The 115,343-nt window shown below is 72.0% G+C and carries 95 protein-coding genes (1 of these 95 running past the window's edge); 65 read left to right on the top strand and 30 right to left on the bottom strand.

Features of this window, described 5'->3' with window-relative positions:
• Positions 1-892, top strand: partial view of an FtsX-like permease family protein gene (locus tag ACWDY5_RS24250; protein ID WP_449724453.1) — the final stretch only. Its footprint begins 1,637 nt before the window's first position; only the last 892 of its 2,529 coding nucleotides appear in the window; the start codon falls outside the window, past its left edge; it ends in the stop codon at positions 890-892.
• A gap of 22 nt (positions 893-914) precedes the next feature.
• On the opposite strand, the gene ACWDY5_RS24245 is transcribed toward ACWDY5_RS24250, so the two are convergent.
• Genes ACWDY5_RS24245 through ACWDY5_RS24235 form a run of 3 tightly spaced genes read right to left on the bottom strand, consistent with a single transcriptional unit; the run spans position 915 to position 3,111 of the window.
• The gene (locus tag ACWDY5_RS24245; protein WP_449724452.1) at positions 915-1,562 is read right to left on the bottom strand and encodes a response regulator; all 648 of its coding nucleotides are present in this window, start codon (positions 1,560-1,562) and stop codon (positions 915-917) included.
• On the bottom strand, positions 1,559-2,647 hold the full coding sequence (locus ACWDY5_RS24240) for a sensor histidine kinase (protein WP_449724451.1): 1,089 nt from the start codon (positions 2,645-2,647) through the stop codon (positions 1,559-1,561). Before ACWDY5_RS24240 ends, ACWDY5_RS24245 begins: the two co-directional genes overlap by 4 nt.
• Positions 2,644-3,111: a hypothetical protein gene (locus ACWDY5_RS24235; RefSeq protein WP_449724450.1), complete on the bottom strand. Its 468-nt coding sequence runs from the start codon at positions 3,109-3,111 to the stop codon at positions 2,644-2,646. The genes ACWDY5_RS24240 and ACWDY5_RS24235 overlap by 4 nt, the downstream gene beginning before the upstream one ends.
• A gap of 95 nt (positions 3,112-3,206) precedes the next feature.
• Between ACWDY5_RS24235 and ACWDY5_RS24230 the strand changes: the two genes are divergently transcribed.
• A complete protein-coding gene (locus ACWDY5_RS24230; RefSeq protein ID WP_449724449.1) occupies positions 3,207-3,968 on the top strand; it encodes an MBL fold metallo-hydrolase in 762 nt (253 codons plus the stop codon).
• Here the strand turns inward: ACWDY5_RS24230 and ACWDY5_RS24225 are convergent.
• Together ACWDY5_RS24225 and ACWDY5_RS24220 are read right to left on the bottom strand one after the other, a co-directional pair.
• Complete coding sequence (locus ACWDY5_RS24225; protein ID WP_449724448.1) at positions 3,941-4,381, bottom strand: VOC family protein; 441 nt, start codon at positions 4,379-4,381, stop codon at positions 3,941-3,943. The two genes, ACWDY5_RS24230 and ACWDY5_RS24225, sit on opposite strands and share 28 nt — an antisense overlap.
• A complete protein-coding gene (locus tag ACWDY5_RS24220; RefSeq protein ID WP_449724447.1) occupies positions 4,378-4,734 on the bottom strand; it encodes a PadR family transcriptional regulator in 357 nt (118 codons plus the stop codon). The genes ACWDY5_RS24225 and ACWDY5_RS24220 overlap by 4 nt, the downstream gene beginning before the upstream one ends.
• A gap of 60 nt (positions 4,735-4,794) precedes the next feature.
• On the opposite strand from ACWDY5_RS24220, the gene ACWDY5_RS24215 reads away from it, so the two are divergent.
• Positions 4,795-5,184: a VOC family protein gene (locus ACWDY5_RS24215; RefSeq protein WP_449724446.1), complete on the top strand. Its 390-nt coding sequence runs from the start codon at positions 4,795-4,797 to the stop codon at positions 5,182-5,184.
• 36 nt (positions 5,185-5,220) lie between these two features.
• Entirely contained in the window at positions 5,221-5,793 is a 573-nt protein-coding gene (locus tag ACWDY5_RS24210) for a TetR/AcrR family transcriptional regulator (protein ID WP_449724445.1), read from the top strand.
• Here the strand turns inward: ACWDY5_RS24210 and ACWDY5_RS24205 are convergent.
• Positions 5,750-6,364, bottom strand: coding sequence for a TetR/AcrR family transcriptional regulator C-terminal domain-containing protein (locus tag ACWDY5_RS24205; protein ID WP_449724444.1), 615 nt, complete (start codon positions 6,362-6,364; stop codon positions 5,750-5,752). The two genes, ACWDY5_RS24210 and ACWDY5_RS24205, sit on opposite strands and share 44 nt — an antisense overlap.
• 168 nt (positions 6,365-6,532) lie before the next feature.
• Here ACWDY5_RS24205 and ACWDY5_RS24200 point away from each other — a divergent pair, with 168 nt between their 5' ends.
• Positions 6,533-7,072, top strand: a complete 540-nt coding sequence (locus ACWDY5_RS24200; protein ID WP_449724443.1) for an ester cyclase — start codon at positions 6,533-6,535, stop codon at positions 7,070-7,072.
• Between the two features lie 1,071 nt (positions 7,073-8,143).
• Positions 8,144-8,920, top strand: coding sequence for an MBL fold metallo-hydrolase (locus tag ACWDY5_RS24195; RefSeq protein WP_449724442.1), 777 nt, complete (start codon positions 8,144-8,146; stop codon positions 8,918-8,920).
• Between the two features lie 141 nt (positions 8,921-9,061).
• Here ACWDY5_RS24195 and ACWDY5_RS24190 read toward each other — a convergent pair whose 3' ends face one another.
• Genes ACWDY5_RS24190 through ACWDY5_RS24180 form a run of 3 tightly spaced genes read right to left on the bottom strand, consistent with a single transcriptional unit; the run spans position 9,062 to position 11,685 of the window.
• Positions 9,062-10,189 carry an alpha/beta fold hydrolase gene (locus ACWDY5_RS24190; RefSeq protein WP_449724441.1) on the bottom strand — a complete coding sequence of 376 codons (1,128 nt, stop codon included), beginning with the start codon at positions 10,187-10,189 and terminating at the stop codon, positions 9,062-9,064.
• A 26-nt stretch (positions 10,190-10,215) separates the two neighbouring features.
• On the bottom strand, positions 10,216-10,740 hold the full coding sequence (locus ACWDY5_RS24185; RefSeq protein WP_449724440.1) for an NUDIX hydrolase: 525 nt from the start codon (positions 10,738-10,740) through the stop codon (positions 10,216-10,218).
• 45 nt (positions 10,741-10,785) lie between these two features.
• A complete protein-coding gene (locus ACWDY5_RS24180) occupies positions 10,786-11,685 on the bottom strand; it encodes a LysR family transcriptional regulator (RefSeq protein ID WP_449724439.1) in 900 nt (299 codons plus the stop codon).
• A gap of 134 nt (positions 11,686-11,819) precedes the next feature.
• On the opposite strand from ACWDY5_RS24180, the gene ACWDY5_RS24175 reads away from it, so the two are divergent.
• From ACWDY5_RS24175 to ACWDY5_RS24145, 7 genes are all read left to right on the top strand, one after another.
• Complete coding sequence (locus ACWDY5_RS24175) at positions 11,820-12,365, top strand: cysteine dioxygenase (protein WP_449724438.1); 546 nt, start codon at positions 11,820-11,822, stop codon at positions 12,363-12,365.
• Between the two features lie 34 nt (positions 12,366-12,399).
• Positions 12,400-13,899 (top strand): depupylase/deamidase Dop, encoded by a 1,500-nt coding sequence (gene dop / locus ACWDY5_RS24170; RefSeq protein WP_283659919.1) that lies wholly within the window; start codon positions 12,400-12,402, stop codon positions 13,897-13,899.
• A gap of 88 nt (positions 13,900-13,987) precedes the next feature.
• Positions 13,988-14,182 carry a ubiquitin-like protein Pup gene (locus ACWDY5_RS24165; RefSeq protein WP_283659918.1) on the top strand — a complete coding sequence of 65 codons (195 nt, stop codon included), beginning with the start codon at positions 13,988-13,990 and terminating at the stop codon, positions 14,180-14,182.
• Positions 14,183-14,243: 61 nt separating this feature from the next.
• Positions 14,244-15,098: a proteasome subunit beta gene (gene prcB, locus ACWDY5_RS24160; RefSeq protein WP_283659917.1), complete on the top strand. Its 855-nt coding sequence runs from the start codon at positions 14,244-14,246 to the stop codon at positions 15,096-15,098.
• A gap of 53 nt (positions 15,099-15,151) precedes the next feature.
• Positions 15,152-15,949 carry a proteasome subunit alpha gene (gene prcA, locus ACWDY5_RS24155; RefSeq protein WP_449724437.1) on the top strand — a complete coding sequence of 266 codons (798 nt, stop codon included), beginning with the start codon at positions 15,152-15,154 and terminating at the stop codon, positions 15,947-15,949.
• Between the two features lie 4 nt (positions 15,950-15,953).
• Positions 15,954-16,907, top strand: a complete 954-nt coding sequence (locus ACWDY5_RS24150) for a phosphotransferase enzyme family protein (RefSeq protein WP_449724436.1) — start codon at positions 15,954-15,956, stop codon at positions 16,905-16,907.
• A gap of 42 nt (positions 16,908-16,949) precedes the next feature.
• On the top strand, positions 16,950-17,210 hold the full coding sequence (locus ACWDY5_RS24145) for a DUF1918 domain-containing protein (RefSeq protein WP_449724458.1): 261 nt from the start codon (positions 16,950-16,952) through the stop codon (positions 17,208-17,210).
• A 5-nt stretch (positions 17,211-17,215) separates the two neighbouring features.
• On the opposite strand, the gene ACWDY5_RS24140 is transcribed toward ACWDY5_RS24145, so the two are convergent.
• From ACWDY5_RS24140 to ACWDY5_RS24130, 3 genes are all read right to left on the bottom strand, one after another.
• Positions 17,216-20,332: an NACHT domain-containing protein gene (locus ACWDY5_RS24140; protein WP_449724435.1), complete on the bottom strand. Its 3,117-nt coding sequence runs from the start codon at positions 20,330-20,332 to the stop codon at positions 17,216-17,218.
• Complete coding sequence (locus ACWDY5_RS24135) at positions 20,311-21,267, bottom strand: hypothetical protein (protein WP_449724434.1); 957 nt, start codon at positions 21,265-21,267, stop codon at positions 20,311-20,313. Before ACWDY5_RS24135 ends, ACWDY5_RS24140 begins: the two co-directional genes overlap by 22 nt.
• 397 nt (positions 21,268-21,664) lie before the next feature.
• Positions 21,665-22,015, bottom strand: coding sequence for a DoxX family protein (locus ACWDY5_RS24130; RefSeq protein WP_449724433.1), 351 nt, complete (start codon positions 22,013-22,015; stop codon positions 21,665-21,667).
• A 61-nt stretch (positions 22,016-22,076) separates the two neighbouring features.
• On the opposite strand from ACWDY5_RS24130, the gene ACWDY5_RS24125 reads away from it, so the two are divergent.
• On the top strand, positions 22,077-22,991 hold the full coding sequence (locus ACWDY5_RS24125) for a LysR family transcriptional regulator (RefSeq protein WP_449724432.1): 915 nt from the start codon (positions 22,077-22,079) through the stop codon (positions 22,989-22,991).
• A gap of 107 nt (positions 22,992-23,098) precedes the next feature.
• A complete protein-coding gene (locus ACWDY5_RS24120; protein WP_449724431.1) occupies positions 23,099-24,040 on the top strand; it encodes a hypothetical protein in 942 nt (313 codons plus the stop codon).
• A 39-nt stretch (positions 24,041-24,079) separates the two neighbouring features.
• On the opposite strand, the gene ACWDY5_RS24115 is transcribed toward ACWDY5_RS24120, so the two are convergent.
• Both ACWDY5_RS24115 and ACWDY5_RS24110 read right to left on the bottom strand, forming a co-directional pair.
• Positions 24,080-25,045, bottom strand: a complete 966-nt coding sequence (locus ACWDY5_RS24115) for an alpha/beta hydrolase (protein WP_449724430.1) — start codon at positions 25,043-25,045, stop codon at positions 24,080-24,082.
• Between the two features lie 96 nt (positions 25,046-25,141).
• Positions 25,142-27,589: a LuxR C-terminal-related transcriptional regulator gene (locus ACWDY5_RS24110; RefSeq protein WP_449724429.1), complete on the bottom strand. Its 2,448-nt coding sequence runs from the start codon at positions 27,587-27,589 to the stop codon at positions 25,142-25,144.
• Between the two features lie 76 nt (positions 27,590-27,665).
• Here ACWDY5_RS24110 and ACWDY5_RS24105 point away from each other — a divergent pair, with 76 nt between their 5' ends.
• On the top strand, positions 27,666-28,340 hold the full coding sequence (locus ACWDY5_RS24105) for a hypothetical protein (protein WP_449724428.1): 675 nt from the start codon (positions 27,666-27,668) through the stop codon (positions 28,338-28,340).
• 216 nt (positions 28,341-28,556) lie between these two features.
• Here the strand turns inward: ACWDY5_RS24105 and ACWDY5_RS24100 are convergent, their stop codons facing one another.
• From ACWDY5_RS24100 to ACWDY5_RS24085, 4 genes are read right to left on the bottom strand one after another with little or no spacing between them, the layout of a single operon-like run.
• Complete coding sequence (locus tag ACWDY5_RS24100) at positions 28,557-29,489, bottom strand: hypothetical protein (protein WP_449724427.1); 933 nt, start codon at positions 29,487-29,489, stop codon at positions 28,557-28,559.
• Entirely contained in the window at positions 29,482-30,651 is a 1,170-nt protein-coding gene (locus tag ACWDY5_RS24095) for a serine/threonine-protein kinase (RefSeq protein ID WP_449724426.1), read from the bottom strand. The genes ACWDY5_RS24100 and ACWDY5_RS24095 overlap by 8 nt, the downstream gene beginning before the upstream one ends.
• 10 nt (positions 30,652-30,661) lie before the next feature.
• Positions 30,662-31,600, bottom strand: coding sequence for an alpha/beta fold hydrolase (locus tag ACWDY5_RS24090; RefSeq protein ID WP_449724425.1), 939 nt, complete (start codon positions 31,598-31,600; stop codon positions 30,662-30,664).
• Positions 31,597-32,472 carry a CPBP family intramembrane glutamic endopeptidase gene (locus ACWDY5_RS24085; RefSeq protein ID WP_449724424.1) on the bottom strand — a complete coding sequence of 292 codons (876 nt, stop codon included), beginning with the start codon at positions 32,470-32,472 and terminating at the stop codon, positions 31,597-31,599. Before ACWDY5_RS24085 ends, ACWDY5_RS24090 begins: the two co-directional genes overlap by 4 nt.
• A gap of 59 nt (positions 32,473-32,531) precedes the next feature.
• On the opposite strand from ACWDY5_RS24085, the gene ACWDY5_RS24080 reads away from it, so the two are divergent.
• From ACWDY5_RS24080 to ACWDY5_RS24040, 9 genes are all read left to right on the top strand, one after another.
• The gene (locus ACWDY5_RS24080; RefSeq protein WP_449724423.1) at positions 32,532-32,924 is read left to right on the top strand and encodes a GntR family transcriptional regulator; all 393 of its coding nucleotides are present in this window, start codon (positions 32,532-32,534) and stop codon (positions 32,922-32,924) included.
• Entirely contained in the window at positions 32,921-33,958 is a 1,038-nt protein-coding gene (locus tag ACWDY5_RS24075; RefSeq protein WP_449724422.1) for a DUF5808 domain-containing protein, read from the top strand. The genes ACWDY5_RS24080 and ACWDY5_RS24075 overlap by 4 nt, the downstream gene beginning before the upstream one ends.
• A 40-nt stretch (positions 33,959-33,998) precedes the next feature.
• Positions 33,999-34,139: a hypothetical protein gene (locus ACWDY5_RS24070; RefSeq protein WP_449724421.1), complete on the top strand. Its 141-nt coding sequence runs from the start codon at positions 33,999-34,001 to the stop codon at positions 34,137-34,139.
• Positions 34,140-34,152: 13 nt separating this feature from the next.
• Positions 34,153-34,452 carry a hypothetical protein gene (locus ACWDY5_RS24065; RefSeq protein ID WP_449724420.1) on the top strand — a complete coding sequence of 100 codons (300 nt, stop codon included), beginning with the start codon at positions 34,153-34,155 and terminating at the stop codon, positions 34,450-34,452.
• Positions 34,453-34,737: 285 nt separating this feature from the next.
• Positions 34,738-38,031, top strand: a complete 3,294-nt coding sequence (locus ACWDY5_RS24060; protein WP_449724419.1) for a LamG domain-containing protein — start codon at positions 34,738-34,740, stop codon at positions 38,029-38,031.
• 29 nt (positions 38,032-38,060) lie between these two features.
• A complete protein-coding gene (locus ACWDY5_RS24055; protein ID WP_449724418.1) occupies positions 38,061-44,864 on the top strand; it encodes a polymorphic toxin-type HINT domain-containing protein in 6,804 nt (2,267 codons plus the stop codon).
• Between the two features lie 10 nt (positions 44,865-44,874).
• Positions 44,875-45,294, top strand: a complete 420-nt coding sequence (locus ACWDY5_RS24050; RefSeq protein WP_449724417.1) for a DUF6896 domain-containing protein — start codon at positions 44,875-44,877, stop codon at positions 45,292-45,294.
• A gap of 316 nt (positions 45,295-45,610) precedes the next feature.
• Complete coding sequence (locus ACWDY5_RS24045) at positions 45,611-45,805, top strand: hypothetical protein (protein ID WP_449724416.1); 195 nt, start codon at positions 45,611-45,613, stop codon at positions 45,803-45,805.
• 224 nt (positions 45,806-46,029) lie between these two features.
• Positions 46,030-46,767, top strand: a complete 738-nt coding sequence (locus tag ACWDY5_RS24040) for a hypothetical protein (protein WP_449724415.1) — start codon at positions 46,030-46,032, stop codon at positions 46,765-46,767.
• Here ACWDY5_RS24040 and ACWDY5_RS24035 read toward each other — a convergent pair.
• Complete coding sequence (locus ACWDY5_RS24035; protein WP_449724414.1) at positions 46,764-49,535, bottom strand: ATP-binding protein; 2,772 nt, start codon at positions 49,533-49,535, stop codon at positions 46,764-46,766. The genes ACWDY5_RS24040 and ACWDY5_RS24035 overlap by 4 nt on opposite strands.
• Before the next feature lie 184 nt (positions 49,536-49,719).
• Between ACWDY5_RS24035 and ACWDY5_RS24030 the strand changes: the two genes are divergently transcribed.
• From ACWDY5_RS24030 to ACWDY5_RS23955, 16 genes are all read left to right on the top strand, one after another.
• Positions 49,720-50,043 carry a WXG100 family type VII secretion target gene (locus tag ACWDY5_RS24030; protein WP_252486690.1) on the top strand — a complete coding sequence of 108 codons (324 nt, stop codon included), beginning with the start codon at positions 49,720-49,722 and terminating at the stop codon, positions 50,041-50,043.
• A 48-nt stretch (positions 50,044-50,091) separates the two neighbouring features.
• A complete protein-coding gene (locus ACWDY5_RS24025; protein ID WP_283659899.1) occupies positions 50,092-50,400 on the top strand; it encodes a WXG100 family type VII secretion target in 309 nt (102 codons plus the stop codon).
• 2 nt (positions 50,401-50,402) lie between these two features.
• Complete coding sequence (locus tag ACWDY5_RS24020; protein WP_252486692.1) at positions 50,403-50,972, top strand: hypothetical protein; 570 nt, start codon at positions 50,403-50,405, stop codon at positions 50,970-50,972.
• Between the two features lie 3 nt (positions 50,973-50,975).
• Positions 50,976-52,517, top strand: coding sequence for a hypothetical protein (locus tag ACWDY5_RS24015; protein ID WP_449724413.1), 1,542 nt, complete (start codon positions 50,976-50,978; stop codon positions 52,515-52,517).
• An 81-nt stretch (positions 52,518-52,598) separates the two neighbouring features.
• Positions 52,599-53,033 carry a YbaB/EbfC family nucleoid-associated protein gene (locus ACWDY5_RS24010; protein WP_449724412.1) on the top strand — a complete coding sequence of 145 codons (435 nt, stop codon included), beginning with the start codon at positions 52,599-52,601 and terminating at the stop codon, positions 53,031-53,033.
• A 2-nt stretch (positions 53,034-53,035) separates the two neighbouring features.
• Entirely contained in the window at positions 53,036-53,431 is a 396-nt protein-coding gene (locus ACWDY5_RS24005) for a hypothetical protein (protein WP_449724411.1), read from the top strand.
• A complete protein-coding gene (locus ACWDY5_RS24000) occupies positions 53,428-64,893 on the top strand; it encodes a WXG100-like domain-containing protein (protein WP_449724410.1) in 11,466 nt (3,821 codons plus the stop codon). The genes ACWDY5_RS24005 and ACWDY5_RS24000 overlap by 4 nt, the downstream gene beginning before the upstream one ends.
• Complete coding sequence (gene mycP, locus ACWDY5_RS23995; RefSeq protein WP_449724409.1) at positions 64,890-66,104, top strand: type VII secretion-associated serine protease mycosin; 1,215 nt, start codon at positions 64,890-64,892, stop codon at positions 66,102-66,104. The genes ACWDY5_RS24000 and mycP overlap by 4 nt, the downstream gene beginning before the upstream one ends.
• The gene (eccCa, locus tag ACWDY5_RS23990; protein ID WP_449724408.1) at positions 66,101-70,045 is read left to right on the top strand and encodes a type VII secretion protein EccCa; all 3,945 of its coding nucleotides are present in this window, start codon (positions 66,101-66,103) and stop codon (positions 70,043-70,045) included. Before mycP ends, eccCa begins: the two co-directional genes overlap by 4 nt.
• A complete protein-coding gene (eccD, locus tag ACWDY5_RS23985) occupies positions 70,042-71,424 on the top strand; it encodes a type VII secretion integral membrane protein EccD (RefSeq protein ID WP_449724407.1) in 1,383 nt (460 codons plus the stop codon). Before eccCa ends, eccD begins: the two co-directional genes overlap by 4 nt.
• A gap of 4 nt (positions 71,425-71,428) precedes the next feature.
• On the top strand, positions 71,429-72,847 hold the full coding sequence (eccB, locus tag ACWDY5_RS23980; RefSeq protein WP_449724406.1) for a type VII secretion protein EccB: 1,419 nt from the start codon (positions 71,429-71,431) through the stop codon (positions 72,845-72,847).
• On the top strand, positions 72,847-75,300 hold the full coding sequence (locus ACWDY5_RS23975) for a hypothetical protein (protein ID WP_449724405.1): 2,454 nt from the start codon (positions 72,847-72,849) through the stop codon (positions 75,298-75,300). The genes eccB and ACWDY5_RS23975 overlap by 1 nt, the downstream gene beginning before the upstream one ends.
• 90 nt (positions 75,301-75,390) lie before the next feature.
• Entirely contained in the window at positions 75,391-78,201 is a 2,811-nt protein-coding gene (locus ACWDY5_RS23970; RefSeq protein ID WP_449724404.1) for an ATP-binding protein, read from the top strand.
• Positions 78,202-78,279: 78 nt separating this feature from the next.
• The gene (locus ACWDY5_RS23965; RefSeq protein WP_449724403.1) at positions 78,280-79,485 is read left to right on the top strand and encodes an FAD-dependent oxidoreductase; all 1,206 of its coding nucleotides are present in this window, start codon (positions 78,280-78,282) and stop codon (positions 79,483-79,485) included.
• Between the two features lie 25 nt (positions 79,486-79,510).
• A complete protein-coding gene (locus ACWDY5_RS23960) occupies positions 79,511-80,143 on the top strand; it encodes a TetR/AcrR family transcriptional regulator (protein WP_449724402.1) in 633 nt (210 codons plus the stop codon).
• Positions 80,144-80,251: 108 nt separating this feature from the next.
• Positions 80,252-80,626, top strand: a complete 375-nt coding sequence (locus tag ACWDY5_RS23955; RefSeq protein ID WP_449724401.1) for a hypothetical protein — start codon at positions 80,252-80,254, stop codon at positions 80,624-80,626.
• 29 nt (positions 80,627-80,655) lie between these two features.
• On the opposite strand, the gene ACWDY5_RS23950 is transcribed toward ACWDY5_RS23955, so the two are convergent.
• Positions 80,656-82,152, bottom strand: a complete 1,497-nt coding sequence (locus ACWDY5_RS23950) for a phosphatase PAP2 family protein (RefSeq protein WP_449724400.1) — start codon at positions 82,150-82,152, stop codon at positions 80,656-80,658.
• Positions 82,153-82,219: 67 nt separating this feature from the next.
• Here ACWDY5_RS23950 and pafA point away from each other — a divergent pair, with 67 nt between their 5' ends.
• Positions 82,220-83,578, top strand: coding sequence for a Pup--protein ligase (pafA, locus tag ACWDY5_RS23945; RefSeq protein ID WP_252484812.1), 1,359 nt, complete (start codon positions 82,220-82,222; stop codon positions 83,576-83,578).
• A gap of 136 nt (positions 83,579-83,714) precedes the next feature.
• Positions 83,715-84,815, top strand: coding sequence for a flavin-containing monooxygenase (locus ACWDY5_RS23940; RefSeq protein ID WP_449724399.1), 1,101 nt, complete (start codon positions 83,715-83,717; stop codon positions 84,813-84,815).
• Positions 84,816-84,819: 4 nt separating this feature from the next.
• On the opposite strand, the gene ACWDY5_RS23935 is transcribed toward ACWDY5_RS23940, so the two are convergent.
• Positions 84,820-85,584, bottom strand: coding sequence for a DUF3626 domain-containing protein (locus ACWDY5_RS23935; RefSeq protein ID WP_449724398.1), 765 nt, complete (start codon positions 85,582-85,584; stop codon positions 84,820-84,822).
• A 197-nt stretch (positions 85,585-85,781) separates the two neighbouring features.
• Between ACWDY5_RS23935 and ACWDY5_RS23930 the strand changes: the two genes are divergently transcribed.
• A complete protein-coding gene (locus ACWDY5_RS23930) occupies positions 85,782-87,056 on the top strand; it encodes a hypothetical protein (protein ID WP_449724397.1) in 1,275 nt (424 codons plus the stop codon).
• Positions 87,053-87,382: a hypothetical protein gene (locus tag ACWDY5_RS23925; RefSeq protein ID WP_449724396.1), complete on the top strand. Its 330-nt coding sequence runs from the start codon at positions 87,053-87,055 to the stop codon at positions 87,380-87,382. Before ACWDY5_RS23930 ends, ACWDY5_RS23925 begins: the two co-directional genes overlap by 4 nt.
• A 121-nt stretch (positions 87,383-87,503) precedes the next feature.
• Here ACWDY5_RS23925 and ACWDY5_RS23920 read toward each other — a convergent pair whose 3' ends face one another.
• On the bottom strand, positions 87,504-87,998 hold the full coding sequence (locus ACWDY5_RS23920; protein ID WP_449724395.1) for a TetR/AcrR family transcriptional regulator: 495 nt from the start codon (positions 87,996-87,998) through the stop codon (positions 87,504-87,506).
• Positions 87,999-88,024: 26 nt separating this feature from the next.
• Here ACWDY5_RS23920 and ACWDY5_RS23915 point away from each other — a divergent pair, with 26 nt between their 5' ends.
• Positions 88,025-88,228 (top strand): hypothetical protein, encoded by a 204-nt coding sequence (locus tag ACWDY5_RS23915; protein WP_449724394.1) that lies wholly within the window; start codon positions 88,025-88,027, stop codon positions 88,226-88,228.
• Positions 88,229-88,573: 345 nt separating this feature from the next.
• Here the strand turns inward: ACWDY5_RS23915 and ACWDY5_RS23910 are convergent, their stop codons facing one another.
• The 3 genes from ACWDY5_RS23910 to ACWDY5_RS23900 all read right to left on the bottom strand — a co-directional run bounded on the left by ACWDY5_RS23910 (position 88,574) and on the right by ACWDY5_RS23900 (position 91,321).
• Complete coding sequence (locus ACWDY5_RS23910) at positions 88,574-89,539, bottom strand: SRPBCC family protein (protein ID WP_449724393.1); 966 nt, start codon at positions 89,537-89,539, stop codon at positions 88,574-88,576.
• A gap of 33 nt (positions 89,540-89,572) precedes the next feature.
• Entirely contained in the window at positions 89,573-90,829 is a 1,257-nt protein-coding gene (locus ACWDY5_RS23905) for an RNA polymerase sigma factor (RefSeq protein ID WP_449724392.1), read from the bottom strand.
• Between the two features lie 66 nt (positions 90,830-90,895).
• Complete coding sequence (locus ACWDY5_RS23900; protein WP_449724391.1) at positions 90,896-91,321, bottom strand: YciI family protein; 426 nt, start codon at positions 91,319-91,321, stop codon at positions 90,896-90,898.
• Between the two features lie 115 nt (positions 91,322-91,436).
• Between ACWDY5_RS23900 and ACWDY5_RS23895 the strand changes: the two genes are divergently transcribed.
• From ACWDY5_RS23895 to ACWDY5_RS23845, 11 genes are all read left to right on the top strand, one after another.
• Positions 91,437-92,240 (top strand): class I SAM-dependent methyltransferase, encoded by an 804-nt coding sequence (locus ACWDY5_RS23895; protein WP_449724390.1) that lies wholly within the window; start codon positions 91,437-91,439, stop codon positions 92,238-92,240.
• A 101-nt stretch (positions 92,241-92,341) separates the two neighbouring features.
• Entirely contained in the window at positions 92,342-93,313 is a 972-nt protein-coding gene (locus ACWDY5_RS23890) for a helix-turn-helix transcriptional regulator (protein ID WP_449724389.1), read from the top strand.
• Positions 93,310-94,287, top strand: a complete 978-nt coding sequence (locus ACWDY5_RS23885) for a helix-turn-helix transcriptional regulator (RefSeq protein ID WP_449724388.1) — start codon at positions 93,310-93,312, stop codon at positions 94,285-94,287. Before ACWDY5_RS23890 ends, ACWDY5_RS23885 begins: the two co-directional genes overlap by 4 nt.
• A 114-nt stretch (positions 94,288-94,401) precedes the next feature.
• Positions 94,402-95,301, top strand: a complete 900-nt coding sequence (locus tag ACWDY5_RS23880; RefSeq protein ID WP_449724387.1) for an alpha/beta hydrolase — start codon at positions 94,402-94,404, stop codon at positions 95,299-95,301.
• A gap of 147 nt (positions 95,302-95,448) precedes the next feature.
• Positions 95,449-95,685, top strand: a complete 237-nt coding sequence (locus ACWDY5_RS23875; RefSeq protein WP_252484798.1) for a bacteriophage holin — start codon at positions 95,449-95,451, stop codon at positions 95,683-95,685.
• A gap of 23 nt (positions 95,686-95,708) precedes the next feature.
• Positions 95,709-96,038: a Sec-independent protein translocase subunit TatA gene (tatA, locus tag ACWDY5_RS23870; protein ID WP_252484797.1), complete on the top strand. Its 330-nt coding sequence runs from the start codon at positions 95,709-95,711 to the stop codon at positions 96,036-96,038.
• A gap of 26 nt (positions 96,039-96,064) precedes the next feature.
• Positions 96,065-97,048, top strand: a complete 984-nt coding sequence (gene tatC, locus ACWDY5_RS23865; RefSeq protein ID WP_449724386.1) for a twin-arginine translocase subunit TatC — start codon at positions 96,065-96,067, stop codon at positions 97,046-97,048.
• Positions 97,045-97,941, top strand: coding sequence for a diacylglycerol kinase family protein (locus ACWDY5_RS23860; protein ID WP_449724385.1), 897 nt, complete (start codon positions 97,045-97,047; stop codon positions 97,939-97,941). Before tatC ends, ACWDY5_RS23860 begins: the two co-directional genes overlap by 4 nt.
• Before the next feature lie 34 nt (positions 97,942-97,975).
• Entirely contained in the window at positions 97,976-98,374 is a 399-nt protein-coding gene (locus ACWDY5_RS23855; protein WP_449724384.1) for a hypothetical protein, read from the top strand.
• A gap of 29 nt (positions 98,375-98,403) precedes the next feature.
• A complete protein-coding gene (locus ACWDY5_RS23850; protein WP_449724383.1) occupies positions 98,404-101,190 on the top strand; it encodes a DEAD/DEAH box helicase in 2,787 nt (928 codons plus the stop codon).
• A gap of 103 nt (positions 101,191-101,293) precedes the next feature.
• A complete protein-coding gene (locus ACWDY5_RS23845; RefSeq protein ID WP_449724382.1) occupies positions 101,294-102,052 on the top strand; it encodes a DUF4333 domain-containing protein in 759 nt (252 codons plus the stop codon).
• Positions 102,053-102,339: 287 nt separating this feature from the next.
• Here ACWDY5_RS23845 and ACWDY5_RS23840 read toward each other — a convergent pair whose 3' ends face one another.
• Genes ACWDY5_RS23840 through ACWDY5_RS23830 form a run of 3 tightly spaced genes read right to left on the bottom strand, consistent with a single transcriptional unit; the run spans position 102,340 to position 105,256 of the window.
• A complete protein-coding gene (locus tag ACWDY5_RS23840; protein ID WP_449724381.1) occupies positions 102,340-103,299 on the bottom strand; it encodes a helix-turn-helix domain-containing protein in 960 nt (319 codons plus the stop codon).
• On the bottom strand, positions 103,296-104,279 hold the full coding sequence (locus ACWDY5_RS23835) for a helix-turn-helix domain-containing protein (RefSeq protein WP_449724380.1): 984 nt from the start codon (positions 104,277-104,279) through the stop codon (positions 103,296-103,298). The genes ACWDY5_RS23840 and ACWDY5_RS23835 overlap by 4 nt, the downstream gene beginning before the upstream one ends.
• Positions 104,276-105,256 carry a helix-turn-helix domain-containing protein gene (locus ACWDY5_RS23830; protein ID WP_449724379.1) on the bottom strand — a complete coding sequence of 327 codons (981 nt, stop codon included), beginning with the start codon at positions 105,254-105,256 and terminating at the stop codon, positions 104,276-104,278. The genes ACWDY5_RS23835 and ACWDY5_RS23830 overlap by 4 nt, the downstream gene beginning before the upstream one ends.
• Positions 105,257-105,388: 132 nt before the next feature.
• On the opposite strand from ACWDY5_RS23830, the gene ACWDY5_RS23825 reads away from it, so the two are divergent.
• The 3 genes from ACWDY5_RS23825 to ACWDY5_RS23815 are packed head-to-tail and all read left to right on the top strand — an operon-like array spanning position 105,389 to position 108,332.
• Positions 105,389-106,591, top strand: coding sequence for a GNAT family N-acetyltransferase (locus ACWDY5_RS23825; protein ID WP_449724378.1), 1,203 nt, complete (start codon positions 105,389-105,391; stop codon positions 106,589-106,591).
• A 42-nt stretch (positions 106,592-106,633) separates the two neighbouring features.
• Positions 106,634-107,641 carry a hypothetical protein gene (locus tag ACWDY5_RS23820; protein WP_449724377.1) on the top strand — a complete coding sequence of 336 codons (1,008 nt, stop codon included), beginning with the start codon at positions 106,634-106,636 and terminating at the stop codon, positions 107,639-107,641.
• Between the two features lie 28 nt (positions 107,642-107,669).
• A complete protein-coding gene (locus ACWDY5_RS23815) occupies positions 107,670-108,332 on the top strand; it encodes a hypothetical protein (RefSeq protein WP_449724376.1) in 663 nt (220 codons plus the stop codon).
• On the opposite strand, the gene ACWDY5_RS23810 is transcribed toward ACWDY5_RS23815, so the two are convergent.
• The gene (locus tag ACWDY5_RS23810; RefSeq protein ID WP_449724375.1) at positions 108,329-109,276 is read right to left on the bottom strand and encodes a 5'-3' exonuclease; all 948 of its coding nucleotides are present in this window, start codon (positions 109,274-109,276) and stop codon (positions 108,329-108,331) included. The genes ACWDY5_RS23815 and ACWDY5_RS23810 overlap by 4 nt on opposite strands.
• An 83-nt stretch (positions 109,277-109,359) precedes the next feature.
• Between ACWDY5_RS23810 and ACWDY5_RS23805 the strand changes: the two genes are divergently transcribed.
• Genes ACWDY5_RS23805 through ACWDY5_RS23785 form a run of 5 tightly spaced genes read left to right on the top strand, consistent with a single transcriptional unit; the run spans position 109,360 to position 114,565 of the window.
• The gene (locus ACWDY5_RS23805; protein ID WP_449724374.1) at positions 109,360-109,947 is read left to right on the top strand and encodes an ArsR/SmtB family transcription factor; all 588 of its coding nucleotides are present in this window, start codon (positions 109,360-109,362) and stop codon (positions 109,945-109,947) included.
• Entirely contained in the window at positions 109,944-111,191 is a 1,248-nt protein-coding gene (locus ACWDY5_RS23800; protein WP_449724373.1) for an MFS transporter, read from the top strand. Before ACWDY5_RS23805 ends, ACWDY5_RS23800 begins: the two co-directional genes overlap by 4 nt.
• Positions 111,192-111,196: 5 nt before the next feature.
• Entirely contained in the window at positions 111,197-112,348 is a 1,152-nt protein-coding gene (locus ACWDY5_RS23795; RefSeq protein ID WP_449724372.1) for a M24 family metallopeptidase, read from the top strand.
• Positions 112,345-112,794: an Lrp/AsnC family transcriptional regulator gene (locus ACWDY5_RS23790; protein ID WP_283659854.1), complete on the top strand. Its 450-nt coding sequence runs from the start codon at positions 112,345-112,347 to the stop codon at positions 112,792-112,794. Before ACWDY5_RS23795 ends, ACWDY5_RS23790 begins: the two co-directional genes overlap by 4 nt.
• 28 nt (positions 112,795-112,822) lie before the next feature.
• Entirely contained in the window at positions 112,823-114,565 is a 1,743-nt protein-coding gene (locus ACWDY5_RS23785) for a serine/threonine-protein kinase (protein WP_449724371.1), read from the top strand.
• On the opposite strand, the gene ACWDY5_RS23780 is transcribed toward ACWDY5_RS23785, so the two are convergent.
• Positions 114,566-115,343, bottom strand: a 778-nt coding sequence (locus ACWDY5_RS23780) for a pentapeptide repeat-containing protein (RefSeq protein ID WP_449724370.1), incomplete at its 5' end; no start/stop codon positions are given.

Here is a 115,343-nt window from a genome sequence, read left to right as displayed (position 1 = left end):
CCTGCCGGAGACCGGGCTGGTCAGCAAGCTGCTCAGCGCTCGGGTGGCGCTGAAGGGCCCTGGCGCGAACCTCGACCAGATCTACGCCGTCGGCGTGGACGTGAGCACCTTCCCCGCCCTGACCAAGGGCAGGGTCGACCAGGGCAAGCTCACCGACCTGGGCAAGGGCAAGGCCGGGCTGTCCGAGGCCCTGGCGGTCAAGCTGGGCGCCAAGCTCGGCGACAAGCTCGGTGTCAGCGGTCCTGGCGGCGGCAAGCTGGAGGTGACCGTGGCCGCGGTCTACCGCGACGCGGGCACCCTCGGCCCGGTCTCGCTGTTCCCCGGCGACCTGACCACGGTCGAGCCCAAGGCCGGGATCAGCCAGCTGCTGGTCGACCCGGCGCCTGGCACCGATGTGGACGCGCTGCGCAAGGCGGTCGGCGTGATCGCCACCGCCGAGGGCGGGGTGCGCATCACGGTGCCGGAGGACGAGAAGAAGGAGCTGGCCACCGCGCTGAACACGATGAGCCTGGTGGCGCTCGGCCTGGTCGGGATGACCGTGCTGGTCGCCGTGGTCGGCGTCGCGGTCACCCTGTCGCTGTCGGTGGTGGAGCGCACCCAGGAGTCCGGTCTGCTGCGGGCCATTGGCCTGTCCAGGGGCGGCCTGCGCGCCGCGCTGGCCTGGGAGGCGGTGGTCTTCGGCGCCTGCGCCGCGGTGGTCGGCCTCGGGCTGGGCGGCCTCTACGGCGGGCTGGCGGTGCAGAGCCTGGAGCTGTTCGGCTCGGTCACCGTGCCCTGGCTGCAACTGGCCGCCGTCGGCCTCGGCCTGGTGGCGCTGGCCCTGGTGGCCGCGGTGGGCCCGGCCCGCCGCTCGGCCAGGGTGAGCCCGCTGGAAGCCCTGGTCGCGGACTGATCCTCGAGGCCTGCCGGGCCGGTCAGACCAGACCGGCCCGGTAGGCCAGGATCACCAGCTGCACCCGGTCGCGGGCGTCCAGTTTGGTCAGCAGGCGGCTCAGGTAGGTCTTGACCGTCAGCGGGCTGAGCACCAGCCGCGCGGCGATCTCGTGGTTGGTCAGGCCCTGCGCGACCAGGGTCAGCACCTCGGTCTCCCGCGCGGTGAGCGCGGACAGTTCTCCTTGCCGGACAATAGCTTCCGGCGTCTCCCGGAATCGCGCGATCAACGTCGCGGTCGGCCCTGGGGACAGCAGCGACTCCCCGGCGGCGACCGTGCGGATGGCCTCCAGCAGCGCCGCGGGCTGGGTGTCCTTGACCAGGAACCCGCTGGCCCCGGCGCGCAGCGCGGCCACCACGTTGTCCCCGGTGTCGTAGGTGGTCAGCACCAGCACCCGCACCCCGGCCAGGTCCTCGTCCCCGGCGATCAGCCGGGTGGCCTCCACCCCGTCCAGCTCGGGCATCCGGATGTCCATCACGACCACGTCGGCCCGGTTCTCCCTGGCCGCGCGCACCGCCTCGGCGCCGGTGGCGGCCTCGCCGACCACGGTCATGTCCGGCGCGGAGCCGACCAGCAGGGCGAAGGCGCGGCGGACCAGGGTCTGGTCGTCGGCGAGGACCACGCGGATCATGCCGCCTCCGGGATGGGCAGTTCGGCCATGACCAGGAACCCGCCGGCGGCGGGCGAACCGGTGCTGAGCGTGCCGCCGAGGGCGTGGGCGCGTTCGGCGAGCCCGGTCAGCCCGAGCCCCGCGCCGACGGCGGTCCCGCGACCGTTGTCAGTGACGGTGAGCAGCAGGTGGGCCGGGGTGCGGGTGATCTCCACCGTGGCCAGGGTGGCGCGGGCGTGCCGGACGAGGTTGGTCAGGGCTTCCTGCACGATCCGGTAGGCCACCACGTCCAGCGCGGGCGGCAGCCCGGTGAGGTCGTCGGCGCGCAGCTCAACCTCGATGCCGGTGGCGCGCACCGGCCCGAGCAGCGCGGGCAGCCCGGCCAGTCCAGGCACCGGCAGGCGGTCCGAGGACGCTTCGACGCTCGGGCCGCGCAGCGAGTCCAGGGCCGCGCGCACCTCGGCGCGGGCCCGCCCGCAGGACTCGGTGATGCCGTCCAGGGTCTCCGCCAGCGCCGCCCGGTCCAGCGGCCCGGTGGTCAGCAGGTGCGCAGCCACCCCCGCCTGCACGCCGATCACGGTGATGCTGTGCGCCAGCACGTCGTGCAGGTCCCGCGCGGTGCGCAGCCGCTGTTCGGCGGCCAGCCGCGCGGCCTCGGCCCGGCGACCGGCCCTGGCGGTCCTGGTGGCGCGCACGGCCGCGCCGAGCACCGCGGCGGCCACCAGCCAGCCGACCGGACCGAGCAGGCCGAGGGTGATTCCGCCGTCCTGCACCAGTTCCGAGGTCACCGTGAGCAGCACCAAGATCGCGGGAGCCAGCCAGGACCAGGGCCGGGCCAGCCGTTCCGCGGCACTGAACAGCAGGGCCATCGCCGGCACGATCAGCGCCTCGTGCGGGTAGTCCAGCCAGTGGTAGGGCAGCGCGAGCAGGCTGTGCGCGGCCAGGGCGGCCAGCGGGTGCCGGGTGCGGACCAGCAACGGCGCGCACCCGGCCAGCAACAGCGCCCAGCCCAGCCCGTCCAGTGGGTGCCCGCCCGGCCAGCGCAGCGCGAGGCCGACGGCCAGCCCGGTCACGGCGAGGTTGAGCGGAACCGACCGCAAGCTCATGCCGGTTTGCGCACGAGGACAAGCGTCTGGGCCAGCACGAGCACACTGTAGGCGGTCATCAGCGCCACCCGCAGCCAGTGCGTGTCCATGATCGACTCGTAGGCCGCGCCCAGCACCTCGGTACGGCCGATCTCCTCCTGCCAGCGCGGCCACATCAGGACGCTGGTCGCCATGATCACCGCCTGCGACACGGCTCCGGCCAGCACGCTCCACCAGGGCAGTCGCGGGTGCCGCAGGAACAGCATGACCACGGCCAGTGCCGCCGAGACCACGGCAAGCGGGATGACCAGCGCGAACACCGTGCCGGACCAGGCGTGGTGCACCGGGTCCAGCGCCACCGGGGTGAGGCGCCGCCAGGAGGCGTACTCGGCGTGCACCAGGAAGATCACGCCGGTGTTGATCGCGGCGAAGAACAGGCCCAGCGGCAGCAGGTAGGCGGCCAGGCGGGTGCGGGTGAAGTCCATGGGGCACAGCGTGTCCGGGCCGCGCGCGGATCTCGTCCGGCCGTGGCTGACAAATCGGCATACAACCAGGGGAGTACTCGGGCAGGATCACCGGCGTGGAACTGCGCGTGCTGGGTTGCTCCGGCGGCTGGCCGGGACCGGGTGAGCCCTGCTCCGGATACCTGCTGACCGCGGCAGGCCGCCGGATCTGGCTGGACGCAGGCACCGGCACGCTGCCGGAGCTGTTGCGGCACACCGAACTGCGCGCCCTGGACGCGGTGTGGATCACCCATCTGCACACCGACCACTGCGGCGACCTGCCTGCCGCGTTCCACGCCCTGGCCTACGGCCCGCCGCGCGGCGCCCCGCTGCCGGTGTTCGGCCCGCCCGGCCTGACCAGTCACCTGCTGACCCAGCTGGACGAGGATCCCCAGGAGCTGCACCGGTTCCTGGCGATCACCGAGCTGACCGACCACTCGGCGCACGCGGTCGGCGGGCTGCGGCTGACCGCGGTCGCGGTGCAGCACGGCATGCCCGCCTTCGGGGTCCGCGCCGAGGCCGGGGGCGAGGTCCTCGGCTACACCGGGGACTCGCGCAGCTGCCCGGCGATCACCGAACTGGCCGCGAACGCGGACCTGTTCCTGTGCGAGGCGTTCCTGTCCGCGCCGACCAGCCGCCCGTTCACCAGCGTGATGACCCCGGAGGACGCGGGCAGGCACGCCGGAGAAGGGCGGGCGCGGCGACTGGTGCTCACCCACCTGCACCCGGGCGCGGACCCGGAGGCGGCGCGGGCCAGAGCGGCGGGGGCGTACCGGGGGCCGGTCGAGGTGGCTCGGCAGGGTGCGGTGTTTCAGACCTCCGGCGGCGTCCGCGCGTAGATGTCCTCCGGGCTGAGCTGTTCGCGGCCGGTGGAGACCGCCCAGCGGTGGCCGAAGGGGTCCCGGAAGGCGCAGAACCGTTCGCCCCAGAACGCCTCCTGCAGCGGGATCTCCTCCGCCGCCCCGGCCCAGCGCGCCAGCCGGTACACCCGGTCCACGTCCTCGACCTCCACGTGCAGCTGCACCGGGCTGCCGCCGATGGTGGGCGGGGCCAGCGCGTCCAGCGACGGGGTCTCCTCGCTGACCAGCAGGCGGTGGTCGCCCAAGGCGAGCTCGACGAAGAGGATGGTGCCGTCGGGCAGGCGGTTGCGCCACAGCTCGTGCGCGCCGAAGACCTTGGTGTAGAAGGCGATCGCCGCCTCGGTGTCCTTGACGAACAGGTGCGGGGCGAAGCCGGTCGGGCGGGTGCTCACGCGCACCGCCGGTTGGTCAGCAGGCCCGCGCGCTGGGCCGCCTCGACCAGCGCGGCGAGCAGTTCCGCCTCCTGCCGCACCGCTTCGCGGCCGAGCGCGGTGAGCTCGTAGTAGCGGCGGCGGGCGTCGTGCGGTGCCTGCGGGTCGGCGGCCTCGGTCTCGGTGACCAGCTCGTCGGCGACCAGGCGGGCCAGGGTCCGGTAGAGCGTGCCGGGGCCGAGCTTGACCGTGCCGCCGGTGGTCTCCTCGACGAAGGCCATCACGCCGTAGCCGTGCCGGGCGCCGTTGGCCAGCGCGAGCAGCACCTGAAAGGCGGCCGGGGTCAGCGGCGGCAGTGCCTTTGCGGAACTCACCCCCGCAGGATACAGTCCACCATCGTTGTATCCACCATGGATATATGAGAGAGGTTCGTGATGATCACCGGGGTGAGCAAGGTGGTGCTGACCGTGCGCGACTGCGACACGGCCAAGGAGTTCTGGGTGGAGCGGATGGGGTTCAGCGTGGTCACCGACGCCGCCTACGGCGAGGGCGCGCGCTGGCTGGAGGTGATGTCGCCGGACGGCGCGGTGTCGCTGGTGCTCGACGGCAAGGGCGCGCAGCACCCGGCCGACCGCGCGGTGCCCGAGGAGCTTCCGCACTCCAACGTGTTCTTCACCTGCGCGGACATCGAGCAGACCTATGCCGAGCTGACCGAGCGCGGGGTGAGTTTCCCGGAGCCGCCGGTCAAGCAGCCCTGGGGCTGGTGGTCGATGTTCGAGGACCAGGACGGCACCAGGTACGCGCTCAACCAGCGCGGCGAGTGAGGCTTAACCGGATAGCTCATCAGCTAGCATCGGGTGGTGACCGACCGGAAGCCGCTGCGCGCCGACGCCGCGCGCAACCGCGAGCGGGTGCTGGCCGCCGCTCGCGCGGCCATGACCGCCGGTGACCTCTCCTTGCAGCTCAACGAGCTGGCCAGGCAGGCGGGTGTTGGGGTGGGCACGGTCTACCGCAACTTCCCCACCCGCCAAGCCCTGCTGGAGGCCCTCGCTGACGACCGGTTCGAGCAGCTGCTCGCCGAGGTCGAGGCCGCCACCGCCGAGCCGGACGCCTGGACCGCGCTGACCCGCCTGACCCGCGCCGCGGTCGCCATGGCACTGGCCGAACCGGGCCTGGCCGAGGTGATGGTCACCGAGGAGGACGCCGGGGCCGGCACCACCGACCGCAAACGCAGGCTGGACGCGGCCACTGACAACCTGCTACGCCGCGCCAGGCAGGACGGCCGGCTCGCGGCCGAGGTGGACGCCGAGGACCTGCGCCGCCTGCTCTGCGGCGTCCTGCACGCCGCCGCCAACAGCCCAGAGCCTGAGGTCGCCGCCGAGCGCTACCTCACGATCCTGCTGCACGGCCTGCGGCCGCCGTCAGGCCGGTGACCAGCAGGTCCAGTCCGAAGTCGAACTCGGCCAGGTGGTCGCAGGTGGCCAGGTGCCCGGCCGCGCCGACCACGTGCGGCTGCTGGGTGGCCAGCAGCCGCGCCAGCCGCTCCTCCACCCCGCCCAGGTTCGCGCCGCTGAAGGTCGGGCCCGCCGATGCCTCGCGCAGCAGGCTGCCCACCACGTAGGCCAGCACCGCGCGCATGCCGTGCACCGCGTCGGCGGGGGAGAAGCCCGCGGTGGTCAGCACGCCCAGCGCCGCGTTGGTCGGGGCCAGCGCGGTGAAGGAGCTGAGCTGGCGGGTGAGCACCAGGGCCGCGCAGTTGGGGTGGCGCAGCGCGGCCTTGCGGAAGGCGTGCGCGATGGCGCGCACGTCCGGGCCCAGCTCGCCGGTCAGCGGCGGCAGCGGCAGGGTGGACAGCACGTGCTCGGCGATGGCGTTGAGCAGCGCCTCCCGGTTGTCCACGTGGTTGTACAGGCTCATCGGGTCCACACCCAGCCGCCGGGCCAGGCCGCGCATGGCCAGCGAGTCCACCCCTTCCTCCTCGGCCATGGCGATGGCCTCGGTCACGATCACGTCCCTGCTCAACGTGGATGCCCCCCGCCGAGGCCGCCCCCGCCGCGGCGCACCCGCCACCCCTTCATCTCCCTCTCCACCACTCATTGGACAAAACCTACACCGTAGGTCTACCTTCTCCATATCTACACCGTAGGTTTACCCGAAGAGCGGAGCCAAGCCATGACCGCGTACGTCCTACCGCCCGAGGACGTCCTGCGCGCCAGGGAGAAGCTGGTCCTGGACCACTTCCACGACGAGGTCGCGCACCAGTGGGACGAGGTGCTGGCCACGTTCCCGCACCCGCACTACGAGCTGATCGCCTCGATGACGGTCCACGACGGCGACGCGGCCGTCCGCGGCTACTACCGCGACACCAGAACCGCCTTCCCCGACCAGGACCACGAGATCATCGCGTTACGCCACACCGCGGACGCGGTCGTCGTCGAGTTCTGGCTCACCGGCACCCACCTGGGCCCCCTGGGCAAGATCCCCCCAACCGGCGGCCGCCACCGCACCCGCATGACCGCCTACTTCCTCTTCGACGAACACGAGAACCTGGTCACCGAACGCATCTACTTCGACCAGCTGACCGTCCTCAAACAACTCCTCTCCACCCTGAACAAGAAGAACCCCAAACACCTCCTCACCCTGACCCGCGCCCTACTCGGCGCGGCAAGCACCGCAGGCACACCCCCCGACCCCAGGCTGCTAACAACATGAGCCCCCACTCGCCACCCGCCGGAGCCAGCGCCGCGACCACCCCTGCCAACCAGGGACCACCGGCGCGCCTCTCCACCACCCCAACCGCGTCATCCCGCCCCGCGCCCTGCTCGGCGCGCCGGACAACCGCGACCAAGCCCCACCCCAAGGCCGCCGCCACGAAGCCCCATTCCCGCAGCCACGTCGTCCCATTCCGGTTCTTGCTCGGCGCGCCGGTCACCAGGGCCACACCCTCCAACCCCAGGCTGACGACACGAAGCCCCACCCCCTCGGCGGCGGCACCCCCGCCCACCCGGTGCCCGGCGGAACCAGTGCCACGACCACGCCTCCCGACCAAGGCCGCTGTCATGACTCCCCACCACCGCAACCGTGTGGTCCCGCTTCGCGATTCGCCCCGGGCGGCGGAGATCGCGGTCACGGCCCCAGGTCGGAGGTCGCTGTCATGACGCTGCGCCTCCGCGACCGTGTGGTCCCGCTTCGCGTTTTGCCGCGGGTGGCGGGGATCGCGGTCATGGCTCCGGGTAGGAGGTCGCTGTCATGACGCTGCGCCTCCGCGACCGTGTGGTCCCGCTTCGCGTTTTGCCGCGGGTGGCGGGGATCGCGGTCATGGCTCCGGTTCGGAGGTCGCTGACATGACGCTGCACCTGCGCCACCGCGCGGTGGCGGTTGCGGTCACGGCTGCCGGTCGGAGGTCGCTGGCGTAAGTTTGCACCTCGTCCCGTTCCGCGTTCCGCTTCGCCTGGCGGGCATCGCGGCCACGGTTGCTGACCGGGGGCCGTTGGCATGAGGCCCCATCACCGCACCCGCGTCCTCCCGTTCCGCGTTTCGCTCCGCGCGGCGGGCATCGCGGCCACGGCTCCCGACCGAAGGCCGCTGGCAGGGCTCCCCACCTCCGCACCCGTGTCGTCCCGCTTCGCGCTTTGCCCCGCGCGGCGGGCATCGCGGCCACGGCTGCCGACCGAAGGCCACTGGCATGAGATTCCATCACCGCAACCGCGTCCTCCCGTTCCGCGTTTCACTCCGCGCGGCGGGCAACCGCGCCCACACCCCCGACCCAAGGCTGCTGATGGCATGAAGATCCACCACCTCAACTGCGGCAGCATGCACATGCGCACCCCGCTGGTCTGCCACGTCCTGCTGCTGGAAACAACCAACGGCCTGGTCCTCGTCGACACCGGCTTCGGCCTCAAGGACATCGAGGACCCGGCGGGCCGCATCGGCTTCACCCGGCACCTCACCAAACCCGCCCTGGACCCGGCCGAGACCGCCGTCCACCAGTTCCGCGCCCTCGGCCACGCCCCGGAGGACGTCCAGCACATCCTGCTCACCCACCTGGACTTCGACCACGCGGGCGGCCTTGCCGACTTCCCCAACGCCCAGGTCCACACCACCGCCGCCGAATGGCAAGCCGCCCGACATCCCAGCACCGCCAAGGAACGCCGCCGCTACCACTCCACCCACTGGTCGCACGGCCCCAAGATCACCGCCCACGAGCCCACCGGCGACTCCTGGTTCGGTTTCCCCGCCGCCACCCCGCTGGACCACATCGCCCCGGGCCTGATCCTCATCCCGCTGCCCGGCCACACCAGGGGCCACGCGGGTTACGCGATCAACCGGGGCGACACTTGGCTCTTCCACGCGGGCGACGCCTTCTTCCACCACAGCGCCCTCACCGACAAGGGCTGGCGTCCGACTCTGCACCGCCTCCAGGAGACCCTGCTGGCCGTGGACCGCAAACGCCTGCACCACAACAGATCCCGCCTGGCCGAGCTACGCACCAACCCCACGGTCGAAGTAGTCAGCGCCCACGACCCCGTCCTCTTGGCCAAGGCCCAATCCGCCCCCTGACCCGGCCGGGTGGAAGAAGCTCACCCGCCGCGACCAACGTCGCGTGCCGCAACGGTCAACACGGCGTCCGAGTCGGCAATCCCCGGCGGCGGGGTGGCCAGCGCGGCCAGTGCTCCGCGCTGGCTCCTCGGCTTTGCGGGGTCAGCGGGTGGTGAGCAGGGGCCAGATGTCTTGGGAGGCGTTGGCGCCCAGGGTGGGGTCGTGGTGGCCGTAGCCTTCGATGACGCGGTAGGTGACGTGGGGGTTGCCGCCGGCGCGGATCAGGCCTGCGCCGTTGGGGTGGTCGCCCATGCCCTTGGCGGTGTTGAACCACAACACCTTTGTGCGGATATTGGCGAAGTCGAGGTGGTGCACGGAGGTGTCGCCGCACCAGATCGCGGCGGTGTCGCGGATGAAGGCGAAGGGGATCACGCCGCTGCCGTAGGCGCGCAGGGCCTGGCCGTAGCGGGCCGCGGGGGTGTGGTCCAGTTCCCAGGTGTCCTCGGCCGGGTTCTCTGCGAAGGTGTAGCGGCCCGCCAGGTGGCTCTCGTGGTAGACGAGGCGGAAGGGCAGGCCCAGGTGGGCGGTGCGGATCAGGTGGTGGTGCAGCTGGCCGCCGGCGGTGAAGTTGCCGGGGTGGCCGCCAGGGCGTGGGGCCTCGGTCGGCTCCTGCTGCGGGCGGTCGTACAGGGCGAGGATGCCGGTGACGCCGTCCAGACCGAGCCTGCCGGCCGCCAGCGCGGCCTGAAACGCGGCCACCGAGCCCTTTGCGTCGGCGATCAGCGCCGGGTCGGTGTACGGGCCGACGTTGTCCAGCACCACGATCCGGTCCAGCCGGGCGGAGGCGTCCTTGGCGGCGAAGTCCAGTGCGGTGGCCGCGCCGCCGGAGTGGCCGATCACCTCGAACGGCAGCCGCAGCACCGCGTCCACCGCCTTGACCACCCTGGCCAGGTCCGCGCTGTGCTGGCTCAGGCCCATGGCCGCGGTGGCCGGGTCGGTGGCGCTGGGCAGCGCGTCCTCCCTCGGCGTGACGCCGATGACCAGGCTGCCGTGCTCGCGCAGGTGCTGGGCCAGGTTGTGCTCGCGCGGGGTGAAGAAGTTGCCGGTGAAATTGGCCGCGCCGGAGGGCAGCAGGTAGGAGATCCGCTCCGGTGGGGCGGTGGCGTCGGCCAGGATGTCCAGCCGGACCGGGTAGGAGTCGGTGGGCACGGTGCAGCTGGTCAGGATCCAGCCCGCCCAGGCCTCAACGGTGATGTCGTTGGCGTTCAGGGCGATCGCGAGCTCGCGCAACGGGTCAGCTCCCCAGGTAGATGACCTTACCCACCATTATTACCCGTCTGGGTGAACCAGTGCTGGATCAACGCGCGGCCGTCGTCCACGAACGGCCAGTCCGGGTCGTCCAGGCGCTTGCGCAGCTCGGTGAAGGACATCCACTCGCCGGAGACCACCTCCTCCGCCTGGTGCGTCACCGGGCCGTCGGAGAAGGCCTCGTAGGCGTACTGGTGCGCGCGCACCGGCGGCACCACGAACGGCAGCGTGAACAGGTGCCGCAGCGGCACCCCGGAGATGCCCAGCTCCTCGGCCAGCTCCCGCTCGGCGCACAGCGCGGGATCCTCGCCCGCGCCGACCACGCCGCCTGCCCAGCAGTCGTGGCAGCCGGGGTTGATGTCCTTGGTGTCACTGCGCTTGTGCACGTACACCCGTTCGCCGTCGGTGGAGCGCACCAGGATCGCGGTGCTGGCGTGCCAGAGCCCCTCGGCCCGCATCACCCGCCGTGGCGCGCTGCCCACCTCGGCGCCGGACTCGTCGTAGATCGCCACCAGCTCATCACCCGAAGACACCCGGCCAGTCTCGCCGCCAGGGCCGGACACCGCCACGACCGGCAGTTATGACCTCGCGCACGCCCGGCGCAGCGCCGCGACGGTCAGCCCGATCGCGGGCACCCTGGCCAGGTCGGGCCAGGTGCACAGGAACACCTCGCGGCACAGCGCGGGCCGCAGCGGTCGCACGCACACATCCGGCCGCCGCACCGCGTTGAGCATCAGCTCCGGCACCACCGCCACCCCCAGCCCGGCCGCGACCAGGCCCTGCACCGCCAGGTTGTCGTCGGTGGCGAAGGTGATGTCCGGGCGGAACCCGGCCGCCGCGCAGGCGTGCACCAGGTGTTCCCGGCAGCGCGCGCACCCGGCGATCCAGTGCTCACCGGCCAGGTCCGACAGCGCCACCTCCGGCGCCGCGCACAGCCGGTGCCCGGCGGGCAGCAGCGCGACCAGCGGATCGGTGAACAGCCGCACCGTCATCAGCCCCGGCGTCTCCGCCGGTTCCGGCTCGCCCGGATAGGTGAAGGCCAGCGCCAGATCGCATTCCCCGGCCCGCAGCAGCTCCACCGACTCCGGCGGCTCGGCCTCGGTCAGCGACAGCCGGATGTCGGGGTGCTCCCGGCCGATCCGGGCCGCCACCGGCGGCACCAGTGTCGCGCTGCCGCTGGGGAAGACCACCAGCCGCACCTGCCCGGCCCGCCGCCCGGCCAGCTCGGCCACCGCGCGTTCGGCCGCGGCCACCTCGGCCAGCACCAGCCCGGCCCGCCGCACCAGCTCCGTGCCGGCCTCGGTGAGCCGCATCTTGCGCCCGCAGCGCACCACCAGCGGCGTGCCGCACAGCCGTTCCAGCGCCTTCATCTGCTGGCTGATCGCGGGCTGGGTGTAGCCAAGGCGCACCGCGGCAGCTGAGTACGACCCGGTACGGGCGACAGCGCGCAGCACCCGCAGGTGTCGTAGTTCCAGCATTCTGTTTCCCTACCACGGATTCCGGCCGCGAATCAGCCCGCCATAGGTGCGGACTGCGGGTATAAGCCCAGCTTTGGGCCGGTGTGCGCAATGCTTGTTGGACCAAGCGCCGAATTCGCCGAAACACTTTCCCCATGACTTCCGCAGCCGAGCTCCGACCGATCCGGACCCGCGCCATGTGCGCCTTCACCCGCCGAGTCGACAAGATCGTCGGCAGCGGCGCCCAGCCGCAGCGGATCGCCACCGAGGTGGCAGGTTGCCTTGGCGAGCTGCTCACCCAGCCCAGGGTGCTCGCCCCGGCGCACCTGCTGCCCTCGCCGGAGAGCTACCGGCAGCACCTGGTCTACGTGGATCCCGGCGGCCGGTTCTCGGTGGTCTCCCTGGTCTGGCTGCCCGGTCAGCGCACCCCGATCCACAACCACCGCTGCTGGTGCGTGGTCGGCGTGCTGCGCGGGGTGGAGGAGGAGGTCCGCTTCGACCTGGACCCGCGCAGCCGCAGCCTGCACCGCCGGGACGTGGTGACCAACCAGGCCGGCAGCGTCTCCGCGCTGGTGCCGCCGGAGCGGGACATCCACCTGGTGCGCAACTCCGGGTCCACCCTGGCCGTCTCGGTGCACGTCTACGGCGCCGACATCGGCAGGCTCGGCAGCAGTATCGACACGATCTACTCGGCAGGCTGACGTCACTGTCCGTCTCACCCCGTAGGCTGCCGGTATGCGGCGGATCATGGGAACCGAGGTCGAGTACGGCATCTCCGTGCCCGGCGACGCTTCGGCCAACCCGGTGCTCACCTCGACCCAGGTGGTACTGGCCTACGCGGCGGCGGCCGACATACCGAGGGCCCGGCGGGCGCGCTGGGACTACGAGGTGGAGTCCCCGCTGCGGGACGCCCGCGGCTTCGACCTGGGCCCGCCCGGCGGGGCGCCGGCCGACCACGACGTGGAGGACCTCGGCGCGGCCAACGTCATCCTGACCAACGGGGCGCGGCTCTACGTCGACCACGCGCACCCGGAGTACTCCACGCCCGAGCTGACCAACGCCCGGGACGTGGTCGTCTGGGACAAGGCCGGCGAGCGGATCATGGAGGAGGCCGCGATGAAGGCGGCCACCGTGCCCGGCCAGCCGCAGCTCCAGCTGTACAAGAACAACATCGACGGCAAGGGCGCCAGCTACGGCACCCACGAGAACTACCTGATGGCGCGCAGCACGCCGTTCACCGCCGTCATCTCCGGGCTCACCCCGTTCTTCGTCTCCCGGCAGGTGATCACCGGCTCCGGGCGGGTCGGCATCGGCGCGGCCAGCGAGGAGGCCGGCTTCCAGCTGTCCCAGCGCTCGGACTACATCGAGGTCGAGGTCGGCCTGGAGACCACGCTCAAGCGCGGCATCATCAACACCCGGGACGAGCCGCACGCCGACGCGGACAAGTACCGCCGCCTGCACGTGATCATCGGCGACGCCAACCTGGCCGAGTACTCCACCTACCTCAAGGTGGGCTGCACCGCGCTGGTGCTGGACATGATCGAGTCCGGCCGCCGCTTCGACGACCTGCGGCTGGCCGACCCGGTGCGCGCGGTGCACGCCATCAGCCACGACCCCACGCTCAAGGTCAAGGTGGAGGTGGCCGGCGGGCGCAAGTTCAGCGGCCTCGACCTGCAGTACGCCTACCACGAGCGGGCCGCCGAGCACATCGAGCGCAACGGCGCGGACCGGGTGTCCACGCACGTGCTCAAGACCTGGGGCGAGGTGCTCGACGACCTGGCCAGGGACCCGATGAGCTGCGCGGACCGGCTGGACTGGCCGGCCAAGCTGCGGCTGCTGGAGGGCTACCGGGCCAGGGACAACCTGCAGTGGGGCTCCCCGCGCCTGCAGCTGGTCGACCTGCAGTACTCCGACGTCCGCCTGGGCAAGGGCCTCTACAACCGCCTGGTCGCCCGCGGCTCGATGAAACGCCTGGTCAGCGAGGAGGAGGTGCGCGCGGCCATCACCGCGCCGCCGGAGGACACCCGCGCCTACTTCCGGGGCCGCTGCCTGGAGCGCTACCCCACCGAGGTGGCCGCCGCCTCCTGGGACTCGGTGATCTTCGACCTGGGCCGGGACTCGCTGGTCCGGATTCCCACCCTTGAGCCGCTCCGGGGAACAAAAGCGCACGTCGGAGCCTTGTTGGAGGCATCGGACACCGCGGAGGAGCTGGTTCGTCAGCTCACCCGTCGTTGATCTTCTTGGTTACAGACCTGACCGGTCTCTCCACCTTGTCGGTCATGGTCGGTAATGTTGCGGACAGGCCAACCAACGGGGAGGCGACATGGCACAGGAGCAGGTCCAGAAGCAGGGCGGCGGCGACGGCGACGAGGAGTCGGCCGGAGCTGGCGGCGCTGGTCAGGAACGCCGGGAGAAGCTCGGCGAGGACGTGGACGCGATCCTCGACGAGATCGACGACGTCCTGGAGGAGAACGCCGAGGACTTCGTGCGCGCCTACGTGCAGAAGGGCGGGCAGTAGCCCCGCCCATCAGCACCTGTCCTAGCCGCGCACACCGCACACCAGGAGACGAAGACAGCCGATGGAGAACACGTCGGCCCGGAACTACCCGGGCGCGGCCCTGCACCCTGCCTACTTCGCGCCGGGGGCGGTGTCCTTCAGTGAGTTTCTCGGACAGGCGGCGCCCGACCTGCTGCCGGGCCGGCGTGGGTTGCCGGAGGCGCCGGTGACCGGTCCGATCACGCACGGCACCACCATCGTGGCCGCCACCTTCAAGGGCGGCGTGCTGCTCGCCGGCGACCGCAGGGCCACCCAGGGCAACGTCATCGCGCAGCGGGACATCGAGAAGGTCTTCGTCACCGACGACTACTCGGCCGTCGGCATCGCGGGCGTGGCCGGGCTGGCCGTGGAGCTGGTCCGGCTGTTCGCGGTGGAGCTGGAGCACTACGAGAAGATCGAGGGCGTCTCGCTGTCCCTGGACGGCAAGGCCAACAAGCTCGGCACCATGGTGCGCGGCAACCTGGACGCGGCCATGATGGGCCTGGCCGCGATCCCGCTGTTCGTCGGCTACGACCCCGAGGCCGCCGACCCCGAGCGGGCCGCCCGGATCGTCTCCTACGACATCACCGGCAGCCGCGCCGACGAGCACCAGGGCTACCACGCCATCGGTTCCGGCTCGGTGTTCGCCAAGTCCGCGCTGAAGAAGAAGTTCGACCCCGCCGCCGACGTGGACACCGCGGTGCGCACCGCGGTCGAGGCGCTCTACGACGCGGCCGACGACGACACCGCCACCGGTGGCCCCGACCTGACCAGGCGGATCTACCCGATGGTCGTGACCATCACCGCCGAAGCGGGCGCGGTGAAGTGGTCCGAGGAGTCCACCAAGGCCGTGGCCGAGGCCGTCGTCCAAGGCCGGATGGCCAACCCCGGCGGCTGAGCCGTCCCCCACAACCAGCCCTGTCGCCGATCCTCAAGCCGGGAGTTACCACCGTGACGATGCCGTTGTACGCCTCCGCCGAGCAGGTGATGCGGGACCGGTCGGAGCTGGCCCGCAAGGGCATCGCCCGTGGCCGCAGCGTGGTCGTGCTGACCTACACCGATGGTGTGCTGTTCGTGGCGGAGAACCCCTCGACCACCCTGCACAAGGTCTCCGAGATCTACGACCGGATCGGCTTCGCCGCGGTCGGCCGCTACAGCGAGTTCGAGGCGCTGCGCACGCTGGGCATCCGCTACGCCGACGTGCGCGGCTACGCCTACGACCGCAGGGACGTCACCGCGCGGGCGCTGGCCAACACCTACGCCTCCCAGCTGGGCACCATCTTCACCGAGCAGCTCAAGCCGTTCGAGGTGGAGATCTGCGTGGCCGAGGTCGGCGAGACCGCCGAGTCCGACCAGCTCTACCGGCTCACCTACGACGGCTCGATCAGCGATGAGCCGAACTACATGGTGATGGGCGGCCAGGCCGAGGCGATCAACACCGTGATGAAGGACGCCTTCCGCGAGGGCATGGAGCTGGCCGAGGCCGTGCCGATCGCGGTCAAGGCGCTCACCGCCACCGCGGCCGCGCCCGCGCGCGCCGGTTCGGCCGCCGCGGCCGCTGACAAGCCGAGGGTGCTGGGCGTCAAGCAGCTGGAGGTCGCGGTGCTGGAGCGGACCCGTCCGCGCCGCAAGTTCCGCCGGATCACCGGTGCCGCGCTGGAAGCCCTGCTGCCCGCGGCGGAGGAGCCTGCGGCCGAGGCGCCGAAGGACGAGAAACCAGCCGAGGGCAACGGCGAGGAAACCAAGTAGCTGTGTGAGCGCCCCGATGGCCAGGGTCGATCTCGCCGCGATCAGCGCGCTGCTGGACGACTTTGGGCTCTCGGGCGCTTCCCGGCCACGGCTGGTCCGCTCGCACACCAACGACGTCTACCTGGTCGGCCACCAGTCCCGCCGCTACGTGGTCAAGGTGTACGGCATCCGCTGGCGCACCGGCCCCCAGGTCGCCTGGGAGGCCGCGCTGCTGGCCCACCTCGCTGACCGGGGTGCCGCCGTGTCCCGCCCGGTGCCGAGGCGGGACGGCGCGCCCTGCGGCGTGCTCACCACCCCGGCGGGACCGCGGTGCGTGCTGGTCACCGAGTACGTGCCGGGTGAGCAGCCGCGCCGCCCGTTCACCTCCACCAACTACCGCGAGTTCGGCCGCGCCCTGGCCTGGCTGCACGAGGCCACCACCGGCTTCGAGGTCACCGAGGGCGCGCGTCCGTACGACCTGCGCCGCACCTTGGAGGAGCCGGTCGCGCTGATCCGCGGCCACCGCCCCCAGCGTGCGGACAAGACCCTGCTCACCCAGGTCTCCGCCGCCTGCCGCGCCCGCCTCTCGGAGCTGGCGGGCCAGGATCTGGACTTCGGCATCTGCCACGGCGACGTCAGCATCGACAACGTGGTGGTCGACGAGCAGGGCCGCTTCGCCTTCTACGACTTCGACCTGGCCGGCCCCGGCTGGCGCGCCTGGGACCACGTCCGCCTGTACCGCTTCGACCGCTCCAGCCGCGCCGACCTGTGGGAGTACTTCCAGCAGGGCTACGACGAGGTCCGCCACCTCACCCCCGCCGACCTGGCCGCCCTGCCCTACCTCGACCTGGTCGAACAACTCTGGACCACCGCCATCGAGCTGACCCTGCGCGTCCTGCCCACCGGCCCCCGCGCAACAGCCGCCTACCTGGACGAACGCCTCACCCAGCTCCGGCGGTCGTGGGACACCCTGCGCTGAGGTGCGTGCACACGCAAGTTGTCTGGCCTGCTGTTTCACCCCATGAGGGCATGTGGTGCCAGGGCGTCACGGGCGATGCTGAATGCGAACGCTCACATCGAGGGAGTCAGGATGCGCGCTAGCGTCGGGGATCGGATCACGGTGCACGGCCGGGTTGTGGGGAACAGCAACCGGGTGGTTGAGGTCGTTGAGGTGCTGGGTGGGGATGGGGCGCCGCCGTATCGGGTGCGGGGGGTGGACGGGCATGAGTCGATCATGACGCCGGGGCCGGACTGCATAGTGCGGCCGAGAACCGAGGACTGAGCCGGTCACTGCTCCGTGCGGCGCAGTCTGACGAACCTGGACTCGGTAGCCAGTGGCAGGCTGGCGGGGAAAAGCTCGCCGAGCACTGTGGTCAGGTCGGGCACCCCGCCTGTTCGTTCATTGATGTACTTCACCCGCTCGCGTAGTTCGTCCAGCAGCGGACTGTCTTTGAGACGGGGTGTGCGCCAGCCGAACAAGAGCACGGCTGATGCCACCGCGCTCGTGGCATACCACGAGGGGTCGCGAAGTGCGGAAAAGTCGACCAGCAGTTCGGGGTGGTCGATGACCATGGCCGCGAACACATGCGGTGCGAGTTCGATCGTGGGGTGGGAGTCCAGGATCCATCGGACGGTGAGCTGCAGCGTTCGATACGGCATGAGACGCTGAATATCGAGCAGCAAGTGACCGAGCATGTCGCTTACTTTGCGGCCTGGCAGTGATCGCCCGGCCGGGATGTTGGGGAGGACAAGTTGCACATCCCCAGTCGAGTGTAGTGAGCCGAGCAGGCTGCTGAGCAGGACTTGCTCCCACGGGTCTTCACTACTGCCGTAATTGATGTTGTCGACCACGGCGGTGCCGAACCGCACCACTGCTTCGCGGTGCCGATCGCCGGTCAGCCGGGCATGGGTGACCTCGGTGAGCTGACCGGACAGCTCACCAGCCCAGGGATCGGTGTACGAGAGGCCTTTTTCGGTCAGCCTCAGAGCTTCGATCGCAGCCTGCCAGGCGGGCTGGTCCAATCCCGCCCGCCATACGTCCACTGTGGACTGCCAGTTGGGCGGTGCCGGAGTGGCTTCTGGCTCGAATAGAACCCGGAGCAGCACCAGGTTGGCGGAGTAGGCGGCCAGTTCGCGGAGGTGGTCCAACGGCTGAGGGCGGTAGTCGGCGAATCGGGTCGAGCCCTGTCGCTGGCGGTAGCCGGTGAACGCCTTGTCCAGCAGGCGGACGATGCGGGAGCGGTCCTCGGCGGGGCGTTCGTCGGCCAGTTCGCGGATGAAGGCGATCGTCGACCGGTTCACGGCCAGGGGCTGATGGGAGAGCAGGGCGAACAGTGGGTCGTCGGACAGGCCGTAGCGGCCGCTGGTGCTGACCAGCTCGTCCAGCTCGATGAGGACCTGGCTGGCGACCAAGTACTCGCCGAAGGTGGCGTGCAGGAACTCGTAGTGGCGTTCGTCCGGTTGGTGGGTTCTGGCCTCGGGGGAGTGGATGAAGAAGAACTCGGCGATGGTTCGGCGGCCCAGTTCGGTGCGGCCTGCTGTTTCGGACAGGGCGGCGAGGTCTGCGCCCAGCTCGGTGTCGGTGATGTCCTGGCGGCCCCGGTTGAACATGCCGAGGGCGGCGATCGACAGGCGCCACAGCTGGTCGCGGATGGCTTCGTGGAACTGTTCGGTGCCCGGCGGGATGTCCTTTTTGGACACTTCGCGGCGGACGAAGCTGTGCAGCAGCTCGCGGTACAGGGCGGCGCGGGAGAGGTCGGCGTCCAGGCCGAGGGAGTCGGGGTCGGCGGCGTAGAGGGCGAACATGAGCAGCAGCAGGGGCTGGCCGGTGAGGTCCAGGTGGCGCAACGCGTCCTCGGCGCTGAGGCCGCCAGTGGGGTTGGCCTGGTGCCAGACGTGCAGCCAGGCCCGCACCTGGGACTCGTCGAAGTCCTCCAGCTTGATCACCGGGGTGCCGGTGGGGATGCGCACCCGGTCGGCCACGGTGGTGCGGGAGGTGACCATGGTGACCACCGGGTGTTCCTGGTCGGCCTCGCGGCGCTGGAAGTCGGCCACCTCCTGGAGGTAGCCGGAGCGCGGGGTGGCCGAGGCTTGCAGGAGCTCGTCCAGGCCGTCGAACAGGACCACCCGCACGGTGTCCCGGCTCTGCCTGGCCAGGTCGGCCCAGTCGACGCGGCCGTGCGTGCCCTGGTTGAGGGCCTGCTGGATCTGTTCGTAGACCGGGGCTTCGGCGTCGACCCGGCGCAGCGGCACCCGGACGACGGTGTAGCTGGTCGCGGGCAGCCGGGCGGCGAGGACCTTGGTCAGGGTGGACTTGCCCGCGCCGGGGTGGCCGAGCACCAGCAGCGGGACGGCGGTGCTTTCCGGGCTGGTCAGGTGCGCGGTCAGGCGCAGGTCGAGGTCACTGTGCACCGCCAGCGTTGACCACGGGATCTCCTGTGACTGGTGCTGGGTGGCGATCCGGTAGCGCGGGGTGACGTAGATGTCTTCGATGGCGGGGAAGACGATGTCCTCGGCCCAGCCCCAGTGGTGCGTCGAATCGACCGGGACCACCAGGTCGCGCAGCGCGCCGCGGTTGGCTCGGTGCACGGCCTGGCACAGGTCGGTCGGCTGTTGGGCGCCGGCGGTAAGGGTGAGCAGGGTTTCCAGGCGCTGCAAGGCGATGCCGTGGTGGTCGAGTGCGGCGAGCAGGTCGCGGCGGGTGCCGGTGACCTCGTCGCGGATGGCCGCGTACTCGCCGAAGGAGGCCCAGACCAGGAACTCGGGCACGTCGGCGGCCAGCCGGAGGTAGTGGCCTCGGTAGCGTTCCAGCGCGCGCTCGGGGAGTCCGCCCAGGGGGATGTCCAATGCGCGCCACAGGGCCAGCCGGGACAGCAGGTCATAGGTGCGCGAGGCGATATGGGTGAGCCAGCTGGCCACCGCGGCGCAGTTCTCCTCGAAGCCGCCTGCCGTGCCGGGAGCGCGCACCGGGGCCTGGCAGAGGAGGTTGACCAGTTTCTCGCCGTCTTCGCGGAGCCTGCCGGTGACGAGCAGTTCCTCCTCGAATCGGCTGACCTTGAGGGCCTGGTAGTTCTTCTCGCCGATCTGCTCGCGCAGTGTCTCGAAAAAGGCGGCCGCGACCAGGGTGGTGTGTGCGGCGGCGATCAGCTGGTGGCGTTCGTAGCCGCCGGTGCGGGAGTCCGCTGCCGAGTCCAGCGTCCGCTGGAGCTGGTTCATCGCCTCGTTCTTCTGGTCCACCCAGCCCCACAGCGCGGCCAGTGCGGTGATCGGGTCGATCAGTCCGGCCACCGGAGCAGTGAGGATGATGCCGCCGAGGGCCTTGTCCAGCTTTTCCAGCCAGGGGCGGTTGTGCTTGCCGAGGATGCGCAGGGCGCCGCGGTAGGTCAGGGCTGGGTCGCTGGCCATTGGTCCACATTACGGACGGTGAAGTGCCGCTGGCACAGGGGATGGGTGAACTTGTAGCCGCCGCCGATCTCGTTGAGCAGGCAAGTTCTGTGCGCGTGGTGCAGGAAGTCCAGGAACCGCAACGGGATCGCGCCCTCGCGCGACAGCAGCAGGCGCAGGGTCCAGTGGCGGAGCCAGGCGCCGCCGCCCAGGCGGAGGGCGACGACCACGCCGAGCGGGATGCCCAGCAGCAGGCCGTAGGCCAGGCCGCCGAGCAGGACGCCGAGGACACCGGCAAGCAGGGCGGTGCGGGCGGTGTCGCGCATGCCGATGCCGGGCTGGGCGGGGCGGATGGTGGCTTGTTGCTCCAGGCCGGTCAGCACGCCGACGGCCAGGCCCGCGGTGAGGCCGAGGACCGCGCCGCCGGCGGCGGAGCCGAGCAGGAGTCCGACCAGGGTTCCGGCGAGGGCGCACGGTGCGGCGTGGCGGATGGTGCGGCGCCAGGCCGGGGCGGACTGGCGGGGCGGGGCCAGCGGTTCGATGCGGGTGCCGAGGACCTGCCAGCCCATCAGTGGTCCAGTGGCCAGACCACCAACCAACGTAGCCACCAGGCCGCGGGTGCGCGGGTCGTCGGTGTCACCGGAGATCAGCTCCAGGGCCCAGCCGCCGGTGAGGCCGAACCACAGCGCGGCGACCAGGCCGACCAGCAGGGCCAGGCCGGGGCTGACCAGCCAGCGGTGCCAGCGGCGGGTGAGCAGGTCGGGCTGCATGCGGTCGGGCTGGAAGACGGTCTGGTTGCGGGCGGTCATGGTGGTGGCCAGCCAGCACAGGACGCGGGCGGTCTGCGGCTCGCTGAACCGGGCCGGGTGCGGGCGGGCGCCGTCGTGCAGGCGGCGGGCCACGTAGTCGGCGAGCACCTCCGCCCGCCACCGCTCGACCTCGACCCCAGTGGGCACGGCCGCCGCGCTCGGCCGCGGTAGGCCACGCTGGCCACGGCCAGGAACAGCGGGGTGGTGACCAGTTCGGCCAGTCCCGGGTCGGCGGCCAGGGCCGTGTAGGCCAGGGTGACGGCCAGGGTGGGTAGTTCCAGGCCGCGGGCGGCCGCGGACAGGGCCGAGGCCGAGTAGCCGCCTTTGCGGGACAGGGTGCGGTAGCTGCGGCCGCCCGCTTTTTCGCGCAGGGCGCGCAGGTCGTGGGCGAAGGCGGGGAGTGGGCCGTCGGTGGGGTTGACGGGGTGTTCCGGGCGCCCCACGAAGCCTCCTCGCGTGTGTGCCGGGGCGGCCGATTGTGCTGGAGTCCGGTGTCGCTGTCAGCGGGGTGCACCGGGGGCTGCCCGGAAGATCGCCCGGAGGGTCAGCGGAGCAGGTCCAGGGTGAGGGTGGCGGCAGAGAGGGCCAGGAAGGCCAGCGGGGCGGCGATGTTGTGGTAGACGCGGGCGCGGAGGTGGATCGCGTTGGCGCACAGGAAGAACAGGGTCAGGCCGAGGGCCGCGGCCAGGCCGATGGCGGGGTAGCCGAGCAGGCCGAGGAGCAGGCCGGCGGCGCCTGCGGCTTTGAGTGCGCCCAGAGGCACCACCCAGGACGCCGGGAGGTTGAGCTCGGCGGAGTTGGCCAGGACGAACTTGGCCTTGGTGAAGTCGGCGAGGGCGGCGGCGGTGTTGAGCGCGATGGTGGTGAGGGTGACGAGCAGGTAGGCGACGAACATGGGGTCAGCCTTGGGGGTGGCTGGGGTGTGCGTCCAATACCTGCGTCTATAACCTTGTGGAATGGATGTGGACACGCGGTTGCTGCGGTACTTCGCTGCCGTGGCCGAGCTGGGCAGTCTCAGCCGGGCGGCGGAGCGGTTGTTCGTGTCCCAGCCCGCGCTGACCAAGCAGGTCCGGCGGCTGGAGGAGCAGCTCGGGTCGCCGCTGTTCGTCCGCTCGCGCAACGGGATGGCGCTCACCGAGGCCGGGCGGGCGCTGGCGGCGCGGGTGCCCTCGGTGCTGGCCGGGTGGGACGAGGTGGTGCGGGAGACCAGGGTCGCGGCGGGGCGGGCGGCCAAGGTGTTGCGGGTGGGGTTCATCGCCAGTGCGGCCAACGAGGCCACCCAGGAGATCATCGCCGAGTTCGGCAGGCGCAGGCCCGGCTGGCGGGTGGACATGCGGCAGGCCGCCTGGTCCAACCCGACCGCCGGGCTGGCCGACGGGGAGGTCGATGTCGCGTTGTTGCGGCTGCCGGTGCCGGGGCAGGAGGCGTTGCGGGTGGCGGTGTTGTTCAGTGAGCCGCGCTGGATCGCGTTGGCCGCCGGGCATCCGCTGGCCGGGCGGGAGGTGATCGACTTCCGGGAGCTGCTGGACGAGCCGTTCGTGGCCGCGCCCGCGGAGACCGGTCGCTGGCGGGACTACTGGCTGGCGGCGGAGGAACGGCAGGGGCATCCGGTGCGCATCGGGGCGGTGACCGACCAGCCGGATGACTGGCTGACCGCGATCGCCAACGGCTACGGCATCGCGCTGGGGCCGGAGTCCAACGCCCGGTTCTACGCGCGGCCCGGGGTGGTCTACCGGCCGGTCAGCGGGGTGAGTCCCAGCGAGGTCGGGGTGGCGTGGACGCCTGCCGCCGACGGCGATCCGGTGGTGCGGGAGTTCATCCAGTGCTGCCTGGACTCGGTGCGGGGAACTCCGCCGAGACCGCCTCGGTGAGGATGCTCAGCGGCGAGGCGGCGGGGGTGTTCGGCGGGGGACTCGGGAACGGGGATCTGCGCCTCGGGCGTTGACCCTGACACCGTGTCAGCCGCTGTACTGCGCCCATGACGACTTACCTCGGCTCCGGCCCCTACTGCTACACCCATTGCCTGGCCATGATGTTCGGCGACCAGGCCCCGCCGACCGCGGTGATCGAGACGCTGACCGGCGCGCCGTTCGGGGTGCAGCTGGTGGCGGGTCGCACGCCGTACTTCGACCCGTACGGCTGGCATCCGGAGCTCGGCGTGGCCGATGCCGTGGCCGCGCTGGGCTGGCGCTGCGAACACCACAGCGGCGGCAGCGAACGGGAGGCGCTGGACCGGTTGCTGGCGGCAGGGAAACCGGTGCTGGCCGGGCCGGTGGACATGGGATTGCTGGCGTACCAGACCGGAGGCGGCGGCGACCACTACGTGCTGGTGCTCGCCGCGACCGAGGAGGAGGTGCTGTTGCACGATCCGCACGGGCACCCGTACGCGACGTTGCCCACCAAGGCGTTCCTGGCCGCGTGGCGGGCGGAGGCGGTGGAGTACGTGGACGTGCCGTTCGGCATGCGGACCGGCTTTGTCCGGGAGCGGGTGGTGGATCCCGTTGTGGCACTTCGGGAATCGCTGCCGCGTGCGGTGCGCTGGCTGAGCGGGCAGGCGGAGGTGACGGTGCCGCCGGGGTCGCTGGGCGGGGCGGCGGCGCTGCTGCGGCTGGCCGAGCTGGCGGGCCGCGGGCTGGAGCCGGAGGTGCGGGACTTGTTGGCGCACTTCGCGATCCGGCTCGGCGCGCGGCGGCTGGTGGATGCCGCGACGTGCCTGGACCTGCTGGGGATGACGCGTGCGGCGACGGCGGCCGTGGAGCTGGCGCGCGGGGTCGGCGGGCTCCAGCACGCGGTGGTGACTGGGGAGAATGCTGTTCTGGCACAACGGCTCGGCGCGCTGGCACCGAAGTACGAGCGGTGGCTGGAGGCGCTGACCGAACCGGGCGCAGCCGGGGCCACGGCTGCGCCCGGTCGCGGCTGACCCCGGTCCGGTGCCGGGATCAGCCGGGCTGGGCAGCGGTTACCTCGGTCCCCACAGCACGTCCCGCATGACCGGCAGCTCGCGCCGCAGGCCCTGCTCACCCGCGCACACGATGTTGTGCGCGCAGTTGTACTCGACCATCCAGCTGTTGTTGATGCCGTTGGCCAGCAGGTGCTGGTGGAACTCGTAGGTCAGCCGGTGCGCCTGCGCCTCCAGCTGGTCGTGGTGCTGGGTGCCGCCGTAGATCACGGTGTGGATGTCGCGCAGCGCGTTCACCCGGTGCCACGGGTTGTTGAAGCCCCAGGAACCGTCGAACGGTCCGCCGAACGGGCCGTCCGCGGGCAGGCCTTCCAGCGGCAGGGAGCCGGTGACCGCGGCGCGCATCCGCGGGTCCTCCAGGTTGTAGCCGCCGGAGAGGCCGACCACCATGCGGAACAGCCACGGCCGGTGCACGGCGTGCCGGATCGCGGTGAACGCGCCCATGGAGAAGCCCGCGATGGCACGGCCTTCCCGCTCACGGATGGTGCGCAGGTTGCGGTCGATGAACGGGATCAGCTGGTCCAGGTGGAAGGTGTCCCACTGCTGGACGCCCGCAGACTGGTTGACCCAGTTGGTGGCCCACCCGGCCCGGCCGGCCTCCGCGGTGACCACGATGAACGGGAACCCGGCGGTGATCTGCTCGATGTTGGCTTCCAGGTGCCAGTTGCCCGGACCCTGGCCGCGGCCGTGGTACAGGTAGAGCACCGGGTAGGCCAGGTTCGGGTTGTGGCCCTCGGGCAGGGTGACGATCAGGTCGTGCGACTGCCGGTAGTGCGTGGTGTTCTTGTCCACCGCGCCGGTGTTGATGCTCACCACGGAGGAGCGGGGCGTGGTGTGGTTGACGTTGAGCACGTCGATGCCGTCGCCGGAGGTGAACCCCGGCCGCCAGGCGGGCGCCGCCTGCGCCGGAGCGCCGACGAGGGTCGCGGCCAGCGCCGCGACGACTAGCAGGATCGTTTTTCGCATGTTTCGACTTCCCCTCGATGACCCGCACCACCCCGTGCGGCGTCAGGCCGTCAGCACAGCAGCCCGGCCGCCGGAAAACATCGGTATGTGTGCTGATCAGTCACGCGGTTTGAAGCCGAGGGCGACCTCGACGCGGGTGGCGTAGCCGAGCTTGGCCAGCACGCGGGAGACGTGCGAGTGCACGGTGCGCACCGAGATGACCAGGCGGTCGGCGACCTCGCGGTTGCTGCGGCCCTCGGCGAGCAGGGCGGCCACCCGGTACTCGGCGTCGGTGAGGGCCTCCCAGCCGTGCTTGGGCCTGCGCCGGGGGCCGGTGGCGCCGCGGCGGACGCCGTGCGCGCGCAGTGCGGCGGTGGCCCGGTTGATGTCGCCGGTGGCCGCCAGGCCGGTGTAGTGGGTGATCGCCTCCTGGTAGGCGGCGCGGGCGGCCTCCGGCTCGCCGGAGGCGGCCAGCACCCTGGCCGCGTCCTCACCGGCGCGGGCGGCGGCGATGGCGGAACCGCCGTCGGCCAGCTCCTTGGCCGCGGCCAGCAGCAGGTCCACATCGCCGTCGACCATGCCCTGGCAGTACAGCAGCACGCCGCGCTGGCCGACCGAGTCGTCGCTGGTCCAGCGCTGCATGGTGGCCACGATCCGGGCGGCCAGCTCCTTGTCGCCGGCGTTGACCGCGATCCGCACCACCCGCGCGCCGACGCCGGTGACCGCGTGCCCGTGGTGCACGCCCACACCGCCCTCGGCCAGCGTGCGGACCAGCTGGAGCGCCAGCTCGGAGTCGCCTTCCAGGTCGGCGAGCATGGCGCGGGCGGTGACCGAGTTGTGCTCGTAGAACACCGCCACGCCCCGGCACTCGGCCTGTTCGCAGCGCCGGACCTGCTCGCGGGCCTCGGGCAGGTCGCCGCGGTGCATCCGGATGATCGCGGCCAGGCCGTGCAGCGGGCGGGCCATCCCGTAGGCCTCATCCGGCATGGTCAGCGCCGCCTCGATCTCGGCCAGGGCCTCGTCCCAGCGGCCCTGGTTGAAGGCGGCCAGCGCCCACGCGGTGCGGTGCCAGGCCAGGTAGCCCGCGCCGAGCGTGGCGGCCACCGGCCGGGCCGCGGCCAGGGTGGCCAGCGCCGATGGGTCCTGCCGCAGGTCCTCCACGGTGCCGCGGACCAGGCGGCCGAGCAGCCACTGCGCCGGGTCGGCCACCTCGATGTCCAGCGAGGCCTCGGCCTGCTCCAGGATCTCCAGCGCCCCGGCCAGGTCGCGGGTGAGCAGGCGGCCGATGGCCTGGAAGTTCAGCAGCGCCACCGCGACCACCGGGTCCTCGGCCGCGGTGGACTCGGCGTGCTGGAAGGCGGCCTCGGCCCCGGCCAGGTCCCCGGCGAGCAGGCAGGCGAAGGCCTCGATCGCGGCCAGCTGCCCGTCCCGGCGCTCCGGGCCGAGCGCGGCGAGCACCGCGGCCGGGTCCAGCTCGGCCAGCCCGACCCTGGCCAGGGTGGCCCGCAGCCGCTGCCGCAGCGGCAACGCGACCCTGGTGACCAGCCCGGCCGAGGCGACCCGGCGGGCCTCGGCCAGCTGACCCGACCACAGCAGCGCCTCGGCCAGCGCGGCGCGCAGCGGGTGCAGCTTGGCCGCGCCCGGCGGCAGCCAGGCGACCACCTCGCGCAGCAGCTCGACCACCGCCGGTGTGGGCCGGGCGGCCAGCTGGTCGGCGTGCCGGATGAGCCAGGACACCGTCCAGGTGGTCACCGGCAGCCCGGCCAGTGCCTCGGCGACCGCGACCGGCGCGCTGCCCCGCCTGGCCAGCGCCCGCGCCACCTGCCCGCGCAGCCCGGCCGAGGTGGTGGCCAGGTCGGCGCGCACCAGCGGCTGCCGCAGCCGCACCTGACCGGCCCGCTCGGTGACCAGGCCCAGCCCGCGCAGCCTGCCCAGCCCGGTGAGCACCTCGGCGGCGGTCAGCTCGGTGACCGCGGCCAGCTCGTCCACGGTGACCGGTTCGGGCAGCAGCGCGGCGTAGCGCAGCAGGGTGCCGTCCGGCCAGGCCAGCTCGGTGGCCCAGGCGGTGACCTGCTCGGCCCGGTCAGGCGCGGCCAGCCGGGACAGCAGCCAGGGGTTGCCGCCCGCGGCCTCGGCCAGCGGGTGGTCGCCCGCCATGGCGCGCACGGCGTCGGCGTCGAGGGGTTCGAGGTCGTGCACCAGGCCGATCCGGTCCAGCGCGGCGAACCGGGCCGGGGTGACGCCGCGGTGGCGACCGGTGAGGACCAGCGGCGCGCGGTCGGCCAGCTCGTGCAGCGCGAGCAGGGTGGCGTCGTCGGCGCGGTGCAGGTCGTCGAGCACCACCACGCCGGGCTCCGGCCAGTCCGGCAGGCCGCCGGAGAGCGTGGTGCGGCCGGTGGGCAGCACCGGGATCCGGCGCACCGGCAGCCCGTCCGCGCGCGCCGCCGCGACCCTGGCTTCCAGCAGCGTGCTCACGCCCATGCCGGGGTCGGCGCGCAGCAGGACCAGCCCGCCGCGGGTCTCGGCGAGCAGGCGCAGCGACTCGTCCCGACCGAAGATCCGCACAGCTGGGTCCCCCTCGCCGGGAAGCTTAGCGAGGCCCGTGCCGTAGGCCATGATGAGCGGCGATTCTTGAAAGGAGTTGGTCACCCTGTCCAGCAAGAGTGTCCTCCTGCGCCTGGTGGCGGTCGCCGTGCTCGCCGTCGGCCTCACCGCGGCCCCCGCGCAGGCCGCCCCGTCCGGGTCCATCGCCGCCGCCCGCGCGCTGCCGCTGGGCAGCACGGTGACCGTGGCCGGCACCGTGACCACCCCCTCCGGCGCGTTCGAGTCCAGCTTCTTCGACAAGGGTTTCGCCATCCAGGACCGGACCGCGGGCATCTACCTCAAGCTCAAGGCCGACCTCGACGTCCGTCCCGGCCGCCGGGTGCGGGCCACCGGGGTGCTGACCGACAGCTCCGGGCTGCTCACCGTGGTCCCGGCCGGTCCGGATGCGGTCACCGTGGGCGGTCCCGGCCTCCCGGTGCGGCCGGAGTGGCGGGCCACCGCGAAGGTCGACGAGTCCAGCGAGGGCCGTCTGGTGCGGGTGCTCGCCAAGGTCACCAAGCCGGTGCTCAACGACCCGCCCTACGGCGCGAAGCTGTTCGTGGACGACGGTTCCAGCGAGCTGACCGTGTTCGTGAACACGCAGACCGGGATCGACCTGGGCGGGTTCGCGCCGGGGCAGTGGGTGCTGGTCACCGGGTTCAGCGGGCAGTACGACGACCACTACGAGATCAACCCGCGGAGTCAGCGGGACCTGGTGGGTTTTCCTGCGTAGTGCCGGAATCCGCTAGGTAGCGCCGCTGATTGAACGCCTGACCCTGGCCCGGGATGGTCCTCCTCGCACAGTTCCTGTTGAGGAGGGCTCGCATGAGACATCCCTGCGTCTCGGGGCTCACACTGTTCGGCGTCGCACTGGCCGCGGTCCTGCCCGCGGCCGCGCTCGCCCCCGCCGCCACCGCCGCACCGGAAGGGGTGCGCGCCTACCTGGTGCTCACCGCGCCGGGTGGCACCGAGGATCGCCAAGGCGGTGGTGGCCAACGGCGGGCGGGTGCAGCACTCGTACCCGCCGATCGGCGTCGTGGTCGCGCACGCCGAGAGCACCGACTTCGTCGCGAAACTGCGTGCGGTCAGCGGCGTGCGGAAGGTCGGCCAGACCCGCGACTCGGACGTGCCCGCCAGTGGCGGCACGGCGCGGAAGTACCTCGAACCGCAACTGGGCGCGGCGATCAGCCGGCCGGCCGAAGCGGTCGAGTGGAACATGAAGCAGATGGGGGCGGACCAGGCCTGGGCGGCCAACCCGGGCAGCCGCACCGTCACCGTCGGCGTGCTGGACACCGGTGTCCAGGGCGGGCACGAGGAAGCCGAACGCCGCGGCCGCCCCGATCACCGCGCGCACCTCGGCCGCCACCCTGGCCAGCCGCTGCTCGATCGCCTCCCGGAAGTTCGCCGGAACCCGTTCCCCGGCCAGCTCCGCCCACGGCGCGTCACCCCGTTCGGCCGCGTCCCGCACCACCTCCTCGATGGCGAAGGGCACCCCGCCGGTCCGGCGCTGCAACGCTTCCCGCGCCTGCGCCGGCACCCGGCCGCAGCCCAGCATCGCGAGCGCCATGGCCGCGGTCTGCCGGTCGGTCAACGGTTCCAGCCGCACGGTGGTCCCCGGCCCGAGCGCGGCCCGCACCTCGGGATCGACCTCGCCAGGCCGGTAGGCCACCACCAGCGCCAGCCGCTCTGGCAGGTGCCCGGTGAGGAACCGCAGGAACTCCACGGTCTGCTCATCAGCCCAGTGCAGGTCGTCTAGCACCAGCACCGCCGGGCCTGCCCTGGCCTCGCCCTCCAGCCGCAGCACCACCGGCGGCGCGGCCACGGCCTGCCGCAGCGCGGCGACCTGCGGCCCACGGCCGACCAGTGGCACCGGATCAGCCACCGGGTGCCCTGGTGTAGTCGTCGGCCTCCGTGGCGGACCAGAGCAGCCGCAGGTGGCGCTCGTTGTCCTGGTGCAGCTTGGCTTCCACCGGTCCGTCACCGCAGTTGAGCAGGACCTGGTGCAGGCCGGGGGAGAGGGCACCGGTGACCTCGCCTGTGCAGTCCGAGGAGCCGCCGGTCAGGCCGATCTTGCCGTTGGCGGAGATGACCAGGGTGGTCTGCCCGCTCTCCACCGGCGGCTCCTCCAGCCAGTTCCCGGCCACCGGCGAGGCGGCGGCCACTGGCGGGGCGGCGGTCGTGCTCGACGACTTGGCCGCCAGAGTCGGCGCGGGCGCCAGGCCGCCGCGCTCCGGCAGCAGCGCCCACGCGCCCACCCCCAGCACCAGCGCGGCCCCCGCGGCCAGCAGCAGGGCGCGGGTGTACCGGGGTCCACCGGCCACGGCCAGCAGCCGGTCCCGCACCGTGGCCGCGGTCGGCCGCTGCGCGGGATCGGCCGCGAGCAGCGCGAGCAGCTCCGGGGCGAGCTTGCCTGCCCGCGCCGGCTTTGCCGGTGGCTGGTACGGCACGCCCTCCACCGCGGCGAACAGGGTGACGCCCAGGGCGAAGACGTCCGACTTGGCCGTGGCGACCGCGCCGCCGTCGACCTCGGGGGCGATGAAGCCGGGGGTGCCGCAGCTCCGGTGCGCGTCGTCCACAGTCAGCGCCTGCCAGGTCGCGATGCCCAGGTCGGCCAGCTTGACCGAGCCGTCCTCGGCGAGCAACACGTTGCCCGGTTTGATGTCCCGGTGCACCATGCCCTTGGTGTGCATGGCGGCCAGCGCGTCGGCGATCCGCGCGCCGATCCCGGCCACCTGCCGCGCGGGCAGCACCCCGCCGCCGTCGAGGACCTCGGCCAGGCTGCGGGCCGGAAAGTACTCCGAGACCAGCAGCTGGTCGTCGCCGTCGGTGAGCACGTCGTACACGGTGACGATGTTCGGGTGCCGCAGCCCGGCGCCGATCACCGCCTCCCGGAGTGCCTGGCCCGGGTCACCGACGGTGGTCAGCTTGATCGCCACCTCGCGGCGCAGCGAGGTGTCGGTGGCCAGCCAGACCTCACCCATGCCGCCCGCGCCGATCCGTTTCAGCAGCAGGTAACGACCGCCGAGCACTCGACCCTCGTCCACCGATCGGAAACTACCCGAAGATGACCGCTTTGCCCTGCGCCGAACTGAACATCCCCCCGGAGTCGTGGCCGACCCCCGGCACGGTCACCTTGCGGTGCGGCGCGGCGGGGAACTGCCGCTGGATCGCGGCGAAGTAGGCGCTGCCGCGCTCGAACCGGTTGCGGCCCTGGACCTCGGCCGGGCAGTCGGTGTCCAGCGAGCTGTCCCGCTCGGTGTCCCGCTCGCCCAGCAGGTAGGTCACCCGGCGAGCGCCGTACCAGCCGCGGATCTGCTCCGCGCTCGAGGAGGCCAGGTAGGGATTGCGGCGCTGCAACCCGTACTTGTAGTCGTCGTACTCGCGGCAGGAACCCACGCCGAGGGGCCGCTGGGTGTTGAGGTACAGGTAGGAGGACGGGTTGGCCACCACAAAACCGACCTCGATCCCGAGTTCACCCGCCACCCGGCTGCCCGCGGCGTAGCGCTGCGCGAACTGCCCGCCTGCCGAGTGCCCGACCAGGGTGATCCGGCCGAGGTTGGGGAAGCGGCCCTTGTCCGCGAGCACCCGCAGCAGCTCGTCCATCGCGGTGAAGGAGCTCAGTCCGCTCGGCTGCTCGGCGTCCCCACCGTCCTTCCAGGAGCGTGCGCCGCCGTTGGTCCAGTAGGCGTCCCGCCGCTCCGGCCGGTCGTCCTTGGTCTGGAAGTGCGGCGCGATGATCACCGCGCGCCGCGCGGCCCCGCCCGCGGCCGAGACCATCCGGTCGTAGTAACCCTTGGCATTGCGCCCGGTGCCGTGCACGACCACCACCGCGCTGGTCGGCTCGCTCGCGCCGGAGAGGGAACGGCTGGCGTGGTAAGGGAGTTGCGCGCCGCCAGGCAGGGTCAGCCGGGGCGGCGCGGCGGCCAGGGCCGGTGCGCTGGTCAGCGCCACCAGCACCGCGGCCGCCGCGGCCGATCCACTCAGAAGTCTCATGCCGGCTGACGGTAGGGAGCGCGATCGGGACTGTTCCCGAGCCCGCGCACGGCGCAGCAGACGCCGATCGCGACCACCAGCACGACCCAGCCGCTCCAGCTGGACAGCCCGACCTGGGCGGCCAGGTTCGGGGTGCGGAGCTGGTCCGCGTCGATGAACAGCGCGCTGAACATCGGCGCGATGGCGTTGGTGGTGCCGTGCGCGAGCACGCACGGCCACACCGAACCGGAGACCAGCCGCAGCCAGCCGAACAGCACCCCCAGCAGCACGGCCTGGACCAGGAACGGCAGCAGTCCGGACAGTTCGCGCCCGCCGGGCATCAGGTAGATCGGCAGGTGCCACACCGCCCAGATCACGCCGGAGGACAGCAGCGCGGGCCAGGTGCCCAGCGGCAGCAGGCGGGGCAGCAGAAACCCGCGCCAGCCCCACTCCTCGCACCACATCAGCGGCAGGGTGAGCACGAACAACAGCACACCGGTGCCCAGCATGCCGCCGATCAACTCCCACGGCACGCCGGTGGCGCCCAGAGTGTCCGGGGCGCGGAGGGCGCGCAGGCCGGAGAAGTCAGCCAGGTCGACCTGGTAGCCGCCGGTGAGCCAGCCGAGGCCGAGCGCGCCCAGGTTGACCAGCGGGATCAGCAGCAGCCCGACCAGCAGCCACCGGGGGCGGCGCGGGCGGACCAGCGCGGTCGCCGCCGGGATCGAGGCCGGTCGTACCGACCACCGCATGGTGACGAAGGTGGCCAGCGCGACCAGGACCATCGAGCCCGACTCCAGTACCCCGGTCGGCAGGCGCACGCCCAGTAGAGCCGGCGTCCACCACAGCCAGGTGGCTCCGAAGGCCACCGCGAGAAACACCCAGATGTGCCGCATGTACTTCCCCTCGGTCGGTCAGCTGTTATAGATTACATATAACAGATAGACTGGACCGTGTGCAGCTGACCATCGACCTCGACAGCGAGGTGCCGATCTACCAACAGATCCGGGACCGGATCGTGGAAGCCGTCGCCGACGGCGCCCTTGCCGAAGGCAGCCCGCTGCCCTCCACCCGGCAGCTGGGCACCGACCTGGCGATCAACTTCCACACCGTGAACAAGGCCTACGACCTGCTCCGGCGGGAAGGGGTCATCCGGATCAACCGCAAGAGCGGCGCGGTGGTGCGCCGCGATCCCGGCACCGGACCACCGGAACCGGGCTTCGTCGAGGCCTGGCAAACCCGCCTGCGCACCCTGCTGGCCGAGGCCGCGGTGCAGGGAATGCCGTCCGATGAGGTGCTGCGGCGGTGTGGCGAGGTGCTCGCCACGTTCCGCGACAAGGAGGAATGACCATGCTCGTACTGCTCGACCTGCTGGTGATCGCGGTGATCACCGCCGCAACCTGGTCCGCCCCACGACTGGCCAGGCCCACCCTGCCCTTCGGCGTCCGGATCCCGGCCGACCGCGCCACCGACCCGGAAATCCAGGCCTGCCACCGCCGCCACGGCCACCGGGTGCTCGCCATCGGCGCGGTCGCCGCGGTGACCCTGCTCGGCACCTGGCTGTGGACCGACTGGGCTCCCAGCCCGGAACTCACCCTGCTCCCCGTCGTGGCCGCGAGCGTCCTCTGTGGACTCCTGGCCGCTGGTGAAGTCCGGAAGGCCAAGCAGGAAAAGGACTTCAACGCCGGAACCCGCAGCGCCAGCACCGCTGACCTCGGCCTGCGCGCCAACCCGGTCCGCCTGCCGTGGCCCTGGCTCACCCCCGCCCTGCTGGTCACCGCCGCCACCGCCGCACTCGCACTGTCCCACGGCCACACCCTCGCGCCGGTCACCGCCCAGCTCCTGCTGATCGCCCTGGTGCTGCTGACCACCGCCGGAATCCTGCGCGCCCGCCCCGAAATCGACCCCGAACGTCCCGTCGGATCGGCCCGTCGCTACCGCGTCTACCTGAGCGGGCTGGCCCGCTTGTTGCTGGCGTCCGCGGCCTGTGCCGATGCCAGCTTGCTGGTGAACGCGTTGCGGCAGTGGGGGATGCTCGCCGACTCCGGCTGGGTCACCGCTCTGGCGTACCTTCCGCTGGGCGTGGCCCTGGTTGGCTGGGTGTACTTCGCGGTCCGGGTTGGTGAGGCGGGGCACCGTCTTCCGGTGGAGCCCGGCGAGGAGGAGCCTGCTCCGCTGCGGCGTGATGACGACCGGTACTGGCACGCGGCCGGGATGGTGTATGTCAACCGGCGGGATCCGGCGTTGCTGGTGCACCGGCGGGTGGGGATGTTCTGGACGCTGAACCTGGGCAACCCGCTGGCCTGGACCGTGGTGGCGGCGGTGGCGGTGCTGGCTACGCTGACCTCGCTGGGGGTCGTTGAGCTGCCCGGCCGGAGCTGACTGAAGGACAAGGCTCCACAATGGACAGAGGTGCAGCTTCATGATCACCGGTTACGACTCGGTGTACCTCGCCGAGGGTGATCCCCGTGTGGCGATCGGCAGATTCCTGACCGCGTTCCGCGCGGAATGGCCGGACATGCCCGATCGCCACCGCGGACGAGCGGTTCGTCCCCTGGCTTGATGAGGTCGGATCGTTGTCGGCGAAAACCGGTGAGGTGCTCGTGGCCCGCAACCCGGACATGGTCGATGCGTGGGAGGAGGACGGCTACTTCCTGGGCGAGCACGGCGGCCCGTTCGCGATCTGGTACGAGCCACTGAGGCAACAGAGCCTGAAGGTCACTGCATTGGACGATCCCTACGGGCGCCAGGGATTCCGCTACCAGCCATACACACTCACCTTGTGCTCGAAGGCCCCGTCATTGTTGACCTTGGTTTCGCCGGACGCGGAGTCGGCCTTTTCAGCCAGACTGGCCACCGCGTTCTCGCGGCGTTAGTGGAGTAGCCGCGTTCGTTACCGACTGAGCGCTATCTCACTCCCTGCTCGTGCCGGTCCGTGTTTGCCCCGTTTGGTCTATCGCACCCGAATCCGTCACCTGCCTATAGTTCGCCCGCGGTTTCACACCGCCATCGGGGAGGGGCAAGCCACGTTCTGGCCGTGCGCGGCCGCGTGTGCTTCTAGAGGGGGAGCAGGGTTGAGGTTCGGCGCATCGCGCTGCCTGGTGCAGCGCGCACTGAGTGCTGCCGTCATCACGACGGCGGCCGCGATCACACTGTCCACAGTGGCCATTCCCGCGGCGGCGGCGCCGTCGCGGGCGGCTTCGGCCGAGGCGGTGGCGAGCAAGGCGGCCAAGGAGCGGAACAAGCCGGTCGTGGTGGCGGGCAAGACGACTGAGAGCACCGAGGTCGTGGCCAATCCGGACGGCAGTTTCACCCACGTCGAGCACCTCCAGCCGGTCCGCGCCAAGCGCGGCGACAACTGGGTACCGATCGACCTCAACCTGCGCAAACGCGCCGACGGGCTGATCGAGCCCGCGGCCTCAGCCCTCGACGTGCGGCTCTCCGGCGGTGGCGGTGGCCATGCGCTGGCGGTGCTCGGCCGGGACGGCCGCGAGGTCGGCCTCGGCTGGGAGGGTGCACTGCCCGCACCGGTGCTGGACGGCGCGACCGCGACCTACCGCGAGGTCCTGCCCGGTGCTGACCTGGTCGTGCGCGCCACCGTCACCGGCTTCAGCCAGCTGCTGGTGGTGAAGAACGCCGAAGCGGCGGCCAACCCGAAGGTCCGCAAGGTCGTCTTCAACTCCCACACCAAGAACGTCACCCTCGGCCTCGCCCCGGCCGCGCGCAGCGCCGGCGCCGACCAGACGGGCGCTGACCTGCACGCCGTCGACGGCGCGGGCAAGCTGGTCTTCACCGGTGAGGCCTCCCGCATGTGGGACTCCTCCGGCGCGGGCTCGCCCGCGGACCGGCTCACCGGCCCCGGCGAGGGCGGCCGGGAGGCGAGCATGGGTGTCGAGCTCGCCGGCGCCAAGCTCGCGGTGATCCCCGACGCGGGTTTCCTCACCGCGGCGGAGACCAAGTTCCCGGTCTACATCGACCCGGAGTACCAGCGGACCAGCACCAGGGCGCACCACGCGGTGGTGCAGAGCGGTCACCAGGACGCCAGGAACTACGACCGCACCGACGGGCAGCTGGGCGACCTCAAGGCCGGGTACTCGGTGGAGCAGTCTCCCAGGATGGCCTCCCGCTCCTTCGTGGAGCTGCCCATCGACTGGGCGCACGGCAAGATCATTCACGGCGCGGACTTCATCGGCAGGGTCATCCACTCCTACAAGTGCGGCGGCGGACCGACCCAGGTGTGGGTGACCTCCGGGATCGACCCCGGCACCACCTGGCGCCACCAGCCCGGGTGGAACCGCAGGCTGGACGACATCAACCAGTCCGCCTACCCCGGCTGCCCGAGTGACGGCCAGGTGCGGATCAATGCCACCGGCCCTGTGCGCGACGGTGTCGCGGAGCGCTGGGGCAACGTGACCTTCGGCCTGCGCGCGAACAACGAGAGCGACCTCGGCTCCTGGCGCAGGTTCGATCTCAACGCCCGCCTGGAGATCAGGTACAACACGCCGCCGAACGCGCCGACCGACCTTGGCATGGAGGGCGGTCAGATCCCCTGTGTTCGCGGTCCGAACCGGCCAGTGGTGTTCACCAAGACCCCGACGCTGCGGGCCAGGCTGTCCGACCCGGACTCCGGCGCCCTGCTTGACGCCGGTTTCCGCGTGCTGAAGGGCTCCCAGGAAAGCCACACCTGGGACGGCAACGAGACCAAGGTCGGCGACATCCCCTCCGGTGACTTCGCCGAGGTCAGGGTACCGGCTGGGGTGATCACCGATGGCGGGGTGCACAGCTGGCACCTGTGGGCGGGGGACTACGAGGTCTCGGCCTGGTCGGAGTTGTGCGAGTTCACCGTCGACACCGAACGGCCCGGACTGCCCTCGGTGTCCTCTGTGGACTACCCGGCAGGCCAGGTCTCCGGCGGCACCGGCCAGACCGGCCGGTTCGAGCTCACCGCCAACGGCACACCCGACGTGGCGTACTACCTCTACTCCTTCACCGACCAGAACACCCAGACCCCGGCCTACCGGGTCAACGCCAACGGCCTCGGTGGCAGCGCGGTGGTGCACTGGACCCCGACCATGGAGCTGCGGCAGACCATGCGGGTCCAGGCGGTCGACCGGGCCGACAACCGTTCCGACATCTACGAGCACACCTTCTTCGTCAAATCGCACGCGGTCGCCGCGGCCGGTCTGCAGGCACACTGGCGGCTCGACACCGACCTGAGTGACTCCTCCGGCAACAACCGCGCCCTGTCCCCGGAAGGCGCGCCCACGCAGCAGTCCGAGGGTTATCGCGGCAAGGCCAGTCACTTCGACGGGGTGGACGACCGGATGCTGCACCGGGGCCCGGTGCTGGACACCGCCAAGAGCTTCACCGTCTCCGCTTGGGTCAAGATGGACCGGGACAACGGCTGGTTCACCGTGGCCAGCCAGGAGAGCACCGACCCCAGCCACCAGGTCAGCTCGTTCTTCCTGCAGTACGCCGACGAACCGGACCGCTGGGCCTTCGCCATGCCCAACAAGAGCGACCCCTCCGGCGGCACCGCCCGCGCGCTGTCGAACACACCGCCGCAGCTGGGCGTGTGGACGCACCTGGTCGGCGTGCACGACGCGGCTGGCGGCAAGCTTTCGCTCTACGTCAACGGGATCTGGCAGCAGGAGGCGACGGTCACCGGCTGGTCCGGCACCGGCGACCTGGTGGTCGGCGCGGCGAAGTGGGAAGGCAGGCTGGTCGACTACTTCCCCGGCACCGTGGACGACATCCGGGTCTACAACCGGGTCCTGCTGCCCAACGAGGCCGCCTTCCTGGCAAACCAGGCCATCCCGCGGGCGCACCTGGTGCTGGACGAGGGCGCCGGCACCACCACCCGGGACGCGGTGACCGGGCGCGACGCGCAGTTCCACGGCGGCACCTCCTGGCAGACCGGAGAGCACACCGCGGTGCGCTTCAACGGTGAGCACGGCCCCAACGGAGGGCACCTCGTGGCGCCACGGCCGGGTTTCCGGACCGACCAGTCCTACACCGTCTCCGCCTGGGTCCGCGCCGAGCAACTGGACAACCGGGCGCAGACCGCCGTCAGCGTGGGAGACCCGAACTACTCGCCGTTCCTGCTGCAGTACCGGCCCGAACAGGGCAGGTGGGGATTCCTGGTCTCCTGCGACCCGAACCAGGCCTGCGGCGGGACCGCGCTGAGCGCGAGCACGGCCAAGGCCGGGGAATGGGTGCACCTCACCGGTGTCTACGACGCGGTCGCCAAGCAGGCCAGGCTCTACGTCGACGGCGTGCGGGCCGGCGTGGAGCAGAACGTCACTGGCTGGCACGGCACGGGCGACCTGCTGGCCGGGCGGGCGCAGTGGGGTGGCCAGGCCACCGACTACTTCAAGGGTGCGGTGGACGAGGTGCGGGTCTTCGCCGGGGTCCCCACCGACGCCGAGATCTCCCAGCTGGCGATCCGATCCTGATCCGGAGGCAAACACTGATGAAGGTTCGGATGCTCTGGCGCGCCGTGGCACTGGCCGCGGCTATGACCATCGCCACCAGCACTGCCTCGGCCATCGCCGCACCCGCGGCCACCGCCTTCAAGCCGCGCGAGGTGCAGAAGGAGAAGTCGGTCCCGGGCACACCAGTTCCGGTGGAGCCCGCACCCGCGCCGGCCGAGTCGGTGCGGAAGGCGATCACGACGCCGCCGGAGGTCAGCTGGCCCGGCAGCGGCAACGCCCTGGTCGACCTGCCCGCCGCGGCGGCCGCACCGCAGGGCCGGTCGGCTCAACCCGGTCAGCCCACAGTGGAGCACCGCAAGGCCGGGTCGCTGCCACTGGCCGTCGGCCTGGTGCCCCAAGGCGTTTCCGCGCGTTCGGCGCCCAGCGAGCCGGGCAAGGCCAAGGTGGAGCTGTTCGGTCAGGAGGCCGCGGCCAAGGCCGGCGTGGACGGTGTGCTGCTCAAAGTCTCCGACGCGGGTGGCCTGGCCGGCCGCGCGGTCTCGGTCCAACTGGACTACCGGGCCTTCGCCGGCGCCTTCGGCGCGAACTACGGCTCGCGCCTGCGCTTGATGCAGTACCCCGAGTGCGTGCTGAGCACCCCGGAGCGCAAGGAGTGCCGGATCGGCACGCCGCTTCCCGGTGACAACCACGCCAAGGACCGACTGCTGACCGCCCCGGTCACCTTGGCCGAGGCCACCTCGCCGGGCCGGGCCGCGGCCGGCTCCACCGCCGTGCTCGCCGCCGCTCCGGCGCCCGGCAGCAACGGAGGCTCTTACCAGGCCTCGGATCTGGCGCCGAGCGCCAGCTGGTCGGCAGGCCGTTCCAGCGGCGACTTCAGCTACTCCATCCCGGTGAAGCTGCCGCCTTCGCTGGGCGGTCCCACGCCGAGCGTCGCGCTCGCCTACTCCTCCGGGGCGGCCGACGGCCGCACCAGCGCCACCAACAACCAGGCCTCTCTGGCCGGCGACGGCTGGGACCTGAGTGCGGGCGGCTACGTCGAGCGCAAGTACCGGCCCTGCCAGGAGGACAAGGACAAGGGAAAACTCACGAGCAACCTGCCGGCCGATCGCAAGGTCGGCGACCAGTGCTACGACACCCACAACGCGACCCTGATGCTCGGCGGCACCTCCTCGGACCTGGTCTGGGACGAGCCCGGCAAGCGGTGGCGGCCGAAGAAGGACGACGGCTCCTACATCGAGCTGATCAAGGGCGCTGACAACGGCGACAACGACGGCGAGTACTGGAAGGTCACCTCCACCGACGGCACCCAGTACTTCCTGGGCCGCAACACGCTGCCCGGCAACGGAAGCAGGCGAACCCACTCGACCTGGACGATGCCGGTCTACGGCAACCACTCGGATGAACCCTGCCACAAGGCCGAGTTCGCCGCCGCCTGGTGCCAGCAGGCCTGGCGGTGGAACCTCGACCAGGTCATCGACACCCGCGGCAACACCACCGTCTACTACTACGCCATCGAGGACAACCACTACGGCCGCAACATCAACCCGGACGCCGGCACCTACTACGTGCGGGCGGGCAACATCGACCGCATCGAGTACGGTCTGCGCGCGGACAACCTGACGGCCAAGGCGCCGATGCAGGTCCGGTTCGACACCGAGGAACGATGCCTGCCCTCCGGGGCCATCACCTGCCATCCTGGGCAGCTGAACAAGGACACCGCGAAGTCCTGGCCCGATGTGCCCTTCGACCAGATCTGCGCGTCAAACGCCAAGTGCGACAACCAGTTCTCGCCCACCTTCTTCACCCGCAAACGACTCACCCGGATCGTCTCCGAACTGCTGCGCGAGGTGCCAGGCGCCGAGCCGAAGCACTTCCCGGTGGAGTCCTGGAACCTGCGGCACAGCTTCCCCGAGTCCGGCGACGGCCTCTCGCCCGCGCTGTGGCTGGCCGGTGCCACCCGCACCGGGCACGTCGGCGGCACCGCCGCGCTGCCGGAGATCACCTTCGACGGAACCTCGATGGTCAACCGGGTCGGCACCATCGACCGGCTCGCCTCGGTCACCCGGTACCGCCTGACCGGCATCCGCAACGAGGGCGGCGGCTACACCACGGTCAAGTACCGGGATCCCGAGTGCCGCAAGGGCGATCCGCTGCCCGCGCCCGAGGTGAACAAACTGGCCTGCTACCCGACCTGGTGGAGCCCGGAAGGCGCGCCGGAACCGCTGCTGGACTGGTTCCACAAGTACCTGGTCGAGCACGTGATCGAGTCCGACCGTGTCGGTGGCTCCAGCCTGATGAAGACCCGCTACGAGTACCCGGCCAAGGCCGCGGCGTGGCACTTCGACGACAACGACTTCGCCAAGCCCGAGCACCGCACCTACTCCGGCTGGCGGGGCTTCGCCTCGGTCAAGACCATCAAGGGCGAGGAGGGCAGCACCCAGTCGGTCAGCGAGACCCGTTACCTGCGCGGCATGGACGGGGACCGGATGCCGGGCGGCGGCAAACGCGAGGCCTGGGGCGAGGACACCGAGGGCGTCCGGGTCCGGGACCACGACAGCCTGCAGGGCTTCGTGCTGGAGAGCCTGGACTTCGACGGCGGCGGCAAACTCCTGTCCGCCTCGGTCAACCAGCCCTGGGTGAGCCCGCCCACCGCCGCGCACGGTACGGACCAGTCGGTCATCGTGCAGACCACCGAGGTCCGCGGCCGTACCAGGCTGACCGGTGAGAACTGGCGGCGCACCAAGGTGAGCAAGACTTTTGACCCGCAGTACGGCCTGCCCCTCACCGTCGACGACGCCGGCGACACCGCCGTCACCGGTGATGAGAAGTGCACCCAGATCACCTATCTGCAGAACACCGGCAAGTGGCTGCTGAGCTACTCCGGCCGGGTGCTCACCATCGCCGCGCCGTGTGCGGCGTTGCCCGGCAAGGACTCCGACCGGATCAGCGACGTCCGTTCCAGCTACGACCACCAGGACGCCACGAAGCCGCCCACGGTCGGCGCGGTGACCAGCGTCGAGCGCTGGACCGGCAGCGAGTACCAGACCGTCAGCAGCACCAGGTACGACGAGTACGGCCGCACCGTGGAGACCACCGACGCCAGCGGGCAGAAGAACTCGGTGAGCTACAGCCCGGCCAGTGGCATGGCCGTCAACACCATCACCGCGCTCAACCCGTTGCAGCACAAGACGGTCAAGTCCCTGGAACCGGCATGGGCCAGCCCGGTGACTGAGATCGGGGCCAACGGGGAGCGGGCCGATCTGGCCTACGACGCGCTCGGCAGGCTCACCAAGGTCTGGCCGCCGCACTATCCCAAGGTCAACGACAGCACACCGGCGAGCACCGAGTACGTCTACGACTACCGGACGGACAAACCGAGCACGGTCACGACGAAGTCGTTGCAGGAGAACGGCAAGTACTCCACGTCGATCAAGCTGTTCGACGGCCTGCTCCGCGAGCGGCAGACTCAGACGGCCGCTGTCGGCGGCGGCCGGGTGCTCACCGACACCTGGTACGACTCGCGTGGCCTGGTCTGGAAGGTCAACGGCGGTTACTACAACGTCGACTCCGGCCCGGTGCCGGAACTGCTGGGCGTCAAGGACAACATGGTCCCGAACCAGACCATCACCGAGCACGACGCGATGGCCCGGCCCACCGAGGTGATCCAGCGCAAGGGCGACGGCACGAACCAGGAGGAGCAGAAGCGCACCAGCACCCGGTACGAAGGTGACCGCACGCATGTGATCCCGCCGACCGGCGACACCGTCACCACGGTGATCAAGGACGCGCAGGGGCAGATCACCGAACGCCGCCAGTACCACGGCCAGGTTCCCGACGGCGCCTACGACGCCACCACCTACGGCTACACCAGGTCGGGCCAGCTGGAGACGGTCAAGGACCCGATGGGCAACACCTGGCGCTACGAGTACGACGCGCTGGGTCGCAAGTTCGCCGACCACGACCCCGACCGGGGCAAGACCACCTACGGCTACAACAAGCTCGACCAGCTGACCTCCACCACCGACGCGCGCGGCAAGACCCTCGCCTACACCTACGACTCGATGGGTCGCAAGGACGGCATGTACGAGGACTCGCCGAACGGCACGAAGCTGGCCGAGTGGACCTTCGACACCCTCAAGAAGGGCCTGCCCACCGCGTCCACCCGATTCCTCGACGGCGTGCCCTACACCTCAAGGGTGGACTCCTACGACGGGGCGAACCGGCCGACGAAGACCTCCATCGTCATTCCGTCCCGGGAAGGGGCGCTGGGGCGGACCTACAGCTTCCAGGCCAAGTACTACCCGGTCACCGGCGCGCTGTCGCAGACCACTATGCCCGGCGCGGGCGGCCTGCCCGCGGAGAACGTCAACTACGAGTACAACCACCTGGGCCTGCCGGAGAAGACCTACGGCATCCAGACCTACGCCCAGCAGCACAAGTACACCGAGTTCGGCGAGAGCTCCACGTTCCTCCTGGGCGAGGCGCCGAACCTGGCGCAGATCACCACGAACTACGAGCCGGGCTCCCGGCGGGTCAACAGCCTCATCGTCGACCGGGACGCCACCCAGAACCGCGAGGTCAACTACCGGCACCTGAGCTACGACAAGGCCGGCAACATCACTCGCCTCGCGGACAAGCCCGAGGGCGGCCCGCAGGACGTGCAGTGCTTCCGGTACGACTACCTGCGCCGGATGAACACCGCCTTCACCCCGTCCACGGACAACTGCTCGGTTGAGCTGAAGCAGCAGAACATCGGCGGCGCGGCGCCGTACTGGTACGACTTCACCTTCGACAAGGCAGGCAACCGCAAGACCGAGGTGAAGCACACGCCGCAGGGCGACACCACCCGCACCTACCACTACCCGGCGCCGGATGAGGGCCACACCCAGTCGCACACCGTCCGCAGCATCGAGCAGTCGGGTCCCGGCGGCACCCGCAAGGACGAGTTCGGCTACAGCGCCACCGGCGACACCACCACCCGCAAGGTCGCCGGCTTCGACCAGAAGCTGGACTGGAACACCGAAGGCAAGCTGGCCAAGGTCACCGAGGCCGACGGCAAGGAGTCGACCTACCTCTACGACGCGGCGGGCAGCCGCCTGCTGAAGAAGGAGCACGGCAACACCACGCTGTACCTGCCGGGCATGGAGCTGACCATGCCCAAGGACGGCCAGCCCACCGCCAAGCGCTACTACTCCCACGGCGGCGCCACGATCGCCGTCCGCGGCACGGTCTCCGGCCTGAACTTCATCGCGGGCGACCACCAGGGCTCACCCGCCACCACGATCAACGCGGGCAACTTGGAGGTCAACCGCCGTTACCAGGACCCCTTCGGCCAGACCCGCGGACCGGCCTCGGCGTCCTGGCCGGATGACAAGGGCCTGGTCGGCGGCGTCCACGACGGCACCGGCCTGACCCACATCGGCGCCAGGCAGTACGACGCCGCCACCGGCAGGTTCGTCTCGGTCGACCCGGTCATGGACCTGACCGACCCGCAGCAGATGCACGGCTACTCCTACGCCAACGGCAGCCCGGTCACCTTCTCCGACCCGACCGGTCTGCGCCCGGACTGCACACCGACCTGCTATGACCATAAAACCGGGATCAACCACGATCGGGTCACGCCGCCGGGGTGGAGCCGGGACGAACGTATCCGCGACGAGAACGCCCGTGAAGCTCGTGCCAAGGGAGCCAAGAAGGCCGCCAAACAGGCTCGCGACCGCGCGGGCGTGAGCGAGGAGGAGTACCAGCGCGCCAAGAAGCTGGCCCGGATGCGGGTGATCGACGTTGTCCTGGAGGTCGCGGGTGACGTGCTCAAGGACGTCATCGGGTTGACCGACATGGAGGACTGCTTCGTCAAGGGCGAGGTCGGCGGCTGTGTGTCGATGGCCATGAACCTGATTCCGGCGGCGAAGATCTTCACCACGCTGGGGAAGATCGTCTCGGGGATCGCGCGGGCGATTGAAGCGGTGGCGACGTGGATGGACAAGGTCCAGCCGGCCCGCGCGCTGGTGGACAAGGTCGACCGCATCGCCGATGACTTGAAGGCCAATGGTGGGTCGTGTCCGACACAGAGTTTTGTGCCGGGGACGCGGGTGTTGCTGGCTGATGGGTCATCGAAGCCGATCGAGGAGATACGGATAGGCGATCGGGTGCGGGCGGCTGATCCGGAGACGGGGGAGTCGGGTGCTCGTGCGGTGGTCGGAACGGTCACCAGCGAGAGCGTCAAGCGGCTGGTGACGATCACCGTTGACACTGACGGGGATCGCGGTGAGGCCACTGGGTCGGTGGTGGCCACGGACAACCACCCGTTCTGGCTCGTAGGCCAGCAGCGTTGGGTCAGCGCTGACGGAGTCGCCCCTGGCAGCAAGCTGTTGTCCCCGGATGGCCAGTTGGTCACTGTCGAAAAGGTAGATCGCCGCGTCACCCTCCAACGTGTGCACAATCTTACGGTTGATGGCATCCACACGTACTATGTGCGGGCCGGTGTTGTATCGGTTCTTGCGCACAACTGTGGAGGTATTGCTGAGACCAGAGATCTCAATCCGACTCACGGGATCGGCGGCGATTCTTCTACAAAGAAGGTGAAGAATCTTCGAGACGCCATGCGTGAAGGATCATTTGACTGGGAGCGTAGTCCGATTGCGGTAGCGAGAGGTGACGATGGTGTCGCTTATGTGGTGGACGGTCATCATCGGCTTGCTGCCGCCAAGTTGGCTGGGGTCAAACAGGTCAGGATCGCCGATGTCACAGATCAGGTGAAGAACGGAGGGTATCTGGGATATAGGAATATGGACGATGTCCTTAATGGTGCCGCTTCCTTCATTGGGAATCGCCTGAATCGGAGGAAGCTATGAAGCTGGGTGGATGCTGGGACGGGAAGAGCGGATGAGCTACTTGGATCAGGTCGAACGTGCACTAGCAGAGTTTTGCGCTGCTCGCAGTGCGATAATGGAGACATTTGCGGCCTCCGTGGCGCCGGAGATTGTCTCGAAGGTGATTGACGGAGAAATGGCGCGAGAAGGTAAGTGCCGTAATGGTCTCGCTTATCGCGTGCATGGAATTGGATATACCGTAACCTCGGCGTCTGGTGGAGAAATCCACTTCGACGGTAGCGATTATGGAGATTTCTTTACTGAGTATGACGTCAGCTTCTTCATGGAGACGTCGTCATCTCTTCGATCGATGGAGACAAGTAGCGTCCGTGCTGCTTTGGAACTCCTATGCGAACGTGGTGATATTCGGGAGGTTGGGGTAGGAAAGTTTTCTCTCGTTGGTTCCGAATAATTGATGTCCAGTCGCTGAGGGCGTCGCTCGGTGCCAATTAGTCGTCATCTGCCGGCCCTACCGACCAAAACCGGATCAACCGTTCGATGCGTGAAGACCCACTGCCAACAGATCGGTCCCGCCGTCGAAATCGGATCACGTGCCTGTTCGCCTTTAGACGAAGGAGACGACGCGGTGGCAATGATCCAGGTGTCGGACCTGTACGAGGGCACGGCGACCGGACGGCGGCGGATGACGTCTCGTTCGCCGTCGAGCAGGGAGGGCGAATGCGTGAGCGTTACGGCGAGTGCTGGGGACGCCGTTGCAACGTAGTGGGATGCCGGAGAAGTTGCGGGTTGGTGAGACGTTGGGGTCGTACACCTCGTGCTGTGACGATCCGGCTGACTGGCAGGCGCTGATGGCCAAGCTTGGGTTGGCGGACGAGCGGGATGGTGTGATAGTGACGCTGTCGGGCGGGCACAAGCAACGGCTGTCGATGGGGTTGGCGTCGGCGAGGCGGCAACGGCGCTGAGACGTTGACCCTGGTCGTGGAACTGGCACCCGACCTGGTGCTGGTGCACCTGAGGATGCCCGTGTCGGACGGCGTGCCGCGATCCGTGGGCCGAGCGAGACCGCGCTGAAAGTGCGGTCGGCGAGGCTTTCCGCCGCGGCCTGGCGAGCCGAGGCGGTTAGCGACCGGCCAGGGCCAGAGCGGCAGGATCAGGCCGACCGGTCGGACGTGGAGGGGGATGCGTGATGAGTCCGCTGTGGATTGTGATCATCGTGGTCGGGGGCTTGCTCGTGGTCGGCGGGCTGCTCACCTGGATGGTCCTGTGGCTGCGCAACTCGTACCAGGCCGAGGAAGAGCGTTTCATGGCCCGGCTACGCGAGGAGTTGCCGAGGCGGGGCTGGACGTTCGTGGCACGTGATGACCGGTATGCCGAGGTGTTCAACGAGGTGCAGCGCTACACCGAGCTGAACCCGATGATCGTCGGCTTCGACCGGCGGCCCAGTGCCTCGCAGGCCCACGACATCGTCACCGGGCAGCACCGCGGCAGGCCGTTCCTGGGTGCGAAGTTCTTCGTCAAGGATCCGATGGACAGTGGCACCAACGGTTCCTGGGGTTATCGCAACGTCATCTGGGTTCGGTTGCCCGGGCCGCGGCCGACGTTGGAGGTGCGCAAGGTGTTCCGGTTGCAGAGTGCGGTGAACGACGGCCTCGGGGTGGGAGACATCCGGGTCGGTCAGCCGGAGTTCGACCGTGCCTACCAGGTCACGGCCGAGGACGAGCGGTTCGCGCGGGCGGTGCTGACGCCGCAGCTGGTGGAGTTCCTGTTGCGGGATCCTCGGCACTGTCAGGGGTTCTGGATCCGCGGGGCGCAGTTCGACGTGTACGACAACTTCGCCGAGCAGCGGGATCCGGACGCGTTGCTGCCCGCGCTGGACCTGCGTTGCGACCTGCTCGACCGGATGTCGCCCGCCGCCTGGGCCTAAGAGCCGGGGCCGAGCAAGGCGCGCAGGGCCGCGCGGTTGGGGATGCCGAGTTTTCGGTAGGTGGCGCTGAGGTGGGTTTCCACCGTGCGCATGGTCAGGTGCAGCTCCTCCGCGATCCGCCGGTTGCTCAGTCCGCCCGCGGCCAGCTCGGCCACTCGCCGTTCCCCCGAACTGAGCGCCGCGGTGCCGGCCGCCGGGGTCTGCTTGGGGCGGGCGCCGGTGGCGACCAGGCGTTCCCTGGCCAGTTCGGCCAGGCGGACCGCGCCGCAGCGTTCCGCTTCCTCCAGGCAGCGGCGCAGCGCGGTGCGGGCGCCGCGGATGTCCTCGGTCTCGATGCGGAGCTCGCCCAGGGTGAGCAGGCTGGCCGCTAGTTCCAGGGGGGCGGTGATGCCGCTGAGCAACTCGACCGACTTGCGGAGGTTGGCCTCGCCCTCTGGGCCTCGGCGGGTCAGGCCGGTCAGGCGCAGGGCGGTGCCCAGGCCGCGGGGGGTGCCCCAGCGGTGGGCGCTGGCCAGGGCCTGGGCGGCGATCTCGGCGGCCTTGTCGGGGTGGCCCTGGGCGTGCAGGGCTTCCACCGCCCAGACCCGCCAGGGCAGCATCACGGGGTTCTCGTAGCCGAACTCGCGCAGGTGGTCGGCCGCGGTGAGCAGGTCGGCCAGGCCCTCGGCCGGTTCGCCGCAGGCCATCCGGACCCTGGCCCGCACGGTTTGGTAGAACGCGCCGGCGAAACCCTGGTCGCAGGTGTGCTCCAGCTCGGCGGCGATCATCCGGCGGCGGGCCAGCTCCGGTTCGTTCAGCTCGATCAGCAGGTCGCTCTGCACCGCCACCGGCACCGTGCCCAGGTAGCCCCACTGCTCCAGCGGCAGCATCTCCAGCGCGGACTCCGCGTAGCTCAGCGCCGCCGACAGCGCCCCGGTGAACTGGGCCAGCTGCGCCCGGTGGGACAGCAACAGCGCCAGGCTGAGCAGCGCGTGCGTGCGCCGGGACTCCGCGATCGCCTTGTCGCACAACCGGACCGCCACATCCAGCTGCTCGGTCCAGGTCAGCACCAGGCTGACCGGACCGGCCAGCGGCGAGGTCAGCTCGGCGGTGGTGCGCGGGATGGCCAGCCCGGCCAGCCTGGCCGCCTCGGCCACCGGGTCGCCGCCCATGCCCGAGGCGAAGGCCAGCGCGCTGAGCAGGCAGCGCTCGCCCGCGGTGTCGCCGGGCAGGTCGGCGCCGGGCCGCTTCACCCGCGCCGGGCCCTCCTGCTCGCTGATGGACACGATCAGCCTGCGCCCGGTCAACGTGTTGGCCAGGTCGGGATCCAGTGGGGCGACCTCGTCGGCGGCCCTGGCCAGCATCGCGATCGCCTCGTCGTGGCGGGTCAGGCGGGCCAGCGCGTCGGAGAGCACCTCGGCCATGGCCGCCTTCAGCCTGGGGTCGGTGACCTCGTCGAAGACCTCGAGCAGGCGGTCGACCCCGGCGGCGGGGTTGCTGAACGCCTCGGCCATGCCCAGGCCGACCACGATGCCGGTGCGGGCCTCCGGCGGCGGCGGTTCGGCCAGCGCGCGGCGCAGGTACTCCGCCGCGCCGTCGGGCGCGCCCCGGCGGGCCGCCTGGGCCGCGGCCGCGCAGAGGGTGCCCAGCACCCAGCTGTCGCCGGCCGGCGGCACCAGCAGCAGGTGCGCGCACACCTCCTCCAGCGGCGCGCTGGCATCGTGCAGCGCGGTGGCCGCGGCGTGGTGCAGCCGGGCCCGTTCGTCCTCGGCCAGCTCGGTGTAGACGGCCTCGCGCACCGCGGGGTGGTTCCAGCGCAGCACCGGGTCGCAGCGCAGCAGACCGGCCTGCCACAGGTGGTCCTCGGCCGCGCGGCCCTCCGGCCCGGTGATTCCGGCCAGCCGGGCGGGCAGCTCGGCCGAGGCGGCCTCGCCGAGCACGCTGAGCGCGCGGGCGAAGGCGACCGTGGCCGCGGGCAGCCGGGTCAGCCAGCTGCCCAGGCTGTGCGCGAACACTTGGCCGGTCAGCGAACCCGCACGCTCCAGCGGGGAGTCGCCGATGGACATCGAGGCCAGCAGGGTGCGCACCATCAGCGGGTTGCCGCCGCTGATCTGGTGGCAGGCCTTGGCCAGGCCGGGATCGGCGGACTCGGGCAGCATCCGGGCGACCGCGGCGGGCGAGAGCAGCCGGGGCCGGATCAGCACGCAGTCCGGGTCGGTGACCAGGCTGCCCAGCACGTCCTCGGCCTCGGCGGGTCCGTCGGTGCGCCGGGTCAGCACCAGCAGCACCGGCGCCTCGGCCAGCCGGGTGCGCATGTAGCGCAGCCAGCGCAGGGAAGGGGCGTCGGCCAGGTCGGCGTCGTCGAGCACCAGCACCAGCGGCCGCTCGCGGGTCAGGTTGGCGGCCAGCCGGTACAGCCCGTGCAGCACCGCGAACGGCGCGTTCTCCAGCGCCACCACGTCCGGTCCAGGCTCGGCCCCGGCCAGCACCTGGCGGACCGGTTCGGCGCCACCGGCCAGCAGCGCCTCCCGCCGGTCCTCGGGCAGGCGGCACAGCAGCGGGGAGAACAGCTGCCGCACCACACCGAAGGCGAACCGGCGCTGCAGCTCGGTGCCCCGGGCGCGCAGCACGGTCGCCGAGCGCACATCCGCGACGAACTCGTCCAGCAGGCTGGTCCGCCCGATCCCGGCGGGTCCCTCCACCACGACCACGCGCAGCTGCCCGCCTCGGGCCCGCTCCGCTTCCTCGGCCAGCAGGGCGGTTTCGGCGCCGCGATCCCAGAGCTCCATCGCCACGGAGAGTAACACCGGGTAACCCATTTACTGCGTGTAGTGGTGATCAACGCCACCGCCACTCGAACGGCCCAGAGGTTTTCTCGTGGTGATTCCACGGTGTTACGAGCGGTGGAAACCCGCAATCTGGTCGCGGCCGGTCGCCGGGACCGGCAGCCGCAGAGTGAGCAGGAGCGAACCAGTGACCTCACCGCAGACGCAGGTCAGCACGCCGGGCATGCAGAAGGCGGCCGGTGACTTCGAGGCCGCGCTGAGCACCTCGCTGTCCCAGCTGAGCAAGATGCAGACCGAGATCGGCTCCATCCGCTCGGCCTGGGAAGGCGCGGCCTCCAGCAAGTACCAGACCGCGCTGGACAGCTGGTGCCAGCACTTCAGCAACATCGCCCGCCAGCTGGACACCATGCACGAGACGCTGATCGGCAACAAGAACACCTACGAGGTCGGCGAGGCCTACAACGAGCAGATGGCGGGCAACCCCTTCGGCGGCCAGAACCTCGGCATCTGAGTTCCCGCACCGTCCCCCATCCGCACGCGCACCATCAGGAGCTTCGCCATGTCCGTATTCCGCATCCACCCCTCGCGCATCCAGGCCGTGCTGGCCAACATGCAGGCCGTTGACACCCAGATCCGCAGCATGCTGACCAGGCTTGAGCAGGACGCCACCAAGAACATGGCCGACTGGCAGAGCCAGGCCAAGGACGCCTATACCTCCTGCAAGCAGAGCTGGGACGCCTCGGCCAGCCAGATGCCGGTGCAGCTGGCCAACGCGCGCAACTCCCTCAACGAGATCCTGGCCAACTACAACGCCATGGAACAGCAGGGCATGAACATGTGGTCCGGTAACGGCGTCGGAAAGCGCTGACCATGCCCAAGCTCGACAACGATCCCAAGTACAGCAAGCACCAGCCGATGGACCCGCCGCCGCCACCGTCGACCAAGCAGTGGACGGAGAACCCGGCCGACAAGCCCGCTGAGGGCAAGCCGGAGAACCCCACCCCGCCCGAGGTGAAAACGGTGCGGGACGGGGGATCCGGCGGCGGCGACGTCTCGGTGGACACCGAGGTGCTGCGCCGCTTCGCCGCCGCGGCCGAGGACTGGAAGACCCACGTCACCACGGCCAAGAACGCGCTGGACACCATCGATGTGCGGCCCACCGGCACCGAGGCCTTCACCGAGGGCGCCAACATCAAGCGCCTGGTCAACGGCGACGGGCTGCGCGGGCAGTACCAGAAGAACCTGATGGACCTCATCGACGCCTTCGCCGCGCTGTCCACCGGGTTGCTGGAGCTGGGCAAGAAGTACGAGAGCACCGAGGAGCTGAACGCCAAGGGCGCGGACGAGCTGGGCAAGGTGCTGGCCAACGCCGGGCGCTACCTGCCGGGCGGCGCCACGCCGCCACCTCCTCCGCCACCACCGCCGTCGAAGGGTCAGTGAGCCATGGCGGACAAGATCAAGATCCCTGAGGCGCAGCAGACCAACCCCGGTGTGTGGCAGCCGACCGGGGGCGCCGGCAGTGGCGGCCGGACCGACTTCAGCGGCTGGCAGTGGCGGGCGATCGAGTCCGCGATCACCGGCGGCGCAGACGGCGGCACCGGGGCTGATTTCGCCCAGCTGGGCCAGAACGTGACCCCGCAGTCGCTGTGGAACGCGGCCAACCAGTTCCAGAAGGTCAAGGTGATCTTCGAGGCGCTGCACAAGGCGGTGACCGAGAGCACCAAGGCCGTCGGCGGCGAGGGCGCGGCGTGGCAGGGGCCTGCCGCGCAGTCCTTCCGTGGCTTCCTGGACCGCTTCGGCACCGTGCTGCGGGCACACGCCGAGGAGCTCGCGGGCGGGCCCGGCGGGCAGCGTTCGGTGCCGGACCAGCTGTTCCAGGCCGGGAACCGGCTCAACGAGGCGCAGTGGAAGATCCAGCTGATCACCAACCACTACGTCGCCGAGGCCAAGCGGCTCGGCGCGCCGACCAAGGACGGGGTGACGAGCTGGAGCCAGACCACGCTGGTGCCCGGCAACACCATCCCGAAGATGGCCGGCGACGACATGCGCAAGGTCATCCAGGGCCTGGCCGACCACTACTACGACCGCACCGCGCCCGCGCTCAAGCCGCCGAACCTGCAGAACTACCCGAACCCCAACGGCAGCGGCGGCGACAAGCCACCGCCGAAGACGGATCCGCCGCCCAAGACGGACCCGCCGCCGAAGACCGATCCGCCGCCGCCGGGGCCGGAGAACCCCGACATCAAGGGTCCCAACGTTCCTGAGGGCGTCAACGGCCCGAACGTGCCCAACGGCAGCAACGGGTCCAACGGCCCGAACTCGGTCACGCCGCCGCCCACCGGCGACGGGCCGAACCTGCCCAAGCCGGTCAACCCGGACGAGCTCGGCCTGAAGAACCCGAACACCAACCTCGCCGGTGTCGGCACGCTGCCGCCGCCCACCCTCAACGGCGGCTCGGTCGCGCCGTTCACCGGTGGCGGCGGCGGGGGTGGCGGTGGCGGACCGCTGCCCGTCGGTGGCGGTGGCGGCGGCGCGATGCCGTTCCTGCCGCCGCCCGGCACCGGTGGCGGCGGCCGGGGCGGGGTCTCGCCCTACGACGCCAAGTCGGTCGGCAAGTTCGGCGGCGGTGGCGCGGCCGGGATGCCGCCGCTGGGCGGGATGCCGATGGGCGGTGGCGCGCCCGGCGGCAAGGGGCCGGACGGGAAACCGTTGCCGCCCAAGGGAAAGATCACTCCATTCACCGGATCCGGGGTGTCCAAGGGCGCGCGAGTGGGTAGCGCCGCTCATCCGCTCGGCGCCTACCCCGGCGCCGGAGGCACGGGTGGCTCCGCCGGGCCGCTCGGGCCGATGGTCCCTGGTGGCGGTGCCGCCCCCAGCGGTCAGCAGGAACGGGAACGCCTCACCTGGCTGGTCGAGGACGAGGACGTCTGGGGCGCTGACCCCCAACTCCCCCCGGGCGTGCTCGGTCGTCCCGAACACCACTGACCGGGCGCCGCCCGGGACCACACCACGCCCCCGTGGCCAGACCGCGCGTGCTGGCCACGGGGGCCCTTGGAAGGCAGTCACATGTCCAACCCCTTTCAGCAGGAGATCGACGAGCTGCTGGCCGGCTACCAGGAGCAGCGGGCCAAGCTCGGCGAGATGCAGCGTGCGCTGGCCCAGGTGCGCGCCACCGCGACCGCCAGCGGGCACAGCGTCGAGGTGACCGTCGGCGCGCACGGCGACATCCTGGAGCTCGCCTTCCCCTCCGGCGCGTACCGGCGGATGGCGCCCAGCGAGCTGGCCGCGGTGCTGCTGGAGACCATCGACTCGGCCAAGGCCAAGGCCGCCACCGAGGTCGCGGAACTGCTGGCCCCGTTCACCGCGGGCCAGGAGGACATGCTGGCCGCCTTCCGCACCGAGGGCGTGGCCGCCTTCGTGCCCGAACAGCCGCCGATGCCGGACGCGGTGCGGCACTACCTCAAGCACGGCACGCCCACGGGCGAGGACAGGCGGGGCTGACGATGTCACAGGGCACCTTCGGCGCCGACACCGACGCGATCGCCAGGGCAGGCGCGAGTTTCAGCCAGCTGGCCGACGCGGCCGAGCGGATGGCCGCGGTGCTGGCGACCCAGATCACCAGTGTCGGCGAGTGCTGGGGCGATGACCAGATCGGCAAGCAGTTCGCCAAGGACTACCTGCCGGCCAGGGCGCAGGTCCTGGAGGCGTTGCCCGGCATCGCGAAGGTGCTGCGCAAGACCGGCGACGGGGTGACCCTGATGAGCAAGGGCCTTGCCAACGGCGAGGAGCAGGCCAAGCTGGTCAGCGACCTGCTCAGCCGGGTTTCCGGTGACGCGCCTGCCAGCGGCCAGCCCGGCACCGGCGGTCAGCACGGTTCGGGCGGGGGCGGCCGCCGATGAGCCTGCAGATGCCAGGAGCCTTGCTGTGGCTGGTGCCGATCGTGGTCGGCGACCAGTGGCCCAAGGGCGATGAGGACCAGCTGCGCAGGCTGGCCGACGCCTGGGACGGAGCCAACCGCGACCTCACCGCGCTGGCCGCGCAGCTGGACGCCCCCACCGCGCAGCTGCTGGCGGCGTTGCAGGGACAGGCCGCGGAGCAGTTCCGGCTGTTCATGGGCAAGTTCCGCGCCTCGGTGCCCGCGGTGGCCAAGACCTCGGCCAACCTCGGCAAGGGCGCGAGGGACGTGGCCCTTGAGGTCGAGTACGCCAAGCTGATGATCATCGCCACCCTGGTCTGGCTGGCGGTGCAGATCGCCCAGCTGGCGTTCTGGGTCGCGGCCAGCCTGGGCACCGCCGCACCCGCCGCCGCGGCCGCACAGGCGGCGCTGACCACCTCGGCCCGGATGGTGATCAAGCAGGTGCTGCAACGGCTTTTCCTGGCCGTGGTGCAGGGTGTGATCTTCCAGGTCGGTATGGACGTGGTGGTGCAGGGCCTGCAGATGCTGATGGGTACCCGCACCGAGTGGGACACCAAGAAGACCCTGGACGCGCTCAAGGCCGGTGCGGTCGGCGGCCTGATCGGCTTCGGCCTGGGCGGGATCGGCAACAAGGTCGCGCCGAAGTTCTTCAACGAGAAGAACGTCCTGGGCAGCGGCATCAAGGGCGGCCTGCACGAGTACCTGACCAGCGTCGCGCTGGACCCGAACAACGCCTCGCTGTACAACCTCAGCGCGGGCGGCATCGAGGGCATGGTCGAGGGCGGCACCGGCAAGTTCAAGCACCGCGCCAGGGGCGGCGGCGGCTCCGGCACCGGTGGGGACATGGGCGACCTCGGCGACCTGCCCAACCCCGGTGACATCACCATGCCCGACCTGAACCCCAGCACCACGACCAGTTCCGAGGGTCCCACGCCGGGCGGATCGCAGTCCACTGTGGAAACTCCGCCCACGTCGCCGACCCCGAGCACCTCGAACGACCCGAACACCTCGAACCAGTCGCCGCCCCCGCAGTCCCAGCGCAGCCCGTCACCCCAGCCGAACCCGACGCAGCCCAACCCGACCCAGCCCAACCCGACGCAGCCGAATCCTTCCCAGCCCCAGCCCAATCCGACCCAACCGAACCCGACCCAGCCCGACCCGCCGCAGCCCACGCCGCCGCAAACCACCACGCCGCAACCCGATCCGTCGAACCCCGAGCCAACGCGACCGGACCCCTCGCAACCCACCCCCACGCAGCCAGACCCGTCGAAACCCACCCCGCAGCCCGACCCCAGCCAGCCCACGCCCCCCAACCCCACCTCAACCCAGCCGGACCCATCCCAGCCCACCCCGCCCCAGCCAACCTCCACCCACCCCGACCCGTCCCAGCCCACCCCACCCCAGCCGGAAACCAGCCACCCCGAACCCACCCAGCCCCAGCCGACCTCCACCCAGCCCGACCCCGGCAACACCCGCCCCGCCCCGCCGGATCCCCATACCCCCCAACCCGAAACCCACAACCAGCACATCCCCCAGCCCACCCCCGACCTGTCCCCGGTCAACCCGCACACCCACACCGCCGCCACCGACCTCACCACTCCACCCACCACCACCCCGCCTCCCGCCACCACCCCAGACCCGTCCCGCACTGCCTACGAGAACCTGCCACCCCGCCAGCGCGACCAGCTCGACAAACACGGCGCTCTCCCCGTCCCGGTCCCCGGCACCACCCCGCTGCTCACCTTCAGGGAAGCCCTCAAAGCCACCCTGCCCAAGGGCGAGACCCACCGCCTCGACCGGATCACCGACACCGCCACCACCGAGCAGGACATCGCCAAGGCCACCGGCCTCCAGGTGCACGTGATCGAGCCGGACGGCAGGTTCACCCGGCACGGCGAGCCCACCGGCCTGCCGGTGCACGTGGTGCGCACGGAGTCCCAGCTGTACCAGGGCATCACCGAGACCGTCCACATCGGACGGCCGGGCATCAGCTACCCCGGTCCGTCCCGTACGGTGGCGCATGGTGAGGACCGGCTGGTGCACCGCAGCGACATGGAGATCGAGACCATCGGCGGCGAGCACTTCGTCCGGGTCTACACCGCCATCGTCAACCCGGCCAAGTTCCCCGAGCAGCCGGGCAAGCGGGTCACCTCGCCGTTCAAGGACATCCAGCAGAACCCGGTCAACGGCCAGCTGAGCATCTCGCCGGGCAACAACCCGCAGCTGTGGGCAGGCGTCGGCCGCCCGATCAGGGCGATGCAGTGGCTGGCCAAGTATGTGGTGACCGACGGGGCCACGCTCTCCCCGAGGCTGCGCTCCTTCCTGGTGCCGCTCAACGACTACCAGCGGATCGCCGGCGGGACCGCGGTGGAGGGCAGCACCGGCAGCAATCCCGCCACGCACAGCTTCAACGTCGACCAGCGGGCCGACAGCAACCAGTTCGGCATCGGCGGCAAGCACCTGGACGCGCTGATCGAGCACGCCCGGCCCGGTTCGCTGGAGACCTACCTGCCGTACTCGAAGACCCCGCCGCCGCTGGACGAGCTGGGCGGGCGGGTCCGGCCGGTGGCCGACCTGTACGAGCGGGTCGGGCTGAGCCGGAAGTTCCGCCCGGACGTGCTCGGCATGGCCTACAACCCGTGGCTGACCGAGAAGAGCGCGGGCGGCGTCGGTTTCCGAAACGATCCGGGTGAGCTGCACCGGATCGCCTCGGACCTGCGCGAGCATTACCTCACCTGGCAGCAGAACCAGGCCCCGGCGGGCACCACGATCCCGGATGCGCTGATCCAGCCGGATGCCACCCAGTTCCCCGGCGGCACCACGACCCCCTTGCCGGACCAGAGCCCGTCCACGCGGCAGCGGCGGCTGAACGAGTTCCTCAACACCGTCGGTCCCGGCAAGGCCACCGTGGCCGCGGTCGAGTCGCAGGTGCTCGCCGCCAGCGAGGTCGTGGTGCGCGAACAGCTGCACAAGATGCCGGCCACCCAGCCTGCTGATGCCGGTGCGGTGCTGACCGCGGTGCGGGGCAGCCTGCTCGCCGACGGGCTGAACGCCGGACTGGCCGCGGTGCGCGTCCCGCTCGCCCGCAACTCGCTGGCCGAGTTCCAGAAGATGGTGCAGCACGGGCCGGGCAAGGTGAACAAGGTCCAGGTGTCCTTCGCCGACGGTGTGCTGGAGCCGCTGGCCAAGGCGGTGTGGGACGGGACCACCGTGAAGAAGCGCCAGTTCGCGGGCATCGGCACCCAGCCGGACCTCAGCCTGCTCACCGAGCCGAGCCGCAACGCGCTCGCTGAGATCGTGCTGCCCCAGGTGAAAGCGGCCGTGCAGCGGCAGCTCACGCCGGAGGCCTTGCAGGAGCTGGACAAGCTCTCGGGCCGGGGCGCCGGCTGGCTCAGCGGTGATCGGCTGGCGAAGTTCCAGGAGCTGGTGCTGCGCGACCTCCGCGACGAGGTGGGCGGCTCCGCGCTGCAGATCGACCCGGCCAAGCTGCCGCCGGCCCAGCGGGAGAAGCTCTTCGGCGACAACGTGCCCGTGCCGGAGCTGGAGATCGGCAAGAAGCAGCTGACCGAGGCGCTGGGACCGAAGATCATCAGTCCGGCCACCGCCGAGGCGCTGGCCGACTTCCGTGAGCAGAACCTGTTGGGCCGCAACGCCGAGGACCTGCGCACCCTGGTGCGGGAGAACGTGCTGGACCGGCTGAGCACGGCCACCGAGCAGGCGCTCAACGAGCGGGCGCTGATGCGGCTGCTGGACCAGCGGCAGCGCGCGGAGCTGGCCACCACAGTCGCTACCCAGGTCAGCGCGCGGGTGACCGAGGGGCTGAAGTCCTTCGTCTTCACCGACATCGACCCGGCCGGGGTGACCAAGCTGATGCGCCGCCTGCCGGAGCTGGCCTCCCAGGCTGAGATCGGCGCGCTGCTGGCCGCGGACGCCGACCGGATCAAGGTCGACTTCAACTCCCGGATGTGGAACCCGGACAAGGTCGCCGCGGTGCTTGCGGATGCGGCGAAGTCGGCCAGGGGCAACGGGATCGACCTGGTCGCCTCGGTCGGCCTGAACCGGGTCGCGGTGGACTTCGACCGGCAGCGGTGGAGCCCGGAGCGGATCACCGAGCTGGGGGAGCGCCTGACCGCGGTGGTCACCGGCCAGGGTGTCGGCGCGCTGACCCTCGACCCCGACGCGATCACCTTGCGGTTCCCGGACGGCACACTGGGCAACGCGAACAAGGCCACCGCCCTGACCAAGCTCCTGGACGACGCGGTCAGCAAGTCCAAGCTCACCGGGCAGGTGCGGGCCGATCCCGCCACCAACCGGATCACGGTGGAGTTCGGCGGCCCGATCGTCGCGGACACGCTGACCGAGAACCTGAACAAGGCGATCAACGAGTCGAAGCTCGACGTGCGGGTGGAACCGCGTCCGGCCAGGTTCCGGATCGACTTCGACGTCAAGATCAGCGATCCCGGCAAGGTCAGCGACGTCAAGGCGGACCTGGCCGAGGTGGCCAGGCAGGAGGGCGCCGGCCTCGTGTCCACTGTGGACACCACGAACAACACCGTGGGGTTCGAGTCCCGGCTGTGGGACCAGGCCAAGGTTGACGGCCTGCTGGCGAAACTCGGCCCCGTGGTGGAGAGCTCGGGACTGGGCAAGGTGGTCGCCGACCCGGCCGCGATCGCGGTGGAGCTCTCGCGCCCGCTGCCGGATGCGGACCTGAACCGGCTCGGCGCGAAGCTGAAGCGGGCGCTTGACGGGCGGATCAGCGCCGAGATCACCGCCGACACCGCCAACTTGCTCACGGTGCGGTTCACCTCCCCGCCGACCGACCAGGCTCTGCTCGCCCAGGTGCTGCGCGACCTGGAAACCGCGAGCACAACGCCGGACCAGACTCCGACGCTGACGCCGCGGCCCGGCCAGTTCCGGGTCGAGCTGACCACCCAGCACGCGGACCCGGCGCGGGTCGCCGAACTGACCAGGGCGGTGCGCGAGCTCGCCAAGCAGGAGGGCGTCAGCGCGCTGCTGACCGGCGACGGCGGGCTCACCCTCGACCTCCGCTCCCGGCTGGCCGATGAGCGCCGGGTGGCGAACCTGACCAGGGGTGTCAGCCAGGTGATCGCCAAGGCCGAGATCGGCGGGCTGGTGACCACCACCGGCGACGGCAGGCTGACGGTGGCGTACCAGCCCAGGCTGCTGGGCACCGAGGCGGACCCGTTCCCCAACGACTACGCGCGCTGGCGGGCCGAGCAGGAGCAGACCCGGCTGACCCAGCGGGCCACCGGGGACGCGCTGAAGGCGTTGCTGGACAGCGACGACACCCCCGAGCACAAGGCCACCGCGCTGGTCCAGCGGCTGATCGCGGACTTCCACGCGGACCTGGACCACAAGTTCGACGAGGTGTGCACCAAGCACACCATGAAACCGGTGCGCACCCAGGAGACCAAGGACGCGTTCACCTTCTACGAGCACGCGCAGATGGTGCTCGGCCAGTACCTCAAGCTCACCGCGCTGGAGAACGACGGCACCCGGTTCGTGCCGGTGGAGGCGCTGGCCAAGGCGATCCTGTTCCACGACATCGAGAAGGTCAACGCCAAGAACCAGTTCGGCGAGGGCTACGAGGCGCACGACCGGGAACCCGAGCACCTGCTCGCGGTGCAGCTGATGCAGCGCTTCCGCGGCCTGTGGAGCAACGACCGGGACTTCCGGCTGGCCACCGCGATCGTGGACTCCGACCCGTTCGGCTTCTACCTGCGCGGCAAGCTGTCCAAAGAGGACACCTTCGCCTTCATCGACCGGTTGGCTCGCAAGTACGGCGAGGGCACCCCGGCCGAGACCAGGAAGCTGTTCGAGGAGTTCCACCAGTACTACCAGGCGGACTTCTCCTCCTACACCAGGTACAGCAGCTATCTCGACCGAGCTGGTCAGCAACAGACCGGGCCGAACCACTTCAGCAACCGGTTCGCCACCGACCCCCAGGACCGGCCGCTGTTCACCCCGGACGGCCGGACCCTCCAGTACGCCGCACCCACCGACGGCGGCCCGTCGCTGAAGCAGATGTTCGAGGACCTGCGCGCGCTGTTCGCCACCGACGAGGCCATCCAGCAGCAGCGCGCGGCCGAGACCCGGCCCGCACCGACCGGCCCGCCTGCCGACACCACCAGCCGCGGCTGGCCGGAACCGAAGGTGGACAACGGACCCAAGGTCGCCGACGACGAGGGCTGGCGGCACAGCGAACGCGACCACGCGCCCTGGTTCGACCGCGCGGACACCGCGCTGAACCGCGCCGACTGGGCCGGGGCCAGGCAGAACGCGCCGGTGCGCACGGTCAGCACGAGTGTGCTGGACGTGCGCGGCGACGCCCGGTTCAAAGCAGCCCAGAACGCGCCGGTGACCAGTGGACTGGTGCCGCACTACGAAGGCCTGATCCGCTACGACCACCGGCGGATCGAGGTGCCGGGCCGCGGCGCGGTGCAGGAGTTCACGCTGCGGGTGCACCTGGCCGCCGAGGGCAGGGTCACCCATGAGCAGGTCGAACAGGTCAAGCAGCGGGCCCAGGACGGGGTGCGCAGGCTGCTCGACCAGGGCCACCGCCTGCCCGGCGGCGACCAGTTCGCCGCCACCGTGGAGTTCGTGGACCGGCCGGAGCTCGCGCACACCACGGTCAAGGTCGGCGAACAGGGCCGGGGCACCCAGCAGCACTGGCCGGTCACCGCCTCGGACTCGGTGCTGGCACACGAGATCGCGCACTACTTCGGCCTGCCCGACGAGTACGCCGAACGCTCCATCCCCGGCCAGCCGGACACCGCCCGCGTGTTGCTGCGTCCGCGCGGCGACGTCCACCCCAGCGGCGTGCACCAGGACTCCGGCCTGATGGGCGTGCGGGTGCACGAGGACGACGTGCGGCTGATGCCCCGGCACCTGTGGCTGATCAACCGGATCGCCGAGGGGGTGCTGCCGGCGCACGGCATCGAGCCGGTGCTCGCACCGCAGCGGACCCAGCTGGACCGGCACGGCGTGGACCCCGTCCCGGTCCGCGGCGGCACCCGGCTGGAGACCTTCGCCAACGCCCTGGACACCGGACTGTCCACAGTGGAGAGCGGGCCGCGGCAGCTGCTGCGCGCGCACGCGGCCACCGCCACCAGCGAGCAGGCGCTGGCCGAGGCGGCCGGGCTGCAGGTGCACGTGTTCGAGCGCGACGGCGGCTTCAGCACCTTCGGCCCGCCCACCGGTGTGCCCGTGCACGTGCTGCGCGCCGCCGACGGCCGCTACCAAGGGGTGGTGGAGAACGTCCACATCGGACGGCCGGACATCAGCTATCCCGGCTCCAGCCGGATCACCGAGGGCGACAAGCTGGCCGCCCTGCACCGCAGCGAGATGGAGATCGAGACCATTCGCGGCGAGCACTTCGTCCGCCTCTACACCGCGGTCTTCAAGCCGGAGACGTTCCCGGCCGGGCAGCTGGGCCAGCAGGTCCTCTCCGACTTCAAGGACATCCAACAGGACCCGGACAGCGGGCTGGTGCACATCTCCAGCGGCGCCAACGGCGGGCTGTGGGCAGGCGGCGGACGGCCGCTGCGCGCGGTGCAGTGGCTGGCCAAGTACCTGGAAGACGCGAAACAGCCGAAGATGCAGGCGCTCAATCCCCAGCCGGTGCTGCGCTCCTGGCTGGTGCCGCTGGAGACGTACCAGCGGTTCACCCAGGAGACCGCGGTGGAGGGCCCCACCGGTTCGGTGCTGCACAAGAACACCGTCAACGTCGACCAGCGCGGGGACGGCAACCAGTTCGGCATCGGCGGCGGGCACCTCGGCCCGCTGATGGCCACCGCCCGCCCTGGCTCCCTGATCACCTACCTGCCCACCGGGCAGAAGACGCTGGGCCAGGCCGAACGGGCCGGGCGGATCCGGCCGGTCGCCGACCTCTACGAGCGCCTCGGCCTCGACCGGAACTTCAGCCCTGACCCGGCGCGCACGCCGCTGGCCTACAACCCGTGGTTCGCCGCCACCCGCGAGGAGGACGGCACCGAGGTCTTCGACGGCTTCCGCAACGACCCGAACCAGCTGCACCGGCTCGCGGCGGACCTGCGCGAGCACTACTACACCTGGCTGGAAACCCAGTCCGCGCACGGCACCCGGTTCCCCGAGGCCCTGTTCGAGCGGGACGCCACCCAGATCCCCGGTGACACCGAGACCTCGCTGCCGGACCTCAGCCCGCCCGCGCGGGAGAAGCGGCTCAACGAGTTCCTCAACACCCACGGCCCCGGCGCGGACATGGTCGCCGCGGTCGCCGAACAGGTGCTCAAGCCCAGCGCGGGCACCCTGCCGGACGGGCTCACCGCGCCACCCCTGGCCGATTCGGGCCGGGTGCTGGCGACCGTGCGGGACAGCGTGGTGCAAGCCGTGCTGGACAACGGACTCCGCGAGCTGGACGCCTTCCTGCGCCAGGGCACCCCCAGCGGCACGGTCCCCAAGACCGGCACCGCGATCGTGGACCTGGTGCGCAGAACCGGCAAGCCGGGCAAGAAGCCGACCTCGTTCGAGGACCTGGTGCTCAACCCGCTGAGCGACGCGCTGGCCTTCGGGGCTCCGGTCAAGGGCACGGACCAGCGCACCGGTGGCCTCGTCAACCACCCGGACCTGGCCCTGCTCACCGAGGACAGCAGGCACGCACTGGCCACCGAGATCCGCCCGCACCTGAAAGCCGCGCTACAGCAGCAGTTCCAGGACCTGAGCACGTTGCCGGAGCCGACCCGGGCCCAGGGCAAGAAGCAGAGCTGGCTCTACGGTGAGCGGGCGCGGGCCTTCCGGGAGCGGGTCGTGGCCGACGCGCGCGGCCGCCTGGACGAGGTGACCCTGCCACCGTTGCAGGTCAAGACCGAGTCGCTGCCCGTGGTGTTGCGCGAGCAGGTGCTCGGCCCGGTGACCGACGCCGCGCTCACCGCCTTCCGGCAGCAGGACCTGGCCCGCTCCAGCGCCGACCAGCTGCGCGAGCTGGTGGTGGGCGAGGTGCTCGCGGAGCTGACCAGGCAGACCGAGCAGGCCCTGGGCAACCACCCGGTGCTGGCCGTGCTGGACCCGGAGTTCCAGCGGTCCCTTGCCCGGCAGGTGCCCCAGCTGGCCAGGGACCGGGCCGAGGTGGCACTGGCCGGGTTCACCTTCCGCCAGGTCGAGCAGACCGAGATCACCAAGCTGATGCAGGGCCTGCCGGAACTGGCCACCCAGGCCGAGATCGGCGCGGTGCTGGCCGCCGACGTGGACCGCACGAAGATCGACTTCAACGTGCCGGTCTTCGACCCGGCGAAGCTGGAACGGATGATGGCCAACCTGGGCAAGGCGATCAGCACCGCGGACCGGGGTGCGACGGTGACCCTGGAGGTCCAGCGGTTCACCGTCCGGTTCGCCCCCGAACTCCTCAACCCGGCCCTGCTGGACGGACTGGCCGCGACGCTGACCAACGTGGCCCGGCAGGTCAGGCCGGGCGGCACGGCCGTGGTGGCCGGGGACACCGTCGAGATCACCTTTGCCGACAACCGGTTCGACGCGAAGACCTGGGAGAAGGCCAACGCGGACCTGCGCAAGGCCGCGGGCACGGTCAGGATGGGCGCCGAGCTGAACCCCGTCCTGGGCAACGTGGTGGTCGAGTCGACGGTCACACCTGACCAGCTGCCCAGGCTGACCACGAGCCTGAACCAGGTGGCCACCGCCGCGGACATCGGCGCCCGCCTGACCCAGGACAACGGCCGCTTCACGGTGAGCTTCGACCAAGACCTGCTGCTCCAGCGCCCTGCCGCGTTCCCCAACAGCTACGCCGAGTGGAAGGCAAACCGGGACCAGGTGTGGCGGGAGCAGCGCGCCACCGGCGAGGCGCTGAACCGGATGCTCGCCGAGGGCCGCTCCACCCGGGAGCTGGTGGAACTGTTGCGCACCAAGTACCCCGAGGACCTGGCCCGCAAGTTCGACGCGGTGTGCACCGAGCCGCGCACCCCGGACAAGGGCCCGGACCGCACGCCCAGCCAGCCCAACGGGCACACCTTCCACGAGCACGCGCAGATGGTGCTGGGCCAGTACCTCAAGCTCACCGCGCACGAGTCGCACGCAGACAGGTTCGTGCCGGTGGAGGCCTTCGCCAAGGCGATCCTGTTCCACGACATCGAGAAGAACAATGCCAAGAACCAGTTCGGCGACGGCTATGAGGTGCACGACCGGGAACCCGAGCACCTGCTGGCCGCGCAGCTCATGCGGCACTTCCGCGGATTGTGGAGCAGTGAGCGGGACTTCCGGCTGGCCGTCGCGGTGATGGACTCCGACCCGTTCGGCTTCTACCTGCGCGGCAAGCTCACCGCCGATGAGACCTTCGCCTTCCTGGACCGGCTGGCCCGCAGGCACGGCGAGGGCACCCCGGCCGAGACCAGGAAGCTGTTCGAGGAGTTCCACCAGTACTACCAGGCGGACTTCTCCTCCTACACCAGGAACAGCAGCTTCCTCGACGCGGACGGCCACGAGCACCGGGGCCCCAACGCCTTCACCAACCGCTTCGTCCCCGACGGCGAGGAGCTGGCGCGCACCCCGGACAACCGGCACTTCCGCTACTCCGGCGAGGCGGGCAACGACGCCAAGATGGCCGAGCTCACCGCCATGTTCGCCACCGACGAGATCCTGCTGGCGCACCGGGACCGGCTGGGCAGCGACAGCCAGCCGACCCCCGCCGAGCTCGCCCCGCCGGACGTGTCCCGGCCCGAGCCGATCGCACTGTCCACACCGGACCTGACGCTCGTGCCCACCGGCGAGGTCTTCCTGTTGCGCGACAACCACGGCGGCAGCTGGCCGCCACTGGACCTGCCCGCGACCCAGCAGCACACCCTGCTGGTGGCCACCGCCCGCGGCCTGACCCCGGCCGAGATCGCCGAGGCCGCCGGCCAGCTGCCCGGCCAGGCGCGCATCGTGCTCACCCAGCGCGACGCTGCCTGGACCGCGCGCCAGCTCGCCGACCAGCTCGGCCGGCCGGTGCTCGCGGTGAACGGGACCAGCGACGGCGACGCGGTGCGCGTCTTCGACCTGGACCCCGAGGGCTGGGCGCCCTACGCCCAGCTGCTCCAGCACGCCCCCAGCAACACCGCCGAGGCGCCGCAGGTGGCCGCGGTGCTGCCGCCGGAGCGGTGGCTGGCGCCGGGCCACGGACTGACCAGGGTGGATGAGAACACCTTCCGCTCCGGCGACACGCTGGTGCGGGTGGTGCCCTCCGGGCTGGTGCTGCACCACGCCGATGATGTGTCCACTTCGGACGATCGTGGGCTGTGGAGCAGGCAGGCGGGCTCGGCCGGTCCGGTGGTCACTCTCGGCCTGGGCGGGACCACGCCGGAGCGGCTGGCCGAGGTCCGCGCGGTGTGGCAGCGGCTGCGGTCGCACCTGCTGGACCAGCCGGTCGAGGAACGCGAGAAGGCAGGCCTGCCAGGATGAACCGCACCGCCGCCACCTGCCTGACCGCCCTGCTGCTGCTCGCCACCGGCCTGCCCGCCGCTGCCCAGCCCGCGCCGGGCGACCCGGTCGCGCCGCCGCTCACCCCGCCGGGCGGCCTGTCCGGCAAATGCCTGCCCGGCTCCACCTCGCTGGTCGCCCAGGTGCCGTGGGCGCAGCACCGCCTTGCCCCGCAACGGGTCTGGTCGCTGACCAGGGGAGCGGGCCAGCTGGTCGCCGTGGTGGACACCGGGGTGGACGGCTCGGTGCCGCAGCTGTCCGGCCGGGTGCAGGAGGAGCTGGACGTCACCGGCAGCCCCAAGTCCATTGTGGACTGCCCGGGGCACGGCACCTTCGTGGCCGGGATCATCGCGGCCAGACCCGCCACGGGGGTCGGCTTCGCCGGGATCGCGCCGGACGCCCGGATCCTGCCCATCCGGCAGTCGGTGGGCACCTCCGACGGCACGGTCAGCGGCATCGCCAAGGGCATCCGGCTGGCCGTGGACAAGGGGGCCGGGGTGGTCAACGTGTCGGTCACCTCGGTCTACGGCACCGACGAGCTGCGTGCCGCGGTCCGCTACGCCGCCGAGCGCAACGTGCTGGTGGTCGCCGCCGCGGCCAACAACGCCCAGGACGGCAACCCGGTCAGCTATCCCGCGGCCTACCCCGAGGTGCTCGCGGTGGGCGCGATCGGCCAGCAGGGCAACCGGTCCCAGTTCTCCGAGGCCGGTGACTTCCTGGACCTGGCCGCACCGGGGGAGGGCGTGATCAGCGTCGGCCCGCGCGGCCCAGGCCACTTCCAGGACAACGGCACCAGCTACTCCGCGCCGTTCGTGGCTGGAGTCGCCGCACTCGTGCGCGCCTACCGGCCCGAGCTGACCGCGACCCAGGTCAAGCACCGCCTGGAAGCCACCGCCGACCCGCCGCCCCGCCGCGCCCCCGACCGGGAACTGGGCTGGGGCGTGGTCAACCCGCACAACGCGGTCACCGCCGTGCTGCCCGAGGAACAGGGCGCACGGACCGCCAAACCGGGACCGGTGACCGTGCCCGCCCGCGCGCCGGAAGGCCCCGGCGACCCCCGCGTCCTGCGTGCCGCGCTGGTGGCCGCCGCCGCAGTGCTGCTGGCAGGCGCGGCCGCCATCGGCTGGGTGGTGCTGCCCATGGGAAGACGACGCCGCTGGCGCGCAGCAAGTTCGACTAGGGAGCAACGGTGAGCACCATCCAGATCGCCCGGCCACCGCGCCGCCCGGCTCCGCCGCTGCCGCGCGGCGAGCTGGAACTCCAGGAGCCGCCCGCGCTGCCGGAGGCGCAGGCCGCCGACATCAGCATGGCCATGACCTACCTGCCGATGGCGCTGGGCTCCGGCGCGACCGTGCTGCTGTTCGCCAACCCCGGCGCCGGGCCGGTCACCTACATCGCCTCCGGGCTGATGGCGGTCTCCACCATCGGCATGCTGGTCATGCAGCTGGGCCGCGCCGCCGGTGACCGCAAGCGCAAGCTCAAGGGCGAGCGGCGGGACTACCTGCGCTACCTCAGCCAGGTGCGCAAGCAGGTGCGCAAGGCCATCCTGGAGCACCGGGTCGCGCTCACCTACGACCACCCCGACCCGGCCCGGCTGTGGACCATCGCGGCCGGCCCCCGGCTGTGGGAACGCAGGCCCTCCGACGACGACTTCGCCGAGATCAGGGTGGGCACCGGCACTCAGCGCTCGCTGATCCGCCTGGTGCCGCCGGAGACCCGGCCGGTGGAGGACCTGGAACCGTTGTGCGCCAGCGCGCTGCGCCGGTTCATCCGGGCCTACACCTCTGTGCCGGACACCCCGACCGCGCTGTACCTGCGCGGCTTCGCCCACATCGGCGTCACCGGGACCGAGGACCGGCCGCGCGCCCTGCTGCGCGCGATGATCGCTCAGCTGGTCACCTTCCACGCGCCGGAGGAGCTGCGGATCGCGCTGCTGGCCGGTCCGGAGCGGGCTGGGGACTGGGCCTGGCTGAAGTGGCTGCCGCACGCCGCCCACCCCACCGACAATGACGCCGCGGGCGAGGTCCGGCTCTACGCCGCCGACCACGACGAGCTGATGTCCTTGCTGGGCCCCGCGTTCACCGAGCGCCCTGGCTTCGACCGCACCGCGGCCCCGCACGCCCGCGAGCCCTTCACCGTGGTGCTGCTGGACGGGACCGAACTGCCCGAGCACTCCCGGTTGCGGCAGGGCGGACTGCGCAACACCGTGGTGCTGGAGGCCGCCGCCGACCCCGAGCAGCTCACCGGCTGCGACCTGGTGCTGCACACCGAAGACGGCCGGCTGTCCACTATGGACAACTACGGCCGCAGGCCGCTGGGGTTGCCGGACGGGCTCAGCGCGACCAAGGCCGAGGCGCTGGCCCGCAGGCTCAGCCCCTACCGCACCGGTGGCGTCCCGGATGCCGCCGAACCGCTCTCCGCCGACTTCGACCTGGCCCAGCTGCTCGGCATCGGCGACCCGCGCGACTTCGACGTGCACGCGCTGTGGCGCAGCAACTCCCGCTGGGGCAAGCTGCGGCTGCCGATCGGCCTGTCGGTGGACGGATCGGTGGTGGAGCTGGACATCAAGGAGTCCGCGCAGGGCGGCATGGGCCCGCACGGCGTGCTCATCGGCGCCACCGGCTCCGGCAAGAGCGAGCTGCTGCGCACCCTGGTGATCACCCTCGCGGTCACCCACTCCTCCGAGCTGCTCAACTTCGTGCTGGTGGACTTCAAGGGCGGCGCGACCTTCCTCGGCATGGAACAGCTGCCGCACACCTCCGCGGTGATCACCAACCTGGCCGACGAGCTGCCGCTGGTGGACCGCATGCAGGACGCCCTGCACGGTGAGCTGGTCCGGCGCCAGGAACTGTTGCGGCGCAGCGGGCACAGCTCACTGCGCGAGTACGAGGCGGCCCGCGCGCAGGGCGCCACCCTGGACCCGATGCCCACCCTGTTCCTGGTGGTGGACGAGTTCAGCGAGCTGCTGGCCAGCAAGGCCGAGTTCATGGACCTGTTCGTGATGATCGGCCGGCTCGGCCGCTCGCTCGGCGTGCACCTGCTGCTGGCCTCGCAACGACTCGACGAGGGCCGCATCCACCAGCTGGAGTCACACCTGTCCTACCGGATCGCGCTGCGCACCTTCTCCGCCATGGAGTCCCGCAGCGTGCTCGGCGTGCCCGATGCCTACGAGCTGCCCTCCGCACCCGGCAACGGCTTCCTCAAGTACGACACCACCACCCTGGTCCGGTTCAAGGCCGGTTACGTCTCCGCCCCGCCCGCCGCCCCGGCCGCCACCGGCGGACCCGCCCCGCTGCGCCGCGCCGCCGAGGTCCGCCCGCTCGGCCTGACCCACCAGCCCCTCGCCCCGGCCGAACCGGTCACCGGAGCCGAGGAAACCGCCTCGCCGCAACAAGATGGCAGCCTGTTGGACGTCCTCATCGGACGGTTGCGCGGCCAAGGCCCACCGGCCAGGCAGGTGTGGCTGCCGCCGCTGGCTGAGACGCCGAGCCTGGACAGCCTGCTGCCCGGCCTGGACCCCAGCCCCGAGCACGGCCTGACCGCGCTGGACTGGCCCGGCCGCGGCAGGTTGCAGGCCCCGGTCGGCGTGGTGGACCGGCCCTTCGAGCAGGTGCGCGACCTGCTCATCGCCGACCTCTCCGGCGGCGCCGGTCACGTCGGCGTGGTGGGCGCGCCGCAGTCCGGCAAGAGCACCCTGGTCCGCACCCTGCTGATGGCCCTTGCGGTCACGCACAGCCCGCACGAGGTCCAGTTCTACGCGCTGGACTTCGGCGGTGGCGCGCTCGGCGCGCTCAACGGCCTGCCGCACCTCGGCTCGGTGGCCGGTCGCCTGGACACCGACCGGGTGCGCCGCACCATCGCCGAGCTCAGCGCCCTGCTGGAACGCCGCGAACAGGACTTCGCCCGCCTGGGCATCGACTCGATGTCCGCCTACCGCGCACTCCGCCGTGAGTCCACTGTGGACGATCCGTACGGTGACGTGTTCCTGGTGGTGGACGGCTGGTTCACGCTGCGCCAGGACTACGAGGACCTGGAGAGCAGGCTCTCCGAGCTGGCCTCCCGCGGCCTCGGCTACGGCATCCACCTGGTGGTCACCGCCAACCGCTGGTCGGAGATCCGGCCCTGGCTGCGCGACCTGCTCGGCACCCGCTACGAGCTGCGCCTGGGCGATCCGCTGGAGTCCGAGATCGGCAGCCGGATCGCGGCCAGCGTGCCCAAGGAACCCGGCCGTGGCCTGACCTCCGACGGCCTGCACTTCCTCGGCGCGCTGCCCAGGGTCGACGGCGGCACCGGTGTGGAGGACCTCCAGCTGGCCACCAAGGTGATGATCGGCGAGCTGACCGCCTGCTGGCCGGGCGAACCCGCCCCGCCGGTCCGGCTGCTGCCGCTGGAACTGCCCGTGGCCGACCTGCCCGAGCCCGACGGCGACCTGCGGATCGCGCTGGGCTGGGACGAGCAGCGGCTCGCCCCGGTGCACCACGACTTCGAGACCAGCCCGCACCTGATGGTCTTCGGCGACACCGAGACCGGCAAGACCGGCCTGCTGCGCATGCTGATCCAGGCCATCCTGCGCCGCTACACCCCGGCCGAGGCGCGCATCCTGCTCGGCGACGTGCGCCGCGAGCTGGCCGAGGAGGTGCCGGAGGAGTACAAGATCGGCTACGCGGTCAGCGGACCGGCACTGGCCGACCTGGCGGTCAAGGCCGCCGGTTCCATGCACAAACGCCTGCCCGGCCCGGAGATCACCCCCGACCGGCTGCGCCGCCGCGACTGGTGGCAGGGGCCGCGGCTGTTCGTGCTGGTCGACGACTACGAGCTCTTCGGCGGCGGCATCGGTGGCCCGCTGGAGGTCCTCGATCCGTTCTTGGCCCAGGGCGCGGACATCGGCCTGCACCTGGTCACCGCGCGCAGCAGCTCCAGCGCCATCAGGGCGATGATGGACCCGGTGCTGCGGCGCATGTGGGAACTGGGCAGCCCCGGCCTGCTGCTCTCCTATCCCAAGGAGGAGGGCAAGTTCCTCGGCGAGGCCCCGCCCCGCCAACTGCCCCCCGGCCGCGCGCAGCTGGTCACCCGCCGCGGCGTGTCCCTCATCCAGCTCGGCCACTGTCCCGCCCCCAGCCAGGAGTCCCGATGACCACCGCCGCCCACCCGGCCGACCAGCTCTGCCGGCTCACCGTGGCCGCACCCGGCGGCCGCGCCGATCTCGCCGTGCCCCAGGACATCCCGCTGGCCGAGCTGCTGCCCGTGCTGCTCCGGCACGTCGACCCCGGCCTCACCGTGGCCGCCGGCGGCGAACGGGAGTGGGTGCTGCAACGCCTCGGCGACACGCCACTGGACACCGACGCCACCCCGGCCGCGCTCGGCCTGCGCGACGGCGAGGTGCTGCACCTGCGCCCGGCACGGATCCCGTTGCCCGCCATCGGTTTTGACGACCTCACCGACGGCGTTGGGGTGGCCATCCGGGGCCGGGCGGACCGGTGGCGGCCGGAGCTGACCCGGTGGCTGTTCCTCGGCCTGGCCGCGACCACGTTGCTGGTGCTGCTCATCGCGCTGCTCACCGTGCCCGGCCCGCTGTGGCTGCGCGCCGCCGGATCCGGCGTGGTCGCGGTGCTGCTGCTGGCCGCGGGCGCGATCGCCTCCCGCGCGATCGGCGACGCCCCGGTGGCCGCCCAGCTCGGCCTGGCCGCCGCCCCGTTCGCCGCGGTGGCCGGATCCTTGGTGCCGGGAACGGGATTCGGTGCGCCCAACCTGCTCGGCGCGGGTTCGGCGGCGATGGCCGCCACCGTGCTGGCCGTGCTCGCGGTGCGCACCGCGGTGCCGGTCTTCCTGGCCACCGGGGTGGCCGCGGTCGCCGCGGCCCTGGGCGGATTGCTCGTGCTGTGGCCAAAACTCAGCACCGGCGGTTCGGCCGCGGTGGTCGCCACTGTCGCGTTTGGACTGACCATGCTCGCGCCCGGCGTCGCCACCAGGATGGTGCGCCTGCGCCCACCGCAGCTGCCCGGCGGGGCCGAGGAGCTGCAAGAGGACATCGAACCGCTGTCCGAACCCGAGGTGCTGGCCAAGGCCAAGTCCGCCGACCGGCTGCTCACCGCGCTGCTGGCCGGTTCCGCCGTGGTGGTCGCCGCCTGCCTGCCGCCCGTGGTGGCGGCCCCCGGCTGGACCGCGCCCGCCTTCCTGGCCGCGATGTGCGCCGCGCTGCTGCTGCGTTCCCGGGTGCTGGTCAGCACCGGGCAGCGGCTCGCGGTGGCCCTGCCCGGCGCGGCCGGGTTCGCCGTGCTGCTGCACGCCGGGGCGCACGCGCCGCTGCCCGCGCTGCGGGTGATCTCCTTGGTAGGACTGGCCGTGCTGGCCGCGTTGCTGGTGCTCGGCGCCTGGCGGCTGCCCGGCAAACGGCTGCTGCCCTACTGGGGCCGGGCCGCCGACATCGGCGAGACCGCCGCCGCGATCGCCGTGGTGCCGCTGCTGCTCGCGGTGCTCGACGCGTACGCGCTGATCCGCGCACTGGCCGGGTGATCACGTGCAGAACAAGCGGGACCAGCTCCAGGCACACCAGTTCGTCACCGGCAGGCTGGTGACCGCCCTGGTGCGCGGCGAACCCGACCAGCAGGACACCCCGCTGCGCCGCGCGGGCACCGGCACCCTCATCGGCGCCGGCCTGGGCGTGGCACTGCTGCTGGGCTACTTCGTCTACGGCCTCGTCGTGCGCGGCGGCAACACCAGCTGGCAGCAGCCGGGCGCGATCATCGTGGCCGAGGAGACCGGCAGCCGGTTCCTCTACCTGGACGGCACCCTGCGCCCGGTGGCCAACTACGCCTCCGCGCTGCTGGCCGCGGGGGAGAAGGCCAAGGTCCGCTCGGTGTCGGCGAACTCGCTGCGCGAGGTGCCGCACGGCAGGCCGATCGGCATCCCCGACGCCCCCGAGGTGCTGCCCGACCCCGCCCGGCTGAGCACCGCGCCCTGGCTGGTCTGCGCGGCCTTCGCCGCCAACCCCGACGAGACCAGCAGACCCGCCGTCGCCCTCGGCCTGGACACCGCCTGGCCCACCACCCAGGTCCCGGACGAGCAGGCCGTGCTGGTCCGCGACGTCAACGGCGAACTGCACCTGGTGTGGCGGGACCGGCGGCTGCGCATCGGCGGCGAGGCGGTGCTGGCCGCGCTCGGCTACGCCAGCGTGCGCCCGCTGCCGGTGGATCCGGCCTGGCTCAACGCGATCGAGCCCGGCCCCGCCCTCACCCCACCCCAGGTGCCGGGCCGCGGCACTGCTGGGTCCACTGTGGATGGACGCCCGACCGTGGTCGGCCAGATCTTCCAGACCCGCAACGCCGCCGGCGCGGAGGACTACTTCCTGATGCGCAACGACGGCCTGGCGCCGCTGTCCCGCACCGAACTCGCGCTGGTGCAAGGTGATCCGGCCACCGCACAGGCCTACCAGGGCCGCCCGGTGCAGCCGATCGCGATCTCCGCGGCGGGCGCGGCCCAGGCCAAGCGCTCGGTCACCGGAGCCGCGCCGAACCTGCCCGGCACCCCGCCGCAGGCCGTCGGCGACCTCGGCGCGGACGGCCGCACCCTGTGCCTGCGCCTGACCATGGACCGCGCGGGCCCGGCCACCCGGCTGGTCACCGTGCCCCGTGGCCAGCTCGACCTCAGCCGCGCCACCCCCAAGGCCGACCCGAGGATCGCCGACCTGGTCCGGGTGCCACCGGGCTCCGGCGCGCTGATCGAGGCGCAGCCCGCGCCGGGCGTCTCCTCCGGCACCCGGTTCGTGCTGACCGACCTGGGGGTGAAGTACCCGGTGCCGTCCGCCGAGGTCGCCGCGCTGCTCGGGTACGGCGGAGCGACCCCGGTGCCGGTGCCGACCGGCCTGTTGTCCTTCCTGCCCACCGGACCGGCGCTCGACCCGGCGGCGGCCCGCACCGAACTGGCGGTCCCACGATGATGATCGGCACCCGAGGCAAGTCCCTCACCGCGCACCGGCTCGGCCCGGTGCTGGTGGTCGCCGCCCCCACCGGCCCCACCGAACCCGCCCGCGCGCTGGCCCACCTGGTCGCGGGCCTACCGGCCGAACCCGCGCACACCCCGGTCGTGCTCGACCTGCCCGACGCCCAGTCCTGGGCCCAGCTCCCCGAACTGCTCCGCGAAGCAGGCCGCCTGCGCCTGTTCTGCTCCCGGGCCGGTGCGGGCGGCGCGGAAGCCCCCGCCCGCGCCCTCGCGGAAACCCTGCACACCGAAGTCCTGGCCCCCGACGGTGAACTCCTGCCCGTCCCCGGCGGCCTGTTCGTCGCGGGCGGCCGCTGGTGGCGCTTCCGCCCGTCCTGGTTCCCCGATCCAGCCGAGCTCCGCTATCCCACCCCCGGCTGGGAAACCGGCACCCCGATCGAGCCGTGGCCCGCGGGCGACGGCGTCCTCGCCGAACCCATCCCGTCCGGCCTCTGGCTGCACGCGGGCCGAGCCCTGGGCCCCGCCGCCCCCGGCGCAGCCCCCGTCTACACCGTCCCCACCCAGCCCACGCCCACCCTGATCCTGGGCGCCCCCGGCGAACCCCCACTGGGCACCGAAGCCATCTGCCGCCTGCTCGCCGAGCTGCCCGCCCCGGTCCGCGCCCAGATCCGCCTGGCCCAGCACGGCCCTGTCCAGGACGGCGGCACCCCCGTCGGCCAGCTGGTCGCCGACCGCACCGGCGCCGAGGTCACCCTGTGGACCGACCCGCTCACCAAGACCTGGCGCCCCTTCGCCACCACCCTCACCTACCGCCCGCGCACCAGCGGCGACCTCCCCGTCCCCACCCTCCGCGGTTGCCGCCCGCCGGCCCCCGGCCTGCCCGAAGCCACCCCCGGCACCTACCGCCTCACCCCCGGCGCGGTGGTCGAGATCGTCCAGTCCGGCCTGTGGATCCGCCCCCCGGCCGAACCCGCCAACGGCAATGAGGTCCGCGCCGTGCCGTGGGACGCCGAATGGGCCAGGGTCACCATCGGCACCCCCAGAACCCCCCTCCCAGCCGAGCTCGCCGAAGCCGCCGCCACCCTGGTCGCCCGCCTGGACCCGCTGACCCGCCAGGCCCTCCGCCTGGTGCCACTGGACGCGGGCCGCACCGACGACCGCCCCGAGGCCACTCCGGCCCGCCGCCAGTCAGTGCTGGAAGCCCTGTCGGCCGACGAACCCGCCACACCGGCCCCACCGCCCGCGCCCGCCCACATCCCGATCGTCGTCCGGGCACCGGAACCGCCCCGCGCCGCGGAGCCCGAACCCCCGCCCGCCCAGCAGGCCACCCCCGCCGAGCTCGCGCCCGCCGCCGAGCCCGCCCGCCCGCCGCAGGCCACCCCCGCCACAACCCCAACTCATGCCCCAACCTCTGCTGCCGCGCCCGCCCCCGAACCGGTCCAGCCGCCACAGCCAGCTCCCGCCCCCGCTCTGCCCGTCGCCGGACCCGCCGCCGAGGCGGCCCCCGCTGTCGCCGCGCCCGCCCGCGCCCCGGAGCCAGCCCCAACCCCCGCCGCCCAGCCCGCCCCCGCCGCCGCCCAGCCTGCTCCCGCCCAGCCCGTCGCCGTCCCCACCGCCGCCCAGCCCGCTCCCGCTGTTGCCGCGCCCGCCCCCGAGCCCGCCCCACCCACCACAGCCGCCCAGCCCGCCTCCGCCCCCGAACCTCCGCCCGCCCCCGACCCCCTCCCCGCCCCCATCCCCCCAACCCACCACAGCACCCCAGCCGAACGCGACTGGCTCCGCCGCAGCCTCGGCCCCGACTACGACCGCATCGCCGGCCGCGTCACCCGCCTGCTCGCCGGCCTGCCCGGCCTCCGCTGCGGCGCGGGCGACCCGCCGGAAGTCGTCGTCGCCGACCTGGTCGCCCTGCTCGTCTACCTCGGCGCCGAGACCACCACCACCGACGACTCCCTGCGCGCCGGCCGCTTCGCCCCGGTGCGGCCGTTCATCGCCTGCGTGGTCTCCGGCCTGCGCCGCCTGCCCGCCTACCGCGGCGCGGCGCTGACCGGCGCGACCCTGTCCGCCGCGGACCTCCCGGTCGGTTCGGTGCACGCCGAACCCGCCTTCCGCAACGCCTTCGCCACCCCCGCGATGCACCTGCCCGGCGACGCCGAGCTGGTCATCTGGTCCCGCACCGCGCGCCGCACCGGCGTGCTCGCCGAGGAGGACACCGACCGCTACCGCGTGGTCTTCCCGCCGGGCGTGCGGTTTGAGGTTCTCGCCGAACTGCCGGCGGAAGCCGAGCGCCCACGCACCCTGTTGCTGGCCGAGCACGTTCCCGGCCAGCAGGCCGCCATCACCGAACAGCTCCGCCGGGTGGTGGACCGGCGGGCCGCGGTGCCGGTCGAAGCGCGCAGCTCACCGGCCAATCCGGTGCGCTACGCACTGCCGTTCGGCTCCGCAAGCCGGTAGCCCGCACCCGCGCCCCGCGGCCAACCCGAAACCGTTTACTCTCGTACGGGGGATTGGTCTGGGGCTTAGCGGTGGTGGAGTGTTCGGGTTGTGACGGCTGCACCTGTTCCGCGGTCCGCAGGCCTGCTCGATCGGGACGTCGAGCTCGCCGCGCTGGCCCAGGAGTTCCAGACGTGTGCCTCGGGTTCGTCCCGGCAGGTGGTGGTGGAAGGCCCGGCCGGGATCGGCAAGACCAGCCTGGTGCGGGAGTTCCTGGACCGGCGGCGGCCGGACCGTCCGCTGGTGCTGCGCGCCCGCTGCGACGAGCTGGAACGCGAGTTCGCCTTCGGGGTGGTGCGCCAGCTCCTGGAACCGGTGCTCGCCGAGGCCGATCCGGACGAGCTGGCCGGGTTGTTCGGCGGTCCGGCCGCCGCGGCGCGGCCGGTGCTGCTGGGGGCCGCCGCCGCGCCCGCCGACCCGCTGGCCGTGGTCTCCGGGCTGTGCGCCCTCACCGCGAACCTGTGCCGCCGCCACGACCGGGTCACCGTGCTCGTGGTCGACGACCTGCACGCCGCCGACGAACCCTCGCTGCGCTGGCTCGCCCAGCTCGGCACGGCCGCCCCGCACCTGCCGTTGCTGCGGCTGTTGCTGCGCAGGCCCTCGGCGCAGCCCGGTCTGGCCGACGGGGTGGTGCTGCGGCCGGGCAGGCTGTCGGAGTCCAGCGTGGCCAGCCTGGTCGCCGCGGTCCTGCCCGCGCCGCTGGACCCGCGGCTGAGCCGGGCCTGCCACGAGATCACCGGCGGCAACCCGCTGCTGGTGCGCCTGCTGCGCCGGGCACTGGAGCTCGGCGGCGGCGAACCCGCCGGTTCGGCCGCGGTGCTGGACCGCTACACCGGTCAGCTGTTCGGCAAGGCGCTGCTGGACTGGATGACCGGCCTGCCCGCCACGGTGCGCCGCTTCGCCGACGCCGCCGCCGTGCTCGGCGAGGACGTGCCGGTCACCCTGCCCGCCGAGCTGGCCGGGCTCACCGCTGACCAAGGCCTGACCTGCGCGGGACAGCTCGCCGAGATCGGCCTGCTGCTGGACCGGACCCGGGTGCGCTGGGCGCATCCCGGCCTGCGCGAAGCCGTCTACGGGGGCCTGCCCCGCGAGCGCAGGACCGCCCTGCACCACGGGGCCGCCGAACTGCTCACCGCGACCGGAGCCGAGGCCGAACAGGTCGCCGCGCACCTGGTCCAGCTCGCCCCGGCCAGGGACGCGCTGGTGGTGCGCGGGCTGCGCGCCGCGGCCAAACAGGCGGCGCACCGGGGCGCGCCCGATGTGGCCGCCGGCTACCTGCGGCGCGCGCTGGAGGAGCCGCCCGAGCCGGACGAGCGGGTGGACCTGCTGGTGGAGCTGGGGGAGTGCGAGGCATTCACCCGCCCGGCCGCCGCGGTGCGGCACCTGACCCAGGCGATGGACGCCCTCGACGCCGGGGACCACACCGGCCTGCTCCGCCTCGGCGAGATCACCCAGACCCTCGCGCACAGCCTGGTCCGCGAGGCCAGGGTGGAGGAGGCGGTGGCGCTGCTGGAGCGGATGGCGCACCGGCTCACCGCGACCGACCGGGAGGCGGCGCTGCTGCTGCGGGCCCGCGCGCTGGTGTGGTCCATGCTCTACGAACGCACCGCCGCCCAGGCCCGCGCCGGGCTGGCCGCGCTCGCGCAGGGCCTGACCGGCGGCAGCGCGGGGGAGCGGTCGCTGCTGGGCGCGCTGGCCTTCGCCGTGGCCGTCTCCGGCGGTTCCGCCGCCCGCGCCGCGGACCTGGCCGCCCGCAGCCTGGACCAGGGACTGTCCCTGCTCGGCCAGCGGGTCACCACCGGACCGGTCTGGGTGCTGCTGTGGGCCGGTGACCACCAGCGCGCCGCGGCCGCCTGCGCCGCCACCCTCAGCCACGCCCAGCAGCGCGGCTCCACCTTCGAGACCGGCATGATGCTGTCCTGCCAGGCAGGCGTGGCCCTGGCCGAGGGCGCACCGGCCGCCGCGGTCGCCGCCGCCAGCCAGGCCGCCGACCTGATCCCCCCTGGCGCGGACGGCTTTCCGCGGATCATCGCCACCGCGGTGCGCGCCGAAGCCCTGGTCGAGCTGGGCCGCCCGGCCGAGGCGCTGACCGTGCTGGCCGAGATGGCGGGCAGCCCCAGCCTGGAGGAGTCGCTGCAGTACGCGCACTACCGCTACGCCAGGGGCCGGGCGCTCTTCGCCGAGGGCCGGATCGAGGACGCACTGGCCGACCTGCTCGACTGCGCCCGCCGCCAAGCCGTGATCGGCAGCCGCAACCCGGCGATCTGCGACTGGCGCGGCTGGGCCACCCGCGCCCACCTGGCCCTCGGCGACCGCGCCGCGGCCAGGGAACTGGCCGAGCAGGCCATGACCGCCGCGAACCACTGGGACACCCCGCGCACCAGGGGCCTGGCCCTGCGCGCCCTCGGCCTGGTCACCGGCGGCGCCCAGGGCCTGGAGCTGCTGCACCACGCCGTCAGCGCACTCCGCCAGGCCAACGCCCCACTGGAGCTGGCCCGGACCCTGCTCGACCTGGGCGCGGCCCAGCACGTCAGCGCGCAGAGCAGGCTGGGCAGGCAGAACAGCGCCGAAGCCCGCACCCTGGCCGAAACCTGCGGCGCCACCGGCCTGGTCACCGCCGCGCACACCCAGCTGACCACCCTGCAGAGCCGCCCCCGCCGACGCGGCAACCACGGCGCGGGCGGCCTGACCCCCGGCGAACACCGCGTCGCCGAACTGGCCGCCGCAGGCCACACCAACCAGCAGATCGCCGAGGAGCTCAGCCTCACCTGCCGCACCGTCGAAGGCCACCTCAGCGCGGCCTACCGCAAGCTCGGCATCACCGGCCGCGCCGAGCTCCGCGAGATCGACTTCCCGGCCTGATCCCCCGGCTCTCGCTTGATCCGAATCGATCGTTCTGGTTAGCTCGTGATCATCGACGTTCCCGGAACTGGAGTTCGCATGCGTGTCGTCATCGTCGGCGCGGGACTCGGCGGCCTCGCCCTGGCCCGATTCCTGCTCCGTGCCACTATCGACGTATCCGTCCACGAACGTGACGAGGCCCTGGAACAACGGCCACAGGGCGCGCGAATCCACCTCGACGAACGCGGACTCGGCGCATTGCGCGCCTGCCTGTCCGCTCCCGAAATCGAGTTCCTGGACACGACCCTGGGACAGCCCGACAAGTACGTCACCATCCTCGGCCAAACCGACCTCGAAATCGTGAAACGCCGAGAATCCAACGGCCGGGAAGGAAGGCCGGACGCGATTCGACCGGGCGCGTCGGCAAGCCGCCGTATCGTGCGACGCCTGCTCGCCCACGGCGTGTCCGGCACGATCCGATTTGGTTCGGCATTGACCGGCTACACCGAGCACGCGGCAGGAGTCACCGCCCAGTTCGCCGACGGCACGGTGACCGAAGCCGACCTTCTTGTCGGGGCGGACGGAATCGGCTCCGCGGTGCGCAAACTACGGCTGCCCGGGGCCACGGTCGAGGACAGCGAACTGCGACTGTTGCAGGCGAAGACACCGATCACGCCCGAGCTGATCGCCACCGGTCTGATGGACCGGATCGAAGGCAGTTTCACCCTGACCGCGATCGGCGACGTGCAGGCCATCATCGGCGCGGTCCGTTTTGGCGAACAACCCGCTGCCGCCGCGGCCCGGCTCCTCCCCGGTTTTGATCCGGGCGACCAGCACGACTACGTCATGTGGGGACTGTTGTTGCGCCGCCACCAGCTCGGCGACCTCGCCCACGACTTCACCCGCCGGTCATCCGCGAGCCTGTCCGACCACCTCAGGACCGTCACCGCGACCGCGCACCCGGTGTTCCGCATCCTGCTCGAACAGGCATTTCCCGACCAGTTCTTCGGCCTGACCATGGGCATCGCCCGCGAGGTCCCCGCCTGGACACCGAGCCGAATCACCCTGCTCGGCGACGCCATCCACGCCATGCTGCCCACCAGGGCGTCGGGGGCCAACTCCGCGCTCCAGGACGCGCGCCGGCTCGCCGAGGCGATTCAATCCGTGCACACCGGCGGCCGGAGTTGGGAACACGCGATCAGCGACTACGAGGACCTGCTCCGGTGTGACGGATTCCAGGCGGTGCGGGCTTCGCTGAACGGTCTCCGCGAACTCGATGAGGACCTCACCGACGCCGTGGCATGAGTCGGCCGATCGGTAAGCTGATCCGATGACAACCCGGGAGCGGCAACGCCGAGGCCCCATTCGCCGAGAACAGATCGCGGCCGCGGCCCTGACCGTTCTGCTCGACAGCGGTTACGCGGGCACCTCGATCCGAGCCATCGCCAAAGAGGCCGGCTGCTCCCTGGAAACGCTGTACCGGCACTTCGAGAACAAGGAAGCCCTGTTCCTCGAACTGGTCAACTCCCTCCGGCAGCGCATTGTCGAACCCTTGCGCCAAGCCGCCGCCGCACCCCTCACCGGCCGCGATCTGAAAGAGGTGCTCACCTACGCCGGCACCCTGCTCTACGACGTTCTCACCAGTGCCGAAGGCCTGAAGATGCAACGCCTGACCTTCGCCGAATCAGGCCGGTTCCCCGAGTTGGGGCGACTTGTGTACGACGAGGGGATCAGCCATTTCGACGACGCCGTCGCCACCATCCTCAGCGACGCCGCCACGCGTGGGCTGCTGGAATGCCCGGACCCACACGAGGCGGCCCGCATGTTCAGCGGCATGATCCTGTTCGACCCCCGGGAAAGACTGCTCCTGGGCATCGAACAGCCACCCTCGCTCGGCGACCGCGCCGAGTACATCGACAGCGTCGTCACGTTCTTCCTCAGGGGCGCCGCCCGCGCGGGTTGACCAGGATTGTCCTGGCTGGTCAAAGCCTGCTTCCTGGTCAACTCCCGCACGGCTACACCTGGTCGGGAAGCCCGATCCGACGGGCTCCCGCCCAGGAAGGACCACCGCATGACCAGCACACCCCCCCGCCTGGCGACCGCGCTCACCGCGAGCGCCCTCACCCTCGGCGCCCTGGCCGCCACCGCCCCCTCCGCCGCCGCCGGGCCGATCGGCCCGTGCGTCAACCTGCGCGCGTTCAACCTGGAGTTCCGCACCGGTGGCGACGACCTGCGCGGCAACTCCCCCCACCACCGCAGCGTCGCCTTCGCCGACCCGAACTGGACGGCGAACTCCTGCGAGGTGACCGGCATGAAGATCCGGCTGGTCTCCCACCCCTCCTGGCCCGAGGGCCCGGACACTGGAACCTGGACGGACTGGTCGTGGGCGGGTTCGGCGAGGCGCCGAGCCGGTCCTACTTCTTCCCCGCCAACGGCGCCCCGGTGAAGCGGTTCACCGGCAGCGACCACACCTGGTCACAGCTCGGCTGAGCCGTCGGTCTCGCGGTAGACGCCCAGCGCGGCCACGTGTGAGGTGAACCGGAAGTGGCGCCCTTCCGGTCCCACCTCGCCGTCGGTGGCGATGGCGACCTTGTTGCCCAGCACCTCCACGTGCACCTCGGCCCGGTCCTGCTGGCAGTAGGTGCGGCTGCGGTGCAGCGCCCCGGTCAGCGCGGCCAGCACGAACCGGGTGCGGGACCAGCGCATGTCCGCGCGCACGTAGCGCACGTCCAGCAGGCCGTCGTCCAGGCGGGGACGGCTGGTCGGGGCGAAGCCCTTGGGCTCGTAGGAGCCGTTGCCGACGAACAGCAGCCACACCTGCCTGGTCTGGCCGTCGATGCGGACCTTCAGCGGGCGGGAGGCGTGCAGCACCCGGACCAGCGCGGCCGCCGCGGCCGGCCACTTGCCCCAGCGGCCCTGCCACTTCTCCCGCAGCCGCACCATGTCGGGGTAGCCGCCCAGGCTGGCGGTGTTGACGAACCAGCGGCGCGGCCGCTCGTCCACCAGCACCGAGCTGAGGTCCACCGCCACCGCGGAGCCGGTGTCCACCGCGCGCACCACGCTGCCCGCGTCCTCCGCGCCGACGTCCCTGGCGAAGTGGTTGAGCGTGCCGGCGGGCAGCACGGCCAGCGGCAGGCCGCGTTCGGCGGCGATCGAGGCGACCGCGGCGACCGTGCCGTCACCGCCGGCCACCCCCAGTGCGCGGATGGGTTGGTCCGCCGAATCCAGGGTCCGGCGCAGCTGTTCCAGCAGGTCCTCGCGCTCGCTGGGCTCGACCACGGCGGCCTTGGGCCAGTTGCGGGCGACCTCCTCGCTCTGGTTGAACGAGTCGTCGCCGGAGTTCGGGTTGACCACCACCAGCAGGCCCTCGCCCTCGGGCAGCGCGGTCGCCTCGGTCCGGTGCCGGGTCTCGGAGGGGGACTCCCGGCGCAGCGGCCACCAGTGCCGGGTGGCCAGGCCGATGCTCGCGCCCAGCACCGCGCCCGCGGCCACGTCGCTGGGCCAGTGCACGCCGGTGTGCACCCGGGAGTAGGCGACCGTGGCCGCCAGCGGGATGACCACGGCGGCGGCCACCGGGGCCTCCATGGCGACCGCGGTGGCGAAGGCGGCGGCCGAGGCGGCGTGGCCGGATGGGAAGGAGGAGGAGGTGGGCGGGTCGGGTATGCGCCGGTACTCCGGCACGAGCTCGGCCGCCGGTCTGCGTCGGGGGAACAGCGGCTTGGCGATCAGGTTCGCGCTCGCGCTGGCCCCCGCGATCGCCACCACCCCCCGGAACGCGGCCCGCCGGGTCCGGCCCTTCTTGGACGCGAGCACCGCCGCCACCGCGAACCACAGCAGGCTGTGGTTGGCGGCGGTGGTGATCACCTTGAGCGTCGGGTCAGCGGCGGATCGTGGCAGGTCGGCGCTACGCCGAACGAGGTCACGATCCGTGCTGTCGACATCTTCGAACACCCTGCGAAACCACTCGAACACAACAACACGCTAACTGGCGCCCGGATGGAGTCCGGTCAGACGCGCCGCTAGCGCCTACTGTGGACACATGCAGCGGCGGATCTTCGGCATCGAGACCGAATTCGGGGTGACCTGCACCTTCCACGGACAGCGACGCCTGTCCCCTGACGAGGTGGCGCGGTACTTGTTCCGTCGCGTGGTGTCCTGGGGCCGGTCGTCCAACGTGTTCCTGCGCAATGGCTCCCGGCTCTACCTGGACGTCGGCTCGCACCCGGAGTACGCCACCGCGGAGTGCGACGACCTCACCCAGCTGGTGACCCATGACAAGGCGGGCGAGCGGATCCTGGAGGACCTGCTCGTCGACGCCGAGCGCAGGCTGGCCGACGAGGGCATCGGCGGCGACATCTTCCTGTTCAAGAACAACACCGACTCGGCTGGCAACTCCTACGGCTGCCACGAGAACTACCTGGTCGCGCGGGCGGGGGAGTTCTCCCGCATCGCCGATGTGCTGCTGCCGTTCCTGGTCACCAGGCAGCTGATCTGCGGCGCGGGCAAGGTGCTGCAGACCCCGCGCGGCGCGGTGTTCTGCCTGTCCCAGCGCGCCGAGCACATCTGGGAGGGCGTCTCCAGCGCCACCACCCGGTCCCGGCCGATCATCAACACCCGCGACGAGCCGCACGCCGACGCCGAGCGCTACCGCAGGCTGCACGTGATCGTCGGCGACTCGAACATGTCCGAGGTGACCACGCTGCTCAAGGTGGGCAGCGCGAACCTGGTGCTGGAGATGATCGAGGCGGGCGTGCAGTTCCGCGACTTCACCCTGGACAACCCGATAAGGGCCATCCGCGAGATCAGCCACGACCTCACCGGTCGCAGGCAGGTTCGGCTCGCGGGCGGGCGTGAGGCCTCGGCGCTGGACATCCAGCGGGAGTACTACCAGCGCGCGGTCGAGCACGTGGCCCAGCGCCAGCCCGACCCCACCGCGAACCGGGTGATCGAGCTCTGGGGCCGCACCCTGGACGCGGTGGAGGCCCAGGACTTCGGCCAGATCGACCGCGAGATCGACTGGGCGATCAAGCACCGGCTGCTGGAGCGCTACCAGAGCAAGCACAACCTGGAGCTGTCCAGCCCGCGCATCGCCCAGCTGGACCTGGCCTACCACGACATCCGCCGCGGCCGGGGCATCTTCGACCTGCTGCAGCGCAAGGACCTGGTGCACCGGGTCACCGACGACGGGGAGATCGAGGCCGCCAAGGACACCCCGCCGCAGTCCACCAGGGCCAAGCTGCGCGGTGACTTCATCGCCGCCGCCCAGGCCGCCGGCCGGGACTTCACCGTGGACTGGGTGCACCTGAAGCTGAACGACCAGGCCCAGCGCACGGTGCTGTGCAAGGACCCGTTCCGCGCGGTGGACGAGCGGGTGGAACGCCTGATCGCCTCGCTGTAGCCGCACTGACAGCTGTCACCTGAGCCCGGAGCGCCTGTTGCTCCGGGCTCAGGCCGTTCCGCGTCGCGCCCCGTCCGCCTCCCCGCGTGCGCAAATCAATTGCCCCTCGCAAACCGTAGACTGTACGGTTCGCGGCATGATGATCACCAACCAGCGTGCGCGGCACCTCGACCGGGCGATTGTCATCGGCGGCGGCCAGTCCGGCCTGGCCGCCGCCTGCGCGCTGCGCACCCATGGCTTCCAGCCGGTGCTGCTGGAGGCCGGTCCGGAACCGGTCGGCTCCTGGCCGATGTACTACGACAGCCTGGTCCTGTTCAGCCCGGCGCGGCTGAACGCCCTGCCCGGCCTGCCCTTCCCCGGCGACCCCGGCCACTACCCCAGCCGCGACCAGGTGATCGACTACCTGCGCCGCTACGCCGAGGGCCTGGACTGCGAGATTCACCCCGGTCAGCGCGTCACCTCGGTGGTCTGCGACCGCGACGGCTTCGTGGTCAGCACCGCGACCGGCCAGACCTGGCACGCCCCGGTGGTGGTCTCGGCCACCGGGAACTTCAGCACGCCGCACCGCCCTGACCTCGGCCTCGGCGAGTTCACCGGCCGGGTGCTGCACGCCAGCGAGTACCGGGCTCCCGCGGAGTTCGCCGGTCAGCGGGTGGTGGTGGTCGGCGCGGGCAACTCCGGCGTGCAGATCGCGGTCGAACTGGCCGAGGTGGCCAGGGTCAGCCTGGTCAGCCGCCAGCCGGTGAAGATCACCGAGAGCAAGGACATGCAGGCGTTCTGGACGTTCATGAAGCACCTGGGCGGGCTACCGCTGGGCGCGGTCCTGGTCCGCTCCGGCCTGCTCGTCGGCCAGCAGGTGCTGGACAACATCGGCGGGTTCCGCGCCGCGCTGCGCCGGGGCAGACCCGACTCCCGCCCCATGTTCACCCGCGCCACCGCCACCAGCCTGCACTGGCCCGACGGCCGCGCGGAGCGGGTCGACACCGTCATCCTGGCCACCGGCTACCGCCCGAACCTGGAACACCTGCGCCCCCTCGGCGCGCTGGACCGCGCGGGCAACCCCCGCCACCGCCACGGCCTGTCCACCACCCACCCCGGCTTGGCCTACGTGGGCCTGCTCGGCCAGCGCGCCCTGTACTCGGCGGCCCTGGGCGGAGTCGGCTGGGACGCCTGCCACGTGGCGAAGACCCTGCGCAGGCGGATACCCCGCCCCACTCCGTCCTGCTGCGCCTGCTGACCCCTCACTCCGGAGCCCCGAACCGCGCCAGGTGATGCCACAGATGCTTCACCACCTGCGGCTCGTACGTCCCCGAGGCCGCGGCCCGCCCCAGCGCCGCCGGATCCAGCACCCCGTCCACCGCCAGTTCCACCCCCAGCGCGACCGCCTCCGGCGTCCGGTACCCCTCGGTCTCCCGCAGCCGGGCCACGGACAACCGGAACCCCGGATGCCACTCCACCGGACACGGCAGCGCCGAGGCCAGCTCCGCGACCTCGGTGCCCCGGAAACAGGCGTCCAGCACCAGCGCCTCCACATCGCGGTCCAGCAGCACCGGCCCGTGCACCTGCGCCTCGACGTAGTCATCCAGCGGGTCCTGCGAGTCCGCCAGCGCCACCTCGATCAGCGACATCCGCTCAGCGGTGCCGAACCGCACCGGCTCGAACACGCTGTCCGGGTAGCAGAAGGTGGTGCGCCGCAACGACTCCGCGGACAGCCGGAAGTGCGCCGACCCGAACCGCGGCGCCGCCCCCACCACCCGCCGCCGGAAGTTCAACGCCCCGTACTTGGGCCGCTGCGCGGCAGGCACCGAGTCGTAGGCGGAGCCGAACATCCGGCTCTCCCATCGCCACCGGTCGCCACCGGGATGCGCGGTCAGCCCGCCGTTGCTGGTCCCGGTCTCGAACTGGGACCGGTAACACCCGTCCGCGCCCAGCATCGCCAGGATCGGCCGCCCCGCCACCACCCGGTCGGGATGGAAGTTGAGGCTGACCCGCAGATCACCGGCCATCGGCCCACCCTCGGACCGAGCGGCGACATGAGCGAGAGCCTGATCCTGTGCTGTCATGCCGATGATTCTCGAACAGGCGCTTCGCTCCTCATGACGGCCCATCCGCGCCGCATCGCCGGTGGACCGTTCCGCGCTACGCGTGCCCGCGCCGCGCGGCGGACTGACGGTCGCGCCCAGGGACTGTCAGGATGCCGGGTGTGATCGGCGCATACCTGTGGGCTCAGCCCTATGCCCTGCCGGTGTTCGGCGGCCTGGCCCTGCTCTTCGCGGTGCTGGGCTGGCTGCTGGGACGGGCAGGGCGGGCCCGGTGGTGGGCGGTGCTCCTGCTCGGGGTGGCCGGGGCACTGGTGGTGGCGACCACGCTGACGCCGGTGCGGGCCGGCACCGGATCGTTCGGTACCTGCCGGGTCGCGGTGCCGTCGGCGGACGCGCTGCTGTCCACCGCGGGCGTGCTCAACCTGGCGCTGTTCGTCCCGGCGGGCCTGGCCGCGGTGGTGGTGTTCCGGCGGTTCTGGCTCACGCTGGCGCTGGGGCTGGCCGGGGTGGCCGCGGTGGGACTGGCGCAGGCGCTGCTGCCGGTGCTGGGCCGGGCCTGTGACTCCGATGTGCTGCTGGTCAACCTCCTCGGTCTGGTGGTCGGCGCGGTGCTGGGCGGGGTGGCCACCGGGTTCCGGCGGGCCGGTGCGATCCGGTTCCGGCGGGCGCCGTGGGTGGTGACTGGAGCCGGACTCGTGGTGGTGGCGGGGCTGGCCGTGGCGCTGGTGCGGCCCGTGGCCGACGAGCCGCTGCCGGAGCCCGGCAGCACCAGCCGGGAGCAGGAGGACCTGCTGCGCGAGACCGCGCGCAAGTTCCTCGGCCCCGACGGCGGCTACCAGCTCCGCGAGGTCCGCCGCGCAGACGGGCAGACCCTGCTGATCGCCGCACTGGTCACCGGCACGGCCAACCGCGGCCTCGTACACCTGGACTGGCCGTCCGGGGAGGTCACCGCGGCCGAGTTCACCCCGCCGCTGACCCCGGCCACCGCGCCGATCGACGCGGCCGCGGCCAGGGACATCGCGATCCGGCGGGCGCAGAGCTACTTCCCGTGGGCGCTCGGGGCCGAGCTGCGGGTGGCCCCGGTCGCCGGCGGTGACTTCTCCGCGAGCTGGCGGCAGCGCAAGGATGGTGTGCTGTTGCCGTTGCGCGCGGACCTCCTCCTGGACCGGGACGGCGGGCTCGTGCAGTTCAGCACCGCGCGGGTGCCCCCGCCGGAGCTGTGCGCGGTGACGGTCGACCAGCCGAAGGCCGAGGCAGCCGCCATCATCGCCCGGCCCGGTAGGCAGGTCGCCAGGGGTGAGCTGGTGGCCCGCCGGGTCGGGGACCGGTGGACGCCGCTGTGGGCGCTGGGCCTGGTCCCGGCCGGTGGCGGGCCGGAACAGGTGTTCGTGAACGCCTGCGACGCGCGGGTGGTGCCGGAAGCGGAGGTGCGGTGACGGCGGTCCCCGGCGCGGTGTGGCGGCTGGTCCGGGGCGCGGAACCGCTCGCCGAGATCGTCATCACCGGAGCGGACTTTCCCTGGCTGCACGGCCGGTTCGAGCCGCGGCCCGCCTTCGCTGAGGTCAAACCGCTGTTCGACGCGGAGCTCGCACTGAGTGAGTCCGAGGACGACATCGACGCCTGGGAGCAGGCCTGCCAGCGCATCACCAGCTCGCTCAGCCTGGTGTCGCCGGAGGGGCCGGTGCCGGAGTTCCTGCTGCACATCCAGGGTGACGAAGCCTGGTTCCGCTGGAGCGAGGAGCCCTTCGACGACCAAAACTGAGCCCAGCCCGCCGTCCGCGCCGTCGCCTCACGGCCCATCCCTCGCCTGGTCGCTGCGGATCAGCGCGGCCGCCGCCTGGGTGCCCGGGTGGCGACGTCCTCCTCGGCCAGGCGGGAGCCGGTCAGGAAGCCGCCGGTGTCCAGGCCGCGAAGCCGTGGGCCAGGGCGATCAGCCGCTCCAGCAGTCGCAGGGCCGCCACCGGCTCGGCGTGCCCGGCCTGACCGGCCAGGTCGAGCAGCAGGGTGATGATCGCCCGCCCCGCCTCGCCCAGCTCGTGGTCACGCAGGGCGCCCAGCTTGCGGGCGAAGACCACGTCGAACCCGGCTCCGCGCACGGCGACGAACCGCACATAGACGCCCGCGGTGGCCGCGAGCTGGTCGACCGGGTCAGGACCGGCTTCGGCCGCGGCGGCGAGCAGCTCCTCCCGGTCCCGGAAATGGCGGTACGGAGCCGCGGTGCTCACCCCGGGCCTGCGCGCCAGCTTGGCCACCGACAACCCGGCCGGGCCCCGTTCGGCGAGCAGCTCGAAACTCGCGGCGAGCAGCGCCGAGCGCAGCTCGCCACGGGTCCGCCGCTTGCCGCCGCCAGCCGGTTCCCGCCCCGTGAGAGCCACCACCGCGCCTAGCAGGGCCCGACCTGCGGGTGACCGTGGTGTCACCCGGCTACGTCGAGACCGAGATCGTGGACACGATCACCACCCCGCGGGTCTGGGCCCAGGTCGAGGCCTCGCGCACCGAGTTCGCGCTGCCACCGGCGGCGATCGCCCGCGCCATCGCCTTCGCGATCGGGCAGCCGGCGAACGTGGACGTGGGCGGCATCGTGGTCCGCCCCACCGCCCAGCTCTGACCCCGCGACGAACCTCCGCCCGGCCAGGGTTTGGTCAGCGGTCGTCGATGCCGGTCGTGCGGGCAGGGAAGCGGCGCTCCGGGGTCGCGTTGGCCGTGCTGGTCGTGGAGCTCGCCGCATGCCTGCGCTCGGGTGGCTCCGACGCCGTTGGAGTGGAGCAGGGTTCGCAGTGCTGGTGTGGTTGTCCACCGGGCGGGTTCGGTGGGGAACTTGTTGTGCCCAGGCGGGCTTGGGGTGGGACCCGGAGCCCTCGCGAGATTCGGGATCAAGGCGTGATTGCCGGTGCGCGTTTGCTCGCGAGGGTGGGGAAGCCGGGGACAGGGCTTGGTCAGGGGCTGGGTGTGGTCAGGCGTCCAGGGTCTTGGCGTAGCGCTGGCGTAAGTCCTCGGTGCGGTCGGTGGGCCAGGGGCAGCGGATGTCGCCGAACAGGGCGGCGAAGAACAGTTCCAGGTGGGTCTGCCAGGCGGCCAGGGTGACCGCGCGCAGGTCCGCCAGGTGGGCCGGGATGGTCTGGGTGACGGTCAGCAGGGAGCCGAAGGGCTGCTCGGTCAGCTGCCAGCGCACCACACCGGCCGGTTCGTCCTCGTGCAGCCAGGTGTAGGTCAGGCCGTCGGGGGCGTCGAGCTCGGTGACGGTGCCCGCGGCCTGGTAGCCGTGGGTGGCGCGCAGTGGGGGAGCGGCGCCGAGGACGGCTGGGTCGTCCTTGGTCAGCTCGGCCCAGACCTTCTCTTTCGAGTGAGGAAGGTCCCGTTGGGCCCGCAGCAGGAAGCCGTCAGCCACTGCCGCGCACTCGCCAGTGGCGATCCCAAACTCCTCGACGTAGCGCTCGGCTCGGCGGAACCAGTCTTTCCTGGTGGACTCGACCTCGTGGCCTGCTAAAACCCCCTCCAGGACGTCCAGCCTGCCGTCCCAGCCCGCCGCGTGGCGCGCCGTGGCCAGCAGATCGCCGGGGCCGCCCAGGGCGTGGGTGAAAGTCAGCAGGCAGCCCTCGTCCTCGGGCACCAGCTCGAACCGCAAAACGGTCGTGTCCAGCGAGTTTGCGTCTTTCCAGGAGAAGGCGAACACTCGGGGCGGATCGAACTCCAGGATCTCGCCACTGCCCGGCGGCGCCTCAGCGCCCGGGAAGACGAATGTGATGGGCGCGCCTATGCGTTGCTCGGTCTGGAGCTCCGCCGGAAACCAGTGCTTCAGGTGGGCCGGATCGGTCACCGCCCGCCACACCTTCTCCGGGGGATGCCGCAGTCGGCGCTCGAAGCGCAGGACAGGCCGCGCGTTGTCGTTCCGGTCCAGAGAGCCACTTGTAATTGCCATGGAAGCCATATAACTTGTTGTTCATGAAGGCTGTCAAATCGAGGGCAGGGCACTCGCCCGATCGAGGAGCAGGGTTCGCTCCCTGGTGTTCTCCGTCAGCTCCGCCGCCCGCAGGAACTCCGTCCGCGCTTCGTCGTGGCGGCCCAGCTTGGCCAGGAGATCGGCTTTTACGCTCGGCAGCCGGTGGTAGTTCTTCAGTGCGGGCACCTCGCTGAGCTGCTCGACCAGCTCAAGGCCCGCCGCGGGCCCGAACGCCATGCCCAGCGCCACCGCACGGTTCAGCTCCACCACCGGCGACGGGGTGAGCAGCGCCAGCGCCTGGTACTGCGCGGCGATGCGGACCCAGTCGGTCTCCTCGGCGGTGCGCGCTCGCGCGTGACAGGCGGCGATCGCGGCCTGCACGGTGTAGGGGCCGCGCGGATGGCCGAGCTGTTCCGCGCGTTCCAGCGCCGCCAGGCCGCGGCCGATCAGCAACCGGTCCCAGCGCGAACGGTCCTGCTCCAGCAGCAGCACCGGCGTCCCGTCCGGCCCGGTCCTGGCCCGGGTGCGGGAGGCCTGGATCTCCATCAGCGCCACCAGGCCGTGCACCTCGGCCTCGGCCGGCACCAGTCCGGCGAGCACCCGGCCCAGCCGCAACGCCTCCGCGCACAGCTCTGGGCGCAGCCAGTCCTCGCCCGCGGTCGCCGAATAGCCCTCGTTGAACACCAGGTAGACGACCTCCAGCACCGAGGACAGCCGGGCCGCGCGCTCGGCGCCCCTGGGCGTCTCGAACGGCACCTTCGCCTCGGCCAGGGTCTTCTTCGCCCGCACGATCCGCTGCGCCACGGTCGACTCGGGCACCAGGAAGGCCCGCGCGATCTCCTTGGTGGTCAGCCCGCCCAGCATGCGCAGGGTCAGCGCCACCCTGCCCTCGGTGGACAGGACGGGATGGCAGGCGGTGAAGACCAGGCGCAGCAGGTCGTCCTGGATGTCCTCGTCGATCGCGGCGGCCAGGTCGGGCTCGTCCTCGGTCGCCAGGGAACGGCCGAGCTCGGCGAGCTTGCGCTGGTAGTTCTCGTTGCGGCGGATGAGGTCCACCGCGCGGCGCCGGGCGGCGGCCATCAGCCAGGCGCCCGGGTTGCGCGGCACACCCTCCTCGGGCCACTGCTCCAGCGCGGCGACCAGCGCGTCCTGGGCCAGCTCCTCGGCAAGGCCGACATCCCGGACCAGCCGCGCGAGACCGGCCACCACCCGCGCGGACTCGATCCGCCACACCGCCTCGACCGCCCGATGGGCCTCGGTTGCCGTCACGAAGGGCCATCAGAGCAGGCCCTCCGCGACGTGGCAACCAGGGAGCCGGCCCGGCGGCCGGCGGGGTCACTTCCCGCGCTGCTGCTTCTCCACCTGCGCGCGCAGCCGCTCCTCCTGCTCCCGCAGTTCGGGGGACAGGGCGTCGCCGAAGTCGTCCTCGGTGAACACCTGGCGGATCTCCAGCTCGCCGCTTTCCATCGGAGCCCGCTTGACCCACTCGATGATCTCCTCCCGGGAGCCGACCTCGAGCAGCCAGAAGCCCGCGAGCAGCTCCTTGGTCTCGGCGAACGGGCCGTCGATCACGGTGCGCTTGTCGCCGTCGAAGGCGATCCGGACACCGTTCGAGCTGGGGTGCAGGCCCTCGCCCGCGAGCAGCACGCCGGCCTTGACCAGTTCCTCGTTGTAGCGGCCCATCGCGGCCAGTTCCGCCTCGCTGGGCATGACACCGGCCTCGGTGTCCTCGTTGGCCTTGACCAGAACCATGAAACGCATCGTCGACTCCTTCGTCGTGATCATCGGGATCGTGGGGACCCCGTTCTACCGGTGCGTCGATCGGCGAGTGCGTACTTCGACACGACTGCCGGTCTTTTTTTGGCAAGATCGGTTCATGACCGATGTGGGTGCGGTGTTCGACGCGGGACGCGCGGAGTTCGTGGACTGGTCGCCGCTGCTGTGGGGCCCGATGGGCTCGGCGACAGCAGAGGCGGCCGGGCTCGAACCCGGCGACCGGGTGCTCGACGTGTGCTGCGGGGCAGGCGCCTCCGCGCTGCCCGCGGCCGAACTGGTCGGCGAAGCGGGACTGGTGCACGGGCTGGACCTGGCAGGCGAGCTGCTGGCCTACGCGCGCAAGGTGGCCGCCCGGCGCGGGCTCCGCCAGGCCGAGTTCTTCGAGGCCGACGCCACGGTCTGGGAGGCGCCCGACGGCGAGCCCTACGACGTGGTGCAGTGCGCCTACGGCGTGTTCTTCCTGCCCGAGATGGACGCCGCGGCAGGCAAGCTGCTCACGCTGGTCCGGCCCGGCGGCAAGTTCGTGGTCACCACCTGGGCGGATGCCGCCACCGAGGGGTTCGGCTCCGAGCTGGTCGACGCGGTGCGGGTGTACAAGCCGGAGCTGCCGATCAACTCGCCGGTCAACCTGGCCGCCCAGCGCATCAACACCGAGGAGAAGCTGGCCGGCTGGCTGGCCGGGCTCGGGCTGTCGGAGGTGGCGGTGCGCAAGGTGGATCTGCGCATCCCGATCGACGAGCAGCTGGCGTGGAGCTTCGTGCTCGGCACCGGCATGCGCGCCCGGCTGGCCGGGCTGACCGAACGGCAGGTGGAGGCGGTCCGCGCGGACTTCCTGCACCGGCTGGCCGCGGCCGGCATCAACGACCTCGGCGCGGACTCGCTGATCGCCGTCGGCACCCGCTGACCTGCTCACCAGCCAGTCCTTGACCGGGCACCTACCACACGGAGGGGAGTAACAAGGCCCGTTCGGCCCAGCGCGCTGGCGCGGACCCGTAAGCTGCTTCGGTGTCCGTTGCCCGCGCCGAACGCCTGGTGAACCTGGTCCTCTGCCTGCTGTCGACCCGGCAGTACCTGACCGCCGACCGGATCCGGTCGATCGTGCCCGGGTACACCGACGCGGCCAACCAGGAAGCCTTCTTCCGCATGTTCGAGCGGGACAAGGCCGAACTGCGCGACCTGGGCGTGCCGCTGGAGACCGGCAGGCACTCGGCGTTCGACCCCGAGGGCTACCGGATCGCCCGGCGCGACTACGAGCTGGGCGAGATCGACCTGGAGCCGGATGAGGCCGCGGCCGTGGCGCTGGCGGTGCGGCTCTGGGAGTCGCCGGAGCTGACCGGCGCCGCGCACGGCGCGCTGGTGAAGCTGCGCGCGGCCGGGGTCGACGTGGACCAGGCGGCGCCGTCGATCGTGGAGCCCAAGGTGCGGGCGAACGAGCCGGCGTTCGGGCCGCTGCTGGCCGCGGTGCACGCCGGGAAGGTGGTCGGCTTCGACTACCGCAAGCAGAGCGCGCCCGAACCGGAACGGCGGACCGTCGAGCCGTGGGGCGTGGTGTCCTGGCGCGGGCGCTGGTACCTGGTCGGGCAGGATCGGGACCGGAACGCGCCGCGCTGCTTCCGGCTGTCCAGGGTGGTCGGCATTCCCAAGGCCACCGGGCGGGACGGGGCGGTGCGCCGGCCGGAGGGTGTGGACCTGCTGCATTTCGTCGCCGGTGACCAGGACAACGCGCCGCAGTCGGCCCCGGCCAGGGTCTGGGTGGCGCTGGAGCGGGCGCACGGGTTGCGGCGGCGGGCCAAGGCGGTGGAGGCGATGGAGCTGGACGGCGAAGCCGGCGAGGTGATGGAGATCGACCTGGTGTACCCGAACTCGGCGGCCAGCTGGATCGCCGGGTACGGGCCGGATGTGGTGGTGCTGGAACCGGAGTCGCTGCGCACGCACGTGCACCAGCTGCTCGCCGGTGCGGCGGGTGAGGTCCGATGACCGCCTCCTCCTCCACCGAGCGGCTGCCCAGGCTGCTGTCCCTGGTGCCCTACTTCCTGGCCCGGCCGGGAGTGCTGATCTCCGAGGCCGCCGCCGACTTCGGCGTCACCGCGCAGCAGCTGCGCAAGGACCTGGAGCTGCTGTGGATGTGCGGGCTGCCCGGGTACGGGCCGGGTGACCTGATCGACCTGTCCTTCGACGGGGACACCGTCACGGTCACCTACGACGCGGGCATGAACCGGCCGCTGCGGCTGACCGCCGAGGAGGCGACCGCGCTGCTGGTGGCGCTGCGCGCGCTGGCCGACACCCCCGGCGTCGCCGACACCGACGCGGTGCGCCGCACCCTGGCCAAGATCGAGTCCGCGGTGGGCCAGGCCCAGCCCGCCGGTGTGGTGGTCGGCCTGGCCGGGCGGGAGAGCCGGGCGACCGCCGAGGTGCGCGAGCCGTTGCAGCGGGCGCTGCAGGACCGGCGCGCGGTGCGGCTGCGGTACTACACGATCTCCCGGGACGAGATCAGCGACCGGGTGGTGGACCCGATGCGCCTGCTGCTGGTCGACGGCCGCAGCTACCTGGAGGCCTGGTGCCGCCGGGCCGAGGGCATGCGGCTGTTCCGGCTGGACCGCATCGACGAGGTGGACGTCCTGGACGAGCCCGCCACGCCCCCGCCGCACGCCGAGCCCACCGACGTCTCCGAGGGCCTGTACCGCCCGGAGCCGGACCAGCACGTGGCGATGCTGGTGCTGGAGCCGGACGCGCGGTGGGTGGCCGAGTACTACCCGGTGGACGAGGTGACCGAGCTGGGCGACGGCCGGGCCAGGGTGCTGATGCGCTACACCGACGAGTCCTGGATGGTCCGGCTGATGCTGGGGCTGGGCCGGGACGTGCACGTGGAGCGGCCGGAGGAGCTGGCCGGGCAGATCAGGGAACGGGCGCGGCAGGCGCTGCGCCGGGCGAGCCTGGCGCCGGTGGACTGAGCCGGCCGGGCCGGGCGGCGGTGCGCGAGCTGCTCCGGGGCTGGTGGCTTGCCGGGGGAGTTGCTGGTCGGGCATACTCTGCCGCCGTATTCAAGTTTGAGCAATGGGGGCAGAGTGGACGTCAGGATCCAGGTGGGCATCGACCTGCACATCGCGGGCGAGCTGCGCACCCCGGTCGGTCCGGCCGACACCGTGCACGTGGCGGTGCCCGGCGGCTACTACGGCCGCGGCTACTGGCAGGTGCGCGCCAACGGTCCGTCCTATGTGGACACCATGGTCGGCGCGGGGCACGCGGTGCTCACCGTGGACCGGCTCGGGACCGGGGCCAGCAGCAGGCCGCCGAGTGCGGACCTGCTGGGCACGGCGCACGCCGACTCGATGCACCACGTGGTCCAGGCGTTGCGGGCGGGCGAGGTGGACGGGGTTCCTTACCGCCGGGTGGTCTTCGTGAGCCACTCGTTCAGCATCGCGCTGGCCCTCAGCCTCGCCCTGCGCCATCCGGGTGACGTGGACGGGATCATCCTCACCGGCGGCACCAACCAGCCCAACGAGAAGGTCTTCGCCGGGATCGGCGCGCACTTCCACCCGGCGAAGGAGGACCCGCGCTTTGCCGGACGGGGGCTGGACGACGGGTACCTGACCAGCATCCCGGGCACCAGGGCGGGGATGTTCCTGCACCCGGCGACCGTGGACGAGCAGCTGGTGGCGCTGGACGAGCAGCTGACCGAGCCCGATGTCATCCCCGGCTACGACACCTTTCCCGGGCCGGCGGAGTACCCGGGGATCACCGTGCCGGTGCTGCTGGTGGTGGGGGACCGGGACGTGCTGTTCACCGGGGAGGGGGCCAGCGACTGCACCAGCGCGGCGACACTGCTGGCGGGGGAGCGGCCGCTGTACGGGGACGGGGTGGCGCTGGAGGCGTTCGTGGTGCCGGAGACCGGGCACTCGCTGAACCTGCACCGGACCGCCTCGCAGTGGTACGACGTCGCCAGGGACTGGGCGCTGCGGCTGTGACGCCGCGACTACCCGCGGTGCGGATTCCGGGCGCTGTTCAAGGAGGGGTAAGACGATCGTTCTGAACCGTTCATCCCTCGGGAAACAGGTGATCGGATCCGTCGGGCGGGTCTCGTCACGGTCGGTGCGGCCAGCTACGGTGTGCTGGTGCAGTACCTGTCCCTCATGTTGCCGGTCCTCGCCGGACTGGTCGTCCTGGTGATCGTTCTGGTCCGGGTGTTCGGTGCGGTCAAACGCGCCGGGCGGGCCCAGGCCAGGTTCCAGGGCACGGTCAGGGACCGCACCGGACTGCTGCGTGCCCGCTCCGCCGCGTTGCGCGTGGCGATCATGGAGCGACGCGCTTCGACCAAGGACGACATGCCTGCCCCGCGTACCATCGGGTAGCGGGGGAGACAGGAGGAACGACCGTGCCTATCGGAGTACCTGAGCTGCTGATCATCGCTGTGGTGGTCGTGCTGCTGTTCGGCGCCAAGAAGATGCCTGACATGGCTCGTGCGGTCGGCCGCTCCATGCGCATCTTCAAGGCCGAGACCAAGACCATGCGCGAGGAGGACGGACAGGCCGAGCAGGCCCCCGCGCCCGCCCCGCAGCCTCCGGTCCAGCAGCAGCCCGCCGCGCAGCAGCCCTACACCGCCGCGCCGCAGCCGCTGCCGCCGACCCAGCCGGTCGTCCAGCAGCCCGCGCCGCAGGTCGCGCCGCCGCTGGAGCAGACCCAGGGTCGCGCTGACAACCGCTGAGCGCGGAGTAAGAGGAGACAGACTCGGTGGGGAGCGGAGAGCTCCGCCGCCGTAAAGGGCTCGGCAAGCTGTTCGGCGGCCGTCGGAAGAAGAACCCCGACGGCACGATGACGCTCATCGAGCACCTTTACGAGCTGCGGCACCGGTTGGGCGTCTCGGTGCTGGCCCTGGTGGCCGGGGCCGTGATCGCGTTCCTGTGGTGGGTGTACACGGTCGGCCCGATCCCGACGCTGGGCTCGATCGTGCTGGACCCCTACTGCGCCATCCCGGACAAGGTCTCGCTGAACGCGGGCAAGTGCCAGCTGTTGCAGACCCAGCCGTTCGAGGCGTTCATGGTCCGCCTCAAGGTCTCGCTGGCCGTGGGCGCGGTGCTGGCCGCCCCGATCTGGCTCTACCAGCTGTGGGCGTTCATCACGCCGGGGCTGTACCACAAGGAGAAGAAGTACGCCGGCGCCTTCGTCAGCTGCGCCTCGGTGCTGTTCATGCTCGGCGCGGTGCTGGCCTTCTTCATCATCCCGAAGGCGTTGATCGCGCTGGTCGGCTTCGGTGGCGAGGAGTTCGCCACCGCGCTGGCCGGTAGCAACTACATCAACTTCGTGCTCGCCCTGTTGATCATCTTCGGGGTCAGCTTCGAGCTGCCGCTGCTGGTCGTCATGCTGAACTTCGCCGGCGTGCTCACCTACGACAAGCTCCGGCGCAGCCGCCGCGGCGCGATCTTCGGCCTGTTCGTCTTCGCCGCGATCGCCACCCCCGGCACCGACCCGTTCTCCATGCTCGCCCTGGCCCTCGCGCTGTCCCTGCTGCACGAGTTCTCCATCCAGATCGCCCGGTTCCGGGACAAGCGGGCCGCGCGCAAGCGGGCCGCCGAGGGCTGGGACACCTGGAACGACGACGAGGCCTCGCCGATCGCGGCCGACACCGCGCCGGTGGAGGAGATCGAGCCGGTGCGGGCCACCCCGTCGCCGGTGGTCGACAAGCCCAGGGTCCGCTACGACGACGACGCCACGTGACGCGGCTCGCGCTGCTGGTCAGCCCGGCCTCCGGGGCCTGGTCGGCGGCGCGGGTCGCCGGATCCGTCGCCGCCGCGCTCCGGCCCGCGGTGACCGAGCTGGTACCGCTGGTCGCCAGTAGCGGCGAGCACCTGGCCGAACTCGCCAGGTCCGCGGTGGCCGGCGGGGTGGACGTGCTCGCGGTGCTCGGCGGGGACGGGGCCGCGCACGCGGCGGTGCAGGCCTGCGCAGGCACCGGCACCGCGCTCGCGGTGGTCCCGGCGGGCACCGGCAACGACCTGGCCGCCGCGGTCGGGCTGCCGCGCGGCTCGCGGGAAGCCGCCGCCGCGGTGGCCGAGGCCCTGCGCGGCGGGTCGCGGCGCACGCTGGACCTGGGGCGGATCGCCGGGGGCGGCTACTTCGCCACCGTGCTGTGCGCCGGGTTCGACGCCGCGGTCAACGAGCGCACCAACCGGATGCGCTGGCCACGCGGCCCGCGCCGCTACGACCTGGCCATCCTGGCCGAGCTGGCCGGCCTGCGACCGCGGCAGCTGCTGCTGGAGACCACGGCCGGCCGGGTCGAGGTGGAGGCCACGCTGGTCGCGCTGGGCAACACCACCAGCTACGGCGGCGGAATCCCGATCTGCCCGGACGCCGACCCCGCCGACGGCGAGCTGGACGTGACCGTGGTCGGCGCGGCCAGCCGCCGCCTGCTGCTGCGCATCCTGCCCACCCTGCGCACCGGGCGGCACGTGGACCACCCGGTGGTCCGCACGTTCCGGGCGCGGAAGGTCCAGCTCAGCGGCGACAACGGCTGGGTGGCCTACGCCGACGGTGAGCGCCAGGCCCGGCTGCCGGTGACCGTGCGCGCGGTGCCGGGGGCGCTGACCGTGGTGGCCCGCGCCGGTCGTTAGCGCGCTGACAGGCCATTGCCCTAGATTCCGCCTGGTGAGCCAGCCGCCAGTGCAGACCGCCCCGCCCGGCATCGTCACCGTGGCCGCCGTGCTCTTCGCGGTGCCCGCGGTGGTCTCACTGGGACTGGCGCTGCTGACCCTGGTGATCTCGGACAACCGCCTGCTGCACTCCCTGGTGGCGCTGGTCGTCATCCTGGTGACCTGCCTGCTGCTGCTGTGGCTGACCACGGCGTTCCACCGAGGGCGGAACTGGGCCAGGGTCGTGGTCACGGTGCTCTCGGTGTTGTACGTGCTCTACCGCCTGACACACCTGCTGCGCGGGCTCCCGGTCCCCACCAGCGACCTGCTTCCGGAGCTCGGGCTGCTGGCGATCGCCACGCTGCCTGTCGTACTCGCCTGGCGTCCGGAGGCCAACCGGTACTTCGCGCGGTGACTGTCGGGGACGTGTGAAAGTCTGAGCAGGTGGCACCAAGCCCTTCCTCCGACTCAGGCAGGTCTCCCTCGGAGGCCTTCGCCGCAGCCCGCGCCCGGTCCGCCTATCCGAAGCTGACCGACTTCATCGCGGGACTGTCCTTCGATCTGGACCCCTTCCAGCGCCGCTCCTGCGAGGCGCTGGAGGACGGACACGGTGTGCTCGTGTGCGCGCCCACCGGCGCGGGCAAGACCATCGTCGGCGAGTTCGCCGTGCACCTGGCCCTGGCCGAGGGCAAGAAGTGCTTCTACACCACGCCGATCAAGGCGTTGTCCAACCAGAAGCACGCCGACCTGTCCGCCAGGTACGGGCCCAAGCAGGTCGGGCTGCTCACCGGGGACACCTCGATCAACGGGGACGCGCCGGTGGTGATCATGACCACCGAGGTGCTCCGCAACATGATCTACGCGGGCTCCAGGGCGCTGGACAACCTCGGCTACGTGGTCATGGACGAGGTGCACTACCTGGCCGACCGCTTCCGCGGCGCGGTCTGGGAAGAGGTCATCCTGCACCTGCCCGAGCAGGTGCGCATCACCGGCCTGTCGGCCACCGTCAGCAACGCCGAGGAGTTCGGCGAATGGCTGGTCGAGGTGCGCGGGGACACCACCGTGGTGGTGGACGAGCACCGGCCGGTGCCGCTGTGGCAGCACATGCAGGTCGGCAGCAGGCTGATGGACCTCTTCGCCGAGGACTCGCGCGAAGGCCACATCCGGATCAACCCCGAGCTCAACCGGCACACCCAGGAGATGGAGCGGCGGCACCTGCCGTGGGGCAGGCCGCGGCAGGACCGGCGCGGCGGGCACGGGCCGAGGTCGGGCACGTTCCGGCCGCCCTCGCGCAACGACGTGATCCGCCAGCTCGACTCCCAGGGCCTGCTGCCCGCGATCGTGTTCATCTTCAGCCGCAACGGCTGCGACGCGGCGATGAACCAGTGCGTGCGCTCGGGGCTGCGGCTGACCACCGAGGCCGAGGTGGCCGAGATCAGGGCGATCGTCGCGGCCAAGACCGGCGGCCTGCCCGAGCACGACCTGGCCGTGCTGGGCTTCTGGGAATGGCGCGAGGCGCTGGAACGCGGCATCGCCAGCCACCACGCCGGGCTGCTGCCGGCGTTCAAGGAGACCGTGGAGGAGCTGTTCGTCCGCGGCCTGGTCCGGGTCGTCTTCGCCACCGAGACCCTGGCGCTGGGCATCAACATGCCCGCGCGGACCGTGGTGCTGGAGAAGCTGGTCAAGTACAACGGCGAGGCGCACGTCGACCTCACCCCCGGCGAGTACACCCAGCTCACCGGGCGGGCCGGGCGGCGCGGCATCGACATCGAGGGCCACGCCGTGGTGGTCTGGCAGCCCGGCATGGATCCCCGGCAGGTCGGCGGCCTGGCCTCCACCCGCACCTATCCGCTGCGCTCCTCGTTCAAGCCCGGCTACAACATGGCGGTCAACCTGGTGCAGCGGGTCGGCGCGGCCGCCGCCCGCGAGCTGCTCGAACAGTCCTTCGCCCAGTTCCAGGCCGACCGCTCGGTGGTCGGGCTGGCCAGGCGGATCGAGCGCAACAAGGAAGGCCTCGCCGGGTACGCGGAGTCGATGACCTGCCACCTCGGCGACTTCAGCGACTACGCCAACCTGCGCAAGCGCCTCTCCGAGCGGGAGAAGACCCTCGCCCGGCAGAGCAGCACGGTGCGCCGCTCGGAGGCGGCGGCCTCGCTGGAGAAGCTGCGCAAGGGCGATGTCATCGAGGTGCCCTCCGGCAGGCGCAGCGGGCTGGCCCTGGTGATCGACCCCGGCCTGGACCCCAACGGGGACCCGAGGCCGCTGGTGGTCACCGAGGACCGCTGGGCCGGGCGGCTGTCCGTGCACGACTTCCCGTCGGTGGTCGAGTCGCTGGGCTGGGTACGGCTGCCCAAGCAGGTCGACGTGCGGTCCCCGCGCAGCCGCCGGGACCTGGCCGCGACCCTGCGCAACACCGGCATCCAGCCGCCCGGCCGCGGCCGGCGCCGCTCCTCCGGCGGCGCGGTGGAGGACGCCGAGCTGGCCACCCTGCGCCGGGCGCTGCGCGCGCACCCCTGCCACGCCTGCGAGGACCGGGAGCAGCACGCCCGCTGGGGCGAGCGCTTCCACCGGTTGCAGGGCGAGACCGAGAAGCTGGAACGCCAGGTCGCGGCCACCACGCACTCGCTGGCCCGCGCCTTCGACCGGATCCGCGCGCTGCTGCGCGAACGCGGCTACCTGCGGGCGCCGCGCACCGAGGACGAGGTCGGCGAGATCGTCACCGAGCACGGGCGGCGGCTGACCCGGCTCTACAGCGAGTCCGACCTGCTGGCCGCGGAGTGCCTGCGCACCGAGGCCTGGCGGCACCTGGACCCGGCCGAGCTGGCCGCGGTGGTCTCCGCGCTGGTCTTCGAGTCCCGCCGGGACGCGCCGACCCAGCCCCGGCTGCCCGGCGGCGGGGTGGCCGAGGCGCTGGACAACACCATGCGCATCTGGGCCGAGCTGGAGGACGACGAGCGCCGCCACCGCCTGGACCGCACCAGGGAGCCCGACGCCGGGTTCGCCTGGCCGGTCTACCGGTGGGCGCGCGGGGAATCACTGGAGAAGGTGCTCAGTGCGGCCGAGGCCAACGGGCAGGAGCTTTCCGCCGGTGACTTCGTGCGCTGGTGCCGGCAGGTGGTGGACCTGTTGGAGCAGCTCAGGGACGTGCTCGGCGGGGAGGATCCGATCGGCGCCACCGCGATCAAGGCCGCCGCGTCCATCCGCCGTGGCGTGGTGGCGATGGTGACCTGATGGCAACTTGGTCGGTCGGCCGGGTACAGCCGGTCCGGCTGTGGTTTGATCGCCCGCAGCGCGTGCGGAACGGCCGCGCCAACCACGAACACGGAGGCGCAGGATGACCAGCCCGTATGGCCCGCCCGGGGAGAACAACCCGCAGCAGTGGGGCCAGCAGCCGTACGGCTCGGGTCCTGGCCAGGGCACCCCCTCCGGTGGTTTCCCGGCCGAGGGCCAGCAGCCCGGCCAGCCGGGGTACGGCCAGCAGCCCGGTTACCCGCAGCAGCCGCAGCCGGGCCAGTACGGCCAGCAGCCCGGCTACGGGCAGCAGCCGGGCCAGTACGGTCAGCCCGACCCGAACCAGCCGCAGCCCGGTCAGTACGGCCAGCAGCCTCAGCCTGGTCAGTACGGGCAGCCTCAGCCGGGCCAGCCGACCGGTCCCTACGGCCAGCCGCAGCCCGGTTTCCCCGGCCAGCCCGGTCAGCCTGGTCAGCCCGGACCGTACGGCCAGCCCGGCTACGGCGAGCAGCCCGGCTACGGGCAGCCGCCGAGCGGCCCGAAGAAGAAGTCCGCGCTGCCGCTGATCCTCGGCGGCCTCGCGGTGCTGCTGGTGGCCGCGGTCGCGGTGCTCGGCTTCGTCTGGCCCGGCTGGTTCCTGAAGAAGGTCTTCGACGAGAACGCCGTGCAGGAGGGCGTGAAGAAGATCCTCACCGAGAAGTACAACGTGCAGAAGGTGGAGGGCGCCACCTGCCCCTCCGGCCAGGCCGTCACCCAGGGCTCGACCTTCGACTGCAAGGTCAAGATCGACGGCAAGGAGAAGACCGTGACCATCACGGTCAAGAACAGCGACGCGATCTACGAGGTCAGCCTGCCCAAGTAGCACCGGGCGGGAGCGCCGACCCCGAGCCCGCCCGGCGTGCGGGGTCGGCGCGCGGGCCAGGTGGCAGCCCTGACCCGGCCCCACCGGGCGCGGCCACTGGGGGGCCGTCCGGCGAGTAGGTGCGGACCAGCGCGACGGCGGCCCCCAGGAACGCCTCCGCGCCGGTCCACGCGGGCGGGGCTTCCTCCCCAGGAGCGTGCCGCCCGCGTGTCAGCAATCCTGGCCGAATCCGGACCCGGCGTCGTTGACTGCCAACGCACCGGCGTTGACCGTGCGGGCACAACGGACTACTCCGTCCGGCTCAGCGAGCTGGCCTGGACGAGCCTGCGGTACGCACCCGGCGGCAGGCCGAAGGCGGCGCGGAAGACCCTGGTGAAGTGGGCGCTGTCGGTGAAGCCCCAGCGGCGGGCCACCGCGTGCGCCGGCCGCTCCCGCAGCAGCGGGTCGCCCAGGTCGCGGCGGCAGCGTTCCAGGCGCTGGTCCCGGATCCAGCCCGCCACGGTCTGGCCTTCCTGCTGGAACAACCGGTGCAGGTAGCGCACGGAGATGTGGTGCGCGGCGGCGACCGTGGCCGGGTCCAGCGCGGGATCGGCCAGGTTGGTCCGGATGAACGCGCACACCGCGGCGAACAGCGCCGCAGGGTGGGCCTCCGGCGCGCTCGGCGTGCCCCGCACCCGCGCGCTGAGCACGTTGAGCAGGTCCAGGGTGGCCCCGGCCAGCCGGTCCGCCTCGGCGGCCCGGCCGGCGGGCAGTCCGCCCAGCTCCCGCAGGCAGCCCGCGACCAGGGCGCCGACGCCGCGGTCGGCCGGGATCCGGGTCGAGGTCAGCGACTCCAGGCCGGCGAGCCCCAGCTTGCGCGGGAACTGCAGGAACAGCGAGGTCGACGCGGTCACCTCGCCGGTGAACGGGGCGGAGGTGTGGTGCAGCAGCAGGTCGCCCGCGCTGAACTCGTCGGCGCGGCCGTCCTGGGTGAACCGGCAGACGCCCTCGGCGAGCAGGATCAGGTGCCAGCGTTCCGGGTCCGAGTGCCGGATCTGGGCCTGGGTGCGGGCCAGGCGCACCGGCTGCAGGTCCTCGGTGGTCATCACCAGGCTGCCCAGGTTCAGCACCCGGCTGGTGCTGCGGAACTCGGCGGCCTCCGGCACGCTGACCGTGGTCGCGCCCCAGCCGATCTCGGCGAGGCGGTGCCAGTGCGGGAGCCGCTCCTCGGCGGGCAGGTCGTCCGTTCGCAGCCAAGTCTCGATCATCGGTCCGCCTGGGTTAGTGCGCTGTCCGCGCGCTGCCTGGGCAGTTGCGCGAGTTTGCGGTACTCCCCGGGTGGCAGGCCGAAGGCGGTGCGGAAGACCCTGGTGAAGTGGGCGTCGTTGGTGAAGCCCCAGCGGCGGGCCACCGCGTGCACCGGCCGTTCCCGCAGCAAGGGGTTGCCGAGGTCGCGGCGGCAGTGTTCCAGGCGCTGGTCCCGGATCCAGCCTGCCACGGTCTGGCCCTGCTGTTGGAACAACCGGTGCAGGTAGCGCACGGAGATGTGGTGCGCGGCGGCGATCGTGGCCGGGTCCAGGCCGGGGTCGGCCAGGTGTCGCTGGGCGAAGGCGCGCACCTGGCCCAGCAGCGCGGCCGGGGTGGTGGTGGCCGGACGTTCGGTGCCGAGTTCCCGGTGGCAGAGCGCGGCCAGCAGGTCCAGGGTGATGCCGGCCAGCCGGGCCGCCTCCTCGGCGCGGTCACCGGGCAACGCGGCCAGCTCCCGCAGGCTGCCGGCCACCAGCGCGCCCAGGCCGCCGCGTGCGGACAGCGTGGCCGCGACGAGGCCGGTGGCCACCTGGGGCAGCAGGGTCCGCGGGAAGTGCAGGATGCTGGAGCGGCCGTGGTTCACCGCCGCGGTCACCGAGGGCGCCGAGGAGGGGTAGATGATCAGGTTGCCCGGGGTGAGCTCGATCTGCCGCTCGTCCTGCTCGTACCGGACCACGCCCTCCTCCAGCAGGGTGAGGTAGTAGCGCTCCTCGTCGTGCCTGCGCACGTGCGCGGGGGTGCGCACGATGGAGAACGCCGACTTGGTGTCGGTGACCACGCCCATCGCGCCCAGGTCGAGGGCCCGGCCCTCGGCGTGGAAGTCGCCCGGCCCCGGGTTGTCGATGCGGGCCGCGCCGCACAGGCTGCTGGCCAGCTGGTGCCAGTAGTCGAAGCGCTCGTGCGGGGGCACGTCCGCGGTCCGGAACCAGGTCTCGATCATGCTGCCCCGTCCCGAGCTTGTTCGAGACGACCGTTGAGCGGTTGCGCGAGCTTGCGGTACTCCCCGGGTGGCAGGCCGAAGGCGGCACGGAACGCGCGGCTGAAGTGGGCGCTGTCGGTGAAGCCCCAGCGGCGGGCCACCGCGTGCGCCGGCCGGTCCCGCAGCAGGGGGTCGGCGAGGTCGCGGCGGCAGCGTTCCAGGCGCTGGTCCTTGATCCAGCCGGCCACGGTCTGGCCTTCCTGTTGGAAGAGCCGGTGCAGGTAGCGCACGGAGATGTGGTGCGCGGCGGCGATCATGGCCGGGTCCAGGGCGGGGTTGGCGAGGTTCTTCTGGGCGAAGGCGCGCACCTGGCTGAGCAGCGCGGCCGGGGTGGTGGTGGCCGGGCGTTCGGTGCCCAGTTCCCGGTGGCAGAGCGCGGCCAACAGGTCCAGGGTGATGCCGGCCAGCCGGACCGCCTCCGCATCGCGGTCGCCGTTCAGCACGGCCAGTTCGCGCAGGGCGCCCGCGACCAGCGCGCCGAGCCCGCCGCCCGCGGGGAAGCAGACCCCCAGCAACTCGCCGGCCACCGGTGGCAGCAGGGTGCGCGGGAAGTGCAAGTTGATCGACCGGCCCACCGTGCCACCGTGGGTGACCGACGGGGTCCTGCTGTGGTGCACGATCAGGTCGCCAGGACGGCGCACCCCGGACCGGCCGTCCTGATCGAAACCGACCGAGCCCTCCTCGAGCAGGATCAGGTAACAGCGGTCCGGGTCCTCGCGGCGCACGTGCGCGGTGGTGCGCACCAGGGAGAACGGCGACTGGTGCTCCAGCACCACGCCGAGCTCGCCCATGGTCAGGGCCCGGATCTCGGAGTGGAACACCCCGGGGGCCAGCGGTTCGATGGCGGCCTCGCCGCACAGGCGGGCGGCCAGCTCCCGCCAGTAGTCGAGTCGTTCGGGCGCGGGCACGTCCGCGGTCCGGAACCAGGTCTCGATCATGCTTCCCCACCCCGAGCTTGTTCGAAACGACCCCTGAGCCAAGCATGCCGAAATCGGCGCGGGGGAGTGAATGGCAGTGTCCTGCCGGTTAAACCATTCGTCAGAACGAGGCGGGCGGGGCACGATCGGCTGGTGACCGATCACGAGGTACAGGTGCTGGCCGCGGCCGAGGTACGGGCCGCGCACACCCTCTTCCGCGCCGCCATGCACCACCCGCCGGCTTCGGACGAGCAGTGGGAGCACTCGCAGCGCGCCTACGTGCCCGGCCGCACGCTGGGGGTGCGCAGCGGTGACCTGCTGGTGGGCACCACCACCTCGTTCCCGGCGCCGCTGACCGTGCCCGGCCGGACCGGGGTGCCGCACGCCGGGGTCACCAGGGTCGGTGTGCGCGCCGACCACACCCGGCGCGGGGTGGTCACCGAGCTGATGCGCAGCCAGCTGCGTGACCTGGCCGAACGCGGTGAGGTGCTGGCCAGCCTGCGGGCCAGCGAGGCCGCCATCTACGGGCGCTTCGGCTACGGCGTGGCCAGCAGGGGACGCGATCTCGCCGTGCGCACCGCGCGAGCCAAGCTGCACCCCGGCGCGCCGGTCACCGGCGAGGTGCGGCTGCTCGCGCCGGAGGAGCTGGAGACGCTGCTGCCCTCGGTCTACGACGGGCTGGACCGCTCCCGGCCCGGCTGGCAGGAGCGTTCCGGGCACTACTGGTCGCTGGCGCTGGCCCGGCACCGCGGCGGCGATGAGTACCTGGTCGGCGCGGTGCACCTCGGACCGGCGGGGCCGGACGGCTATGTGGTGTACACGACCGGCCGCAACGAGCGGGGCCGGTACCTGGAGATCAGGGACCTGCACGCGGACAACCCTGGCGCGCAGGCCGGGCTGTGGCGGTTCCTGCTCGGCGTGGACCTGGCGGTTGAGGTGGTCACCGACGACCCGCTGGCCATGGACCTGCCACTGGAGGCGCTGCTGACCGACCGGGACGCGGTGCGCACCACCGGCGTGACCGACGAGATCTGGCTGCGGCTGGTCGACGTGCCCGCCGCGCTGGCCGCGCGGACCTATGGCGCGGCCGAGCCGGTGGTGGTCTCGGTGCGGGACCGGTTCCTGCCCGGCAACACCGGCCACTACCTGATCAGCCCGGACGGGGCGGCCCGGACCGAGGCGGCCGCGCAGCTGGAGCTCGACGCCGACGTGCTCGCGATGATCTACCTCGGCGACAGCAGGCCGAGCCAGCTGGCCGCGGCCGGACGGATCACCGTGGCCGCGCCGGAAGCCCTCGCCGAGGCCGACCGGTTGTTCGCCGGCGACCGCGTGCCGTGGTCCGGGACCTTCTTCTGAGGTGCCTCGCTGGGCCGGGTGAGATCGGGATACTGTGGCTGAATGGGGTTGTTCGGTTGGGGGAAGAGGTCGGCCGCCGGTAAGGAAGCGGCCCTGCCAAGACCGCTGATGGTCCAGGACCGCGCCTACCACGACCCGGTGCTGGACGCCGCGGTCGCCGAGCTGGGCGAGGGCAGCCTGCAGGCCGGGCTGACCGTGCTGGCCGAATGCCGCGAAGACCCCGAGACCCGCACCCTGCGCGCCGCGATGCTGGGCAAGACCGTGATCGGCCACAGCGACGAGCTGACCGCCATCGCCGAACAGGCCGAGGACCCCGACCTGTGGCTGCTGGTCGGCGAGGCCCGGATCCAGGAGGCCTGGGCCATCCGCGGCTCCGGCAGCGGCTCCACCGTCGGCGCCGACCGCGCCAAGCTCTTCCACGCCACCCTGCGCCGCGCGGTGGAACCCTTGCACCGCAGCGCGAAACTGCTGCCCAAGGACGCCGCGCCGTGGGTCAGCCTGATGCCGGTGGCGCGCGGCCTGAACGTGGACCGGGAACAGAACGACGACCTCTGGCGCAAGGTCATCGACCGGGCGCCGATGCTGTACCCGGCGCACTGGCACCGCCTGCAGTACCTGGCCGCCAAGTGGGGTGGCTCGGAGGAGGAGATGCTCGCCTTCGCGCACGGCTGCGTGGACAAGGCCCCGCCGGGCAACCCGCTGGTGGCCATGCTGCCGCTGGCCTACTTCGAGACCTACCTGCCCCGGCTGCGCAAGCTGATCGAGGAACGCAGCCCGCTCAAGATCGCCACCCTGCAGGTCCGCCACTTCGCCAAGGTGGCAGGCGAGCTCGCCGACGCCGCCGACCGGTGGTGCGCCGAGGCGCAGCGGCACCCCCGGGATCTGGAGGCGCACAACCTGTTCGCGGCCGCGTTCTGCATGGCGATGGACCGGGACCGGGCCAAGGCACACCTGGCCGGGATGGGGGACCGGCTGCACCGGATCCCGTGGGGGTATCTGGGGGCGGACGCCGAAGAGGAGTACCACCAGCGGACGGCGAAGTTCCGCTGATGTCAGGGCGTCGTGCTCTCATGGATCCGTGACGGTCCTGGATCTGGTGCGCGAGCTGCCCGACATCGACACCCTGCGCGCCCGCTGCCGGGCCATCGCGGCGCTGGAGGTCGTGCTCAACGACGATCCGGGGTCCCGCTACTTCGGCTACCACCCGGACTGGGCGGAAGGCCGCGACCTGGCCTGGATGCGCAACGGCTCCGGCGATGAGTACTCGATCGTGTTCCAGGAGGCCGGGGTCTTCATCAGGGGGTTCGACCACGAGTCGGCGATGAGCCCGTTCGTCTCCGATGACGGGGAGCTGTGGCCGGGGCTGGTGGACGAGCTGCCCACCGACTTCGCGGACCTGGTGGAGGAGCCCGCGTTCTGCCTGGACGACCTGCTGGCCGCGACCGTGGTGGTGTGGCGGCGGTGGAACGGGAACCGGTGGCAGTGCGGGGAGATCGTGTTCCCGGCCGGGGACGATCCGGACGGGGCGCGCTGGCTGTTCCAGGTGGTGGCCGTGGACGGGCCCGAGGGGTATCACGGGTTCGCGCAGGACTACTACCAGCGGGAGCTGGACTACCGCGCGGTCAGGGAGGTGCTGCGCCAGGCGCCGTTGACCGCGGAGCTGACGCGGCGGCTGGCGCCCGGCGCGGACTGGGCGCGGGTGCGGCGTGAGGTCTCGGCGCTGGGCTGGCCGGTCGGTTAGCTCGCGTTCGCCTTCAGCGCCTGGAGCAGGCGGTTCAGCGAGCGGTCGATGCCCCAGCGGTGGCCGAGGGCGGCGAAGCGGGCCGGGTCGGCCGGGGTGGCCGGGAGGATGTCCTCGCGGTACATCCGGACCGGGGCGTCCACCGCGACGTTGACCACCTGGGGCGCGACCGCGAGGTAGTCGGCGGCGGCGGTCAGGCTGGTGCGGGCACGGGCGGTGAGCACCCGGTCCATCGGGTCGGACACCGCGGCCAGCAGCGCGTCCAGGGAGCCGAACTGGGTGATCAGCTTGGCCGCGGTCTTCTCGCCGATGCCCGCGACACCGGGCAGGCCGTCGCTGGGGTCGCCGCGCAGCACGGCCATGGCGGCGTAGGCCGCGCCCGCGTTCTCCTCGGGCAGGGCGTACTTGGCGGCCAGCTCCACCGGGCCGAAGGTCTCCGCCTTGGCGATGCCCTTGCCCACGTAGACCACCCGGACCGGCACCGGCGCGTCCCGGACCAGCTGGAACAGGTCGCGGTCGCCGGTGACCACCTCCACCGGGTCCTTGCTCTCGGCGAAGGCCAGCGCGCCGATCACGTCGTCGGCCTCGTAGCCCTCGGCCTCCGCGGTGGCGATGCCCGCCGCGTCCAGCACGTCCAGGATCACCGGGACCTGCGGGGTCAGCGTGTCCGGCACCTGCTCCTCGCTGCCGTCGCCCTCCTCGGCCACCCGGTGCGCCTTGTAGGAGGGCAGCGCCTGCACCCGGAACGCCGGTCGCCAGTCCGCGTCCAGGCAGGCCACCAGGCGGCCCGGCCGCCGGTCGGCGATCAGCCTGGCGACCATGTCGGTGAAACCGCGCACGGCGTTGACCGGGGTGCCGTCGGGGGCGGTCATCGACTCCGGCACGGCGTAGAAGGCCCGGAACCACAGGCTGGCCGCGTCGATCAGCACGAGGGGAGCGTTCACCCCGCACAGCCTGCCACGACCCTCCGACAAAAATCGCCAAGAACCCTTTGCAAAGAGTCCTTGGCGATTGTACGGTGCTGCCCGTGAGCGAAGACGAGCGTCCGCTGGAACGGGCCACCCAGCTGAACGCGCGCACCCTGCGCGGCCTGGCCCACCCGCTGCGGCTGGAGATCCTGGGCCTGCTGCGCGCCGACGGTCCGGCCACCGCCTCCGGCCTGGCCGAGCGGCTGGGGGAGAGCTCCGGCACCACCAGCTGGCACCTGCGCCAGCTCGCCGAGTACGGGTTCATCGAGGAGGAGCCCGAGCGCGGCAGCCGCCGGGACCGCTGGTGGCGGGCCCGGCACCAGCTGACCTCCTTCGAGATCGGCGACCTGCTCGAGGACCCGGCGGCCCAGGGCGCGATGGGCGCGTTCCTGCACGAGATCGTCGACATCTACTACCGCAAGGCCAGCCAGTACGTGGGCGAGATGGCGAGCTGGCCGAGGGAGTGGATCGACGCCGCCGCGCTCTCCGACCGGCTCATGTGGCTGACCCCGGAGGAGCTGACCGCGCTCAACGCCGAGCTGGAGCAGGTGCTCGACCGCTACGAACGTCCGCGCCGCGAAGGCGACACCTCGGTGGTCACCCAGTGGCAGTCCTTCCCGCGCCGGGGCAAGAAGGAGGAAGCGTGATCGTCGAGGACCTCGCGCCCGCGCCGGTGCGCCGCCGCGCGCCGCTGGTGGCGCTGTTCGCGGCCAACGGGGTGTCGGTGTGCGGCACCATGATGACCTTCCTGGCCATCCCCTGGTTCGTGCTGGAGACCACCGGCAGCTCGACCCAGACCGGCCTGGTCGCCGCGGTCGAGCTGGTCGCGGTGGTGGCCTCCTCGGCGCTGGGCGGGCCGATGGTGGCCCGCTTCGGCGCGCGCGGGGCCAGCGTGCTCTCCGACCTGCTGGCCGCGCTGGCGGTGCTGGCCATCCCGGTGCTGCACCTGACCGTCGGACTCGCCCTGTGGCAGCTGGTGCTGCTGGTCGCGGTGCTCGGGATCAGCCGGGCGCCGGGGGAGACCGCGCGCTCGACGGTCGTGCCGGAGCTGGCCAAGCTCGGCGGCACCCCGCTGGAGCGGGCGGCCAGCGCCGCGGACGGGGCCTCCCGCGCGGCCAAGATGGTCGGGCCGATGCTGGCCGGGGTGCTGATCGCGGTCACCGGCGCGGCCGAGGTGCTGTTCGTGGACGCGGCCACCTTCCTGGTCTCCGCGCTGCTGGTCGGGCTGTTCGTGCCCGGCGTGCACCCCGACGACGTGCCGGCCAAGCGCGGCGCGCGGGCCTACCTGGGCGATCTGCGCGCCGGGGTCGGCTACCTGCGCAAGGACCGGCTGATCGGCGCGATCACGCTGATGCTGATGGTCACCAACCTGATGGACGCCGCGATCTACTCGGTGCTCTTACCCCGCTACGCCAAGGACGTGCTGGGCAGCAGCGTCGCCCTGGGCGTGGTCACCGGCGTCTTCGGCGGGGCGGCGCTGGTGGGCACCGTGCTCTACGGCTGGCTCGGGCCGCGGCTGCCGCGCTGGCCGGTCTACACCCTGGCCTTCCTCGCCGTCGGTGCGCCCAAACAGCTCCTGCTGATCGCCGAACCGGGGATGTTCGCGCTGGTCGCCGGCTTCGTGGCGATCGGGCTGCTGTGCGGGGCGATCAACCCGATCCTGACCGTGGTGGAGTACGAGCGGATCCCGGAGGCGCAGCGGCCGGTGGTCTTCGGCGTCACCGCCGCGGGCTGCGCGGCCGGGATGCCGGTGGGCACCGTGCTGGCCGGACTGTCGGTGGACCACCTCGGCCTGGGCGTCACCATGTGGCTCACCGGCGGGCTGTACCTGGTTGCCACGTTGTGTCCGCTGGTCTTCCGGGTGTGGCGGCAGATGGACCGCATAAAGTAGCGCCTATGTCGACGACGACCGGAAGAGTGGACGTTCAGGCGCACACCGCCAGGCTGGAGCGCGCGGCCGCCGCCGCGACCGCCGCCGGGGTGGACGCGCTGCTCGTCGCTGGGGGCTCGGACCTGCGTTACCTGCTCGGCGCGGGCGGGGAGTCCTTCGAGCGGCTCACCTGCCTGGTGCTGCCGGCCGAGGACGGCGCGCCGCCCGCGCTGGTGCTGCCCAAGCTGGAAGCCCCTGGTTACAGCGCGCTGCCGCTGGCCGAGCTGGGGGTGGAGCTGGTCACCTGGGTCGACGGCGAGGACCCGTACCGGCTGGTCGCCGACCTGCTGCGGTGCACGGGCCAGGCGCCGTCGCGGGTCGCGGTGGCCGATGCGATGACCGCCCGGCACGTGCTGCCGCTGCGGGCCGCGCTGCCCGGGGCCGAGCAGGTGCTGGCCGGGCCGGTGCTGCGCGAGCTGCGGATGCGCAAGGACGCCAGCGAGATCGCCGGGCTGCGCAAGGCCGCCGAGGCCATCGACCGGGTGCACGCCCGGATGGCCGAGTGGCTCAAGGTCGGGCGCACCGAGGCCGAGGTGGGCGCGGACATCGCGGCCGCGATCGTGGCCGAGGGGCACACCCACGCCGAGTTCGTCATCGTCGGCTCCGGGCCCAACGGCGCCAGCCCGCACCACTCGCTGTCCGACCGGGTGATCCAGGCCGGGGACGTGGTGGTGGTCGACATCGGCGGCCCGGTCGCCGAGGGCTACAACTCCGACTGCACCCGCAACTACGTGCTCGGCGAGCCCGCGCACGCCGACGTGGCCACCGGCTACGCCGCGCTGCTGGCCGCCCAGGAGGCATCGGTGCGCGCGGTCCGGCCCGGCGTGACCGCCGAGTCGGTGGACGCCGCCGGCCGCCAGGTGCTGGAGCAGGCCGGGCTCGGCGAGTACTTCGTGCACCGCACCGGCCACGGCATCGGCCTCGAGGTGCACGAGGAGCCCTACATCGTGGCGGGCAACGACCTGGTGCTGGAGCCGGGCATGGCCTTCAGCATCGAGCCGGGGGTGTACCTGCCCGGCCGGTGGGGCGCGCGGATCGAGGACATCGTGGTCGTTACGGAAACCGGTGTCCAGCGACTGAACAACCAGCCCCATGACCTGGTATCACTACCCGCGTGACGAATCTTGAGCCGATCGACCGCGCGATCCTGCGGGTGCTGTCCGAGGACGGCCGCTGCAGTTTCACCGATCTCGCGGAGAAGGTGGGGCTGAGTGTCTCGGCCGTGCACCAACGGGTGCGACGGCTGGAACAGCGCGGGGTGCTGCGCGGCTACGCGGCCAGGCTCGACCACGAACAGGTCGGCCTGCCGCTGACCGCGTTCATCTCGCTCACCCCCATCGACCCCTCGGCTCCTGATGACTACCCGCAACGCCTGGCCGCCCTGCCCGAGGTGCAGTCCTGCTACTCGGTGGCCGGGGACGAGTCGTACATCCTGCTGGTCCGGGTGGCCAGGGCGACGGCACTGGAGGATCTGCTGCGGCGGATCCGCGAGGTCGCCAACGTCTCCACCCGGACCACGGTTGTGCTGTCCACGCCGTATGAGGACCGGCCACCAGCTGTCTAGATAACGGCCGTGCCTACACTCCGCTCACATGGGGAGTGACGAGCTGATCGCGGGGCGTTACCGGCTGCTGGCGAAGCTGGGCAGCGGCGGCCAGGGCGAGGTCTGGCGGGCCCGCGACGTCGAGCTCAAGCGCATCGTGGCGATGAAGCGCTCCCGCGTGGCCGACCGGGAGCAGATCCGGCGGGAAGCGATCCAGGGCGCCGCGCTCGACCACCCGAACGTGATCTCGGTGCTCACCTCGTTCACCGAGGGCGAGGACCACTGGGTGGTCACCGAGTACCTGGACTCCCGCGACCTGGCCAAGATCGTGCGGGAGGACGGCAGGCTGGCCCCGGAGCGGGCGGCGAGGATCGGCGAGCAGTTGGCCGCCGCGCTCACCGCCATCCACCGGGCCGGCATCGTGCACCAGGACGTCAAACCGGCCAACGTGCTCGTCACCGCGACCGGCCAGGTCAAGCTCACCGACCTGGGCATCGCCCGCTGGGCCGAGGAGACCGGCGACCGCGAGGGCGCCTCGGACCTCACCCCCGGCTACGTCGCCCCCGAGGTCGCCAACCGGCAGATCGCAACCAGCGCCTCGGACGTCTTCGCCCTGGGCGCCACCCTCTTCGCTGCGGTGGAGGGCCAGTCGCCGTGGGGCGGATCGGGGCCGCAGGGCCAGCTCGCTCGCGCGGGCGCCTACGACCTGGAGCCGCACCACCAGGACGGTCCGCTGGGCAAGGTGCTGGATGTGTTGCTGCACAAGGATCCCCGCCGCAGGCCCAGCGCGGAGGCGGCCCGGGCCATGCTCGCCGAGGTGGCCAACGGCCTGGAGCTGACCATCCGCGTCCCGCCGTCGCCGCGCCGCCGCTGGCCGGTCTACCCCGCCGCGGCCGCCGCGGTGCTGGTGGTGGCCGCGGCCGTGGTGTTCTGGCCGAGGGCCGGTTCGCTGCCCGAGGACCGGGTGCACCTGCTGGGAGACCTGCGCAGCGCCGACCCGTGCGCGTTGGTCGACCCGGCCGCGCTGAGCCGCTTCGGCCAGACCGCCATGGCGGGCGACTACGGCAGCTTCAACCGCTGCGACGTGCTCGTCCGGCCGAAACCCGACGACCCGGCCGACGAGGTGGTCGCGAAGGTGCGGCTGCTCGGCTACGCGGGTGTCAACACGCCGACGCCGACGGCCACCGCGATCGGCCCGATCGCGCGCCCGGCGCTCAAGGGCGACCGGTGCGAACGCGTGGTGCACCTGCCCGACGGACACCGCATCCGGGTGGAGGCCGAGCACCGCCAGGACCGGCCGGCCCCGCTCTGCGACATGGCGGAGGCCCTGACCAACGGGGTGCTGCTGGCGCTGCACCAGGGCCAGGTCAAGCGCAGGCCCACCGAGGCCGCGGCGAACTCGCTGCTGCGGGTGGACGCCTGCGCGCTGCTCAGCCGCGAGGACCTGGCGCCGGTGGTCGGCGAGGCCGGGGCCGACCCGGGCTACGGCAACTGGAACTGCGAGTGGGTGCGCGGCCGCCGCGAGGTCCTCATCGAGTTCGACCGCAAGCCGCCGGACACCGGGAAGCGCGACGGCAAGCGGGTCGAGCTGGGCGCGGGCGTGGAGGGCGTGGTGGCGGCCGACGACGACGGCTGCGAGGCCGACATCCGGCACCGCGAGCAGGTCGACGGCGCAGGACATCCGGTGGTCGAGCTGGTCCGGCTGCATTTGCGCGACCAGCCGCCGAGGGAACCGCTGTGCGCGCAGCTGACCGAGCTGGCCAGGGCGGTGGCCGCCAGGTTGCCGCGCTGATCAGCTGACCCCGGTGGCCTCGCGCAGGTCCGCGCCGGTGAGGTTGGCGCCGGTCAGCTGGGCCGAGGTCAGCTCCGCACCGGCGAGGTCCGCGCCGGTGAGGTTGGCCGAGGTGAGGTTCGCGCCCGTCAGGTTGGCCTGGCGCAGGCGGGTGGTCCAGGCCGCCGCGCCGTCCTCGCGGCGCAGGTCGGCCCCGGTGAAGTCGGTCTGCACCAGCACGCCGTCGCTCAGGTCGGCCGAGCGCAGCCGGGCACGGGCCAGGTTGGCCCGGCTCAGGTCGGTGCCGGTCAGGTCGGCGCGGTCCAGGTGCGCCTGGGCCAGGTCGGCCCCGGCCAGGCAGGCACGGCTGAGGTTGAGGCGGTCGCCGGAGGCGCTGCCGCGGCGGGCGATCACGGTGATCGCGGCCTGCACGTCCTCGGCCGGGCGTTGCAGGGCCTGCGCGGTGTCGCCTGCGCAGTTCTCGATCGGGGCCCTGGTGCGCACGAACGCGGTGAGCACCTGCACACCCCTGGCCGCGTCCTTGGCCGAGTCGCGGATCAGGCCGTCCAGGCCGTAGATCGCGCCCAGCCGGATGTCCGCCTTGGCCGAGCCGAGCTGGCCGACCGCCTCGGTGAACCGTTGCGCGGCTTGGGACTGCGCGGTCAGCGCGAGCTGCGCCTCGGTGGCGGCCAGCGAACGCGAGGCGATCCACAGCGTGCCCAGCGCGGCCAGGCCGACCAGTAACGCGGCCACCGGCAACAGCAGGCCGCGGGCTGCGCGCCGGGCGGGCGGCGCGGGC

This window comes from Crossiella sp. NPDC003009 (assembly GCF_053591555.1).
The sequence above is the reverse complement of the archived record's forward strand: the minus strand, read 5'-3'. Positions and strand labels throughout refer to the sequence as shown.

Coding starts and splice junctions, on each gene's coding strand:
- ACWDY5_RS23960 (WP_449724402.1), top strand. CDS start 79,511: ATGACAACCCGGGAGCGGCAACGCCGAGGCCCCATTCGCCGAGAACAG.
- ACWDY5_RS24175 (WP_449724438.1), top strand. CDS start 11,820: ATGACTTCCGCAGCCGAGCTCCGACCGATCCGGACCCGCGCCATGTGC.
- ACWDY5_RS23900 (WP_449724391.1), bottom strand. CDS start 91,321: ATGCGTTTCATGGTTCTGGTCAAGGCCAACGAGGACACCGAGGCCGGT.
- ACWDY5_RS23830 (WP_449724379.1), bottom strand. CDS start 105,256: ATGATCGAGACCTGGTTCCGGACCGCGGACGTGCCCGCGCCCGAACGA.
- ACWDY5_RS24140 (WP_449724435.1), bottom strand. CDS start 20,332: ATGGCCAGCGACCCAGCCCTGACCTACCGCGGCGCCCTGCGCATCCTC.
- ACWDY5_RS24200 (WP_449724443.1), top strand. CDS start 6,533: ATGACCGCGTACGTCCTACCGCCCGAGGACGTCCTGCGCGCCAGGGAG.
- mycP (WP_449724409.1), top strand. CDS start 64,890: ATGAACCGCACCGCCGCCACCTGCCTGACCGCCCTGCTGCTGCTCGCC.
- ACWDY5_RS24130 (WP_449724433.1), bottom strand. CDS start 22,015: ATGTTCGTCGCCTACCTGCTCGTCACCCTCACCACCATCGCGCTCAAC.
- prcB (WP_283659917.1), top strand. CDS start 14,244: ATGGAGAACACGTCGGCCCGGAACTACCCGGGCGCGGCCCTGCACCCT.
- dop (WP_283659919.1), top strand. CDS start 12,400: ATGCGGCGGATCATGGGAACCGAGGTCGAGTACGGCATCTCCGTGCCC.
- ACWDY5_RS23835 (WP_449724380.1), bottom strand. CDS start 104,279: ATGATCGAGACCTGGTTCCGGACCGCGGACGTGCCCCCGCACGAGCGC.
- ACWDY5_RS24195 (WP_449724442.1), top strand. CDS start 8,144: ATGAAGATCCACCACCTCAACTGCGGCAGCATGCACATGCGCACCCCG.
- ACWDY5_RS24045 (WP_449724416.1), top strand. CDS start 45,611: ATGCCGGAGAAGTTGCGGGTTGGTGAGACGTTGGGGTCGTACACCTCG.
- ACWDY5_RS23840 (WP_449724381.1), bottom strand. CDS start 103,299: ATGATCGAGACTTGGCTGCGAACGGACGACCTGCCCGCCGAGGAGCGG.
- ACWDY5_RS24240 (WP_449724451.1), bottom strand. CDS start 2,647: ATGAGCTTGCGGTCGGTTCCGCTCAACCTCGCCGTGACCGGGCTGGCC.
- eccD (WP_449724407.1), top strand. CDS start 70,042: ATGACCACCGCCGCCCACCCGGCCGACCAGCTCTGCCGGCTCACCGTG.
- ACWDY5_RS24085 (WP_449724424.1), bottom strand. CDS start 32,472: ATGCGGCACATCTGGGTGTTTCTCGCGGTGGCCTTCGGAGCCACCTGG.
- ACWDY5_RS23785 (WP_449724371.1), top strand. CDS start 112,823: ATGGGGAGTGACGAGCTGATCGCGGGGCGTTACCGGCTGCTGGCGAAG.
- ACWDY5_RS23965 (WP_449724403.1), top strand. CDS start 78,280: ATGCGTGTCGTCATCGTCGGCGCGGGACTCGGCGGCCTCGCCCTGGCC.
- ACWDY5_RS24035 (WP_449724414.1), bottom strand. CDS start 49,535: ATGGAGCTCTGGGATCGCGGCGCCGAAACCGCCCTGCTGGCCGAGGAA.
- ACWDY5_RS24010 (WP_449724412.1), top strand. CDS start 52,599: ATGTCCAACCCCTTTCAGCAGGAGATCGACGAGCTGCTGGCCGGCTAC.
- ACWDY5_RS24235 (WP_449724450.1), bottom strand. CDS start 3,111: ATGGACTTCACCCGCACCCGCCTGGCCGCCTACCTGCTGCCGCTGGGC.
- ACWDY5_RS24120 (WP_449724431.1), top strand. CDS start 23,099: ATGACGACTTACCTCGGCTCCGGCCCCTACTGCTACACCCATTGCCTG.
- ACWDY5_RS23955 (WP_449724401.1), top strand. CDS start 80,252: ATGACCAGCACACCCCCCCGCCTGGCGACCGCGCTCACCGCGAGCGCC.
- ACWDY5_RS24180 (WP_449724439.1), bottom strand. CDS start 11,685: ATGCTGGAACTACGACACCTGCGGGTGCTGCGCGCTGTCGCCCGTACC.
- ACWDY5_RS23885 (WP_449724388.1), top strand. CDS start 93,310: ATGACCGCCTCCTCCTCCACCGAGCGGCTGCCCAGGCTGCTGTCCCTG.
- pafA (WP_252484812.1), top strand. CDS start 82,220: ATGCAGCGGCGGATCTTCGGCATCGAGACCGAATTCGGGGTGACCTGC.
- ACWDY5_RS24070 (WP_449724421.1), top strand. CDS start 33,999: ATGATCACCGGTTACGACTCGGTGTACCTCGCCGAGGGTGATCCCCGT.
- ACWDY5_RS24090 (WP_449724425.1), bottom strand. CDS start 31,600: ATGAGACTTCTGAGTGGATCGGCCGCGGCGGCCGCGGTGCTGGTGGCG.
- ACWDY5_RS23895 (WP_449724390.1), top strand. CDS start 91,437: ATGACCGATGTGGGTGCGGTGTTCGACGCGGGACGCGCGGAGTTCGTG.
- ACWDY5_RS24015 (WP_449724413.1), top strand. CDS start 50,976: ATGGCGGACAAGATCAAGATCCCTGAGGCGCAGCAGACCAACCCCGGT.
- ACWDY5_RS24245 (WP_449724452.1), bottom strand. CDS start 1,562: ATGATCCGCGTGGTCCTCGCCGACGACCAGACCCTGGTCCGCCGCGCC.
- ACWDY5_RS23910 (WP_449724393.1), bottom strand. CDS start 89,539: ATGGCAATTACAAGTGGCTCTCTGGACCGGAACGACAACGCGCGGCCT.
- ACWDY5_RS23845 (WP_449724382.1), top strand. CDS start 101,294: ATGACCAGCCCGTATGGCCCGCCCGGGGAGAACAACCCGCAGCAGTGG.
- ACWDY5_RS24050 (WP_449724417.1), top strand. CDS start 44,875: ATGCTGGGACGGGAAGAGCGGATGAGCTACTTGGATCAGGTCGAACGT.
- ACWDY5_RS23795 (WP_449724372.1), top strand. CDS start 111,197: ATGTCGACGACGACCGGAAGAGTGGACGTTCAGGCGCACACCGCCAGG.
- ACWDY5_RS24055 (WP_449724418.1), top strand. CDS start 38,061: ATGCTCTGGCGCGCCGTGGCACTGGCCGCGGCTATGACCATCGCCACC.
- ACWDY5_RS24075 (WP_449724422.1), top strand. CDS start 32,921: ATGACCATGCTCGTACTGCTCGACCTGCTGGTGATCGCGGTGATCACC.
- ACWDY5_RS24165 (WP_283659918.1), top strand. CDS start 13,988: ATGGCACAGGAGCAGGTCCAGAAGCAGGGCGGCGGCGACGGCGACGAG.
- ACWDY5_RS23940 (WP_449724399.1), top strand. CDS start 83,715: ATGATGATCACCAACCAGCGTGCGCGGCACCTCGACCGGGCGATTGTC.
- ACWDY5_RS23820 (WP_449724377.1), top strand. CDS start 106,634: ATGGGGTTGTTCGGTTGGGGGAAGAGGTCGGCCGCCGGTAAGGAAGCG.
- ACWDY5_RS24125 (WP_449724432.1), top strand. CDS start 22,077: ATGGATGTGGACACGCGGTTGCTGCGGTACTTCGCTGCCGTGGCCGAG.
- ACWDY5_RS24040 (WP_449724415.1), top strand. CDS start 46,030: ATGAGTCCGCTGTGGATTGTGATCATCGTGGTCGGGGGCTTGCTCGTG.
- ACWDY5_RS24215 (WP_449724446.1), top strand. CDS start 4,795: ATGATCACCGGGGTGAGCAAGGTGGTGCTGACCGTGCGCGACTGCGAC.
- ACWDY5_RS24025 (WP_283659899.1), top strand. CDS start 50,092: ATGTCCGTATTCCGCATCCACCCCTCGCGCATCCAGGCCGTGCTGGCC.
- ACWDY5_RS24115 (WP_449724430.1), bottom strand. CDS start 25,045: ATGCGAAAAACGATCCTGCTAGTCGTCGCGGCGCTGGCCGCGACCCTC.
- ACWDY5_RS24000 (WP_449724410.1), top strand. CDS start 53,428: ATGAGCCTGCAGATGCCAGGAGCCTTGCTGTGGCTGGTGCCGATCGTG.
- ACWDY5_RS24020 (WP_252486692.1), top strand. CDS start 50,403: ATGCCCAAGCTCGACAACGATCCCAAGTACAGCAAGCACCAGCCGATG.
- ACWDY5_RS23935 (WP_449724398.1), bottom strand. CDS start 85,584: ATGGCCGGTGATCTGCGGGTCAGCCTCAACTTCCATCCCGACCGGGTG.
- ACWDY5_RS23975 (WP_449724405.1), top strand. CDS start 72,847: ATGATCGGCACCCGAGGCAAGTCCCTCACCGCGCACCGGCTCGGCCCG.
- ACWDY5_RS24145 (WP_449724458.1), top strand. CDS start 16,950: ATGAGGGCATGTGGTGCCAGGGCGTCACGGGCGATGCTGAATGCGAAC.
- ACWDY5_RS24005 (WP_449724411.1), top strand. CDS start 53,036: ATGTCACAGGGCACCTTCGGCGCCGACACCGACGCGATCGCCAGGGCA.